Origin of the sequence: Eximiradius sp., from assembly GCA_937127445.1 — a bacterium.
Taxonomy (GTDB): domain Bacteria; phylum Bacteroidota; class Ignavibacteria; order Kapaibacteriales; family UBA2268; genus JAKIZO01.
Map to the genome: position 1 here is coordinate 1 of CAKZLY010000015.1, position 115,343 is coordinate 115,343.

The following is a 115,343-nucleotide window of genomic DNA, read 5'->3' on the forward strand; positions in this document are numbered from 1 at the left end:
GGATTTCTAACCAAATGAACTTCATCCAAATCATTATAAAAGTGTAGTTGATTATTACTAGAACTATTAACGACAAATTTTTCATCATCGAATATTATTTTTCTTTGCCTCTTCCCAATTATTATCATAGCGAAGGATATAAGAAAAAAAATTGCTAAATATAATATAGAGTGATTTGTGAAATTATTATTAATCATACTTTCATTAGTAGTAAACAGAAAAGAAAAAATCAGCAGAATATATCCCAGATTAGAGAAGAAATTAAGCCGATATGAAATAGTCATTTGAGTGTTGTCAATATTATTCATTTTGATAAAAATATATTAAACAATATACAAATATATATTATTTACTAAAAAAAAACACTCAACGAATTAGTCTATTGAAAGTATATCATAAATTGTCTATTTTTTGTTAATTTTGAAAAAATAATTAATCATAAATCAAAAAAAGATATGGCAATAAATATTAAATTTAGCGAAAAAACCTTTCAAAACAAACGGCGCGAACCATCAGAATGTGCAGAAATTGCGTTAGAATTACGAAGAGATGTAATAAAAAGTCTGTATTTGGCGAAGTCTGGTCATAGTGGTGGTTCATTAGGAACAGCTGATATTTTTTCTGTATTATACTTTGGTGGGGTTATGCGCTATCGCTCAGAAGAGCCTTACTGGAAAGAAAGAGATAGATTTGTTCTGAGTGCAGGGCATCTTGCACCAATATTATACGCAACACTTGCAAGAGCAGGATATTTCGAACCTTCTGAGCTATCGACATTAAGGAAATATAATTCACGATTGCAAGGTCATCCTGGAATTGATCACCATTTACCAGGATTAGAGACTTCGTCTGGCTCGTTAGGTCAAGGGATTTCGATTGCATTAGGTATGGCAATGAGTGATAAGTATTTAGATAAATCTGATAGAAGAGTATTCTGTTTGACGGGAGATGGAGAACTACAGGAAGGTATATGCTGGGAAGCAGCAATGTGTGCAGGACATTACAGGCTTGACAACCTTTGTTGGATTGTTGATAGCAACGATTGCCAAATAGATGGTCGGGTGCGTGATGTAATGTCCATATATCCATTAGCAGACAAGTTCAGAGCATTCAATTTTGAGGTTGTTGAGATTGATGCTCACAACTACGAAGAAATCCTATCAGCTTTCGATAAATTCATAGATTATCACACTCATAACAATGGTAAGCCATTTGTAATAATAGCAAATACTTTTATGGGAAAAGGTGTTTCATTTATGCATGACAATTATAAGTGGCATGGGAATCCACCAAACGAAGAGCAAACCATTAAAGCACTTGAAGAATTAGGTGAAATTGTAGAATTATTTTAGTTTAATCGAAGGTAATAGCATGAAAAAATACGAAATAAAAGGAAATAAACCTACACGACATGGTTTTGGCGAAGGATTGGTAGAACTCGGAGAACGCTATGATAATGTAGTTGTGTTAGGTACTGATGTAACTGGAAGTGTTCTTACTTCATTTTTTCAGGAAAAATTTCCAGATAGATTCTTTTCAATAGGGATAGCAGAACAAAATGCAACAACGATTGCAACAGGACTGGCTCTTTCTGGAAAAATCCCATTTTTTGCAAGCTATAGCGCATTTACAGCATTTAGAAATTCCGATATGTTAAGGATTTCTGTTGCGTATAATAATGCTAACGTAAAAATTGGCGGTGGTCATTCAGGTATTACTGTTGGACCTGATGGAGCTACTCATCAAGCACTCGAAGAAATCTCATTTTTGCGAACACTTCCAAATATGACAGTTGTTGTTCCCGCTGATTATGAAGAAGCCAAAAAAGCAACCATTGCTATTGGAGAAATGGCAGGTCCTGCATTCATTAGGTTTGGCCGTTCACCTGTTCCAATGTTTACGGAAAAAGATTCTCATTTTGAGTTAGGCAAGGCAAATGTGCTAACCGAAGGGAACGATGTAGCAATAATTGCTTGTGGTATTATGGTTTGGCAGTCTATTTTAGCTGCTGAAGAATTATATAAGAGGAAGGGAATTAAAGCTCGTGTAATAAATTGTCATACTATTAAACCAATCGACGTTCAAACAATAGTGGATGCTGCATTTGAATGCGGTGCTATTGTTACAGCGGAGGAACATCAATTACACGGAGGTCTCGGAGGTGCTGTTGCCGAAGTATTGGCTAAAAATTACCCAGTACCTATTGAATTTGTCGGTGTGCGAGACACATTCGGAGAAAGTGGCGAACCGGAAGAATTAATGGGAAAATTTGGCTTGACGTGGCGAGAGATTTATGCTTCTGCATTGCTTGCAATTGACAGGCGAGATACAAATTCAAAGTCTTATTTTAATATTAAAGATGTAGCTCACTACAACGAATAAATTATATGCTTAAAATAAGAATTAAAGAAGCAATTGTCAAAAGAATAAGTGAATATGCAGAAGAATTTGGTATAGAAGTTTATGCTGTCGGTGGATATGTTAGAGATGTTCTGCTAAATCGCAAGCGTAAAGATATTGATTTTACTGTTGTTGGCGACTCGATTGCTTTTGCAAAATTTGTTGGGGAAAAATTAAAACGTAGTGCTATTATTTTCGAGCGATTTAGAACTGCTATGCTTCCCTATCGCGGTTATCAACTTGAATTTGTTGGAACAAGAAAAGAAGAATATCTTCCAAATTCGAGAAAACCAATAGTTAGCATTGGAACTATAGAAGATGATCTTAAAAGAAGAGATTTCACAATTAATGCACTGGCAGTAAGCCTTTTAGAAGAAAAATTTGGCGAAATAATAGATCTTTTTAACGGATTAGATGACCTTGAAAACAAAATTCTTCGAACACCGTTAGATCCTTACACAACCTATTCAGACGACCCATTGCGAATGATGAGAGCAGCAAGGTTCTCAGCACAACTGGAATTCCATCTACATCAAAGTTCACTCGATGCAATTACACAAATGGCAGATAGAATAAAAATCATTTCTCAGGAACGCATTACAGACGAATTTTTCAAGATTTTATCTGCGAACAAACCAAGCATAGGACTTTTAATTCTCAAAAAAACGGGCTTATTGAAATATATTTTCCCTGAATTGGATAATCTGAGCGGTGTTGAAATAATCGAAGAAGGCGGCAAACAATACAAACACAAGGATGTATTTTTACATTCACTAAAAGTGCTTGATAACGTTGCTCTCGTTAGTGATAAATTGTGGTTACGCTTTGCTGCGCTTACTCACGATATTGGTAAATATAAAACAAAGCGTATTACTCCAAACGGCTGGACTTTCCACGGGCACGAGGAATTTGGGGCAAAGATAATGTCCAATATTTTTCGACGGATGAAATTTCCACTTGACAATCTGGAATATGTTCAACGATTAATCAGACTCCATCAACGTCCGATGCAGTTAGTGGATGAAGTGGTAACTGATTCGGCTATAAGGCGGTTAGCTTTTCAAGCAGGAGATGCACTTGAAGATTTATTTATTCTTTGCAAAGCAGATATTACGACCAAAAATCCATATTTAGAAGCACAATATTTAAATAATTACGATATAGTTGCTCAAAAAGTACTAGAAGTTCAGGTAAAAGATAAGCTTCGAGAGTTTCAGTCGCCTGTTCGTGGTGAAGAGATAATGAAAATTTGTAATCTACCTCCAAGCAAACCTGTTGGAATTATCAAAGGCAAAATAGAAGATGCTATTTTAGATGGAATAATACCAAACGAATACGATGCTGCTTTAAAATACTTTTTAGAAAACAAGGATAAATGGCTAAGTGAAATTGGAAAGGAAGAATTCAGCAAAATCAGGTATTAGTCAATCGAAAAATGAGTTCGATGGTTGTCCCATTTTTTGAAGGATAAAATTTAGCGTCATCAAGAAGAGACCTAATCAAAAAGATTCCCCTGCCGTTTTCTTTAAGTAAGTTGTCGGATTCTCTTGGGTCAGCCACAGACGATAAATCAAACCCCTCACCTTCGTCTTTAACGCTAATTTTCATTTCAGTATCGTTGCAAAGAATTTCCAATTCAACAATTTTTTCAGGGTTTAATTTGTTTCCGTGTATAATAGCATTATTAAAAGCTTCTGAAAGGGCTATTAATAGATTATAAAATCTATCATCTGGTATAGAATATTTTTGTTTAATCTCAGTCAGCAATGGCTCGACTTTTGTCATAGAAGCCTTTTCGCTGCGAAAGATAACTACCTTGCAATAATTACAGTTTTTCATACTTTACAAGAAGTAATTCGTTTGTAGAAAAAAATTAACAAGCGATTTGATTTTATCACCTTTATAATATCTAAATTCATACCAACCTGAAATATTGACGAATAATTTATTAATAAATTGAATAGACATATTTATCTCAGGACCATAACTTTTTTGTGAAATATTAGTCGAGCTCAATTGAGATAAACGGTTAAGTTTAGTTTGAGTTAAAGAATATCCTCGCACACCAATCCCAAATTTAGCATAATCATTTAATAATTTAGTGCAAAAAATAAAATTGGAAAAAAGTTCGGAATATGCAAGCTGAGGAATCTCAGCAAACGAGCTCCAGTATAATACTCCTCTTTCATTGTATTTATAGTAAATTTTGCTTTCTGCAAAAAAAACTTTCGAAAAAAATAATTTTATACTGTCACTGTATGAAATTTGTCGAAAAGAAAGGCTTCTGCTTGAATTTGGAAGTTTGTCGAAATCGTATACTGTATAATTAGCAATTACTTCAAATTGCGGTTTAATCTGGAAATACTGAGAAGAGTACTCAAATGAAGGGGAAAATCTAATTATTCTGTTCCAATTGTTCAAAGCTGAACGCTGTGATTTTAAGAATACAAGATGAGTTGCAGAAATATCAAAATTCAAGTTCAATTTTGAATTGTTACTAATTAGATAAGTGTATAGTAAACTTGAAGTTATAGAAAGTTCGTCTCTATCATCATAATTAAATTTACTTGGAGTATCATATCGAGTAATGGAAGAAGAGAAATTTATCCCAAGAGTATTTTTTCTCGAAATCTCAAAAAATGTTACAGAAGAGAAACGAAAATTTGTGTATATATTATCTTTTTGTTTTTCGTAATTAATTAGAGTTGAAAATTCTGGACTATTTAAATTGAACTTATTTTCTAAATAATTATTTTCTGCTCTTCGCAGCAAGAAAAATGAAAAATTTTGCTTTACAAAAGATAAATCGAAATTATTTTCTAAATTAACAGATATATTGTCGATTTCAAACTTTCTATTTGTAAAAGAATAATTATTGTTTTGAAGCGAACGGTTGAAAAATCTCACAATTGAGGAACGCTCCCAGGAAAGTGTTAACGATTGAGTAAAAAAGTTTGTGATTGAGTATGCAATTAAAATCTGATTTTGGATTCTCTCTTCTTGTCTTGTTTCGATAGCAGGCGAACTCTGGGGAATGAAATAGCCGAAATCTCTATTGCTTTGCTTATAGTTAGATACAATTTTGAAATGATTATTGTTGTCATAGGTTTTAAATAAATTAAGACTAAGTAAAATATCCTTGTTATTCCTACCATCCTCTAATTTCAAAAATTCGCCCAACCCATCAGAAGAAACAGAGAATTCATCAAAATCAAGCTGAGTAAGATTATAACGAATATTTACAATGTTACCGTAAGAATCGAAATGCTGATGTTTATTTTTTTCGATACCATAAGTAGAATTGACTGAAAATTGAGAATTACTATACTCTAATCCTAAGGAAGAATTAGTTCGCTGGTAAATGTTGACAATAGAACGTTTATCCGAATTGCTCAGATAGTTAGAAACTGAAATAATATTGAAGTTATCTGTAATGTTTTTTTTATAAGTAAAATTCAAATTCTCATCATCACGAAAATAGTTTTTAATATAAGCATTGGAATTTCCTGAGTAGTTTTGATTAATTTCAAATTGTCCCAAGTTCGAATTAATAGTGTAATAGAAATTAAACAAGAATGAATAATTATCAAGATTTTTTTGGAAACTATAATTAAGAGCGTTTTGAGAAAACGAACAGAAGGAGTTTAAACATAAAAAAATAGTAAAAGAGAAATATTTAAGGGGCAATTTCATCGCTTTTAGAATTGCATTGACGGCGATATTCAACAACAAGAGCAATAATTTCGTGCGAGTTTTCTTTGACTAAAATCTTTTTACCGCTTTTTAGGCTTATGATAGAATCGTGGGAAGTTTCGATTGTTTCAATTTCATCGGCATTAACGGTGATTTTGTTGCCATCAATTTTAGTAAGAATAATCATACGAGATCCTTTAAATAATAAACAACAGGAGTGAAAACGCCATAACGAACATTCCAGCAACCATACCATAAATTGATTTATGACCTGTATCATATTCACGAGCTGTGGGTAAAAGTTCATCAATTGAGATAAACACCATAATACCTGCAACAGCAGCGAATACAAAACCAAAAGTAGAATCATCCAAGAAAGCTTTAAGAAGAAAGAAACCCATAATAGCACCGACAGGCTCGGCTAAACCAGAAGTAAAAGAATACCAGAAAGCTTTCTTGCGGCTTTGAGTAGAAAAATACATAGGCACAGATACAGCAATACCTTCGGGAATATTGTGAATTGCAATGGCAACTGCAATTGAAATACCAAGTTTTGGTTCTGTCAGGGCTGCAGTAAAAGTAGCGATACCTTCGGGAAAGTTATGTATACCAATAGCGAGTGCGGTAAGCACGCCCATACGTTTTAGTTTTTTTGATTTTTCGGCTTCATCATTCATTTCTTCAATAGTTCTAGCTTCGTGTGGATTTTCGTAAGATGGGATTAATCTATCAATCACCAATATCACCAATATACCGATAAAAAAACCGATGACGGTATAAATATATCCAAGAGAATCGCCAAAATGAACGGACAATGAATTTCGTGCTTTTGCAAAAATTTCGACTAAAGAAACATAAATCATCACGCCAGCAGAAAAACCAAGTGATATCGAGAGAAAACTTTTATTAGTAGTTTTTGCAAAGAAAGCAATAGCACTACCTATACCAGTCGATAGACCAGCTAAGGTTGTCAGAATAAAAGCAAGCAAAAGATTCTCTGTCATAGTCACCTGATGGTATCTTTGATAATAGAATTGCGCAAAGAATCCAAAAGTGTTCTGAAATCATCTGAATTTTTTGCTAATTCAAAAAAATCTCTGCGAAATTTAGACTCGTCATAATCATATTTTTTCAAAATCTCTGCTACTTTTTTGTTTGCTTCTGTTGAATCGGCAATTGTTTCTCTTGCAATAAGTATTTCTTTGTAAGCATTAAGAAATTTTTTCTGTTTGGTTTTGCTATCAGAACAGGATGAAAAAAGCATAAAGCTCAAAACAAAAAAGGATAATATCAGTATATTCCTCATATTTATTTACTTTTTGTCCAACAATGATTTTATTTGGTTTTGTGCATCTTTCAAAGCGGTGAAAGCATCAACTTTATCGTAAAGAACTTCAACGACGGCATTTTCAATTATTTCTTCGATTTCGAGCCAGTGCGGATGAACTGGTGTCATTCGAGCTGACATAAGTTGTTCGGCAAAAGCTTTTTTGTTTTCGGAATTGACAAGATCGTTGTTTTTGAAGTAATTCTTATCAGCAGGGAAACCGGCTTCATTCACTTTCTTGCAAAATTCAATAGCATTTTTGCCATCAGTTAAAAATTTCACTAATTCTGCTGAAAGTAAGTAGTTTTTCGTTTTATTATTAATGGCAAGGTACTCACCACCAGCAAAAGATACACCAGGATTATTTTGATAAGTAGGAATAGTAGAAATTCCAAAGTTTAATTTAGGATTTTCGTTTTGAATTTTTTGAATAAGCCAGCCACCTGAAATCCAGAATGCAATTTTACCCTGGACAAATGCAGCATCTAACTGACGTTGAGTTTCAATCATCCCGAATTTAGATAATTCTTTATAAAAGCTGAGAGCAGAAGCATTCTGTGGACTTGCAAGTACCAATTCGCCATTCGGCGAAAAAATATCGCCACCAAAAGTCCAAAAAAAAGTCAATATTTTTTTGTAAAGACGGTGTGGGTCAGCACCATTAGCACCAAAGCCATAAATATCATTTCCTAAATGAACTGCACGAGCCATTTCAAGAAGTTCTGACATCGTTGCTGGCGGATTGCCATCTCTTCCAGCTTTGTTAAGGAGTTCTCTATTAAAAAATAATACGCGAGTATCAACTACCCAGGGAATAGCATATAAATTATTATTCCAATATGAAGGTTCTAAGCTAAATGGAATGAATTTATTAACTAAAAAGCTATCAGCATTCAAAGATTTCAACACATTTGATGAAGAAAACTGAGCAACCCAATCTGAACCAAGTTCGAGAACATCTGGTGCAGTGCCACTATTGAAAGCAGCAATAAGTTTAGTTTTACCGTCATTCCAGCTTAGTTCGGTAAGTTCCACTTTACAATTATATTTTTTCTCAAACTGAGAGATTAAATCCAATAAAGCTTGTTTTTGATTTGGTTCGCTCCAAAAATGCCAAAACTTGATAGTATTATTCTCAGAATTTTTCGAACAACCAAACAATAGTAAGGAAACGGTAAGAGCAATCAAAATCTTTTTCATTTAGAAACCTCTTTGGTGAAATTAACTTCAATGGAATTTTTGATTTTTTGGAACATTTCTTCGTAAAGGAAAAATTCATCTTCAGGTGCTTGAAAATTAATGAAGAAGATTTTTTCATTTTGAATCATAGCAAATTCAAGCATATTAAAAATTTTATGTGTATTTTTATATTGCACGCGGCTAAGATTTTCAAAAGCCTGAGTGCCTTTGTATCGCATAGATTTTTTATATTTAAACTCGTAAATTTCAAATTTCTCAGCCACTTGGGATTTTGCAGCTTCCCAAAATTCAACAATATTATCGTCGCTACGGTTGGAAATATCATTGGTTAAATTGCAGATTAACGCACCATTAGCTCCGATATTTAGGACATCGGAATAAGGATTAATATAATCTTTGGAAACTAAAATATTAATTTTTGTTGAATCTTTAACAAACCAATAGTACCAGTTGTCTGGAAGCATAAATAAAACAACACTATCTGGATCGGAAACAAATTTCATTTCTCCAAAAACAGGTTTAGGATAAATTTTTTCGCGAATTTCTTGAGCTTTTTGTTTGTCTGCTTCAGCTTGATTTGCCATCCCTAATTTATCATAACAAAAAGCTCGATTATTGTATGAAAATAAATCTTCGGGATTAATTTCGAGCACTTTCGTATAGTCGTCAATTGCTTTTTGAAATTGATTTAGCTTCACATAGGTATTGCCACGGTTAAAATACACTTTTTCATCCTTTAAACCAAGCGAAAGGCTTTTAGTAAAATAATCTACTGATTTTTGATAATTATGAGCAGCATATTCGAGCTTACCAAGAAGAAAAAACAGCTCAGGATTAGTAGTTGAATATTTTGCGGCATTTTCAAGGTCTTTGCGGGCAAGTTCGAAGTTTTCGACTGCCAAATAATAACTTCCTCGGTTCATATATGCTTCGGCAAATTTTGGGTCAAGCTCGATAGCACGTGAAAAATCATACAGAGCAAGTTCAATTTGGTCTAAGTAGCTATAAGCAAGGCCACGGCTATTATATGCATCAGCAAAATCATTTTTCAGAAGAATAGTGCTTGTGAAATCATCCACTGCTTTGAAAAAATCTTTACTGTATAAATGTGCTAATCCTCGATAATAATACGCTTCGAAAGAATTTGAATCTTTGGAAATTGCTTGTTCGAAAAATTTAATAGCACTTTGGTAATTATTCTTAAACAGTGATAATTTACCTTTTTCTATCAATACATCAGTAGTTTGGGCATTTAGTGTTAGCCCTACGATTAATAATAAAAATATTACTATAAAACATTTATTTTTCATTACTTCTTGGAACGAATTCTTGCACATACATTGGAACGAAATCTTTTGAAGAAATAAACGAATTAGTTTCAAATAAATTAACAGCAAGTTTATTAATGATTGTTGACGAGATACCATTACAGAAAAGCGACTTTTTGCCTATGCGAGAAAATCCATTTCCACAAAGCAATGAATTATCTGAGCAAAATTCAATCACGCTATTAATTGTATCAAAAATTATATCGTTTATCGGGTATCCATTTTTATCAAATTTTTGAAAATAAACAAAATCTTTATGAGAACTTGTAGCGCAACAAATATCTTGATAATTTTCAGAAAAATCTGCTGCTGAAAGTGCCATTGCAGAAAGAGTAGGCACAGCAATTAACCTTGGATTATTGTCAAAACAAAGAGCTTTTGCAAATGCAGCGCCTATCCTGAGCCCTGTGAATGAACCAGGACCTGAGGAAACAGCCACAGCATCCATATCTGCCACTGTCATTTGAAAATCATCCAGTATTCTTTGCACAAGCAAAGCAAGTAGTCTATCATGTTCAAAACTTTTTAAAATACTATATTCAGCAACAACATTTTTGTCGATTGAAAGACAAACACTACATACGCTGCCACTTGTTTCTATTGAAATAATTTTCATTAGTCATCGCTTGCAATTTGATTGAATAACATCAGGGCAGAAGCAATCACCTGATCCATATTATAATATTTATATTCTGCTAAGCGACCTACAAAATAAACTTTTCCTTGTAGTTGCTGAGCTAACTGCCAATATTTTTGATATAATTCATCATTTTCTTTTTTTGGGATAGGATAATATGGCTCATTTTTGTTCCTATCGTATTTAGTAGGATATTCAAGTGCAATTGTTGTAGAATCATTATTATACGGAAGAAAATGTTTGAATTCAGTAATACGAGTAAAATCATAATTATTAGGATAATTTATCTGAGCAGTTTCTTGAAAATAATTTTGTTTTAGGTTTCTTACTTCAAATTCTAAACTTCTATATGGAAGCTGCCCAAACTCAAAATCAAAAAAATAGTCAATTTCACCTGTGTAAATTAATTTTTTATATTTCAACTCATCAAGAACAGACTTATAATCAATGTTGAGAAGAACACTAATGTTTTTATTACTCAACAAATTTTGAAATAAATGGATGTATCCTTGCTTAGGAATTCCTTGAAAAGTATCCTGAAAGTACCTATCATCACGCCCAATGAGAATTGGGACTCGTGAAGTAACGCTATAATCGAGTTCCGTTGGATTAAGTTCCCACTGTTTTGAAGTATATCCTATAAAAACATTTGAATAGATATACTCGGCTAAAAATTTCAAATCATCATCATTTTCTTCTTTTAACTTTAAAATCGGAATTTTCAGTCCATAGCCATATTTACTAACGAGTTTTTTAGCAAAATTGATGGAGAGATGCTCTGGGAAAAGCAAGTCAATAGAATTTAAATTAAATGGCAAAGGTACTTTTTTACCTTCGACAACCGCCAAGACTTTGTGAAAATAAAAATGCCAATTAGTAAATCTTGATAAATAGTCCCAAACTTTTTTGTTGTTTGTGTGAAAAATGTGTGGACCATATTTATGAATCAGAATGCCATTTTCATCATAATAGTCAAAACAATTTCCGCCGATGTGGTTTCTTCTTTCAATTATTAATACTTTCTTATCCAAAAGGTTAGCAATCCTTTCAGCAAGCACACACCCAGCGAAGCCAGCACCTACTATAATGTAGTCGTATTTCATCGTTTCAGATAACCTATTATTTCTCGTATAGTAATAATTTTAACAACTAAAATAATAAAAAAATATGTAATTAATGACGTTATTATACTTAACAAAACTGAATTAGTACAGGCTAAAACCTGATAGGCAAAAAAGCCGGACAATAGTCCTATAAATAAAATTTTACTAATCAAAATAAATGGATATTGCTGAATATTTTTCCTGATAATCAAAATAAAGCAAAACATCAGAAAAATTTCAGTAGCAATATTAGCCCAAACAGCTCCAATAATATCAAGTTTTAGTAGTAAAATAGAATTTAGAATTAGATTGATTACTGCTGCAAGAAAAATGATTTTCAATACTTTTTTTTCTTTTTTCCAGGCAATAAGTGGATGAATAGCAGTTTGAGAAATATAGGACATCATTACAATCAGCATCATAAGTTTTAGTAGTGTTACCGAATCGGTATAATTTTTCCCATAGACTAATTCAATGGCATTCTTAGCGAATAAAAAGAAAAATGTGGAAAGAAAAACCCCAATAATAATATTCAAGGTAATGTATTTTTCGTATGCTTTTTGTCGCTCATTCAGATCGTCTGCTTTTGAAAAATATGGATAGAAGACTATTTGAATAACTGTTATTGGAAGAAACAACAGCACCATAAGTTTATTGGCAGCGGTGTAAATACCCAATTTCGTTTCTGCAAATGGAAGCAAAATCCCAATTAATATTATACTCGAACTACTTAGAAAAACTAGAAGCAATTGCGACAATGAGACGGGAACTGCATCTTTGATAATTGGGATTAATTGTTGAAAATTGAAGTTGAAAGCAAACGAACAAGTTTCACGAAAATATGGGATTAGAAGAAGTAGAGTATTTAGTAAAGTCGAGCAAGCCATAACAACAATTGCAATAACAACGTCATCAGGTGAATGAACAAACACAACAATTCCGATAAAATTAAGGGTTGCAATAAGGAATTGTCTTATTGCAAGCACCTCCATTTTTTCAATTCCTTGGTAATACCAATCAATCGTAAAAACTGATGAAAGAATATAGAATGAAGCAATTATTAATATTAATGTTTGAGAATCGGAAAAATTATTAATCCAAGTAAACCCAAAATAACCAACGTTAGCAAAAAAAGATAAAAGTAATCTAATAGAAATTATTGAATTAACGAAGAAAACCTTGCGTTCAGGATTGCGAGCTACTTCACGAGCTCCAATAACATTCAAGCCTAATGTAACAAAAGTTATGAAATACGTAACTGTTGCAATTGCAAAGTTAATTTTGCCATAACCATCAGCAAGAATTACGCGAGCTAAATAAGCGTTATTGAAAAAACTAATACCTTTAGTTGCGAACTCGGCAATACTCAACCAAACAAAATTTTTAATTATCTTTCGAGATTGCGACATATTTTGATTAAAAAAACAACTACAAAAATAACTTTTTTCAAATAAATAATATGTATTATTTTGAGCGTTCAAATTTGAACACGGTTCGATTTTGAACGTTTATTTTCTACGCTTAATCTGTTATTTTTTAACAACTTAAAAGATTATTCATTAGTAATAATTATTGGCTCGTATTTTGCATCTAATATATTATGTTTTTGCATTTTTATTTGGAAGGCTTAAAATGAAAGTTTTGTTAATTGACGATGACATTTCTTCACTCGAAGTACTGAATGATGTGCTGGTTTTAAATGGATTTGAATGTGATGCATTTGAAAATCCATTAAAGGCAATTCAGCATTTCAAAAAAAGAAAATATCTTGCAGTCTTGACAGACTATTTGATGAAAGAAATGAATGGAATTGACTTAATGAAAGAAATAAAAAAGATTGACCCTGATACGCCTGTAATTATCTATTCAGCGTGCGACCAATTTAATCTTGATGAACTTGCTTTAAAAAATGGTGCTACTAATTTCTTTTCCAAGCCAGTTTCGTGGATTGATATTGAAAAAGTATTATCTGAGCTTAAACAATTAGCAATGGAGAGGATTTCCTAACTATAAAAAGGCAGGGTTTTTACCTGCTTTTTTTATATTAGCCAAGAATTTTTGAAAAATTAACATTTTAATAGTATTTTTCGCTATTTGTAGAATTTAATGTTATATTTTTATGAAAAAATTATTTAATGTGCTTTTATTTGTGCTATTTTGTATTTTACCAATAAAAGCAAGTGAACCTCAACCATATGTTTTATTAATTTCACTTGATGGGTTTCGTTGGGATTATGCAGAAAGAGGAATTACTCCAAATTTAGATAAAATTAAGCAAGAAGGCGTTTCGGCATTATCGTTTAAGCCATCTTTTCCAAGTATTACATTCCCTAACCATTTAAGCATAATTACAGGGATGTATCCACAAAATCACGGGTTAATCTCTAACTTTTTTGAAAATTTATATGGAGAAAGATACCGACTTTCTGATTCAAATGCTGTGAAAAATCCAGTTTGGTATTGGGGTGAAGCATTTTGGGAAACGGCACGCCGACATAAAATCATTACTGCTTCTTACTATTGGCCTGGTTCTGAGGTTTGGGATGAAAACCGTCGACCGAATTATTACAAAGCATACAATCACGATGAACCTCATGAGAATAAAATAAATGGAATAATTGAGTGGCTGAAACTTCCTTATAACGAAAGACCACATTTTATAACTCTATATTTTCACGATACTGATTCGGAAGGTCATAAATATGGAACATACTCGCGTCAAATTGATTCAACAGTTGCTGTGCTGGACTCTCTTATTGGAGTGCTTAGGCAAAAGATTGAATTAATCGGAATGAAAGACAGCATTAATATAATTATTTTATCTGACCACGGTATGACAAACATCCGTCAAGATGGAATTATTAACATTAAAGATATAATCGGAGAAATAGAATGTGAAGTCAATAGTTCATCTGCCATTACTATGATCAAGCCAAAAGATGAAAAAAATATTGAATTAGTATATAATAGACTAAAAAAAGCAGAAAGGAATTATAAAGTTTATTATAAAAGCGAAGTTCCCGCTTACTGGAGCTTTAATAAAAACCCTTATATTTATCCAATTGTTGTAGTGGCGGATATTGGTTTCAAGTTAATTTATGGCAAAAGCACGTATAACGCAGTTGCTGAACACGGTTATGATTCACATCATATAGATATGCATGGAATATTTTTTGCAGTTGGTAATAAGTTTAAACAGAATTACAGAGTTGGGACATTGGAAAATGTTGATATTTATCCTTTGCTATGCGAAATATTTAAGATTGATGGGCGAAGTAACATAGATGGAAACATCAATAGAATAAAGTATATATTAGAATAGATTATTGAATTTAATACATATAAAAAAAGGGCTGCTTACAGAAAACAGCCCCTTTTTGCATTATTTTAGAATTAATAGCCAAATTTGTAATTATTGATTGCACGCATATATTGAGCACGTTCAAAGCTTTCAGGGTTGCCAATTTTCGACTGGGACATAGAACCTTGCATTTGTGCAACGGATTCGTATTCTTTTGCTTCCAACCAGCTTTGTATCTGATCCAAAACAGTTTTAAGGTGATAGATGCCATTTTTAAGCAGGGACGAGCACATCATAACAGCATTAGCACCAACCATCAAGTATTTGATAGCATCTTCACCAGTATGAACACCAGAAGTTGCAGCAAGATCGGCTTTTACTCTATCTTTAAGTATTGCAATCCAACGCAATGGTAACTTAATATCAGCAGAAGTGCTTAAATCAACATTCGGGACAACTTCAAGATCGTTTAGATTCACATCTGGCTGGTAGAAGCGATTGAAAAGAACAAGTGCATCGGCACCAGTTTCATCAAAGCGCTTTGCCATACTTGCCATATTAGTAAAGAATGGACTTAGTTTCAAAGCAACAGGAATAGAAATAGCATTTTTGACGGCTTTCAGAATATTTAAATATCTGTTCTCAATTGCTTCGGATGAAAGCATTGTATCAGTGGGTATATTATAAATATTAAGTTCAATAGCATCAGCACCTGCATCCTGCATTTTTTTTGCATAGTCGGTCCAACCACCTTCTGTTTTTCCATTTAAACTTGCAATAACTGGAATTGTAACAGCGCTTTTAGCTTTTGCAATATGCTCTAAGTATTCTTCAGGTCCTAACTTGAATTCAGAAGGTTCAGGGAAAAATGAAGATGCTTCGGGGGTAATTTCATTATGTTGAGTTGTGTGGTAGAAAATCTCTTTTTGTTCTAAAATCAATTGTTCTTCAAAAAGAGAATAGAGAACAATCGCTGCAGCGCCAGCATCTTCAGCTTTTCTAATATTATCTATTTCTTTAGAAATAGGAGACGCAGAAACAATCAATGGATTTTTCAGCGTCATTCCTAAATATTTTGATGTCAAATCCATAACTAACTCCAAATTTATTAACTAATTGAATTATTAAGAAACACCATCAAACTTTCTATCGGCTAAATATTGATAGAATTTAAAACGATTTTCTACATTTTCTTGTGCCATTTTGTAGAATAATTTTGCTGCTTCGGGTTTGCTTTTGAGCAATATTTTGAAACGATTTTCCATATTCATATATTCTTCAACAGGCATTTTTGGAGAACGTGAATCCAAAATTAAAGGATTTTGTCCTAATCGAGTACGTTCAGGGTTATAGCGATATAGTAACCATTGACCAGAATCAACAGCTGCTTTTTGGTGTTCTAATGGTTTTTCCATATTAATACCGTGAGCTATACAGTGGCTATAAGCAATAATGATTGATGGTCCATTATATGCTTCTGCTTCAAGAAAAGCCTTGAGAGTATGGTCATCTTTTGCCCCCAAAGCAACAGAAGCTACATAAACAGTTCCGTAGGACATAGCCATTAGTCCAAGATCTTTTTTACCAGTAGGTTTTCCACCGAAAGAAAATTTTGCAACAGCGCTCAAAGGAGTTGCTTTAGAGGTTTGACCTCCAGTATTTGAGTAAACTTCGGTATCGAGAACTAAAACATTTATATTTCTATCTGATGCAAGAACATGATCGAGCCCTCCATAACCAATATCATAAGCCCAGCCATCGCCACCGATAATCCAGACAGATTTTTTAACGAGATAGTCAGCAACCACAAGCAAATTATTTACATCATCATTTTTCCCCATTAAATTAAGTTTCTCTTTGAGAGCTTGGACTCTTTCACGTTGTTTATTAATACCATCTTCGGTTGATTGATCAGCATTTAATAATTCATCGACAAGAGTTTCACCAATTTGAGAAGAAAGTTTTTTAAGAAGCATTTGTGCAACTTCATTTTGTTTGTCAATAGCAAGTCTGAAACCAAAACCAAATTCAGCATTATCTTCGAAAAGTGAATTAGACCAGGCAGGACCACGGCCATTATGGTCGTAACACCAAGGAGTTGTAGGCAAGTTACCGCCATAAATTGATGAGCAACCGGTAGCATTTGCAACAATCGCACGATCGCCAAATAATTGAGACATTAATTTAACGTATGGAGTTTCGCCACAACCAGCACAAGCACCAGAGAATTCGAATAGTGGACGCATAATTTGCTGCTGGCGAATTTGGGTAACTTTAATTTTTGATCTATCAATATCAGGGATTGATAGAAAGAAATCCCAGTTTATTGCTTCTTGCTTGCGCAGTGGGAGTTGTGGAGCCATATTTAATGCTTTCAAGCTGGTATTAGATTTATTTTTAGCAGGACAAGCTTCTACACACACACCACAACCGGTGCAGTCTTCCGGGGCCACCTGGATAGTATATTTTAACCCTTCGAACTCTTTATCTTTTGCATCAACAAATTTAAAGGTTTCGGGTGCATTTTCAAGATATGATGGATCGTAAACTTTAATACGAATAGTTGCATGAGGACAAACAATTGCACATTTACCACATTGAATACAAGTTTTTTCATCCCAAACCGGAATTTGCAGAGCAATATTTCGTTTTTCGTATTGAGTTGTTCCAGTTGGATAAGTTCCATCAACAGGGAAAACGCTAACAGGAAGATTGTCCCCACGACCAGCAATGATTTCGCCAAGCACTTCTTTAACAAATTTGGGAGCTGTATCGGGGACCGGAGCAGCGATGTCCCAATCGGCAGTAACTTCATTTGGAATTGGCACTTCAAATAAGTTCTCTAATGTATTATCAACGGCTCGAAGGTTCATTGCAACAACTTCATCACCTTTCTTACCATAAGTTTTGATAATAGATTTCTTAATAGCTTCGATAGCCTGTTCTTTTGGAAGAACACCAGAAATGGCGAAGAAACAAACTTGCATTACAGTATTAATTCTGCGCCCCATTCCGCTATTTTCTGCAACTTTCTGTGCATCGATAGCATAAACTTTTATCTTTTTATCAATAATCATCTTCTGTTGAGAGCAAGGAATAGTATTCCATACTTGGTCAATCGGGAATGGAGTATTAATTAGGAACACACCACCAGGGACAAGCTTCGAGATAAAGTCAGTTTTTTCAAGGAAAACAGTTTGATGACAAGCAACAAAATTAGCGTGTGAAACTAAATATGGAGCGCGAATAGGTTCGGGTCCGAAACGCAAGTGTGAAACAGTCATGGTACCGGCTTTCTTTGAATCGTATACAAAATAACCTTGTGCATAGAAATCAGTTTCATCGCCTATAATCTTGATAGAGTTTTTGTTTGCACCGACCGTACCATCTGAACCAAGACCGTAGAAGAGTCCACGAAAAACATTGTCAGGCTCAATATTAAAGTTTTCGTCGTATTCAAGGCTTGTGAAAGTAACATCATCTTTTATTCCAACTGTAAAGTGATTTTTTGGGTTTTCGCTTTGAGCATTTTCGAAGATAGCTTTAACCATTGCAGGCGTAAATTCCTTAGAACTTAAACCGTATCTTCCAGCTAAAACTTTAGGCATAGATTTAATTGAACCATAACCTTGTGCCAATCCTTCGTGGAGAGCAGTAATAACATCAAGATAGAGCGGATCGCCAATTGCGCCTGGTTCTTTTGTTCTATCCATAACAGAGATGGTTTTACAAGTTGAAGGAATTGCTTCCATAAAACGTTTAATGTCGAAAGGACGATAAAGGCGAACTTTAATAACACCTGTTTTTTGTCCTTCTTTGCTATTGAGATACTTGCAAGTTTCCTGAACAGTTTCGGAAGCAGAAGCCATAATAACAATTATATGTTCAGCGTTCTCACCGCCTTCGTATTGGAAAATCTTATACTGACGACCTGTAAGTTCGGCAAATTTATCCATTTGTTGCTGAACAATATCAGGACAAGTTTTGTAGAATTTATTGTTAGTTTCGCGATTTTGGAAGAAAACATCTGGATTCTGGGCAGTACCACGAATAACTGGTCTATCTGGAGAAAGAGAACGTAAACGATGTTGGTGAACGAGTTCATCAGGTATCATTTTATGCATCACATCTTCGCTAATTAGTTCAATCTTTGAAACTTCGTGAGAAGTACGGAAGCCATCGAAGAAATGCAAAAATGGAACTCTTGAATGGAGCGTAGAAGCTTGTGCAATCAAGACAAAATCCATTACTTCTTGAACTGATGCCGAAGCAAGAAAGGCAAAACCAGTCGAGCGTGCACTCATAACATCGCTATGATCACCAAAAATTGAAAGGGCATGCGTAGCAAGTGCACGAGCGGTGATATTAAAGACAGTAGGAGTAAGCTCACCAGCAATTTTAAACATATTAGGAATTTTAAGAAGTAATCCTTGGGAAGCAGTAAAAGTGGTAGTCAAAGCGCCTGCTTGAAGAGAGCCGTGAACTGCACCGGCAGCACCGCCTTCGCTTTGCATTTCACAAACTGTCGGAACAATTCCCCAAATGTTTTTTATACCTTTTGCAGCCCATTCATCTGCCCATTCGCCCATATTAGAAGAAGGAGTAATAGGATAGATAGCGCACACTTCATTTACTCTGTATGCAACATAAGCCGCTGCTTCGTTGCCATCAATTGTAGTGAATACTTTTTCTTGCATTAAAACAACTCCTCAAATTTGATATTCAAAAAAGATTTATTTTTATATTAATTTTAATCTGCAAGATAACAAACTTATAGTAAATATTTAGAGATTTTTTTATTTAAATTAATGTTAAGTTATTAAAAAACAAATAATTAGTTTCAACTAACAATCTTGTTCACAGATTATTTTTAACACATTTATGAAAAATCAAGTAACAAATTATCAGCTTTGACGTTGTAGTTGTATATGTACAAATCGTATGAATTTTGCTGTTCTCAAAAAAAATATTACTTTTGTATTTGCAAATAATTGAAAAAGTGATATGCTTACAAAATATGGAACTGATAATATAATAGTGATGCTCATTATTGGTGGAATTTTAATATTTTCACCTATTATTGTTTCTCATAAATATTTAGGGATTGTTCTATTTACTGTGGGTTTGCTATTAATTTTATTTACTTTCTGGTTTTTTAGGGACCCCGAAAGAAAAGTACCAGAAGAAGCGAGAATTGACAAATCTTTGGTATTATCACCAGCAGATGGCAAAGTAGTAGAAATAGTTGAAGAAGACGAAAATTTTTACTTAAAAAGCAAAGCTCGGCGGATTAGTATATTTCTTTCACCACTGGATGTTCACGTCAACAGAGTACCTGCAACGGGAGAAATCGAGTTTTATGATTATAATCCGGGGAAATATTTAGTAGCTTATCACCCAAAATCATCAGAACTAAACGAACAATCAAGAATTGGATTAAAGACGCCATATGGGAAAATATTTTTCAAACAAATTGTAGGAATTCTTGCTCGGAGGTTGGTGTGCGAGTTAAAGGTTGGAGATAAGGTAAACGCTGGTGATAAATTTGGTATGATGAAGTTTGGTTCGAGAATGGACGTAATGGTGCCACTAAGCGCAGAAGTGTTAGTCAAAGTTGGTGATAAAGTAAAGGCTTGCGAGACAATAATCAGCAAATTAAAATGAGAAAGATTAGACTACGCATAACTCGTTCTGTTGTCCCAAATTTGCTAACTCTTGGGAATTTGTTTTCTGGGTACACAGCAATTATATATTTAACAAACAATAACATTAAAGCAGCAGCAGCATTTGTTTTGCTTGCAGGAATATTCGATATGCTTGATGGAATTACCGCAAGGTTAATAAATGCGGCGAGCGAACTTGGGGCTGAACTCGATTCTTTGTGTGATGCAGTTTCATTTGGAGTAGTTCCTTCGTTTATGCTGTATAAGGTATTTTTCTACCAATTGGGTGAATTTGGGATTTTACTTTCATCATTCCCGGCTTTGGGAGGAGTACTTCGACTTGCAAGATTTAATATATTGCTATCAACATTTGAGGATAAACTATATTATCGAGGAATGCCAATACCTTCGGCAGCAATAACAATTATTTCATATATTATTTTTCATCATTTTGATACAAATTTAAGTGACCAATTAAGATATATTATACCGTACATTTTAACAATTGCCGTCCCTTTGCTGATGGTATCAAATATTAAGTTTGATAATTTACCACGCCCCACCAAGCGCTCTTTTCAGGAAAGACCGTTTGTATTTGTGCTTTTTATAATTGCGTTTATTGCTATTTTGCTTTCGAAAGGGCATCTTATTTTTCCATTTATGATTTTCTACATTATTGCAAGCAGCATAAGACACTTTATTAATTGGATAAAAGTAAATTCAATTCCAATTGATGAGTTTGACGAAAATATTGAAGATGAATAAACTAAAAGTTGCAAAATGAGTAATAAAACCTACAAACCTGAGTGGCAGCCAGAAAATGCAGGCAAAGAATACGCTTCATTTGTTATGCCGGGAGTTGAAATAAATCCAACCGTTAAAAAGACATACAAAGCGAAAAAAGTAAAATTAACTGTTGATGAATATGTTAAGGGTGTTTTAGAACAGAATATTACAATTTTTTCTAAAACAATCACATTAATTGAGAGTAATTCCGAAGAACACATAAAAATCGGACAAGAAGTACTGAAGAAAATATTACCATACACTGGGAAATCAGTCAGAATAGGTATTACTGGTTCGCCCGGTGCAGGGAAAAGCACATTTATTGAAGCATTCGGCACATATCTTTGCAAGCAGGGATTAAAAATTGCTGTGCTTGCAATTGACCCAAGCAGTACAATTACCAAAGGTTCAATATTAGGCGATAAAACACGAATGGAGATGCTCTCGCGTGAACCAAATGCCTTTATACGACCTTCTCCTTCGGGTGGAGCCTTAGGTGGAGTAACACGCAAAACAAGAGAAACTATTCTCTTGTGCGAGGCAGCAGAATATGACGTTATTTTAATCGAAACTGTGGGAGTTGGACAGAGTGAAGTAACTGTTCGTTCTATGGTTGATTTCTTTATGTTGCTTTTGATACCTGGCTCCGGTGATGAATTGCAAGGTATAAAAAAGGGAGTTGTCGAACTCGCTGATTTGCTCATTGTTAATAAAGCTGATGGAACAAACGTGGAAAAGGCAAAAGTTACCTGCCATCAATACTCAATGGCATTGAACATGTTGCAACCAGCCACACAAGGATGGAAAACTCATGCTGTTACTGCATCAGCACTCACAGGAAAAGGAATTCCTGAAATCTGGACCGAGATTAATAGATTTGTTGATACAACTAAGCGGTTGGGAGTATTCGACCAACGTCGTAGGCAACAAACTCTCGAATGGGTTTATACTATTATCGAGGAAGAACTAAGAAAGAGATTCTTCAATAATCCTGATATTTCAGCAGTGTTACCTGAGATTGAAAAAAATGTACTTTCAGGTGAATTGACTCCAACTAATGCAGTTAATCAGTTGTTAAATATATTTTTTAAAAACCAATGAAATTATTAGTTGCAACAAACAATAAACATAAATTATCTGAAATCAAGCAGATATTAGATTTATTATCCTGCAATAAAATAGATTTATTATGTTCTACTGATTTTGGTAAAAAAATTGTTCCGCAGGAAATTGGAACAACTTATTATGAAAATGCTACAATAAAAGCAAGAGTTTTTTTTCAAGAATTCAAAATAAGTACTATTGCTGATGATTCGGGTTTAGAGATTGATTTTTTAGATGGAAAGCCTGGTGTGTTTTCTTCGTGTTTTGCAGGAGAAGAGGGAAATCACAATGAAAACAGGAAAAAAGTGATCGAAATATTGCAAGAAGCTAATTTAAAAGAGGCAAAAGCTCGATTTAGATGCGTTATTTGTTACATTGATAATAATGAAGAATTTTTTGTAGAAGGAACTGTGGAAGGCAAAATCATTCCAGAAGAACGTGGAGAAAATGGATTTGGTTATGATTCGATGTTTATTCCCGATGGCTTCGAAAAAACATTCGCCGAAATGACAGACAATGAAAAGAATAGAATTAGCCACAGAGCAAATGCAATAAAAAATCTTGTTGAAAAATTAAAATCCGACAACATTCTTTAAGTTTTCAACGTAAAATTATATAATCTAAAATGTAAGGATAAATACGCAAATTAATTATTTGAATATTACTTGAAATAACAATAAATTTGTATTTTACAATTAATAACAATCAAGATTACAAAAGTGGGAAATAATTGGTTAATCGAACAAAAAGAAGATGATAAATTAAAGCAAGAAGCCCTGCTGCAGCAAGGTAAATTGCCTCATCACGTTGCTGTAATTATGGATGGTAATGGTCGATGGGCAACAGAAAGAAACTTGCCAAGGATTGCCGGGCACAAAGAAGGCATTGAAAGCGTGCGCGAAATTGTTAAAGCTTCGTCGCAGCTGGGGATTGGATATTTGACTTTATATGCTTTTTCAATAGAAAACTGGAAAAGACCATCTGCCGAAGTGCAGGGTTTGATGCTTTTGCTTGAACATTATCTAAAAACAGAAATTGATGAATTACACAGCAATAATGTTAGATTTCTGACAATAGGTAAGTTAAGCTCACTACCGAAGAATGTGCAAAAGTTAATAAAGTCGGCTCAGGAAAAAACAAAAAATAATAAAGGACTTACGTTAACTTTGGCTTTAAGTTACAGCGGTCGGTGGGATATTGTTCGTGCCGTCCAAATGATAGCATTAGATGTTCGGCGCGGGAAAATATCACCAGAAGATATAAGCGAGGAAAAATTCTCATCATATCTTCAAACAAATAGTTTGCCTGCCCCAGATTTAGTAATTCGAACAAGTGGAGAAATGAGATTAAGTAACTTTTTATTATGGGAAGTAGCTTATAGTGAGTTTTACATAACGAACAAATATTGGCCTGATTTTCGAAGAGAAGATTTTTATAATTCTATAGAAAGTTATATGCAAAGAGAGCGACGTTTTGGTAAAACATCATCACAACTGAGAGATGAAAAGTCAAGTTCAGCTTCAAATTACATTCAATGGGTTGTCAATGCGCTTAAAAAGTAGGATACTGTTATTAATATCTTTTTCATTGATATTTATTTGCCAAAATATTTTCGCTCAAACTGAATTAACTATTTCGGGTATTTCTGTTGAAGGAAATATTTTCTCTCATTCAGAAACAATTATAGCGTTAAGTGGGCTCAGAGTAGGCGATAAAATTACAATTCCAGCTGACGACAAATTACAGGTTGCAATAAAGAATTTATGGAAGCGCAAACAATTCGAAGATGTTCGTATAGAAGTTGATAGAATAACACCATCTGGGGTTTTCTTGGTAATAAAGGTGAAGGAGCTACCGAGATTAAACAAGTTAATAATCGAAGGGAATGATGAAATAAAAGAAAAAGACATTGTTTTAGCAGCTGGAAAAGTTCGAGGAGATGTGGTTTCTCAATATGATTTGTATTTGATACGGAAAAGTGTTAAAAGTTTATACGCAAAAGAAGGACTGGCATTTGCGGAAATTGAAACAAAACTTGAAAAATCAGATACTTCTGATAGATTTTATGATTTATACATTGTTATAGACGAAGGGCAAGATTACAGAATTCGCAGTATCAAGTTTATTGGCAATAAAGAATTATCTCAAAGTGATTTGAAAGGAGCATTCGATAAAACACTGGAAAAAGTATGGTGGAAATTTTGGAGAAGTGCTAAATTTAACTTCGAAGATTACCAAAAAGATAAAGAATTATTAAAGAAGTTTTTCAAGAAAGAAGGCTTTTTGGATGCTGATATAATTAGAGATACAGTAATTTTCAGCGAAGAGAAGAAGGGAATTTTTATCGAAATTGAAATATACGAAGGGAATAGATATTATCTACGAGATGTTACTTTTGTTGGGAACACTATTCAGAGCAGTGAAGCACTTAAAAGAAGATTGGAATTCGACAAAGGTGACGTGTATAACGATGAAAAATTTATGATGAACCTACAAGGCAATCAGGAATCAACTGATGCTTTGTCATTATATATGGATAATGGGTATCTACAAGCGAGAATGGAACCTAAAATCAAAAAAGTTGCTCACGATTCAGTAGATGTGGAAATAGTGGTATTCGAAGGCGATAGATTTAAGATTGGCAAAGTGGAAATTGTAGGGAATGATAAAACAAAAGATAAAGTAATAAGACGTGAGCTATACACTCGGCCTGGTGATTATTTCGACAGGTCTGCAATTATTAGAAGTGTGCGTGCGCTTGGAGTAATGAACTATTTTAACCCGGAAGCATTAAAACCTGATGTACAGCCATCATCGGTCGATGCAACTTCTGTTGATATAATCTATAAAGTTGAGGAACGTTCAACTGATACTTTTAACGCAGCTATTGGATTTGCTGGTTCGTATGGACTTACTCTATCTGCTGGTATAACACTGAATAATTTTTCTATCACAGAACCTCTACAAGGTGGTGGAGGACAAATATTTAATTTCAATGCAGAAATTGGACAAATTACAAAATATAGAAATTTAAGTCTTGGATTTACAGAACCCTGGCTTTTTGACGAACCTACAACTGTTGGTTTTAATATTTTTGACTCTTATTATAATTATTACTACAACATACGCAGAACTGGATTAGCAATTAATTTTGGAAGACGTTTCAAATGGCCTGACGACTATTTTCGCGGGGACTGGGGGCTTAGAATTCAAAGAAACGATATTCAAACTGAAAGTTCGTATTATTATAGACCGGGTAAATACACGGAGGTTACCATATCGCAAAGAATTTCAAGAATTAGTTTGAATAATCTTTTCTTCCCTACTGTTGGGAGCAAATTTTCGTTTTCAACCGATTTTGCAATGGGTGCAATCGGAATTGGTGCCACTGATTTTTTGAAAAATGAGCTCAACTACGATACATATCTGCCGTTGGTTTCAATTGGGGGTAATGATAGAGTAGTGCTGTATTTAGGCTCAAAGTTAGGGTATATATCAGGATTGAAAACAGATACAACTTTATCACCAATTGAATTGTATTTAATGGGCGGAAATGGTTTAAGTGGATTTGGTGTAACACCGCTTCGCGGGTACGAAGATAATTCAATTGGTATTTCAACAGGGAGTAAAGTATTAGCAAAATACACCGCCGAGTTGCGTTTTGCGTTGTCGCTAAGTCCAATGCCGATATATGTTTATGGATTTGCTGAGGCTGGAAACGTATGGAAAGAACTCAGGAAAACTGACCCTTTCGATTTGAAAAGAGCGGCAGGTGTAGGAATTCAAATGTTTATCAATCCAATTGGTATTTTTGGATTTAGCTACGGATATGGTTTCGACCCTGTAACAGGAGGCACATCACCATCAGGTTGGAGATTTTTGTTCCATTTAGGTCAATAATTTTTTTACAATACAATAGGAGAATTTATGAAAAAATCACTTTTAATTTTTGGAATTTTTGTACTTTTAGGTCTTAACATTTTTGCACAAAAAAATCAACCGCAACAAACAGGAATAAAAATTGCAGTTGTTGATATAGAAACAATTGTAAAAGAACTTCCCGAAGCAGCCGAAGCAGATGCAAGATTGAAGGAAATGGGAACAAAGTGGCAAGATACAATTATTGCCTGGCGAAAAGACCTTGAAGCAAAGTTTCAGCAATATCAAAAGCAGAAAGGAATGATGAACGCTGATGCACAGCAGAAAGAAGAAGAAAGCCTTCAGATGTTAAATATGAAAATATTGCAATATCAGGAAGATAAATTCGGCAATCAGGGAGAACTCGCTGCAATGAGAGAAATGTTTTTGGAACCTATTAGAAAAAAAGTAAGAACTGCAATTGAAGAAGTTGCTCGCGAAGAAGGTTTCAATTATGTTTTAGATAAAGGTTCTTCCGCAGTATTATATGCCGAAAACAAATTTGATATTACATATAGAGTTTTAGATAAAATAAAAAGAAATAAGTAACTTTTGCTATTATCGCTATTATCATAATTGGTAGGGGCACGTAAAGTGTCTCTACTAATATTTAGAAAAAGGGTAATTTAAAATTTTTTGAGGGCTGTTATTGATTAATTATATTACTTATTTCTGAGATTTTTAGGAAATAAAATGCAAAAATATCTTAAGTTATTGGTTTTTGCTATTCTCTTTTTGACATTTAACAATAATATTTTCTGCCAAAAAGTTGGTTTTGTATCGAGCGAAACGATAAGAAAAAACTTCGCAGAAGCGAAAGCTGCAGAGCAGCGAGTTCAAACTATTGTAGATGAATGGAAAAGAGAACTTGCAGCAATGAAAAAGCAAATAGAAGATTTAGAATTTGAGATAAAGAAAAATCGACTGATTTGGACTGATACCGAGCGTTCTGGCAAAGAAAAAGAATTGCAAGAACTAATATCTAAACGTGAAAAGTATGCAAAAGAGAAATTTGAACCAGGTGGTGAATATGATTTGGTAGTTAAAGAAGTAATGAAACCGATTGAACAAAAAATATATGCAGCTATTCAAGATGTAGCAGCAGCTGAAAAGTACGATATTATTTGGGATCAAAGCACTCAACCACTTACTTACGTTAATTTTAAATATGATATTACAGTAAAGGTACTTAGAAGATTAGGAGTAGATGTTTCTCAACTTGAAAAAGAATTAGACCAAAAGATTAAAAATGACCCTCGTAATCAAGAGCAAGAAGAAAAACCAACGGATAGAACTCGTAGAAGAAGCAGAACCACTCAAACGACCGAACCACAAAAGCAAGAGGAAGGAACTGTTCCTCCTGAAGAAAAAGAAAAAATTCAACGCGAACTTGAAAGAAAACAATAAAGGTTAAATATGTTTAATTTAACAGTAGAACAGATAGCAAAAATTGTAAATGGTCAAATCGAAGGCAACAATGATATTGTAATAAAGAAATTACAGAGAATTGAAGATGCTAACGAAGGTGATTTGACCTTTTTAGCACGAATGGAATATGAAAAATATCTTGTTAACTCAAATGCTTCGGCAGTAATTGTACCTATTAATTATAAAAATTCTCCAAAGGGAAATCAAGCTTTCATACGCTGTGAAAAACCATATGAAGCATTTGTTTCTCTAATAATGCATTTGGAGAGCATACGGAATACACCAAAAAGATTTATTCATCCAACAGCAGTAATTGCCGAAGGAATTAAAATCGGCGAGGATGTTCAGATTGGTGCCCATTGCGTGGTTTCCAAAGGTTGTTCAATTGGGGACAACACAGTATTGATGCCAAATGTTGTGTTATATGAAAATGTCAGTATCGGCAAAAATACAATGGTTCATTCTGGTGTTGTATGCTATCAAGATGTTCAAATTGGGAACAATTGTATAATCCATGCCGGCGCAATAATTGGTGCAGATGGATTTGGATTTTTAGAAAATAAGGAAACAGGTGAATTTACAAAAATACCTCAAATTGGGAATGTCATTATACACGATGATGTTGAAATTGGTGCTAACACAACAATTGATAGAGCACTTCTTGGCAGTACAATTATTGAGAAAGGTGTAAAGATTGATAATTTAGTGCAGGTTGGGCATAATTGCACAATTGGCGAAAACACAGGGATAGCAGCACAAACCGGTGTATCAGGCAGCACCAAAATCGGCAAACGAAATAGAATTGGCGGACAGGTTGGCTTTGCTGGTCATCTTGAAACAACTGATGATGTATCGTTTATTGCTCAATCAGGGGTATCAAAATCAGTTAGCAAGCCGGGCATATATTTTGGTTCTCCGATTAAAGAGAAAATGCTTGCATTTAAAATTGAAGCTTGTTTGAGGCAACTACCAGATTTATTCGCTGAATTCGATAAGATAAAGAACGAATTAAAAATTAAGTAATAATAATCTTTATAATGAATGAAGAGTTACTATATTTTGCTATACTTTTCGTCTATTCATTTGTTATAATATATTTGTTTATAAAGTATTATTTTTGGAAAGTTCGATTAACAAAGGAAATTTCGCCTCATAAAAGTGTAAAAAAAATCAAAATATTGCTTATAGTCAAATTCTCATTACTTTTTGCGATGGGAATTTTTTTTCTAAAATTATATTTTGATAAAAGCACAACATTTAATACAGACGAAAAAGAGATAGTAATTACAATAGATGTTTCGAGTAGTATGCTTGCTGGTTTTCAGAACGTAGAACGATTGCAGGCAGCAAAAGACATTGCTGAAGAAGTTGTTCAATTGTTTGAAGCTAATTATTCGATTGTTGCATTTGCAGGAAATGCTTATATAGTGTATCCACTCTCTCAGGACAAATCACAATTGATTGAAACGATAAGAAACTTATCTCCGAATAATTTTTCTTTTCAAGGGTCAAATTTAGAGAAAGCGATTGAAAAATCCCTTTTAGCATTTTCAAAGGTGAATTCCGATAAAACAATCATAATATTGTCAGATGGAGAAATTTTTGATGGAAATAGCGAAAAATATATTGATTATTTTAAAAAACAAACTATAAAGTGCTTTTTTGTCTCTATTGGGGATGGGGAAAGTCAAGTGGTTAAGCCAGAAATATGTAAATATGTGGATAAAGAATTCACAACAAAGTCTAACCACAATCAATTTAAGGAACTTGCAAACTTGTATAAAGGCTTTCACTTTAAAGTAGATGAATTAACAAAAGCAAATAATTTCACAAATTATTTGAAGTCTAAAATGCAAAATCAAAGATATTCGTTATATTCTTATGAAAAAGCAATACTTTTGTTTATGTTATTGCTTCTTATTTTTATTGTGCGATTATAAAAAAAATAACTAAATTAAATTTTTGTAATATTTGAATGCGTAAAATGAAAAATAGAATAGTGTTCCTTTTTGTATTTTTGATTGGAAGCCAGATTTTATTTGCAAAGAATAGTATTATAATTAAAGATACCATAATTCCTATTGGTAATACATATGAAATACCTGTTTTCGGCGATTATAATGTTAATCTGTCAGGAAATATTAAATTAAGCATTATTTTTAATGCTCTGAATTTAGAAATAAGCGATGTAAAAGAAGCAGAAGGTCAGGGTTTCAAAGAGATTGCAACCGAATTTATACGGCATAAATGGGATAGCGTCGAATTGGTTGTTGCAAGCAATAATTATGCTCCAAGTTATAACGGAATATTATTTTACCTAACAGTGCAAACGCTTGTAGGCCCTGATAGTTTGACACTAATTCGTCCCGTTTCGCTAAGAATAGACAACGCAGAAGTTGATTGTGAATTCAAAAGTGCAGCAATAACAACAAAATCGCCAATTGTAGAACAAAAGTACATTGAAAGTATTTCGCTGGTTTATCCTAACCCATTTGATTACGAAGCAACTGTGAATTTCATAATTGAAGAAAAAACAAATGTAGAAATACACATTTTTAATACTGCGGGAATGAAAGTATTTGAATTTAACAATAATTCTGATGAAATAAGATATTCGATTTTTAATGAAAAAGATGAGCAAATCGAGAATTCTCATAACCTGATACTTGACAAAGGTAGATATAAAATTGTTTTTTCGCCACACAAAAATAGATTTTCAAGTGGATTATATTATTTAGTTCTCAAAACAAAGAAAGGAACATACAAAACTAATTTTATTTACAACAAATAATAATAAAATGATAAAAAAAACATTATACATACTTGTTTTGTTTATTTCAATTAATATTTTGGCTCAAGAAAAACAAGATACAGCCTATAATCCTTCGATTGTAAAAAATCCAGAAGGACGTGAATTCTGGCTTTGCTTTTTAAAAAACTTCAAAGATGATGACCGGAAACTATCTAAATCGAATGAATTGCAATTAGAATTCTTCATTACAAGCGATAAAGATGCTAACGTTGTAATTGAGATTAGAAGCATTGGTTACAGAAATAGTTTATTTGTACAAGCAGGAACAATTAAAAATGTTAAGATAGATGTACAAGCACAAGTGCGAAGCTTTGATAATATAGAAGAAAAGCAAGGAATACACATAACCTCAGACTATCCAATAACAGTGTATGGTTTAAATCGAAGATATCAGACAACCGACACATATTTAGGGCTACCAGTTGAGGTATTGGGAACAGAATACAGAATTATGTCATATTACGTAACAGATGACTTGCTTTCAATTGCGGCAGTTGTTGCTACCGAAGATAATACTATTGTTGAGATCACACCATCGGTTGATACATATTCCGGGAAAAAACGCGGAGAAACATTTCGGGTAACACTTAATCGAGGTGATGTATATCAAGTAGGTGGAACAAAAGTATCCAAGAGCGATTTGACTGGAACTTACATACGAGCAAACAAAAGAATTGCCGTTTTTGGAGGACATCAATGTTCGTATGTACCAAATGTCGTTCCAGAGATAATTGCTTGCAATCATTTAGCTGAGCAGCTGCCACCTATTCATTCGTGGGGGAAGCATTTTTATATAGGGAAATTTAAATTTCGAACCAAATATACATATAGAGTATTAGCACATTATCCTGATACTAAAATTTTTGAAAACACTAATTTGGTTGCAATTTTAAAAACAGGTCAATTTTTCGAGCAAACAACTGACAAGGACATACAAATTACAGCCGACAAACCAGTACTTGTTGCGCAATACTCGCAAGGTTTTAAAAATGGGGATTCTATTGGGGACCCGATGATGCTTCTGATTAGTCCAACTCAACAATTTTTAAGAAAATACCGATTTGCTACGCCTGTTAGCGGGGACTGGGAACATCTTGTAAATATTGTCGTCCCAACGGAAGCAATAAATACAATACAGCTTGATGGTAAAGCAATAGATACTAATGAATTTAGACCATTCGGGCTAAGTCGATATTCCATTGCATCTTTGTCTATTTCGTATGGAAGTCATATTATTGAGGGGGCCTTACCATTTGGAATGTATTCATATGGTTTTGGAAAAGGATTTGATGCATTTGACGCTTATGGTACGATGGGCGGACAGTCTTTCATAGAGTATTCGGTTACGCGTGATATAAACCCACCAACAGCAGATGAAAAAATAATTAACGGGAAGTATATGGTACTGCTAAGAGATGACCGTCCCGACGATACTGGAATTAAAGACTTAAAAATTATGGATAATAATAATATTCAATTCAAAGAGCCAACAATAGTAGAAGCAACACCACAATTAAATTTAGAAATTTCGCCGCTATCTGCTGTTGAGGAAGGTAGAATTTCGTTTAGAATAAGAGACATAGCTTTAAATGAAGCATTTTATACAGTTTGCTATGTTTATGATGATTATGAAGGGCATTATAAGTTCTTTTTAAACAGTGGATTAGATGTTAAGTGTGCAATTGATTTAGGCTATAGTGTTGGGTTATTCATAAAGCCATCGTTAGTAACAAATCAAGTTGATTTTTCAAATACGGGAAATGTTTCTTCTAATGGAAAATTCAAGAATTCATCTTCAAGTTCGCTGGGGTATGGCTTATTTGTATCGAAAACACTTAACCCAAAATGGCAAATCGCAACACAATTTTCTTTTGAGAAATATGCAGGCACAATCTCGTCACCTGACACAAACATTGCGTTTGTTCGCGATATTAACACAGGTGAATTAAAACGTTTCAGGGAACAGACAAATTTAGAACTAACAGGTAGTTACCTTCAACTTATTGTTTCTGCTAATTATTCTTTTTGGGACTATTTTTACTCCAAATTTGGGTTAAGTTTCGATATTAATTCTTCATCAACAATTTCTTACACAAGAGAAATTCTAGAACCTATTGATTTTGTTTATTCAAACAACAAAAGAAAAATTAAGCCTAACAATGCTCCAAATGAGATTAATTCAATGAGTTCTGTTGCTCTTGGGATTAATGTTGGTGCAGGAATTAGTTACGGGATTTATAAGAGATTTTATGCGTTCGGTGAATTATCCATTAATCAGCATATTACTAATATAATAGATTACGGCAGTTGGAAAATGAATATGATTTCGCTAATTATGGGGATTAAGTACAAACTATGAAAGAAATAATAGGAATTATCAATAAAGAAATTGTTAGTGAATTTAGAACGAAATCATCGCTTGCTACAGTTGGTTTATTTATTGTAACGACTATCACAATCATAGGAATAGGCATTGGGAACGAACCAATAAATGGCCAAATTGCTGGTGGTTTGCTATGGGTTGTTATGTTTTTTTCGTCGATGGTAGGGCTTTCAAAAATATTCATTCTGGAAGAGGAACGCGGCACATCAATGTTCTTATTAATTCAAGCAAATTCTGGTTACATATATTTCGGGAAATTAGTTTATAATACCTTATTAAGTTTAACCATCTATTTTATCACCATACTGTTATTTTTATTTTTTCTCAATCAGGTCAGCATTAATTCGTGGAATGTGTTTATATTAACAATGCTGCTATCATCAATTGGGTTGGCGGCTGCTACCACAATTATTTCGGCATTAATATCAAAAGCTGGGAGCAAGAACGCCCTCTTCCCTGTTCTTGCGTTCCCTGTTTTGCTTCCACTTATTTTTATTGGAATAAGTTTAACGATTGACTCAATAGAAGGCATTAGTTTAGCAAAAGCCTCGAACAACCTCAATATGCTTGTTGCTTATAGTGGTCTCAATATTATTCTATCATATTATTTATTTGATTATATATGGCGAGAATAATTTGTAACTATAATTACAAATTGGTTGTTATATAAATGTCACAAAATTTACAATTGGAATAATATATGATAAAATTAAATTTTGTTTTAATTTTAATAATAATAAATATTTGTCAAGTATTTTCAGCAATTACAATTAAATATTCAAATTTAGACCTTTCGAAAGCACCGGCTGGATATATTGAAGTTGAAGTTTTTCAAGACAATGTCCCAATTGATAATTTAACAGTAGATGATGTGTTAATAATCGAACTAACTCGCACAAAAAAACCTGACAAAGTAGAAAAAATTTCAGGAACAAAATTTGCTATCAGCTGGCGTACCCCGTTAGAAACATATCCAACTTATATAAAACCAACAAATCCCGATGATGTACCATTGATTGGTTTATCACTAATCATTTCACACGATGGAGAAATCGGTAAATTAAGCATTCCTTATGAAAATCCGGGTTTACCGATATTAGTAATTAAAGAAGCTCATAGTGGCATTCAGCAGAAAGAGCTTTCTTTTGAGAAAACGAACAAAAACCAGATATACGTAATTGCATTTACTAATAAGGGATCGATTGATAAAAAATTGAGATTAGACTCAATTACATTTACAAGTCCATATTTTTCATACAATTGGCAAGGCACTTCTTTTGATATGTATTCTCGACCTCCGATGGAATTAGAAAACAGTACACATTATTTAGTTGATATAAATTATCAATCGCCTGGTGACAATAGACCTATAAGAGCATTGATGCAACTCCATTACAATAATGGGATGATAAAAAGTCTTCCGCTTTTAGCAGGGAATCTTGAAGTAAAACAAACTACAATGTTGCAATTGCTTAAACCAAATGGTGGAGAAAAACTTACTCCTTGCGAAACATACGAAATTAAATGGAAAGGGCATTCGAAAGACCAGCCTGTCATTGTTGAGTATTCTATTGATAATGGACGCAGTTGGCTGCAAATTGCCAAGGTAATGGACTCAGTTTATAAATGGATTGTCCCAAATGTTGAAACTTCATCTGCATTGGTGCGAGTTCGCCAGGAATTTACAAAAGCAAATGAGGTTGTGCTAAAAGAAGATTGGTCTAACATTACCAAAATTGCTTTCAACTCTAATGGTGCAAAAGCAATTGGTGTAAACACTCAGGGGAATATTTACGAATTTGATATTTACAACCAACCGAATGCACCTTTGAACAAGTATTTCGCGAGTTTATCGACCAATAATTTGATAAACATAAATGTCGATTATATTAATAATGATAATGAAATTACCTATTTTTTCAGGGAAAATTATTTTTCTTTACCCAAAGCAGCATACTACAAGGTGGGGGTTTCGCCTTCATATAAAACTATACCTTCCCCAATTGACCTTAACAAAGTATATACTGACCCAAAACGCAGATTTTTCATTACAAAAAATACTTTTGAACCTAAATTTTATGTGCTGGACATTAATAATTTGTCAATCTTGAATTCTGTAATAACAAAGATGCCTGTAAGTAGTATTAGTTTCAATAAATCCGGCGATACTTTGGCGACAATTGAGATTGATGGAAGAATTAGTTTGTATAGAATAGTTGATGCAAATAACATTGTTAAAATAAAAAACTTTTTTGTTGAATATACAGCAATACCTGTTAACATTAAATTTTCACCTAACGGACAATTCCTTGCAATTTCAGTAATGCAGGAAGATAATGTAGGGACCGACACATATTTGTATGATTTAGAGAAACAAATGATTGTGAGAACTTTCCGACCTGCTGTAAATGAGCCCGTTGAGGTAGATTTTAGCCCATCAACAAATGCTATTGTAATAGGTTCGCCGAATTTAGACCAAATTGTTATATATGATTTAACAGGTTCGGGAACAAAGTCAGTTCTTGCAGGCCATTTCAATTCAATGAATGATATGAGATTAGACCCAGAAGGGTTTGCAATCTTATCTTCGTCGAATGGTGAAGGAAATTTCAAGCATCGTTCTTTTTCTTATCCTGAATTAGATGTTTCGGACAATAATTTTAGTATTGTTGCTGCAAATTTAACTATCATTCAACCCCAGATACAGCCAATAATCATTGGAACCGACAACTTTTATACTTTTACTGCTGAAATTTGCAATAATAGTGACGTCCCAGTATATATTTATGATGTATCTACTCAAAATGAAACCCACGTTAAAATTTTGAATTCAATATTGAGTGACACTTTATATCCAAATAATTGCTTTGAATTGCAGATAAATATAGCCCCTCAGGACACAGGGAAAATTGAAGATCAAGTTATTTTTCACTCTTGCTACAAGGATTTTATTTTCCCAATTTCTTTCCAAAGTTTGGATAGAAAGCTTACTTTAATTAATCCTAATGGTAATATTTTCGAAGAAACTTGCTTAAGAACAAGTAAATTGACTAAATTCCCAATATTCAGGAACGACGATACTATTGATGTGCTCATAAATAGAATAAAAATCGAAGATGGATATGGTAACATTTTCAAAATAGAAGATTTCACTTACGATACAATTATTAAACCCGGCGAAACATTATACTTAAACATTTCGTTTTCACCAGAAGAATTGAAGGAATATTCCTGCAATCTATTTATTTATCATTCTAATCAAAACAACGTTGTGAAGCGGGTTTTACTTAAAGGCAAAGGTATTGGAACATTTTTAACTGTAAGTCACGAGAAATTGATGTTCATCAATGAAATTAATAACCGCAAATTAATTGTTAAGAACATTAGCCAACAGAGAACAACACTTACAGAGGTGCATTTTGAGCCCGATGGTTATTATTTTTTAAACACTCCATTACCAATAGTAATTGAAAAAAATCAATCTGTTGAGTTGGATATTGTACGAAAAAATACTTCAATTGAACCTGTTCAAATCTATTTTACAGCAATTCCCTGTCTTGCATCAAATGCTATTATACTGGATAACTACGTTGGCACCTCACAATTAAAAATTGGAAAAGTCGAAGCAGACCCGCGAAAGAACGCTAAAATTGAAATATCATTTGTAAATACTGAAAATTATCCATATCAAGGTGAAAGATTTTTCGAAGGCGAAATTAGCATTAATCAAAGGGCGTTCTATCCTCTAAGTATATTTTCGAAATACGGAAATGCAAAGATTTCATCCAATCAAGTAGTCGATAATAAAAGGCTCATTAAATTTAGAATAGAAGGTGACTTCGGTGTAAACGGAACTCTATGTGAGATAACAGGTGTTTCCGGACTTACAGATGAGGTCATTTCCCCGATAGAATGGAAAAACTCTATATTCTGGGGGACATCCGTTCAAACTAATGTGTTGGATGGTGAACTTAGACTAACAAATATCTGCGAAAATCGGCTTATAAATTCAAAATCTACTTTTATAAATAGTATTAGCCCAATTCCAGCAAAAGACATTATTAATTTATCTATTAATAATGAGGCACCAACAACAGCATATATTGAAATAACTGATATATTTGGAAACGTTATAATGAAAACTGAAGCAATATATCTTTCTTCTGGTTCAGGTATATTGCTCCCAATAAACGTTTCATATATGAGCAATGGAATGTATAAGTTGGCTTTGCACACCCAAAAAGAAACTATTATCGAAAAAATTATAATACTAAGATAGAGTAAAAGGTGAAAAGTGAGAAAGATCACGATATTACTTTTTTTATTATTGAGCAGTAATTCACTATTCGGGATACAAGACACAAATTATAGGAATATTTTTCTATATAGTTCATTGGCAATTCAAGGCAACTTTTATAATTCGAATTTCCGAAGCTTGCCAGCATACCCAAGTTGTTGCACCAATTATGATTTTGCCAACGGAATGGGATATTTTCTTGGGCTTGGAATGGGATATAATCAGGATAAAAATATACTAAACAGTGAAATTTCATATTTATTTGGTGCTAAGCTATCTGATTTATCTGCCAAATATTCAATAGATGAATTTATCGGATATTATATTGATAAGGATATTTATCAAAAAATTATCTCTAACTATACGCTTGATGTTGATTTAATGACAATTGGAATTTTTTCTCAAATAAGTATTAAACCACCATTGAACTTACCGCTTTTTATCTCTTTTGGTCTTAATCTCGATTTCCCAATTTCAAATGAATTATACAAAGTTGAAAAATTAAAGAAGCCTGACAATATTACTTTTTCTGACACAAAATCAAGAATAAGAGGAGAACAATCGGGTAAAATAAATGATTTGTCCGCTGTTTTATATTCAATTTCGTTTGGCGTTGCGTATTATACTTTCAATTTTAAGAATTTCACACTTCAACCAAAGTTTGAATTGAATTATGGGCTAAATAATGTTGTTAGAAATGTCGATTGGAAAATTGTTAGTTCCAAGCTTGGGATGGATATTAATTTTAATATTCCTAAAATTAAGGAAGAACCTAAAATTCAGCCAATAAATCCACCTATGCCTGAACCCGAAATTCCAGCTAATCCAAATTTAGAATATAATTTAACTGCAAAATACTCAAATATTGAGCTGGAAGATAGTTCCAATATAGACATACCGATTTTCAGCAACCTTGAAGCAGAGATTTCAGTACTGCCATCTATTATTTTTTTCCAGAAAAACAGCAATCAATTGAATAATGTTATTAAGCCGATAAATCCGATTGCTAAATCTATTAATTTGGATACTGCTTTCATTAAGTTCATCAAAAATAGTGAAGTCGCTACATTAGTTACAATAAATAGATTAGAAAGTGAAAATCCAATAATTTATCAAAAACGCAAAGATAAGATAATAGAAATTGTCAAAAATTTTGCTCCGAACAATTTAGCAAACTTTGAATTTCAAGAAAACGTTATAAAAAAAGACAGCATTAATAAAAAAACCGAGGATGAATATATATGTGCAAAATTTGAGTATAAAGATTTTAATATTAAGAGATTTAATTACTACAAAGAAACAAGAAATACTTATTATTCAAAAAACCGAAATGTTGTTTTTTTCAATGCCCAAATACCTTTTGAGTATGAGAATTATCAAATTGAGATATTCATCAATGATAGTCTTGTTTTCGAAAATAATAATATTGATACAAGATTTAATATAATCGATGATTATTTCCTCTACCGAGGATTTGTAAATACTCCGATGAACGTCAAAACGAAAGTTAAATTAAAAAATGGAATAGAATTAACAAATGATAAAACATATATAATAAATCCAAAACTATCGCAAATTAATTTGATTATCAATCCAAACGATGGTAAAGAATATACAATATTAGGATTATTCGATTTCGATAGTAGTGAGTTTGCACTTTTTGACAACAGAGTACGAGAAAAAGTGCTTGACGACCTATATTATCGAGGGAAAAAACTCACAATAATTCCGTTTACTGATAATATTGGAAGTAAAGATTATAATTATAAATTGGCTGAGAAAAGGGCTTTGGCAGCTATTAAATTATTACAATTGCGCGACGAAGACTATAAAATTGAATATCCCGCACAATATTTATACGATAACCGAACACCATTGGGACGGATATTAAATAGAAGCGTAATAATCAGAATTGAGAAGTAATAAAATAGTAAATTCGATAGAAATTAAAAAGGATGCTTGCTGAAATAAATGGCAAACATCCTTTTATTTGCGAACAATCAACTATTTCATTTCGTTTTCATTTCGTTAGGATTATTTTTTGCGATTTCAACCAGTTCCATTTCGAAAATCAAGGTAGCATAAGGCGGGATAACCATTCCATAACCTTCTTCTCCGTAAGCAAGTTTTGAAGGGACGACAACTTCCCAGCGAGAACCAACAGGCATCATAGGAATAACAATTTTCCACCCTTCAATAAGATTCTTAATAGGAAGATAAACAGGATTATTTTTCGCTGAGCTATCAAAAACAGTTCCATCTGGAAATTTTGCAATAAGTTTCATCATTACAGCATCGTTAATTGATGGCTTAGGCCCATTCCCAGGTTTTATAACTCTATATTGAATACCTGAAGGTAATGAAATAACCCCGCTTTTCTTTTTATTTTCCTCTAAAAATTTAATTTCTTCTGCTTTGTTTTTTTCAGCATTTTTACGGAAATTTTCTAATTCTTTTTGTTGCCTCTTTTCCTGAGTTTGACGAACACGCTCCATAAGTTTCATATTCAATTCTTGACGCTCAGACTTCTTAATTTTAGCCTTCGACTCGGAAGTGTCATCAGAAAAGCCATCACGTAATCCTTGCAAATAAGCTTCTTCAACAAAAGGGAAACTATCATTCCGGAAAGCAGCTCCCAAATCATATCCAACAGAATAGCTTATTTTTTCATTTTCTGATTTAAGATTAACGCTTTGCTGTTCATTAGTTTTTTTTGAGCAAGCAACAACTACAAAAAGTAGTAATACCAAACGTAAATATTTCATAGTTTTTCCAAAAATTAATAAAAAATATAAGCAAAATAATAATAATTTCGCATTCAATTATTTGAAAATATTTTTTTAAGAATTAAACCTTTTGTATTTTTTAAAGTCTAATTTAGTAAAAATATAAGATGTTAGTGAGTTGATAGATAGTGAAGACAAAAATATAATAGATGATTATTTATCAAATAGTAGTAATAATGCAGCCAAAAGGCTTATTCGAAAATATGAAAAATTTGTTTTTGCTATTGCTTTGAGATATGTGGGTTCATATGACGATGCTGAGGATTTAACACAAGAAGTATTTATCAAAGCACTGAACAATTTGAAAAAGTTTAAGCAGGACAGTTCTCTAAAAACGTGGTTATATAGAATAACGGTAAACACTTGCTTAACATTTATGAGGAAGAAAAAAATTACGAGTTTTTTCAAACTTGACGATAATAGTGATGTAATTAAAAAACAAAAAGATTTTAGTCCAGAACAATATTATATTGCTAACGAATTAGAACGAAAGTTTTTATCTGAATTAACAAAATTACCAGAAAAACAACGAGAAACATTTGCATTGAGATACTTTGACAATTTAAGCTACGAAGAAATATCACAATTACTTGGAACAAGCGTTGGCGGACTAAAAGCGAACTATTTTCAGGCAATAAAAAAATTATCAGAAAAACTTAAAAGTGAGATATAAAATGGGAAATCAAGAACAAATAAAAAAGAAACTACTCGAACTCCTTCCTGATTACGTTTTTCGGAGGCTTGGTGAAAGCGAAAGAGAATTCTTCGAAATGCATTACACAGAGTTTGAAGATATACAAAAGGAAGTGAAAGAAGCTCAGCTTTTCTTCGAGAAATTGGAACAGATGGACTTCGACAGGGTATTTCAATCTCATACTGTCAATACATCAGTAAAAGTATTGAACAAAATGGAGAGAAAAGTACGACCACAAAGTTCACTAAGATTGGTTCCTAAATTGGCACTTCCATTGATTGCTCTAATTGTAATATTTATTGCTATACAATTAGATTTACATAACAGAGGAAGATATATTAAGATTGACCAGGCTCAGATTGCAAGGCTTAGTGAACCGGTAGTTATTGATAGCTCGATTATAGATGAAGTAAATTCGCAAGATTTAGTTAAATTTATAGAATATGGAACATCAGAGAAAGAAGAAGAAATAAACGATGAAGAAATTGAAGAAATTAACAATTCTTTAGCAGAATTTATTAGTAATGATGTTGGAGTAAATTATTTAGATGAGTTTAATATTTATAACTATTTTGAATACATTGATGAAGATATTTTTCAAGAAATAATTGAGGGAAAATAAAATGAAACAAGCATTATTTTATTATCTTATCCCGCTGATATTATTATTTTCAATCATAGAAACCAAAGGACAACCTTTTCAGGGAGAAAAAGCATTTCAACGTTTTTCAACAATGAAAAAATTGAAAATGATAGAGATTTTAGCTCTTGATGAGGCGAAATCTGATAAGTTTCTGGCAAAATATACTTCGTACGACAACAAGATTTTTACTATACATAATCAAATTGACAAAGCAACTCGTGAACTGATGGAGCTTATGAAACAGGAACGCGTTAAATTAAATGATTTGAAGAATAAGAATGCCGAAATTATTAATCTTCACTCTGAATTATCGAAAACTATGGGCGAACGATACAAAGAATTTCAGAACTTACTTAGCGACGAAGAGCTTGCAAAGTTAATACTATTCGAAAGAAACTTTAACAATGAAGTTAGAAAGAAAATAATGGGAAGAGGACATAATAGAAATGCTCCTGACGAACCACAAGACCGACCAAGAAGAAAATATCAAAGATGATAATAAAAGGAGGCAATTTAATGCTTCCTTTTTTTTTTCATTTAGTTAATAAAAAATACTAATTTTGCATACAGTGCAATTACAAATATTCTGATAATGAAGCTTCTTTACTTAATGTACCGATTCCCTTTTCCGCTTGACAAAGGCGATAAATTAAGAGCGTTCAATTTTATTAGAGAGTTATCCAAATATTACGAAATAGATTTATTATCAATTGTTGATGAGAAGGTTGATGATCTATCCAAAGAAATTGTTAAAAAATATGTCAAGAAAATTTATGAAATAAAGTTTTCCAGATTAAAGATAATAAAGAATTTATTTTTGAATTTATTTAACGGCAAACCTTTCCAAAATGCTTTTGTATATGATAAATCGATAAAGAAGCAAGTAGAAAATATTATTGAAAATGGGGGATATGATTATGCAATTTGCTTAATGATTAGACCGGCTGATTACTTAAAAGGAATAAGAATAAGAAAAATGCTTGATTATCAGGACGCTCTGTCCATAGGATTTGAAAGACGAAGCAAGAAAAGCAATTTTTGGGGACGATTTTTTTATCAGACAGAAGCGAATAGATTGAGAAAATACGAACAGAAAATATTTGATGAATATGACGATAAAATTATCATTACAGCAGAAGATAGGCAATACATCAATCGAGACGATAAAGAAAAAATTGTAGTCGTTCCAAATGGGATAGATTTGGCTTTTTTCTTACCAAAGAATAATGTAGAAAAAAAAATAGATTTACTATTTGTTGGCAATATGCAATATGAACCAAATGTATTATGTGTAAAGTATATTGTTCAAAAGATATTACCAATAATACAAAAATCAAAGTCAGATGTTACTTTGATGATAGCTGGTGCCGACCCTAAGAATGAAGTGCTGGAATTGCAAAGAGAAAATGTTATAATTACAGGAAGATTAAATGACATAAGAGAAGCGTATTCGCAAGGGAAAGTATTTCTTGCCCCAATGCAAACTGGAACGGGTTTGCAGAATAAGCTTTTAGAAGCAATGGCAATGCGACTGCCTGTAGTATCCTCTGAATTGTGTAATAAAGCTATCAATGCAAAGGAAAATATTGAAATATTAATTGGTAGGAAGCCAGAAGAATATGCTCAGCACTGCATAAATCTATTGAATAACAGTTTGCTTAGAGATACAATCTCTGAAAATGCCCTCAATTTTGTAAAGACAAATTATTCGTGGGGGAAAAACGTCAGTATATTAAAAGACTTAATTGATAAATTTGCTAACACTTGATATATTTGGAAGTCGAAATGAAAGAGAAAGGTAAGATATTATTGATTGACGACCAAGAGCCGTTCTATAAGCTTATTAAGCGATATTTTACTCATACAGAATACACGATTGATTACCTATCAGAACCAGACAATCTTGATGATATTCTCGCGGTGAACAATTATGATTTGCTAATTTTAGATGTTCTTTTGCCAAATATTTCCGGATACGATATTTGTAAGAACGTACGTCAAAAGTATGATATGTTCGAATTGCCAATATTATTTTTGTCTGCAAATGATAATAGTGAAAACATTGCATTTGGCTTTGTTTGCGGTGGGAATGATTATGTAGCTAAGCCGTTTGAACCAAGTGAGTTAATTGCAAGGGTTCAAACACTTGTTCGATTGAAAAAATTATATAAGGCAAATAGATTGTTAAATCAAGAATTAGAGGAAAGAAATAGATTTTTACAGATGAATATACACGACTTAAAGTCACCGTTAATGACTATTATGGTGCTTGCAGGTCTTGTTCAAAAAGATTTTGATGCTAATCACGAAAATTATTCAAACCTTGATATAATAGTTAAAACGTCTGAACAAATGCTGAAAATTGTTAATGAAATACTTGAATTTAACAAGTTGGAAAATAATGAAGTCAATTTAAAATTTGAAGTTGTTAATTTTGATGAAATACTTGCACAAGTATTAGATGTACAAAAGCCTTTGGCAGAAAACAAAAGACAAAGCATAATAGTTAAAAAAGAAGTTTCGGAACAGTTGAAGCTGAAGGTTGACAGCGAAAAAATAGTTCGTGCAGTTAACAATATAATTGGCAATGCGATAAAATACAGCCCTTATGAAAAGCCAATTGAAACAATAGTAAGCAAAAGCAAAGGAGAAAATGGCAATTTTCTTCGTTTAGAAATATGTGATAGCGGCCCTGGATTTAAAGAAGATGAAATAGACAAGGTATTTACTTCATTTGGAAGATTTTCTGCGCAACCAACAGGTGGTGAAACTTCCACAGGATTAGGATTGATGATAGCCAAGCAGCTAATTGAGCTAAATCACGGGAAAATTTGGGTGGATAGGGATTACAATAACGGGAGTAAGTTCGTAATTGAGCTACCACTGGTTGAAAATAACAACATTTAAATTAATTGAACAATTCATATCGAGAGCAGCTCGATATAAGAATAATGATTACTTTGAATTAATTGTCAGTAGATTAATTGGAATTATCATTGTTTCGTTTACCACGAAACAATGATATTTTTTCTCACACTGTTTCAAATATTAACAGATAGTCAAAATTATATTTCAAACACTGGCACTATTTTACTTCCAATTATAGCATTTTTAGGTGGATTAATTATAGGAATATTAAGAAAGACAGTATTTAAAAATGTAACGCAAGAAGGGATAGAAAGTGTTGTTCAGTCATTGGTCTATAAGGATGGGAAAATATCTTGGAGCAACTCTATTAAATCAATTTTACTATCAGCGATTTCGATTGCAAGTGGAGGTGGAGCCGGAAAAGAGGGACCAACAATAGTTTTAGGAGCATCGGCTGGTTCGTCAATATCTCAAATATTAAATTTTGACAAGCAAAAAATGCAAATATATTGCGGGAGTGGAGCTGCAGCAGCAATTAGTGCAATATTTAATGCTCCATTGGGTGGAATAATTTTTGCAATGGAAGCAATTATTGGAGATATCAAATTAAAATCGTTTGCTTCCTTAGTAGTAGCTTCGATTTCAGCAACGGCAACTACAAGAATTTTTGTCGGGAATAATCCTTTACTTATCACGCCACAGGTGGCTGATGTACCGGTAATAGATATGTTTCTCCTGGCAATTGCTGGTATAACAAGTGGATTTATTGCAATATACTATCTAAAAATATATTATTGGACAACTATCTTAGTCAAAGATACTTTTAAAAAAGTGCCACAAGTATTGAAACCTGCAATTGGCGGGTTATTAGTAGGCATTTTGGCTGCGCTATTACCTACATTACTTGAATCAACATATCAACCAATTAATAATGCAATCAGAGGAAACGGGCAGGGACTTATTAAATTATCTATTTTCGAGTATTTATTGCCATTAACAAATAATAACCTTCACATCATTATTATTTTAATGGTGTCTTTGTTGACTTTATTATTAAAACCAATATCAAATGCGATAACAATTGCAAGCGGTTCAGTTGGAGGGACTTTCGCTCCATCAATAAAAGCAGGAGCGATGTATGGATTTGTGTTGGGATTAATATCGAGTTTCTTTATTAAAGATATAAATATTGGATTATATGCAATCGTATGTGCAGGAGCTGTTCTTTCGGGTGTTTTTCAAGCACCTCTAACAGGTGGAATTATTTTATTTGAGATAAGTCGTAACTATAATATTATATTACCTTTGATACTTTCCAGTGTTTTATCTTCTTTTATCATACAAAAATTTAAGATAAGAACTTTTAACGCTTTGCAACAAGAAATTGTAGATGATGAAAATAGACTTCATCCAATGTTGAAAATTTTTGACGAAAATATTCGTAAAAAAGATTAATTATTTTTATATTAGTATAGTTGTATTTTTAGAGATATAATAATGTCTAATTGGGAATATTATGAAAACCATAAGAGCATTTATTAATCAAGTAGTTATCTTTATACTAATTGTATCATCCTTTACGCTAACTGGTTGCGACGAATCAACAAGTCCAAGCAATTTCAATCTTTTTTCAACTTCGGATGAAGTTGCATTAGGACAACAGATTGATGCTGAAATAGTTGCGAATACTAATGAGTATCCGATATTAAATAACACACAAGCAACTGCTTATTTACAGAATATTGTTAATACAATACTCAACTCGCCCGAAATAAAATATAAAAACACTTTTAATTATCAAGTGAAAATTATCAATACAAACACAATTAATGCGTTTGCTGTTCCTGGTGGATATGTGTATGTATATAAAGGATTAATAAAATTTCTTGATAATGAAGCAACAATGGCAGCCGTATTAGCTCACGAGATTGCACACATAGAGAGAAGGCATTCAACTAAGCGACTAACCAAGCAATATGGAATAACAATTCTTATGAGTTTAGTTCTTGGAAGTAACCCAAGTGTTTTGGAGGAAATAGCTGCTAATTTATTAACAGGTATTGCACTTTTGAAAAACAGCCGAGACGATGAATATGAAGCTGATGAATATTCTTTCAAATATTTGCTGTCGACAAATTGGTATCCAGGCGGAACAAAGTTATTTTTTGAAAAAATTGGAGCAAATCAGCAAGGAGGAAAGCTTGAAGAATTACTTTCAACTCATCCTTTGCCACAAGAACGAATTAAAAAAGTAGATAATTTATTAAGTAAACATAGTATTGGTCAGCCAACAGAAAGCAATTTGTTTACTCAAAGATATTTAAATTTTAAGAATAGCATTCAGGATTAATTTATGGCAGCATTTCAAAAGCTAATTGATTTAATCAAAGAGAAAAAGACATTATTATGTGTTGGACTGGACACCGACTTAGATAAAATACCCGAAGTTTTTCCAAAAAATTCAAGTGGAATTACTGAATTTAACAAAGAAATAATTGTATCCACAAAAGATTTAGCAATAGCGTATAAAATCAATTTTGCATTTTACGAGCAATATGGTGTTGCCGGATATAAAGCTTTGTATGATACATTCAAGGCAATACCACCTTCTCATTTTGTGATAGCCGATGCAAAAAGAGGTGATATTGGCAATACATCTATGGCATACGCAAAAAGCATTTTCGATTACTTTAATGCCGATTCAATTACCGTAAATCCATATATGGGATATGACTCACTATCGCCTTTTTTCCATTATAAGGACAAAATTATTTTCATTTTAGCTTTAACATCTAATCAAGGAGCGTTTGATTATCAAAAGCAAAAAATCAACAATGAAGAGCTATATAAACTGGTAATCAAAAAGACATCTGTTAGCTACAATTTTGAGCAAACTGGATATGTTGTCGGGGGAACTCATCCAGAAGAAATTGGAGAAATTAGGAAATTAGTTCCACGACATCTGCTTCTAATTCCTGGTATAGGTGCACAAGGTGGTAATATTGATAGTGTGCTTAAAGCCAATGGGAATTCGCCAGCAGTTGTAAATGTATCGAGAGCAATAATTTATCCAGATGGTAGCGGTGATTATTTCGAACGTGTAAGAAACAAAGCTGAATATTATTCAAAAGCACTTCAAATTTTGTAATTGAATAAGAAATGCTAAGATTAATTAAAATAATTGTTTTTGGATTATTTGCATTATCATTAAACTTATTCTGCCAGAAAGTTGACCCACAGCACAGGGTGAAAATAGGCGATGAAGCTCCGAATTTTACTTTGAAGTTTTTAGATGGAACAACGAAACAGCTCCGAGACTTACGTGGGAACGTTATTATGCTACAGTTTACTGCAAGTTGGTGCAGTGTATGCTTGAAGGAAATGCCTTTCATTGAAGAAGAAATCTGGAAAGTGCATAAAGAAAATCATAGTTTCAAACTTTTTGGTATTGATTTTAAAGAAGACAGAGAAACTATCGAGAAATTCATTCAAAAGACTAAAGTTAGTTATCCAATTTTATTAGATGAAGACGGCAAGATTTTTGAATTGTATGCGGAAAAAGGAGCAGGGGTTACCCGCAACGTAATAATCGACAAACAAGGTAAAGTAAGATTTCTCACACGGCTGTTTGTTCGCGAGGAATTCGATGGAATGAAAAAAAAGATAGATGAACTTCTCAATGACTAACATTTCTATGCCAAAATTCATTTATTTTTCATTATTTTATAAGATAATTTATTGTTTGTTCTAATAAACTTGAGGCTTTTATGAAAAAATCTATAATAGTTTTATTTATGATATTTGGAATAGCAACAATGATAATTTCTTGCGGCAAAAATACTGAAAATACTGTTGAAAAAAGTGAAATTTCCAAGCAGAAAATCGAGCAGGTTATTAAAGATTTGCTTACAAAATATGGTGAAAGCCAAAAAGAACGGATTGAACGCGGTGTGAATGTTGTTGCAAAATTATGGAATGGAAGTGAGAGTGAATTTGAAAAATTCTGTCTGGAAAATTTTATCGGAAACGAAAAAGAATTAGATGCTGTATTTAATAGTTTCTCGAAACATTGGGAAACCTTATTAGGCAATTTCAACAGGATTTCACTCGATTTGAAAAAACCCGTGCATATCGATGAAGGTGAGGTAACACCTCTTGATTTGATGGTTTCAGGATATGAGCCATCGGCACACTTAACAGCAGACTTTTTTGAAAACAAGATAGCATATTACATTGCTCTTAATTTCCCATATTATAGTTTACAAGAAAAAAATAAACTTGGGAAAAACTGGACACGCAAGCAGTGGGCTTATGCACGAATGGGCGATTTATTTACAGTAAATATACCGGCAAATCTGCTGTTAAAATCGTCGGAAGCTATGGCAAATGCTGATAATTATATAAGTAATTATAATATAATGGCTGGATATCTTGTCGATGACAATATGAACACATATTTCCCCGAAGATATGAAATTAATTAGCCACTGGAATTTGCGAGATGAAATTAAAGCACAATATGGGAAAGAAAATCCATTAAACAAACAAAAAATGATTTATCAAGTTATGTTGCGCATTATCGAGCAATCAATCCCACAAGATGTTGTAAATAGCGATAAATATAAATGGAACCCATTTTCAAATAAAGTGTACCAAGACAATAAAGAAGTAAGTTTGAAAAGCGAGCCAAATACAAGATATTATCATTTGCTTCAAAATTTCAAAGCTTTGAAAGAAATTGACAAATATAATCCCCTCTTCCCTACTTACATTAAAGCAAAATTTGAAAAAGAGATGGAAATTCCGCAAGAAGAAGTGGAAAAGATGTTTGTCGATTACTGCTCAAATCCAGTATTTAAAGAAATAGGTGAAATAATTAAAATACGTCTGGGGCGTGAACTTGAACCTTTTGATATTTGGTATGATGGTTTTAAATCCCGTTCATTGCTTAATCAAGATGAATTGACAAAAATTACTTCGAAAAAATATCCTAATCCAAAAGCATTGGAAGCAGATATACCAAATATCTTAACAAAACTTGGGTTTAAAACAGAAAAAGCAAAAGAAATTGCTTCAAGAATTACTGTTGATCCTTCGCGTGGTGCTGGACATGCTTGGGGAGCGCAGATGCGTGGCGATAAAGCTCACCTCCGCACTCGAATTGGCAAAAGCGGAATGGATTATAAAGGTTACAATATAGCAATACACGAATTAGGACACAACGTTGAACAAACGTTAACACTTTACGACGTTGATTATTACTTACTGAATGGTGTTCCAAATACTGCTTTTACAGAAGCATGGGCATTTACTTTTCAATCCAGAGATTTACCTTTATTAGGCATAAAGAATACAAATAAAGAAAAAGAAATATTGGATGTGCTCGATGCTGCCTGGGCAACATATGAGATTATGGGTGTGTCGCTTGTAGATATGCGAGTTTGGAAATGGCTCTATGATAACCCGAATACAAATGAAGAACAGTTAAAACAAAAAGTTATCGAAATTGCAAAGGATGTTTGGAATTCGTATTATGCACCCGTTTTCGGTATTAAAGATCAACCAATACTTGCAATTTATTCACATATGATTGATTATCCATTGTATCTTTCAGCTTATCCGTTAGGACACTTAATAGAGTTTCAAATTGCGGAAGACATAAAGGGTAAAAATTTAGGCGAAGAGATGTATAGAATGTGTGTTCAAGGAAGATTGACACCTGAGGTATGGATGATTGGTGCAGTTAGGAATAAACTATCTGCTGAACCATTACTAAAAGCGGCAAAAGAGGCAATAAAACAGATTAAAAATAAAAGTTAATTAAAATTTTAGATTAAATATTCAATTAAAATATGAAGATGCTTGCCTATGTAGAGGCAAGCATCTTTGTTAAATTTAGAATTCTGTGTTTATTATTCAGTCTTTCGTAGAGACGCAATGCATTGCACCTCTACAAACAATATTGTCAATTATTGTAATTTCATAATAGGAATTACCTTTTGTTGAATGTCGCCTACCACTTCTACTCTGCCTTCATCAGTAACAAAAACATCAATTTCTGTACGAAAACCAATTTTCTCGTCAGGCATATAAATACCAGGTTCGATTGAAAAACAAGAACCTGGGATAATACGACGTAAATCTTTAGTCTCGAGATTATCAATATGAGTACCGTTTCCGTGGACTTCTTCGCCGATATTATGACCTGTTCTGTGAATAAAGTATTTACCATAACCAGCATTTTCAACAACTTCTCGACAAGCTTTATCTACTTCCCAACCATAGACAGGCGTATTGTTATTGAATCGTTCTGTCACTAAATTGTAAGCTGTGTCGCGAGCAAGAGCAATTACCGAGAAAATATTCTGGATTTTATCAGGAACTGTTTCGCCAATATAGCCCATCCATGTAATGTCGTAATATATGCTTCCTGGTTTGTTAAGTTTTGCCCATAAATCAATAAGAACTAAATCTCCAACCTGCATAGAATAACTATTTTCGGGAGTTGGTTCAAAATGCGGGTCGGCAGCGTGTTCATTAACAGCAACGACAGGGCCATCGCCCCAAATAAGATTGTTGTCTCGCATTAGATTATGCATGAAATGCTGGATTTCATATTCTTTTGGTGGATTCCCAGATTTAATTCTATTGGCAATTTCTTTAAATGCAGCGTCTTTAATTTGCTGCATAATAATTCCCGCTTTGCTGTGAAATTCGAAATCTTCATTAGAAAGATGAGATTCAAATAAAGAAACAAGATCGGCACTGGAAACTATTTCAATGCCAAAACTACGAATAAGATCAATTGTCCCACCATCAACAATCGAAACATAAGGGATAGCGTTCATTGGTGAATATTGCATTGCAACTTTGCGAGCGCCAACGAGAATTTGCCGTAAATATTCGTGCTGTTGCTCCCAAGGCAGATATACAAATTGCTCGCCTGGAAGATGAGAAAGCTTATAAGTTTCAATGCTATGAACTAATTTTTTGGGGGTTCCTTCGGCAGGAATATAATAAAACCACCGGCGGGATGTAAAACGATTTGTGTCAATTTTCAAAATTCTATGAGCAATTGCATCACGATTATGAAAATCATAGAATAGCCACCCATCAATATTTGTTTCCTTCAAAGCGTTTTGAATTGCCTCAATTTGCATCTAATTCTCCTAATTATTCATCAAATACAATTGTTTCTCCATATTGCATCACAACGCATTTTTTACCAATTTTCTCAACTTTCGATTTAAATTCGTTCGGATCAGCTTTAATTACAGGGAATGTATTGTAGTGCATTGGAATTACTAATTTCGGGTCAACAAATTTTGTTGCCTGAACTGCATCGTCAATTCCCATAGTGAAATTATCACCAATAGGAGCTAATAATATATCAATAGAATTGAGTTCGCCAATGAGCTTCATATCGTAGAACAAACCTGTATCGCCGGTGTGGTAGACCACATTACCACCAATATTTATTATGACGCCAGCAGGTTCGCCCATATATTGCCCGTCATTTGTGGAAGAACCGTGATGAGCAATTGTAAATTTTAGTCTACCGAATGAGAAATTGTAAGCACCACCGATATGCATATTGTGTGCTTTGCAACCGTTGGCCGCACAGTAATTAGCTAATTCGTTAACAGCGATAATCAGAGAACCGTGCTTTTTAGCTAAAGACAAAGCATCTCCAAGGTGGTCGCCGTGAGCGTGTGTAAGAACAATGAAGTTAGGTTTGATGCTATCGATTGATATGTTTGCAGTTGGATTTCCACTGAAAAATGGATCAATAACAAGAGTATTTTGTCCATCTTCTAAAATAAAAGTAGAATGACTAACATAAGTGAGTTTTAACATAATATACCTCCACAAAAATATCCAAAATAGCAATTTTTAGAAGTATTTATTAAAGAAATATTTTAAAAATAATTCATTATTTTTTCAATATTTCAATTAATTTGTCAACAACATAATCAACCTTATCACCTATTTCAGAATATAGTGGTAAGCACAATACCTGATTAGCAACTATATTTGCTATAGGAAGGTTTTCAGGTTTTGCAGTTTCAAGCCCGCGATAAGTTGGGATATTGCTAATTAATGGATAAAAATATCTGCGTGAATAAATATTAAATTCCTTTAATTTTTCATATACTTCATCTCTTGTTTTCCCACAAATTTCGGAGTTTATTAAAACAGGAAAATAAGAGTAGCAGTGCTCAACATTTGGGAAATCGCTAAGGAACGAAACACCTGCAATTTTTTCTAAAAGATTGCGATAACGATTTGTTACAATACGACGTTTTTCGATGGCTTCGGAAACATATCTAAGTTGTAACAGACCGAGAGCAGCTTGAAATTCATTCATTTTTGCGTTAATTCCTGGTGCAACGATAGTTGTTTCGCCTGCAAAGCCAAAATTTTTCAAATTGTCTATGCGTTTCTTCATTGCATGGTCATGTGAAATAATTGCTCCACCCTCGAAAGTAGTAAATACTTTTGTTGCGTGAAAACTTAATATAGAAAGTGAGCCAAAGTTGAGAATAGAATTGCCATTGAGTTTAACACCAAAAGCGTGAGCCGCATCGTAGATAACGTGAAGACCATAATTATCTGCTATAGTTTGTATTGAATGGACATCCGCAGGATTGCCATATACGTGCACAGGCAAAATAGCGGAAGTCTTTGGGGTAATAGCAGCCTCAATTTTGTTCGGGTCAATATTGAAAGAATTTGGCTCTATATCAACAAAAACAGGTTTAATATTATTCCACCACAAAGAATGGGTTGTTGCTACGAAGCTAAATGGAGTTGTAATAACCTCACCGCTAATTCGCAATGCTTGCAAAGCTGTGATTAAAGCTAATGTCCCGTTCGAAAAAAGAGAAATGTGTTTTACTCCAAGAAAACGTGCTAATTCTTCCTCGAAAAATTGATGATACTTCCCATTATTTGTTAGCCATTTTTCTTCCCAAATATCCTCTAAAAATGGAATAAACTCATTTAGTGGCGGGAGATATGGCTTCGTTACGTTTACTCTCTCGTTTTTCATAAATACTCCTCATATTTATTTTTTAAGCACAAAATTTGTTCCAAAAATGAAAAATCTTATAATTTCAGTATTGTTTTTTTATTATATTTGGATAATTTATATATATTTCGTTTATTATTATTGATTTTTCTTTTATCGTGTTATGAGAAACAACAGCAATAGTCAGGTTAATCAAGATATAAAAATATTAGTAATCGAGGATGACGATAATCAACTGATAATAATTCAGGAGTCATTAAGAAAGTTGGGATTTGAAGTATATTCCACTATGCTTGGCAAGGAAGGTATAGAAATATACAAAACCCTGGACACTCCTTTAATTCTCCTTGATTACAATTTGCCAGATATGAATGGCTTCGATGTAATCGATGAACTCCGTCGAGAAGGTTACAATGTAGAATTCATTACTATGACTGCTTTTGGGAATGAGCACGTTGCAGTAGAAATGATGAAGCGAGGTGCAAGAGATTATATTGTTAAGGATATGAATTTTTTAGATTTTCTTCCATCGGTAGTTCTTAATACAGTCAATAGAATTCAAGTTGAAAGTAAATTAGAAGAATCCCAAAGGGCATTAAAACAAGCACAAGAAAGATATTACGAACTATTTGAAAATTCGCTCGATGCAATTTTCTATACAAATACAGACGGAGTAATTCAAGGGTGCAACAAATCTATGCTGAAATTATTGGGTTATGAAAAACAAGAAATTGAAAAAATCAATATAAGAGAGTTATTTGCAAATTACACCGATAGAATGAGCTTTATTAATGAAATTGAAAACAATGGCTACGTGAATAATTTCGAAGCTCAATTATTAAATAAAAATGGTGAAATATTAAGCTGCTTAATTGTATGTAATTTACGATATAATTCTGCAAATAAAAAAATCGGCTACGAAGGTATTATTCACGACATCACTGCAAGAAAAAAAGCCGAAATTAAACTTGCAGAAAACGAAGCGAAATATAGAAGCTTATTTGAGCGAATTCCGTTAGGACTTTATATTACTACACCTGATGGAAAATTTATAGATGGCAATCAAGAACTGCTAAAAATGCTTGGTATTTCCTCAAAAGAAGAACTTAATACCATTAATGGTAAAGAATTGTATCTAATTCCCGACGATAGAGAAAAATGGTTGCAGACAATTGAGAAAAATAACGTAGTTTATTCAGAAATTCAGATGAAAACACCAACTGGAAAAGTTATTTGGGTGCAAGATAGTGCAAGAGCAGTTCGTGATTTATCTGGAAGGGTATTGTTCTACGAAGGTGTGCTGAAAGACATAACCGAAAAGAAAGAATACGAACAAGAAAGAGAAAAATTAATTGCTGAACTAAAATCGTCGAAAGCGAAAATCGAACAGCTCGCCAATGAAATAATGGATTTAAATTATGAACTTATTGTTTCCGCAGAACAGTTAAGAAATATCAACCAAAGCAAAGACAAGCTCTTTTCAATAATTGCTCACGATTTAAAAAGTCCATTTACTGGATTTATGGGACTTACGGAATTAATTAGCAAAGATATCGATGATTTGACAAAAGAAGAAATTGTTATTATGTCTGATGCATTGAATACATCAGCTAAAAATATATATGAATTACTTATAAATTTACTTGAATGGTCTAAATTGCAAGGTGGATTGTCAGAAATTAATGTCGAGCCGTTAAATCTAAAAAGAAATGTTGATGTCAATTTGAATTTAGCTTCTCATCAGGCAAATAGAAAAGGTATAAAATTAATAAATGAAATTGACGAAAAAATATATGTGTTGGCTGATAAAAATATGCTTCAAACTCTTTTGAGAAATCTTATTTCTAATGCAATAAAATTTACTGACATTGATGGATATGTGAAACTATACATTAAAGAAATCTTTAGTGATACTGTTACATTCTGTATCGAAGATAATGGGATTGGAATGGACGAAAATGCAATAAAATCACTTTTCAGAATTGATAAACATTATACAACACTTGGGACACAAAACGAGAAAGGGACAGGACTTGGTTTGATACTATGCAAAGAACTTCTTGATAAATCAAACGGAAGAATATCGGTTGAAAGTCAGGTTGGAGTTGGTACAAAGTTCTTTGTAACCTTACCCAAATTTGTAAATGAATGAGATGAAACTAAGCGAAAATGACATAGTCGAGTTGCTAACTGAAAATGGAGGTAAATTTAGGACAAATAATCTCGATGATGCATACAATTTTTGTAAAAAGGTTGCCTTGGGTCACTATGAAAATTTTCCAGTAGCTTCGGTTGCAATTCCTTCTACGATTAGAAAGCATTTCTATTCGATATATGCTTATTGTAGAATAGCAGACGACCTTGGCGATGTTGTTGGTACAAGAAATAAAGATTTGGGAATAAATTTACTTAACTTTTTAGCTGATAGCGCAAATAAAAAATTCCAATCTAATTCTTTTAATCCTTTGTTTCTGGCTTTATCCAACACAGTAAATGAATTGAATCTTCCAGGAGAACCTTTTGTTAAATTAACTGCTGCATTCAAAAAAGATATAAATTTTTCCCAGCCCGAAAGCATTGAAGAGTTGCTTGATTATTGCCAATATTCTGCTAATCCAGTCGGAGAATTAGTTCTACGACTTTTTGGCGAATATAATCAAGCAACCAAAGTATATTCTGATTGTATATGCACTGGTTTACAACTTGTAAATTTTTTACAGGATATGTCGGTAGACATTGAAATAGGGAGAATTTATATACCCAATAATTTAATTCCAAATATTACAATTGATGATTTCACAAAAGATAAAAATAAATTTATTTTGTTTAATTCTTTGAATAAATTATATTTACTGATCTATAATTTATTCAAAGAAGGAGAAAAAATATTAAAATTGGTCCACTCGAAAAGACTAAGATTTGAACTTGCAATGATAATTTCAGGTGGAACAATAATTCTTGAAAAAGTTGTTCGTCTTAAAAGTGATATTTTGTTTCATCGTCCAAAATTGAATGGAAAAGATAAGATAAAAATTATTTTAAACGCAATAAAACAATGGAAATAATAACACCAGAAATATTGGCAAACTATGAAAACGCAGAAGTTCCTAAAAAGGAAAAGTCGAGCTTTCTATATTCTTTTTCCATATTACCCAAAGATGAAAGAAATGCCATGAATACAATATATGCCTTTTGCAGTTATATCGATGAAATTGTTGATAGTTCACCAAACAATCATCCAAAGGAAATACAGAAGAAACTTGAAAGATTGAATTGGTGGGAAAATGAAATAGAAAAATTATATAATAATTCGATTACTACACCGCTACTGGCTCCATTTATTAAGACCATTGATAGATTTGCAATCCCAAAGCAGTATTTTTTAACTTTAATTGATGGATGCCGAAGAGACCTATACAAAAAAAGATATGAAACTTTTGAAGAACTTAAAGAGTATTTATATGGTGTTGCAAGTGTAGTTGGACTAATTAGTATTGAAATTTTTGGATATAAGTATGAAGAAACAAAAAACTATGCAATTAATTTAGGATATGCGCTTCAACTTACAAACATTTTAAGAGATGTGAAAGTAGATAAAAATAGAGGATATATATATATACCACAAGAAGATTTAATACGATTTAATTATACGGAAGAAGATTTGTATAACGAAGTGTATAATGAGAACTTTATTGAACTTATGAACTTTGAAGCGATGCGAGCAAGGGAATATTTCCATCGTGCAAGACAATTTTTACGACCCGATGAAAAACCTACAATAGTTTCTGCCGAAATAATGGACGCAATATATTATCGCTTGCTCGAAAAAATTGAACTTAATGAATTTGATGTTTTTTCTAAAAGAATTAGGGTTTCGAATCTTCATAAAATCATGACTGCTTTAAAACATTGGTTATCTGTTAAGCTTTTTATTCGTAGAATAAAAAAAGGATAATAAAAAATGGAAATAAAATTTAATGATGGAGAATTAGCAAAAGTCGAAAACTTAAAGCAAAAATATCCACAGCAACAGGCAGCATTAATGGGTGTTCTGTGGCTCGCTCAAAATAAATTTGGCTGGATATCGAAAGATATAATGAAATATGTATCAGAATTGCTGGATGTTCCACTTTCAACTGTTGAAGGAGTGGTTTCGTTCTACACGATGTACCACAAAAAGCAGCCCGGTAAATATCACGTACAGGTATGCACAAATGTTTCGTGTATGCTTCGTGGTGGTCAGGAAATATATGATCATATTTCAAAAAAGTTAAATTTAAATAACAATGAAACATCGAGCGATGGCCAATTTTCATTGGAAGAAGTCGAATGTATGGGTGCCTGTGGCGGTGCCCCGATGATTGCAATTAATGAAGATTTTTATGAAAATTTAACTGTTGAAAAAGTTGATGAAATTTTGGATAGCTTAAAATAATGTTTAAAATTCGAACCATAAAATCTTTTTCTTTTATATTATTGCTTGTAATTATTATCGCAAATCTGGTCAATTTAGTGCTAAATCTGAATTTAGGCGAATTGTTGTTATTAAATCCTAAGGAAATTTCGCATAATTATCATTTCTGGCAACTCATCACTTTCCCATTAATATTGAAAGATAATTTATTTATCTTTATTCTTGCACCAATTTTAATATTTTTATCGACTAAATTAGAAAACTACTTGAACAAATATCTTTATCCGATTTTTTTATTTATGGTATCTGTATTAAATGGTTTGCTAATAACTTTATCACTTTGGAATAAAGATATTTACATAAGTGGTAGCGAAACTATAGGATTTTTCATTCTAACGCTTGTTACTCTGATAATGCCAAAAGAAAAGCTTTCTAAAAAAAATCCTCTCACAGTATCAACATTTGCTATACTAATTGCAAGTTTGTGGATAATGATAAACTATGTTGCAAATCCACAACAATTGTATTACACTTTCCCAATAATGTTTGGTGTGCTATCTGGTTTTCTTGTTTATATACCAATTCGAAATATGAGAAAATACATAGAAAAAAGAGAAGTCGAAATAAATTCATCAAAGCAAAGGCAAGTTAAAATTAACGTCCCAGAACCAGAAGAAATAGTTGCCGCAAAAAAAACATTAAATATGAATATTTCCCAAATTTATCACAAATATGAAGAAGATTACTGCGAACTTTCGGATAATGAAGAAGAGAACGAAGAAAAATTAAATCAAATACTTGACAAAATCAACGAAAAAGGGAAAGAATCTTTGTCTTATTATGAGAAGAAATTTTTGAACGAATATTCCAAAAGAATAAAATGATTGAGCTTCGCCTTGGTTTTCTTGCCTCGCATAGTGGCACAAATATGCAAGCAATAATTGATAGTGTCAAATCTGGATATTTGAAAGCACATCTATGCGCTGTTATCTCAAACAATTCCCAATCAGGGGCACTGGAAAGAGCCCGCAAAGAAGGAATTCCTGCATTTCACGTAAGTGAAAAAACTCATCCAGGAAAAGTTAACGAGCAGATTATAGAAGTTTTTGATAAATATAGAGTTAATACATTAGTTTTAGCTGGATATATGAAAAAATTAGCTCCATCTGTAATAGACCATTTCCACGGACGTGTGCTAAATATTCATCCTGCACTGTTGCCTAAATTCGGGGGCGAAGGAATGTTTGGAATTAATGTTCATAAGGCAGTGATCGAAGCAGGGGAAAAAGTTAGCGGCGCAACTGTTCATTTAGTGAACGTAGAATACGATAGAGGCAGAATTCTTATGCAAATGGGAGTCGAAGTTTACCCCGATGATACACCTGAAAGCTTAGCAGAGAGGGTGCTTAAAATTGAACATAAATTATATCCTGAAGTCTTAAAAAAAATATCTCTTGGCGAAATAATTATTCCTTAATTTTCTTTTTTTTCGTACTTAAATATTATTATTTTACATTTCAGTTGTCGAACTTAACACGCTCAGAATGAAAAAGATACCTTTGTACGCTCACATTCTAACCGGGATGCTTATAGGTACAATTGTTGGTGTTGTTGCTGTTTCTACCAATACTGGGTGGATTGTTGAAGATTGGTTGAAACCATTTGGAATAATTTTTCTCAAACTGCTAAAGCTTGTCGCAATACCCCTTATTTTCGCCTCACTTGTTACAGGAATTTCTGGATTATCGGATATTACAAAGCTATCGCGGATAGGTTTTAAAACACTTACCTTCTACATTTTCACAACAATAATGGCAGTATCAATCGGTTTAATGCTTGTAACTTTATTCGAACCTGGTCAATCATTCCCAGAAGAGAAAAGAGTAGAACTGCTAAGTAAATATTCACAAGTTTTAGAGACTAAAACAGATGCAATAGAAAGCACTAAGTCTGATGGATCTCTAAAATTTATTGTCGATATTGTCCCAGAGAATATCATTGCTTCTGCATCAAGCAATTCCAATATGTTACAGGTAATATTTTTCGCAATTTTGTTTGGAGTTGCAATTGTATTGTTGAAAAATTCAAAGGTAGAACTTGTCAGAGATTTCGTTTCAGGTTTAAATGAAATAATTCTTAAAATAATTGATTTTATTATGTATTTTGCTCCAATTGGAGTAATGGCATTGTTGGCTGGGCTAATAGTCGATTATTCTGGCGATAATCCTGCTCAATCGCTTCGACTATTCGAAACATTGGGCTATTATGCTTTGGTGGTAATAGTTGGGCTATTATTTGTAGGCTTTGTTTTTTATCCAATTCTATTGAGAATATTTGCTAAAATGCCATTCAAAATTTTTTACAAAGAGATGTTTCCGGTGCATCTTGTGGCATTTTCTACGAGTTCGAGTGCAGCTACATTGCCTGTAACAATGGAACAGGTGGAAAAAGGGCTTGGAGTTCGGAATGAAGTAGCAAGTTTTGTTTTACCGATAGGTGTCACAGTTAACATGGATGGTACGAGTCTTTATCAAGCAGTTGCAGTAGTATTCATTGCTCAAGTATTTGGAATTGAGATGACGTTTGTTAGTCTATTGACAATACTTTTTACTGCAACGCTCGCTTCAATTGGTACAGCAGCCGTCCCAGGAGCGGGAGTTGTTATGCTTGTAATCGTGTTAAATGCAGTTGGAATACCAATTGAAGGTTTAGCATTGATTTTAGCAATAGACAGACCACTTGATATGATGCGAACCGTGATCAATGTAACAGGTGATGCTATGATTGCGGTAATAATTGACAAAAATGAGCTAAAAAATAAATAAAAAGCAAGAGACTCTACTGAGCTCTTGCTTATTCAAAAATTGATAATTATTTGTTTACTTTAATTTCTAATCGTTAAATCTCTCGAACAAATGTTCCATAATTTTTTTTGCTGCATATGGAATGTTAGTTCCCGGTCCAAATATCTCTGCCACACCGGCTTTATATAAGAATTCGTAATCCTGCTGAGGAATAACACCGCCAGCAATAACGATAATATCCTCACGACCGTATTTTTTCAATTCTTCAATTAATTGAGGTATCAAAGTTTTATGACCAGCAGCCAAAGAAGAAGCACCGACAACGTGGACATCGTTTTCAACTGCCTGCTTGGCTGTTTCCTGTGGAGTTTGGAAAAGAGGACCTACATCCACATCAAATCCCATATCCGCATAGGCAGTAGAAACAACTTTAGCACCACGATCGTGCCCGTCCTGTCCCATTTTTGCAACCAAAATTCTTGGACGACGTCCTTCACGCCGTTCGAATTCATCAGTCATACGACGAACTTCTTCAATTGCATTTTTCTCTGCATATTCAGAACTATACACTCCTGAAATTGTGCGTGTAGTAGCCACGTGGCGACCACATACTTTTTCGATAGCATAAGAGATTTCACCGAGAGTGGCGCGACGTTTTGCGGCTTCGATTGCCAATTCAAGCAAGTTTTCTTTGCCTGAAGCAGTAGATTCTGTAATTTTATCCAAAATTTCATTGACTCCCGCTTGATTACGGTTTGCTTTAAGTTCTTGCAGTCTCTTAATTTGCTGTTCACGTACAGCGGAATTATCAATATCAAGGATTTCGATAGGTTCTTCTTTTTCTAGTCTATATCTATTCACACCAATAATAACTTCACGACCACTGTCAATACGTGCCTGGCGGCGAGCTGCTGCTTCTTCGATTCTCATTTTTGGAATACCAGATTCGATAGCTTTAGCCATACCGCCGAGCGATTCAATTTCTTGAATATGTCCCCAAGCTTTATCCATAAGTTGTTTTGTTAGCATTTCAACATAATAGGAACCGCCCCAAGGATCGATAACGTTACAAATACCTGTTTCTTCTTGGAGATAAATCTGAGTGTTGCGAGCAATACGAGCAGAGAAATCAGTTGGCAGAGCAATTGCTTCGTCGAGAGCATTTGTATGCAATGATTGAGTATGTCCCAAAGCAGCAGCCATAGCCTCAATACAAGTACGAGCAACGTTGTTGAATGGATCTTGCTCGGTCAAGCTCCAACCGGAAGTCTGTGAATGTGTTCTCAAAGCAAGCGATTTAGGATTTTTCGGATTAAACTGCTTAATGATTTTTGCCCAGAGAACGCGCGCAGCACGCATTTTTGCAATTTCCATAAAGTAATTCATTCCAATAGCCCAGAAGAATGATAGTCGAGGAGCAAAAGCATCTATATCAATTCCTGCTTTAAGTCCCGTGCGAACGTATTCGAGACCGTCAGCAAGAGTATAGCCCATTTCAAGATCGGCTGTTGCACCTGCTTCTTGCATATGATAGCCAGAAATAGAAATGCTATTAAATTTAGGCATAAATTTCGAAGTAAACTCAAAAATATCAGCGATAATTCTCATTGATGTTTCGGGTGGATAGATGTAGGTATTTCGAACCATATATTCCTTCAAAATATCGTTCTGTATTGTGCCGGAGAGTTGTTCAAGTTTAGCACCTTGTTCCAATGCAGCAACGATATAGAAAGCCATCACAGGAATAACTGCACCATTCATCGTCATAGAAACAGAAATTTTATCGAGAGGAATCCCGTCAAACAAAATTTTCATATCAAGGATACTATCTACTGCAACACCTGCTTTACCAACATCGCCAACAACGCGTTCGTGATCTGAATCGTAGCCGCGGTGTGTAGCAAGGTCGAATGCAACGGACAAACCTTTCTGACCTGCTGCTAAATTACGGCGGTAGAAAGCATTACTTTCCTCTGCAGTTGAAAATCCAGCGTATTGGCGAATTGTCCAAGGACGAGCCACATACATTGTCGGGTATGGTCCGCGTAAATAGGGAGGAATTCCTGCAGTATAGTTAAGATGCTCGAAATCCTTAATATCATTTAATGTATATATCGGATAAATATCAATGTTTTCAAGCGTATTTACAATTAATTCATCAAGCGATTTTCCAGATTCATTCTCTGCTTTTTGTCGCCAAGTATCAAAGACAATTCGGTTAGAATTCAGATTTAGTTCCATATTTGAAAAATCAGGTGTTTTCATATTTCACACTCCAAATTAATTCAAAATTCCAATTTCTTTCATCAAAGCAGAAAGAAATTCATAAATATTAGTCTTAATATGAATGAAATCATCAACGCCAGCAGAACGGAAATTCTCAACAAGCTCAGTAGGATAACCGGCTAAAATAAGTTTAGCGTTTGGTTTAATCTGTTTGAACTTCCTTGCAAAATCTTCAACAAACTCAGCATATCGTTCGTCAGTTGAACAAATCACATAAACTTTATAATCAGTTGATTTTACTTGTTCTATTGCTTCGTCTGGGTTCATAGCTCCATCAGTATTAACAATATCAAGACCAGCAACCTGGAAAAAGTCTGCTGAGAAATCGTTCCTGATTTTGTATTCTTTTAATAGACCGAAGTTTACAAGACAAATCTTAATCAATTGTGGATTAGCCTTAGATGAAGCTTTTCGTAATTCTTCGAAAATAGTTCCCATACGGTATGGGACAATAGGCTCAACTTGAATATCATCAGAGTTGAGAGCACCTGTTGCTTCGATAAGCTGCCCAATTGTAGTGCATTCGTTGAAAGCAGCAATAGCTTTTTCTAATGATTTATTTCTTTCATTATAAATAGTTTTACGATATTCATTTGTAGCGGCTTCGCAAGCAGGGTTAGTACATTTTTCGGCATATTTTTTCAGATGTTTGTCAATTTCCAATTGTGGAATATCAAGAAGAGTTGTAACTGGTTTTTCTTTAAGATTAGGATATTTATTTGTTCCTAAAAGAGTATCGCGACGAGAAGCAATGTTAGCTTTGCGGCTTTCAGCTGTATTTCTGATTTCTTCCTGGATAAATCCAGTTTTTAAAGCTTCTAAAATACCACCTTTTCTTTCGATTTCGCGGAATAAATCCCACACTTTGTGAGCAATCTGGTTTGTAAGCACTTCGAGATACCAAGAACCGCTTGCTGGGTCTATTGTATCGATTAAGTGGGTTTCGTGATAAAGAATATTCTGAACATTACGAGCTATTCTATTAGAGAAGTCGCCCGAGATTCCAATTGCTTCGTCGTAAGCATCAACACTTATTGACTGACAACCGCCTAAAACTGCTGATAGTGCTTCGGTTGTAACTCTTAACATATTAACATTTGGATCGAATATAGTTTTGTTAATTTTAGAAGTGGAAGCGTGAATAAACATTTTTTGTGATTCTTCATTACCACCAAATGCTTCAACGATTTTTGCCCAAAGAATACGGGCCGCTCTGAATTTAGCAATTTCCGTAAAGAATTTCGGACCAATAGCGAAATCAAATTCAATGCTTTGAGCAATATCATCAATTGAAAGGCCACGCTGAATAAGCTCGCAGACAATAAATGTAGCTTCTGCAAGAGAGAATGCAACATCCTGAACTGAGCTCGAACCACCATTTAAGTAAGTTTCACCATCGATTGCAATGACTTTTGCATTAATACTGTTTGCCTTCTTCCAACGTATTAGTTGTTCAGCATCATCAATTAGTTTAGAAATGGCAACAAGCGATTTACCATAATTTTTAAGCTGAGCCAGAGGTGAAATACCGAAGCTGATATTAATTTTAGATTTGTCGAATTTATTTTTTTGAATATAGGCAATTATCAATGCAGCTAATTCAAGACCAAGGCTATTTGGTTTGATTTTCAGAGAAGCACATTCAAAATTAATGTTTTTAACAGCATTTTGGAAATCTTGATAATCAGCAACGAGCAACTCTTTGCCAGAAATTTGAGATTGAGGATTTATAGCGAAATTTTCGTTAAGTTTCATCACAACGCGAGTTTGACCGCGTTCAAGTGCTCCAATAAGCGCATTGTTGAAAATATTTGGAAGAGGTATATTAATTTCTTGGGCAATTTCCCAGGGAGTGATTTTGAAACCTAATCGTTCAGTGTGACGTAGAAAAGGCTGTTCGCCTGGCAAATTATGCAGAAGGTTTTCTAACTCATTAACATCGCTTTTAGAATAAATCGGTTGTAGTTCGATACCTTCGTAAGTGTTTGTAATCATCTTTTTTTCGAAGGGAGCACCTTTGAGAGCTTCAACTGCTGCCGATTTCCATTCTTCATAGCTTGGATAAGGGAATAATTCCGACAAGTTCAAACTGTTTTGTGACATAGCTTTACACTTGATTTGTTAATAATTCAATTATTAATGCAAAAACAATTTTGCAATATAAATTATTCAAAATTATAATATTTTTTTTAATTTACATAATCAATAGTAATTAAATACTGCTTTCTCGATAAAAATTTCTTTTAATCGACAATTAACACTATAATTAATTATTTTAACTAATTATTTGTTAATTTACGTTTTTTGTTTGTATTTTTGTGTAAATTTACATAACATTTTTTGGAGCTAATTATGAATTTCCCAGAAGAATTAAAATACACTCAGGATCATGAGTGGATAAAAGTTGATGGTAATATTGCAACTATAGGTATTACTGACCATGCACAAGGTGAATTGGGCGATGTTGTTTATGTAGATATTCCAGATGATATTACAGAAGTATCGGCTGGACAATCCTTCGGAACAATTGAAGCTGTTAAAACTGTAGCTGATTTGTTTGCACCAGTAAGTGGAAAAATTATTGAGGTTAATCGTTCACTAAATGACAACCCTGAAATAGTGAATAAAGACCCTTACGGCGAAGGCTGGATGATAAGAATTGAAATGAGTAATCCTGCTGAGTTAGATACTTTAATGGATGTTGAAGCATACAAAGCAATGTTAGGAAAATAATAACGGCTACATAGTAATTAATATAAAAGAAGATGGTAGATAATACCGCCTTCTTTTCTTTTTTATTGGATAACTGAAAATATGGAAAATATTTTTTTATTCTAAAAATAATTTTTAACTTTGTATGTTAATGAATTATGGTTCAGTGTTCATTTGGTTTTTATGATTGATAATAAGTACGATATGATATTGGATGCAGCTTCGCAAGTGTTTGCACGCGAAGGATTTCATAAGGCGAAAATTAGCAAAATTGCTGAAATTGCTGGTATTGGAGCAGGAACAATATATCTATATTTTAAAAACAAAGAAGCAATACTGGAAGAAATTTTCTTGCGTTCGTGGTCTCGTATAGAAAGCAAGCTTCTGGCAATGAAAAAAATAAAAAATATGACTCCCTTGCAAAAAATTGCTGAAATTACTGGTGAAATTATTGAACTTATTTTCTCAAATGTATCGGTCGCTAAAATCTTGCTTTATGAATACAGTTTCTGGAACTCAAACAAAAAAGAGAAATTATCTAAAACTGTCGAAAATTCCCAAAAATTAATTGAAGAATTAATAAGCGATGGAATAAAAGCGAATATTTTCAGAAAAGATATGAATCCCAAAGATGCAACTATGTTTATTATCGGTGGGGTTTGGTTTTGGATTGCTTCGAAATCAGATGATTTGTTGTCCTATTCAAAAGAAGAACTTACAGATACTTTATTTCATTATATTGTTTACGGATTGAAATAACAAAATGTGTGAATTATGGTTCATTATTCAAAAATAAAAAATATGAAAAACAAAATTTTATGTCTGATTGGTTTGCTTCTATTTTTTCATAATGCGAATGCACAATTAACATTGAAAGAAGCAATTAATCGCTCGATTTCAACAAACAAAGGTATTGAAGCGGCGAAGAAAAACGTAGAAGCAAAAAACAATACTGTTCAATCGGCGTACGGTAGGTACTTCCCAAATATTAATTTTGATATTACGTACAATTATATCAATAGGAATATTATCATTGATTTATCACCCATTCGTTCTGCAATGATTTCGCTCCAAGCGAATAATCAAGTCGGATTTTCTAACTTTGAGTCTTTATTAAAAACTGGTGCACCACTCACAGCCGAGCAACAACAAGCAATAAAACAAAGTGCAATCGAAAAATTAAATGGCTCAATTCCAGAATTTGAGAAAACGCTGAAAGAAAGAGCGTTTCCAAAAGCAACATTTACCGTTAACCAACCAATTTTTACTGGTGGGAAGATTTCTGCTGGAGTTGATGCTTCCAAAGCACAAAAAGAACTTGAACTAAAAAAAATGGATGCAGAAACTGCTGAAATAGTTAGCCAGGTAATTAATGCATATATCAATATATTAATTGCAGAAGAAAATCTGCAAGTGCGATATGATGCTCTCAGAACAATTGAAAAACACAACGAGCGCGCTCAGGGAATGCTCAAACAGGGGCTGATTGCTCCACATGATAAGCTTCGCGCTGATGTTGCATTATCTGAAGCAAAAAGAAACGCATTTGAAGCAGAAGAAAAGCTGAAAATTGCTAAAATTGCTCTTTCTTCACTATTGAATAATTATGAAATTTCACAGTTGGCAGAAACAATACAATATAAAACAGTTGAACAAAGCGTTGAATATTTCATCGAAATTGCAAAAAACAACAATCCGTTACTCGAACAGGTTCGTTTTGGAGCAAAAGCATTAGATGCAAAAGCCAAAGCAGAAATGGCAAACTATTTTCCGACAATCTATGGCTTTGGAATGTATGATGTGTTCGACCATTATCGTTCGGCAATAGACCCCAAATGGGCAGTCGGTATCGGAGCAAGCTTTACTATTTTCAATGGTATGCGGCGTACTAATGATTATCAGGCTGCCAAAGCTGAAAGCGAGAGTTATAATTCATTAGCAGAAGAAGTAGAAAGGAAAATTGAACTTGGAGTTAGGAATTATTATATGGAGATGAAGCTTGCAGAAAGCAGTTATCTGATGCTTGAAGATGCAATTCAACAAGCGACCGAAAATTTACGCCTAAACGAGAAACGTTATGAAACTGGCCTGGGAACATCCATTGAGGTGCTGGACGCAGAACTCTCACTTGAAGCAATAAAGCTTAAAAAAAATAGCGCATTGAAAGAGTATTATTCAAATCTTGCTCAAATTTGTAAGATAACAAATAATAACGATTACTTTCTAAATATTTGGGGAAAAAATAATTAATATAAAGGAGATAAAATGAAAAAGAAAACTGCTTTATTTTTGCTTTTTATTCCCATCGCTGTAATAATCATAGGAATTATAGTTATTCTATCACTGGGTAAAGAGGAAAATACTTTCATTCGAGTTGGACAGGTTGAGATGCGAGAATACGACGTTTCACCCAAAATTCCTGGACGAATTGACTGGATAAAAGTAGACGAAGGTGATGAAATAAACGTCGGCGATACAATAGCAAAGCTAACAGACCGAGAACTGAAAGCAAAGTATTTTCAAGCGGAAGGTGCTGTTGAAAGTGCCCGTGCACAATTAAATATGTTAATTGCTGGTGCAAGAAAGGAAGAAATTGAAATGGCGCGCCGTCAGTTTGAAGCAGCTTCGAGCCAATTTGAACTTGCAGAAAAAACCTTTCAGAGAATGAAAGCACTTTATGAAGATAAATTATTATCGGCACAGGACTTTGACGTAGCAAAACAAAAATATGATGCTGCTCGCGCTCAGAAAGAAGCATCTCGCGCACAACTTGATATGGCAATCACTGGTTCGCGAATTGAACAAAAGGATATGGCTCGTGGTCAATTGCGGCGTGCAGTGGAATCACTTGAAGAAGTAGCAGCGTACCTTGATGAATCAATTATTACAAGTCCTATTTCCGGAATTGTTTCAAAGAGGTTTGTTGATGCGGGGGAACTTGTTGCAACAGGTTATCCGGTAATTACAATTTTTGACCCCAAAGATGTGTGGGTTGAACTGAATTTGCCAGCACTTGAACTTGAAAATATTAAAATTGGGGACGTGTTAGACGGAAGAATTGATGGACTGGGTATTAAAACAAAGTTCAAAGTGGTGAATTTTTCAGCGATGGCAGATTATGCCAATTGGAGAATTAATGCAGACAAAGCAACTTTTGAAACTCGTTCCTTTACTGTAAAGTTGAAACCGATAGATAATAATATACAATCGCTTCGTCCTGGAATGACAGTCCGTTTCACTATTCCAAAGAAAAATAAAAAATGAGAAGAAATTTTTGGTTTCTATATAATTATTTTTTGATTAATGAAATTCGTAAATTGAAGAGAAGACCACATGTTGCAATTATAGCATTAGTAATGCCGTTGCTTGCGTGGAGTGTGCTTAGTTTGGCATTTATTGATGGAGATGTGCAGAAAGTCCCAGTAGTAGTTGTTGATTATGATGGTTCTGAACTTACGAGAGCAATTACAAACAAATTAGATGCGGTTGAATCTGTTAATGTAAGTCTGGTAACAAATAACAAAAAATTAGCAGATAGTTTAATCAAAAGTAACCAATCATTTGCAACAATTATTTTCGAACCTGACTTTACTAAAAAAATCAAACAAGGGAAAGGTGGTAACACTGATATTGTAGTTAATGCCTTTAATATGATATATAGCAAAGTGCTTTATAAAGCAATAGCACAAGTATTGCTTGACGAATCGAAAAGTATACAGATTAGAAGACTTGTAGAAAAAGGATTCAGTAAAAAAGAGGCTTCGTTTCGTGCAACACCGATAACTACTGATATTTTTGCTCCGGGGAACCCATATTTTAATTATACAATTTATCTACTTCCTGGTATGCTACTGTCAATTTTACAAATGTCTTGCAGTTTTGCATCTATTTGGGTATTTCGTGAGGAAAAAGAAACAGCGCCAGGTCGAATAACACCCAGAAAAGGTTATAAAACTGCATGGCTATTAGCACGATTAACGCCAATTTATTTACTTTCTTTGATGGCTGCAGTAATATTATTTTCTGTATATTTCCCGCTGCTTGGAATTCCTATCAATGATGGATATTGCAAAATAATTTTGCTTACAAATTTATATATTATTGCTTCAATTGGAATGGGCACATTTCTATCACTCATTTTATCTAATTTGGTTACTGCTGCCCAAGCACTTTTAGTGATCAATGCACCTTCGTTTGTATTCAGTGGATATACATTCCCACGTTGGGCAATGCCAGAAGCAATAAGTAAATTCGCTGAATTGATACCGCTTACTCATTATTTGGAAGCATTTTTTCCATTATTTCTATTTGGTTCTAACCCTGAACGCGGTTACGTTCAACTAACAATTATTGGATTAGTCATTTGGGTATTGATAATTATCCTAATGGGACCAATCGGAATTAAAATAAGAGATTGGTTCCGTGAAGTATTTCAAAGACGTGAAATAAACTCGGTAACAAAATAATATGAAAGAGTTATTAGCTATCATAAAAAGAGAATTAAGAAAAGTTTTCCTGGACAGAAATCTTGCATTGATTTTCTTTGTGGCACCAATTGCCTATCCTCTACTGTATGGGGCAATATATTTGCACAAAGCAGAAGAGAATGTCCCAATAGCAGTACTTGACAGAGACAACACGAATTTATCCCGTAGTTTAGTTAGTGAGATTGATGCACACCAAAATATTTCTATAAAGCAAATATTGCACTCTGAAGATGAAGTTATAAAAGAGATGGCAAAAGAAAATATTCACGGCGCTATTATAATCCCACTGAATTTTTCAGAAAATCTGAAATATGGCAGAAAAACATCTGTTCAACTCCTGATTAATCCTGGGAGATTGCTTGTTTTGAGTGATATTGGATTGCCTATTTCACAGATAGTAACAACATATGGTGCTAAGGTTACAGCTTCTGCTCTTATGAAAAAAGGTACACCTGTGCTTCAAGAGATTGGATATGCACAACCTGTCAAAATTAATTTCCAATACCTGTTCAACCCTTATTTAACTTATGGGGATTTAATACTTCCAGGGCTCTTGATAATAATTATTTCTCAGATTATTCTCATTGGTGTTGCTGCTTCGCAAGCGAAGGAATGGGGAATGAATAAATGGCGTGATCAATTTCTTATTTCAAGAAACGTTAGTTTGATTACTGCTGGGAAACTGATTTCTTATATTTTGATTTTTATTGTTTATGCACTTGTTTATTTTATGTTTCTTGCTCCACTATATCACGTAAATTACAATAGTACACTTGTAAACAAACTAATTATTGCAACACTTGGGGTTGCGGCATCTGCTTCATTCGGATTATTTGTCGGGACATTTTTCAAGCATAGAATTACAGTTTTTCTAATCCTTGGTTTTACAAGTTATCCGTTTTTTATGCTCACAGGATTTGCCTGGCCACAAAATCAATTGTTAGAAGCAATCAAATACTTCTCTTATATATTTCCACTTGTCCCTTTTTTGCAAGCAATAATGAAAGTTACTCAAATGCAAAATTCAATCAGTTTTGCTATAAATGAACTAACAACTTTGATTCTTCAAATTATTTTTTATTGCACATTGTTTTATTATAGAGTGTATAAAATTAAGAAACGTAGATTGCCAAAGAACTTCGTAACACAGTATATAGAAGGATTTGACCACAAAACAATATAATAAAATAACCTGAATATTGGTTCAGCATAGATAAAAAAAAAAAAAGAGGCTGTTTCACCAACACTAAACAGCCTCTTTTATAAAGCAATAAGTTATTAATCGACAAAAAATTTCCGCATTGCTTTGCCAACTTTAAGCGAATTAAGAGCTAAGCGTTCGCAATAATCGATAAAACTTAAATATAGAAGATTTTGCCAGGTAGTTGAAATACCTTGGTTCATTCTCTTAGCTTGTTCGGATTTAAAATGGTCAAGACGTGTGCGAATATTTTCGAATCTATCATCAATGTTTTGATTGAAATATTCTCTATTCATAATAGAATTTGCAATAGAAGTAATAATACTACTTGTAGTTTTTGCAGTCTCAGATAATTCGAAAATTTGTTCTTTTGTGAGAAGCTTATGATTGTTATCGAAGTAGTCATATACCTGAACAGCCATCCTTCGTGAAAGCGAGGCAAGCACATTAAGATAGCCAACTAAATCAGTAAAAGAGTAGGCTTTATTAAGTTCCTCAGAATCAAGCTTTTTTAAAGCTTTTGAAATATAAGGAATGAGCAAATCTGCATCTTTTTGAATTTGTTTTGTTCCTTGTTTGCAAAGTTTCAGTATTCGTAAATCGTTATGAACAACACCATCATTACAATTTGTAATTAAGTCAGAAATAGAATGAGCGAACTTACTACAGCCGTTAATAATAGCTTCGTATAGTTCTTCTTTAGTCATTTGATGTTTAGAAGTAACTTTTTCACGTTCTTCGAATTCTTTTTCTCGGCGTCTATGAAGAATAGTGTTTCTAAATACCAAGTAAACAACAACAGCAATCATAATAGCCATACCAGCAAAGCTAAAGAACCAAATAACAGTAGCAACTGTTGCAGCAATCAAAGCTGCCATAAATGCAGTAATAAACCAACCACCAATAACAGTAAGCACGCCAGATACTCTATATACAGCAGTGTCTCTGCCCCAAGCTCTATCTGAAAATGCTGTCCCCATTGCAACGATAAACGTTACATAAGTAGTTGACAATGGCAATTTCAGAGAAGTCCCAAGAGAGATTAATGCAGCAGCAACCATTAAATTAACACTTGCACGAATTAAATCGAAAGCAGGAGGTGGTGTTTTTTCGTCAGTCCATCTTGGCATTTGTGATTTATCGAAGCGAGAAGCAATATATTTCCGAACTTCTTCTGGAGTAATTTTCTGAACAATATCAAAAAACGTAATTACTAATCGAACTAATCCTCTTGAAATACCAAAACTTTGAAAACGTTCAACTTCTTCTTCTTGACTCCCAAGAGAAACCGACATTTTAGTAACTGTTTTCGATTTTTTCGATGAATAAAGCACAACAACCATTATAATACCGGCAATCAAGAGGTAAAAAGTATTGGCCTTATATGGTTCAGTTAGTGCAGTCATAGTAACTTCAAATGGATTGGCAGATGAATTAGCCGCGATATACGCACTAATCCCTGCGAATGGTGCACCTACGAAGTTCACTAAATCGTTGGCAGCAAAAGCCATTGCTAACGAAAAAGTTCCAGCTAAAACTATACCTTTTAATATATTTATTTTTGTAAAAGAGATTAGTAATTGAAATGCAATAGTCCAGAACACCAGACAAACACCAAGAATAGACCAAATATTATTCCCAATCCAATCTATAATTTCAGGAGTAATGAAAGAGGCACCCTTAATTCCTTTAATTAATATGAAATATGAAATAGAGGTAACTGCAAAAGCACTCCAAATAGCTCCCCAACGACGAAAAGTATTCTCATAATTAAATGTAAAGATAATTCTGCTTATGTATTGAATTAATGAACCAGCAATAAATGACAACACAATTGAAACAATAATTGCTGAAGCGAATGTTAACACTCGAGCTGTGTTGATATACAAATATAAATTAGACAAATTGCCGTCAATCCCTAAAATCTTTAAAATAGAAACAGCAACCCCTGCACCCAACAGACCGAAAATGAGTGAAACTGTCGTAGAAGTTGGGAGTCCAAATGTGTTAAATAAATCAAGAAGAATTAGATCGCCAATTGCATAAGCAAGAAAAATAATTATTATTTCCTGAAAATAAAACATTTCGGGGTTGACAATACCTTTTCGTGCAACTTCCATCATTCCACTTGAAAAAGTAACCCCAACAAGCATACCTAAAGCAGCAATTGCAAGTATCAGTCTGAATGGAGCCGCTTTCGAACCAACAGCAGAACCTAAAAAATTAACCGCATCGTTGGCAACACCAACCCATAAATTTGTAGTCGCAAGCAAAACCAGCGCAATTACAACAAACAGATAAATTTCCATATGTTTTTATTAAAGTTTTACAAATTTTCAATTAAAATGTTAACAAAAATACTCGCTTACGGAGTAATTATCAAAAATAAAATAGCCTTAACTAAAAATTAACAATTTAATTCACTAATCGGTTGCTCGTAGTTTCATAAGACAAGCAATACAATCGAATTCAATTTCATAGCATTTGTATGCATTTTGAAGGTAATATTCTTTACAATTATTATTCTTTTTATTTATTTTGGGGCATTCTCCGATTTCTCTATTTATGCAATATTTTGTCGTCATAACAACTTTATTACTCTTATCGCTGATTATTTCAAAAGCTTTTTCTTTTATGAAAGTTCCGTGTAATAAATAAAATTTTTCGGCAAGAGAATTTGATATGTTTTCTGAATAATCAACAGTATCAACAGGGAAATTTACTTTTTGTAGTGTAATTTTAGTTGAATTTCTTTGATAAGTATCAATTATTATTTTTTCTAATGAATTGAGTAATTTTCGTCTAATTGAATTAATTTCAGATATTTTGACGAAAATTGGAATTTGAATATTATTAAATACATTTCTAACTTCAAAAGGAGTACCGTTTGTTTTTCTCAATTGATTTTCGATTATTTCAATTTGTTTTGGATTTGAAGAATGCTCGAAAACTATTTGGCTTTCAGTAAACAAATTCTCAAAAAGATACTTTATTTTCAGATATTGATTATCAATAGTGAGTTCGACATCTACGAGTAATTTTCTTTTTGTTTTATTTTGGGAGAGTAGTTTTTCAAACCCATAATCCTGATTTCGATATACCTTTGTGCCAATTCCAATTTTCAAATGTTTGTTAGGGGTAATCCATTTGTTTTCAACTTTATTGACAAGAAAACCTTCCAGCCCATTTTCAGTAAAAAAGCATAATCCATCAGCATTATGAATTACTTCATTGGTATCCATTGATATCTTGTTTTTATCAATATTTGAAACAACCCCAATAAACTGTCCAATAGATTTCGGAGTTTCAAAATTTGCCAATTCTAAAAGATTATCATCAATAAAATAATTAGTAAATCCTCTATTAAATGTTCTTTCTGGATTTGGTTCGAAGTGCAAATATACATTACCTTTCGAAGATTTTGTCAGACCTTGCTTTCTTTCAATGAGTTCATCAATTTTTTTTCTGTAAAAAGCAGTGACATTTTTAACGTAGTTAATGTCTTTCAATCTACCTTCAATTTTGAATGAGGAAATACCTGCATCGACTAATTTTTCCAAATAGTCAGATAAATTGAGGTCTTTCAAGGACAAAAGATGTTTTTGGTGTAAAATAGTATTCCCATTAACATCGAGCAAATCATACCGCAAACGACATATTTGTTTACATTCACCACGATTGCCACTATATCCAGTTGAATGAAAACTTGCATAACATCTCCCAGATAATCCGACGCACAAAGCACCGTGAACGAAAAATTCAAGTTCAGCATTAATATTTTGTCTAATTTCTCTAATTTGCTTTAAATTTAGTTCACGAGCTAAAATAAATCTACTAATCCCAATTTTGTCGAAGAATTTTATTCGTTCTAATTCGTAATTGTGCATCTGAGTGCTGGCAAAAATCTTAATCGGAGGCAAATCCATCATAAGAAATGCAGTATCTTGAATAATAATAGCATCAATGCCAGCATTGTAGAGTTCGAGAACCAAATTCCTTGCTTGTTCAAGTTCGTTTTCGTAAAGAATCGTATTTAAGGTCGCGTACACTTTTGCGCTATAAAGATGCGCGTATTGACAAAGCTTTTCAATATCTTTTGTAGAATTGCCAACAGATGCTCTTGCACCGAACTTATTAGCACCAATATAAACAGCATCTGCGCCATAATTAATTGCAGCAACACCGTATTCTAAGTTTTGTGCAGGTGAAAGTAATTCAATATATCTTATATTATTCATTTTTTTTCAGTAAGTCGGCTAAAGCAACTTCTAAGCGTTCAAATTCAAATTTAAAATTAGTATCAATCAGACGTCGTGGGAAAACTCTTTGACTATTTGTCAGCATTGTCGCAGCTTCGCCAAGAATGATTTTCAATAAAAATTCTGGCACTTTGAAAAATACTGGTTTATGCAATATGCTGCCGATTGCTTTTGCCAATTCTTTCATTGTACAGGGATTCGGAGCAACAAAATTATAGACGCCTTCGCAGCTCTTATTCTTTGCAACAAATATAAACATATTAACAAGGTCGCCAATATGCACCCAAGGGACGTAATATTTGCCACTTCCGAGAATGCCGCCAAGATAAAACTTGTATAGGGGCAACATTTTTTGCAAAACACCACCCGATGGGTGAAGCACAACACCAATACGAGGTGTAACCAATCGACAATTGCGAGCCTTTAATGCTTCTTTTTCCCAGAGTTCGCAAACTTCTGAAAGAAACCCGCTGCCAATTGGACTGTATTCGTTTATCAATTCGTTTTTCTTATCTCCATAGTAGCCAACAGCACTTGCAGAAATAAACACTCTTTTTTCATTTTGAGGCAGTTTGTTGATTATTTCAACTAATGAACTTGTAACATTTGTTCGGCTACGGATAATTTTAGCTTTTTGTTTGTCAGTCCAACGATGGGCTGCAATATTCTCACCAGCAAGATTAATTATTACATCTGATTTTGATACTGTAATCAGTTTTTCATCGTCGGTTAAATCATACCAATTAATATATTCAATATGTGATGAGTGTTTGAATTTTTGACGAGTAGCGACAGTAATATGAGCATCTTCCTTAATTAGCCTATAGATAAGGAACTTCCCTATAAAGCCTGTACCACCAGTAATAAAAACATTCATAGCAAAAAAGCGTTTTATTACACTTAAGTGTAATAAAACGCTTTTATAGAAAAGTTATTATTTATTGCTGTTCTTCGTTGATAACCCATACTTTCAAAGTAGGGATAACTTCACTGTGAAGTTTAATTTTAACATCGAAAATACCCAAAGTTTTGATTGGATCTTCAAGAATAACATTGCGTTTATCAATATCAAAGCCACGAGCTTGAAGTTCATTTGCAATCATTTGTTGAGAAACGGAACCATAAAGCTTACCTTCTTCGCCCACTTTCATAGGAATAGTAATTTGGACATCGGCGATTTTAGCAGCAATTTGTTCAGCGACTTGACGTTCTTTTTCGCTACGTTTTTCAGCAGAGCGCTTCAAAGCCTCAATTCTTTTCATAGCACCTTCGGTAGCAACAAAAGCCAAACCTTTGGGTAAAAGGAAGTTACGCGCGTAACCGTCACGAACGTTTACGACATCACCGATTTTCCCAAGCTTTGCAATATCTTCACGAAGTATGATTTTCATATCTATATCCCAAAATATTAATTACAAAATTATTATTCAGCTGTCTGCTCAGCAGTAGCAACTTCTTTTTCAGGTTTTTCTGCTTTTTCAGTTTTATCTTCTTTCTTTTCAGGTTCATCGGAAGTAATTGAAGTATTCTCACCAGTTTTACCTTCTGCTAATGCTTTTTCGAGACGCAACTTACGAAGGCGTTCAGGTAGAACAAGAGTAAGATGACGAAGAACAGTATCTTCTAACACTAAAAATCTCTCCAAAACAGGAAGCACGCTTGGAACGCTATCGAAAACCAAATGCACATAATATCCGTTATATTTTTTATTAATCGGATAAGCAAGACGACGGCGTCCCCATTTGTTAATTTGGGTGATAGTGCCGCCATGGCTTTCAATGTAGCTTGTAATTTTGGAGATTACTGCATCAATGTCTGCATCCTCCAATGCGGCATTGATAATTACAGTTGTTTCGTAAACACGGCGTAAACTCATTTTTTCTCCTATTTTTTAATAATAGCCTTGCTTATTTAACAAATTGTTAATTATAGAATTACAAATTTAAAGTTTTTCCTGTAATTAACAAAACAATATTTCAAAACTACTTTTAGGGCTGAATAATTTTTTTTGCTGAACTTGGAGTTTTGAACTTAAATTGTTCAATTTTATTGGGGCCTATGATAATTTTATCAAATGAGATTTTCAATTTTCCATTATGCTTTGGCATATGAATATTAATTTCCTTTGCAAACACACCATTCTTTGTGATTTCGAAGTTGTCGCAGAGCACATCAAATATTTTTTCATTTGCCTCATCTTTGCGTTGATATCTTAGAATGCCATTCTTTTGAGCTGAATATTCTATAAAATCGATTGCGTTATCGGTTCGCTTTGCATATACAATGCTTTCTTTTCTTCCTTCAAATTTATTATATTCTTCTGCGCTTCCAATAACTTCATTAGTAATAACTGAAATTAAATCAGGTAGCGAAAGACTAATTTTTAGAGCTTTTTCGAAGCTTTTAGCATCTGAATTACCCTGGATAACAGAATTTTCGAACACGTTGTAAAAGACAAAATCTTTCATATCAGCATAAAGTTGTCCAACGGTAATTCCAAATGGACCGTAAATAGTTATATTAAGGGAGTCATATCCAGCTATATTTATATCAGCTGAAAAGCTTTGATTGAAATCAGGGAATTCAACTTTGAAATCTGCTTTAATATTGAGGTAGTCAATATTTTTGCGTTGTAAATGAAAGATTTGGCCGGTTTCTTGCTTTTCATCCAATTTAACACTTTTGCATCCAGCAATCAAAGTAATTAATAATAAAATGAATATTACCTTTTTCATTATTCTTTGTTAATTTGTATTATATAAATAATTTTGTTGCAATATCGTATTTAAATAAAAAGAATAGGACGAAAATATGTTGAAAAAAATTTTAGCAGCAATAATTGCAATTATCGGTGCATTAATAGCAATACGATTAATATTTTTAATTTTAGGCATAATCTATAAAATAGTTTTTAGTGTTTTCTTTTTGGGGTTTGCAATTCTTGTAGCTATACCTCTTTACTTGTATATCAAGAACAGATTTTTGAACAAATGAAAAAGCAACTCATCACCCCTGTGAGCTGGATTTTAGCAGTTGCTGTTTCAGCTATTTTTGTTAGGGTAGCGGTAATTTCGATAGTTGGTCATTTTGAAAGTTCATTATGGCAGTATTTGGTAATACCTATATTTTTGTTTGCTGTTCCTTTTTTTGTAATAATTAAGAAAGAAATAATGAGAAATAATAAATGAAAAAGTTATTTGTATTAATTTTTGTTTTATCGGGTTTTGTGCTACCAATATTGGCAGCTCCCGCAAGTGAATATACTATTGATTTGGCACGCAGTTTTAGCAAAGACATTTTTGATTTAAATGGCGTACCATATTTAGCTCCAATGGTCAAAGCTGTAAATGCGACCTCAAATTCAAGGTTTTATACTAAAGCGTATGTTCCACGAAACGTTGACAAACCATACTTCAAAATCACTATAAATGGAATGGCCGGAATTGTTAGGAAATCAGATAAATATTACTCTCCGCAACTTCCGATGGATAGTTTCTCATTAAATAAACTTACTCGTTATGGCACAATCAACATAAATGTTCTTGATCCATCGAAGTCTGTGATAAATATAAAAGATACTGCTGGATTAATCAATTATCTTTTTAAGACTGTGCTATTTGACGGATATAAATCTGGGAAGATTGTTCCGCCCCAACGAGCTTCGTCTATACTTGGCAAAGATACGACACAACTTCATCTTGATAATACAGTATTGACTGAATTAGTGCAAAGCCATGTAATTTATCAATATCTTCCACAAGAAATTAAGGATACATTATTGAATGTGATGAAGCAAGTGCCGTCGTTTTTTACTTTGCCAGCTGGTGGGAATATAAGCACAATAATAGCAGGAGTTCCACAAATCGAAATTGGTTCATTATACGGCACTGAGCTTCTGATACGCATTGTCCCACCACTTGACTTAGGAAAATATATTGGGAAATTCGTATTTTGGGGCTTTGGTATCAAGCATAGTATTTCGCAATATTTTACAGATTTTTCCCAAACAAGCGAAGGTGAAATTTACGAATATGCTCTGTTCGACCTTGCAGTTCAAATTGTCTATCAAGGAACTAACTTGCAGAATAAGGTCGGAGTTACTCAATCGGACTTAAAAGCAAACGCACAAATTTGGAACGCCAATATTAATATATCTAAATCTTTCGACGATATTATTGATTTGTATGGTGGCTTTTCATTCGATTACATAGATATTGATGCCCGATTTAAGTATTATTTGCCTGTGGAAACACAAATGCAGCTGGGATTACTTCGTTATGACCCTGTTCTTAAGAAAATTATGCCGCCCGAGCCACCTGAATATCCTGGAGACACAAAACCCCAGACAACAAAGATAAATTTAATTAATCGTTCGTGGAAAGCAACTGTGGGATTAAACAAATCATTCGGGAATTTTTCAATTTTTGCTGATTATAATATTGGTAGATTTAATATTTTCTCAGCTGGAATACAATTTAGGTTCTAATTTTTGATTGATATTATTGTGCAACTGCAAAGCTACTTTTATCGAAAAGGCTTTGTATTAGAGAATTGTAAAAAAGTTTTTGTCGTTTTTTCAAGTATATGTATTTTGAATATATTAAGATATTTTATGATAAATATGAAAAAAATATTTACTGCATTACTTTTATTTTTCTCAACCAATTTGTTGGCTCAAGTAAATACAGAAGTATTTAGAAAAGAGTTTTCAAAAGATGGTATTTTTCATAAAATAAATGTGGATATTGGCATAATAAAGGGAAATACAGAATATACAACAATCAGACCATCATATAGAATTGACTGGTTAAAAGAAAAGTTTCATAATTTTGGAGTTGTGAGCTACTCATATGCCGAAGATGCCATTAAGAAAAGAGAGAACCGCGGATTTGTTCATCTGCGTTCAAGCTATGAAATATTTAATTTTTTGTATGGTGAATTGTTTCTGCAAAAAGAATTTAATGAGTTTATTTTATTGAAAGATAGGAATTTGTTTGGAGTAACTTCAAGAATTCAAATTATAAACGAAACGTTGCAGATTGATTCAACTGAAAAACTTGAAATATATACATTTCTTGGGCTCGGTGCAATGATTGAAAACGAAGAATTGAAAACCAAGCCCAGCAAAGAAACAACTGCCGGCAGACTTACTTCTTATTTTTCACTGGGTGTGAACGTTTCACCAAATTTATTAATAAAAAGTATTACATACTATCAGCCAAGGTTTTCAAACGACAAAGATTACCGCCTTCTGAATGAAAGCAGTCTTAATATTAAATTTAATCAAAATTTAACATTTCGTACAAGTTTAAGATTGCGTTACGATAGCCAACCTCCTGAAAAAGTAAAACCACGCGATTTAAATCTGTTGAATGGAATACAAATAGATTTCTAAACGGTAAAAATATATCGATAAAAATATCTTTTATTTTACGTTTTTTTTACTTAATTTTGATTAAGTAGTAATAATCATATTTGATTAAAATGAAAAACAAAGAGTTGCAAGTAGTTTTCACGAATAAAGCTCGCTGTCGTGATTGTTATCGTTGCATAAGAAACTGCCCTGTAAAAGCAATTGAAATGAAAAAAGGGCAGGCTTCGGTTATAGACAGTCGTTGTATTCATTGTGGAACGTGTATTGCTGAATGCCCGCAGAAAGCAAAAACATATCGTCGTGAGGTCGAACTGGTACGAGAACTCTTAAAAAATGGAGAAAAAGTTGCTGCAAGCATTGCACCATCTTTTGCGAGCTTCTATGAAGGTTGGGAACGGGTTAGAATACCGTCCGCACTTCGAAAACTTGGCTTTTCTTATGTTGCAGAAACATCAGTTGGTGCTTATTATACATCTCTAATTACAAAGGAAATATTCCACAAACATAGTAGCAATAGCCCAATTTCTTCTGCTTGTCCAGCAATTGTAAGTTACATAGAGAAATATTCTCCAGCATTAATCGATAGATTAGTTCCTGCTGTTAGTCCTATGATTGCTCATTCGCGACATATCAAGAAGCGCTTAGGCGGTGAGTTCAAAATTGTATTTATTGGACCATGTATTACCAAAAAAGCAGAAGCTGACCGCACAGAATATCAAGATGATATCGACTATGTTATTACCTTCGATGAGTTAAATGAATTATTTATGGACGAAGAAATCAATTTAGCCAATTTTGAAGCAAGTGATTTTGATGAATATGCACCACAGAATGCTCTGCTTTATCCACTATCGGGCGGACTGCTTAAAACATCTGGTTATGATACAGATATTGTTCAAACGAAAGTAATTGCTTTAAGTGGCTTCGATGATATAAAAGATATGACAAAATATCTTGAAAATAACAATTCTGAAAATATTTTATTTGAGCCACTTTTTTGCAGGAACGGCTGTATAAATGGAAAAGGAGTTACCTCTGAAAAAAATATGTTTGAGCGAAAAGAGGAAATTTTTAAATATTTCAAAAAATATCCTAACAGTAGTTTTGAACCGATTGAAGATTTAAATTTAGCAACGAGTTTCAACAAAGACGTAGCAATAGAGAACAAACAATATTCAGAAGATGAATTGCTTCAAATACTTGAAAAAACAGGTAATTCATCTGAGGAAAATCGGCTGAACTGTCAGTCGTGCGGGTATAATACTTGCGAAGAAAAGGCTCGTGCGGTGCTCGATGGAATGGCTGAAATCGATATGTGCATACCATTTATGCGACGAAAAGCTGAAATGAGGAACGACAAAATAATAGAATCCAGCCCAAATGGTATAGTAATCGTTGATGAACACCTAAAAATTATCAGTATGAATCCAGCATTCAGACGATTTTTTATGTGTTCAGAAGCAATTATTGGCAAGCCAATTTCATATTTAATGGATCCAGAACCATTTGTGCGAATTGCAACAAAACACGACGATATAATTGAGCTTACTCAAAAACATGAGAATTACGGAATAGTCTGCCATCAGATTATTTATGAACTTAAAAATGAAAAGCAAATTGTTGGAATATTTGTAAATATTACTAAGAACATAACTGATAAGTCCAAGCTTGATGATATTAGACAGCGAACGATTAAAGAAGCCCGACAATTACTGTCGCATCAAATTTCAATGGCACAAAATATTGCCAAATTATTAGCTGAAAGCACTGCGCAGGGCGAAGCTCTTGTAGAAAATATCCTTAAAATCACAGAAGAACAATCCCCAACAAGTGGAGAAGCAGACAAAGATAAACGAGGCTGGATATGGGATATGTATATGTCGAGATAGAAAAAAGTCAGGCAACAAAAAAAACAAATACTGCTTGCGGCGACGTTGTATTGATAGATAGAGACCAAAATTCAACAATAATTATTCTTGCTGATGGAATGGGTTCAGGAGTAAAAGCAAGTATCTATGCAACGATGTGTGTATCCCGTTTGCGCGAATTATTAAAGTGTGGGTGCACATTGCGACAAGCATTTGCAGCAATGGTAAGAACTATGAACCAGGCTGCACGTGAAAACTTACCATATGCAGTTTTTTCGATTGCGAGAATAATCAATGATGGACTTGGAGTTGTGCTTAGTTTCGAAATGCCGCCACCTATTTATATTTCCAAAGGGTCAGCAACTGTTTTGAAAGGTAGGTCTACAACAGTAGAAAAGTCAGTGATTACTGAAACGAACTGCTATCTTTCGGTTGGAGATGCTTTATTGCTTGTTTCTGATGGGGTTACACAAGCTGGAATTGGTAGAGGCTTACCAATGGGACTTGGTCCGGAGGGAGTTTGCAAAATTATTAACGGAATACTTTCAGATGGAAGAAAACTTTACGACATCCCACACCAGTTGCAAACTAAAATATACTCACTATGCAATAACAACAACGATGATGATGTAACTTCAATTTTGGCATATTCTCGAATTGGAGCAATAGCAAATGTGCTTACTGGCCCACCAATAAACAAAAGTCGAGATTATGAAGTATGCAGAAAGTTTTTCTCAATGGACGGAACAAAAATTGTATGCGGAGGAACAACGGCAAGCATAGTCTCGAAATATTTGAACAAGAGAATTGATATTGATGATACTTTTGCGAATCATTTCACACCACCGAAGTACTCAATTGAAGGTGTTGATTTAGTTACAGAGGGTGCAGTAACTCTAAATCAGCTTTACAACATATTGGATGAGGATCGTTCTTTGATGGATGAGCAAAATCCAGTAACTGAACTTTATGATGATCTAATGAACGCAGATAGAATTAATTTCTTTGTTGGAACCTCGTATAATCCTGCAACTGACAATATTGGGTTTGTGCAGCAAGGACTGCTATCGAGAAAGAAAATCATTCCATTGCTTGCTGCAAGATTTCGAGAGCTCGGAAAAGTTGTGGTAATTGAAGAAATTGATTAACAATATTGCTGACTTATTTCGTCTAAAATTAAAATTTTTCTATTTTATGAGGTCATTATGATTAAGAAAGTAATTGAAGACGCAATTAATCAGCAAATTGTTCGTGAAATGTATTCTTCCAATCTTTATCTGGCAATGTCAGCTTATTTTGCCTCGATTAATTTGAATGGATTTTCCAATTGGATGCATGTTCAAGCAGAAGAAGAAATGATGCATGCATTGAAATTTTTTGATTATTTAATAGACCGCGGTGGTAAAGTAAGAATTGGACAAATTGCAGCTCCACCATCAGAATGGGAGTCGCCACTCGCTGCATTTGAAGATGCACTTCGCCACGAACAACTCGTTACTGGCTGGATTAATGAGCTGGCTGATTTAGCATTTAATGAAAAAGATCACGCTACGTCGAGTATGCTTCAATGGTTTATCGATGAACAGGTTGAAGAAGAAGCAACAACTAGTGAAATTGTTGAAAGACTGAAATTAATTGGTGACTCGAAAGGTGCTTTGTTCTTCCTTGATAATGAATTAAAACAAAGAAAATCAGAACCAAAACAACCAGGCGAATAAGAAAATTAATATATATTAGACAAAAAGAGGCTGAAATTGGTTCTCAGCCTCTTTTTTTCTAAATAATTCAAAAAATCATTGGTTAATAAATTCAGCGATTTTTTGAACTACATATCTGATTTGTTCTTCTGTAAGTTCAGGATAAATAGGCAAAGCCAGCGATGTTTCGGCAAGTGTGTTTGCAACAGGAAATTCCTCGTCCGGAAATCCAAGATAAGCAAAGCATTCTTGGCGATGGAACGGGACAGGATAGTAAATTTCAGTACCGATTGATTGAGAAGAAAGGAATTGCCGTAATTCATCGCGCTTTTCAACACGAATGATGAATTGATTGTAAATATGGTAATTTTTTATGCCAGACTCTTTGTAGATTGGCTTTGGCAGCAACACTCTATTGCAACTATCAAACTGAGTGGCACCAATACAATCAGCAAGTCCAGAGTTAAGGAATTCGTTGTAGTAAATCTCTGCATTATTTCTACGTGCTTGATGCCAGCTTTCAAGATGAGGGAATTTAATATTTAGCACAGCTGCTTGAATAGCATCAAGACGGAAATTACCTCCGACAAATTTATGATAATACTTCGGCTCCATTCCATGATTTCGCATCTGGAATAGTTTTTTAGCAAGCATTTCATCATTTGTAACAATTAATCCACCATCACCGAAAGCTCCTAAATTTTTAGTTGGATAAAAAGAATAGCAGCCCATTATCCCCATAGAACCGACTGGATTACCATTTTTATACTGACAGCCAATTGCTTGTGCTGCATCTTCGATAACAGGGATATTGTATTTGTTTGCAATCCTCAATATTTCATACATTTCGCAAGCTTGACCGTAGAGATGAACGGGTATTATTGCTTTTGTTTTAGAAGTGATTTTCTTTTCAATTAGCGATGGATTAATGTTAAAAGTAATGGGGTCGCTATCAATGAACACTGGTTTTGCAAATAAACGTGCGACTACACCCGCTGTAGCAAAAAATGAATAAGTTGGCAGAATAACTTCGTCGTCAGGACCAATCCCCAAACCCATCAAAGCCATCAGCAAAGCGTCAGTTCCAGAGGAAACACCGATTGCGTAGTTTACACCACAATATTCTGCAAGCGTTTTTTCTAATTTTGAAACTTCTTCGCCTAAAATAAGCATCTGGCTCTCGGCGATTTTCAGCAAAACTGGTTCAATCTCTTGTTTGATCGATTGATATTGTTGTCTTAAATCCAAAAGAGGTACGTTCATAATAATTCCTTAATTTATTCTTTAATTTGAATTAGACGGAAATTACCAGTAGAAATTTGTTCAAATGTATATTCTTTAATCAGCTGGCTATATGTCCATTGTTCACGCAACTTATTGTTTTGGTGAAATCTTCGGATTTTATCTGGTGGTCCGAACAAAATATAAATCATTCCCCTATCAGTCAAGGCACCATCATTTTGGGATGAAGTTCTAAAAGCAATCGACGCATAATCAACACGAGTAAAATATTCATTCATGGCTTCATTGAATGGAGTTTTTGGAGTTGGGTCTAAACGCTTCCAGTAGTCAAATAATTTTTGCGGGAGCTGACGTTTTTTGAATGTTCTAAAACGTTTAATTTCATCGTCAGTTAAGATATATTCCATCACTTGCAACATATATTGAGGATCTCGTAGAGATTTAGGAATGTTTTCCCAGACAACTCTAAAAGAAAAAGTATCCAATCTATCGCAATATTTGAGAATAAGATTGTATGAACCCGGAACAAAAGTGTTTGGTTTATCAGACAATGCAAAAAAAGTTTTTTTCGTATCAGAATTAATTTTTGAAATTGTAATACCAGTGTTTACTAATTCGAAACTCAAATACAAATTAGTTATAGGTTCAATTTCGCCAGTAATTGGGGAAAAATCACCCCAATCAACTGCATCTTTTTCATTGATTTTAGTTATCTCATAGCGAATTTTTTCGTCACTATTTTGAAATTTAATTGGTAAGTAAAAGGAAAAACCTGGCGATGCAAATGAAAGACCGTTGGCTACCTGCGAAACATACTCATTTTCTTTCCCAATGGATACAAATAGTGGAATAAATTTGATACTTCCCTGATTATCTTTGCTGAACTGGAAGTTACTTCTGTGTAGAGCCTGGTTACGAAAATCCAATAGTTGAATTTGCACAAAGTAATTCGATAATGGAAGGGTTTGTTTTATAAAACCAAATCGAAAATTATTGACTGATTTCGTTTCTTCAAAAGTATGAACAATAATTGTGTCGAAAAGATTTGCTCGACGGCGAATTATCCCATTAGCATCCCGGAATGTTGCTTCAAGCTGGAAGTTTGTAGAAAAGCCTGTTTCTTGTTGGCTAAACAAAAGTGCTTGGTAAGCGATTTTGTAAAAAATAATAATCTCGACGCTATCAGGTGTATGAGATGGTTGAGCAAAGAAGTCAAAAATGAAATTATTGACTTCTCGATTAGGAGAATTTCTATCGAGCTGGGAATAACATTCTGAAAAGATGAATATTGTAAATAAAGCAAAAGCAATTATTAATGAGCGTTTCATATTAACCTAAGTAGTAATCAAGAAAATTTCTCAAAATCAGTGCAGCAGCAATTTTATCTTTTTCGCCTTTCTGGCAGCGTTTTTTTTTGGGCTTATCAATTGTGATCATAGTTTCAACTGCATTTTTTGAAGAAAAACTTTCATCAAAAATATAAACATCTAATCCTGATTTGCTGCGAAGTAAATCAATAAAGTTATTCAAAGCAGCATTAATATCGGAATTTGTTTCTTTTTCGTAGAATGGCATTCCTACAACACAAGCTTTTGCTTTCTGCTTATTGATGATTGATAATAACCGTTCCCAGAAATCTTGTTTTGAATAATTCAAAGTATCGAGAGGAGTTGTTGTAATGCCAAGTTCGTCAGAAACAGCTAACCCAACTCTTTTAAGTCCGAAATCAACACCAAGTAATCGATTTCCCTTAATATTATCTTTAATATCTTGTTCGCTTAAACTCATAAGTTCAATTTAATAAATTTCTGGTTCCCATAAAAAGTTTTTGAGGTCAACGCACCCATTAACGAATTTAATACCTTCTGCAATTAGCATCTTTTCCATAAAGTCAGACGATGGGAAATTGTGTTTACCAGTTAGTTCGCCGTTTCTATTAACAACACGATGAAACGGTAAATCAAGTTTGCCAGCCGCAACAGCACATGCCACTCCAACCAAGCGAGCTGAGCGCGAAATACCCAAAGCACGAGCAATTGCACCATAAGTAGTAACTTTACCATAAGGTATTTGTGCAATAACTTCATAAACACGGAAATAAAAATCATCGTTCAATTTTTTTGTAGTCGACGGAATATTTCCAGCGTTTATGTTCCCATACCCACAACTCAGGTGCTTTAAGTATTTGTTTTTCAAGTGCTTCGACATGGCGACGAGTTAGAATTTTAACATTTTCTTTGCTATAAGATAAATCAGAAAAGTCAAGCTCCTTTAAATCAATAGTATAAGTAAAATCACTATTACGAAATGCAAAACCATAAACAATAGGAGTTCGAAAACGAAGAGCGAGTTCAGCCGGGGCATCATAAGTTAAAGCAGGTGTAGCAAAAAAATCGATAAAGCTATCCTTCCCATATTTTGCAGATTGGTCGACAAGCATTGCAATGGCTTCATTTTTTTTAATAGATTGAATAATTTGACGAGCAGCACTATTCATCGGAACAACCTTATTGCCAAATTTAGTTCTTGTTTTAGTTATAGATTTATTTACAAATTTATTTTTTTGTTTTTGGACAATTACGTTTATCGGCTCTTTACTGTAGATTCCAGCAGCGATTGCTGCATATTCCCAATTCCCATAATGAGCAGAAAGAAAGATAAGACCATTACCTTTTTTTAATAATTGCCGCACTAAATCAATATTGTTTATTTTGATAAGTTTAATTATATCGTTTTCGCTGAAAAATTCAGCTGCTGCTGTTTCGATAAATACAATTGACAAATTCTGGAAAGACTTGCGAGCAATTTTATTAAGTTCGCCTTTTAAGTATCCAGGAAATGCAATTTTTAGATTATGGAGAGCAATTTTTTTTCTTTTACTTGGCAAAAAATACAATAAATAACCTATAAACATTCCTAAATAACCACGAAATTTTGGTGAGAGCAAAGAAGCTACCCAACCAAGAATTTTCATCAAAATATATGTGAAATAATCGATTAAAACTGAATTTCTCATCGATATTTTCTCATATCCTCATCAATTTGATAATCTTTTCGGTTTTCTTTCGTAATTGGGACATATAATTCATACCAGTCTTGATTATAAATTTCTCCTGATTTAGTTGAATGGACTTGCTGGAAATTACCAAATCCACCAACATCAACAAAATAGAAATAAACTCCACCTTCGAGTTCTGAATAGAACCAAACTTCGTAAGCACGTTCATTCCCTTTTTGAGGGAAATAATCTTTGTTCGATGGTTCTCCATATTTTAAGAAAGTACGTCCGCGGTCTGTATCCCAACCATTTTGCTTACTACCCCAGGAGAAAAATTTATTAGCCTGCTCAATTCTTTTTTTATAGTTATATCGAGCTAAATTAATGGAAGAGGTGGTATCTGTATTTCTACGTTGCCAGAAAGTAAAAAGAAAACGAGCTTTTGCAACTGGGTCGTTAAGCAAACGAAACTGGTCGATTTCTTCTTTAGAGGCAATAAAGCGAACTTGCTGAAATTCTTGATTTAATTGGTCTTCGGACATAGTTGCAAACTCAGAGAGTTCGAAAGTATAGTCGGCACCACGCGAAAGCTCTAAAACAGGAGGCAAATCAGGATTAATTAAGTAAAACTTTTTAGAAATAGTAACTGAATCAAACGAGTTCAATGCTTTGGCGGCAACGACTAAAGTATATACTCCGGTTGGGATAGCATCGAGAGGGATTTCAATTGTTTCAACCATTCCATCAAATAATGATTTCAATAGTTTAGGGAAATAGAAGACTTCTCGAACTGCACCATCAAATATATAATAATGAAGTTGCAGCCCATCTGGTGCAACTTTATTGGCATTGTAAATTTCAAAATAAGTTTTTAGTGAAGGTGAATTACCATATATTTCAGCTGATGGATTTGGATAAACGTAAAGAGAATTACGTAAAAACTGTTCATTTGCAAATTCTCCGGCGTTTTTCTGGTTCAGAATTAAATTACACAAGACAATATCACTTAATTCAAGGTGGTCATCTTTCATTTTGCGAATAAATAAATCAAAATTTGCAGATTTAGCGTTATTTTTTTGATTGAGATCGGCTACTGAAAATTCAACTTTGTATTGTCCTTCTTTTAGTCTAAATGAACGAACACCGAACAATTTAATATCGCTATCGGGATTAACTTCAGTTACATTATAAGTTGTAATCCATTTATCTTCGAATTCCAAACCCAATGGGCTGTAAAATTTGATATTGAACTGAATTTTTGAGACAAATAAACCGTTCTCGTATATAAATTTTACATCTCTCTCGTCGAAAGAATAATACAAATTCCATTCATAAAAATCAGAGCCTAAATAAAACTGGGCAGAAGCAATATCAATAGAGAATTTGCTTTGATTAGCGAATAAAGAATTTATGCACAAAAGAAAAATCGATAGTATATAAAAAGATTTATTCATATTAAAAATAATATTTTTTCACATAATACATTAAATACAATTTAGTTAAAATGAAAATGATTTTCAATAAATAATAAACTAAATTAATACAAGAGACGTATAATATAAATATTTCTTATTTTTGGAGAACAGTTATGGAATTCACTTTTGTCTTAATACTATTTATAATTCTCATTATAAGCTCGTCAATCAAAGTAATCCGTGAATATGAAAGAGCAGTAGTATTCCGATTAGGGCGATTAATTGGTTCGAAGGGTCCTGGAATTATTATATTAATTCCATTTATTGATAAGATGGTGAGAGTGAGTCTTCGGACTATTGCTTTTGATATTGAATCGCAAGATGTCATAACAAAGGATAATGTATCAATTAAAGTAAACGCTGTTCTTTATTTTAGAGTAGTCTATCCTGATAAGGCAATTGTAGAAGTAGAGAACTATTTGTATGCAACCAATCAAATTGCCCAAACTACATTAAGAAGTATTCTTGGACAAAGTGATTTGGACGAGTTGCTATCCGAGCGTGAAAGTATTAACAGAAAACTTCAGGCAATCATCGACGAGCACACAGAGCCGTGGGGAGTGAAAGTTACATCTGTCGAAGTAAAGCAAATTGATTTACCTATTGAGATGCAACGCGCAATGGCAAAACAAGCAGAAGCTGAACGCGAACGCCGTGCGAAGATTATACGTGCTGAAGGTGAAAACCAAGCAGCAAAAACACTCACCGAGGCAGCTGCACAAATTCAGCAATATCCTGTTGCTCTACAATTGCGTTATCTGCAATCCTTAACTGATATTGCTTCTGAAAAGAACTCAACGACTGTTTTCCCAATTCCAATCGATTTAATTAAGCCATTTATAGAAAATTATTTAAAGAAAGAATAAGTTTTTTTGCTTTTTTCAAGGATAAAATTTAAAAGAGGCTGTTGTTAAGGGACAACAGCCTTTTAATTACCTAAACTTCGAATTATTAGCATTGGCGTTTATCTACAATGTAATATTAACAAAAACGTTAAGATATTATTAATTTATTAAACAATTTTACGATATAAAATGAGCGAAATTAATTCAGCATTTGTTGAAGAACTGTACTATAATTACCTTCGGGACCCACAATCAGTAAGTAAAGAATGGCAAGAATACTTTTCACATAAAGCAGCCATCAAACAAAGAGCCAGTGAAAAGCCCCATGCATTGACCATTCAACCCACAAATATAAAGGAAGATGCTGAAATAGAAATTTTGCCCTCGATTTCAGCAAAAATTGCTGAGAATATGACAAAAAGTTTAGAAGTTCCTACTGCAACATCGGTTAGAACTATTCCAGTTAAATTACTTGACGAAAACAGACAAATAATAAACAAACATCTATTGAATGTCAAAAGAAAGAAAATATCTTTTACTCATATTTTGGCTTGGGCAATTGTCAAGGCATTAATAAAATATCCACAGATGAACTCACATTTTGACATAATAGATGGGAAGCCTGCAAAAATCAAGAGCAAGCATATCAATTTAGGTTTAGCAATTGATTTGGAGCGCAAAGACGGTTCACGTTTGCTACTTGTACCAAATATTAAAAATGCAGAAGGACTCACATTTTCCCAATTTGTTGAGCAATACGATTTATTGATTGAAAAAGCACGCAACAACAAGCTTGATTTAACTGATTTGGAAGGAACAACAGTTACATTAACCAATCCAGGAATGATTGGAACAACTCATTCCAGTCCAAGACTAATGAAAGGGCAGGGTTTGATTGTTGCAACAGGGTCAATTGATTATCCGACTGAGTTTCAAGCGGTAAATCCAGCGATATTGACAGATATGGCAATCTCAAAAGTCGTAACAATTACTTCAACATACGACCACAGGATAATTCAAGGTGCGGAAAGTGCTGAATTTTTGGCATATATTTCAAATTTGTTATTAGGAAAAAATAATTTCTATTATCAGATATTTTATAGTTTAGATGTTCCTTTTGAGCCACTACACTGGCAAACAGACATAGAGAACAAAAAAGCATATCCGTTGAATTTTGAGGATAAAATTGAGAAAAACGCTCATATAATGTTAATGATAAATGCTTACCGAGTACGGGGACATCTATTGGCGTCAAGTAATCCATTAGGTAGAGCAGTCTATTATTATCCAGAATTAGATCCTGCATACTATGGGTTGACAATCTGGGATCTCGATAGATACTTCCACGCTGATGACAACTGGGAAAGGAATGAGCTAACGTTCAGAGAAATTTTCGAGATACTTCGCAGCACATATTGCGGGCAAATTGGATATGAATTTATGCATATTCAAGCACCTGACAAAAAAGAATGGATAAAAACAAAGCTTGAAACAAAGAGTTTAAAACCTAAAATTACAAAAGAAGAAAAGATACAAATTTTGCATAAATTAATCGATGCTGAATTTTTTGAGAATTATTTACATACAAAGTTTATTGGACACAAGAGATTCTCACTTGAAGGCGGCGAAACCTTAATTGTTATACTTTCGCAATTATTTGAGAAAGCAGCAGAAAATCAGATTCATTCAATAGTAATTGGAATGGCGCATCGTGGGCGTTTGAATGTATTAGTTAATAACGTTGGAAAGAAACCCGAGCTAATATTTAATGAATTCGAAGGCGACTACGCACCTGAATTGGATCAAGCAGCAGGCGATGTGAAATATCATTTAGGTGACAAAGGTAAATACACTGGGGAAAATGGGTATACAGTGGAGATATTTCTTTCGCCAAATCCAAGTCATCTTGAATTAGTTAATCCAGTTATTGCGGGAATGGCAAGAGCAATTGATAATAGGATACAAGACCCAACATATTCCAAAGCGTTACCTATAAACATTCACGGGGATGCCGCGTTTGCGGGTCAGGGTATTGTGGCAGAAACATTAAATTTATCGCAATTAGAAGGCTATAAAGTAGGCGGAACAATTCATATTGTTGTGAATAATCAAATTGGATTTACCACTTCATCGGATGCATCTCGCTCCACGTATTATGCTACTGATATAGCCAAAATGATACAGTCACCTATTTTACACGTGAACGCAAACGACCCAGAAGCAGTATTGGAAGCTGCTGTTTTTGCAATGGAATATAGAGAAACATTTAAAAGCGATGTTATAATTGACTTATTGTGCTATCGCAAGTATGGACACAACGAAGGTGACGAACCAACATACACACAACCGTTACTCTACAAAAAAATCAAGTCAATGCCGCCAATTTCTAAAATTTATCAGAATGAATTAATTAGAGAAAAAGTTATCACCAATCAGGATGTCGAAAATTATTTATCCCAAATAAAATTAAAATATGAAGAAGCATATAATAATAGAGTAATTTTCAAAGGACAGAAGAAATTTGAGTTCTATTTGAAAGAAGGCAGGACGATTTCACCATATTTTACTGCAATTCACGATAATTTGCTTAAAGAAATCACAAAAGCAATAACAACAATACCCGAGAATTTCAATTTGAACCCTAAATTAAAGCAATTTATCAAGAAGCGATATGAGATGGTGTTTGATAGTGAAGGAGCAATAGATTGGGCTATGGCAGAAGCGCTGGCTTTTGGCTCTTTGTTGGTGGAGGGTCGCGATGTAAGATTTAGCGGGCAAGATAGCAGACGTGGAACATTTAGCCAGCGGCACGCGGTGCTTTATGATTATTTTAATGAAGATATTTATATACCGTTAAATCATATACGAAAAAATCAAGGGAGAATGAGAATATTCGACAGTCCGTTGTCGGAGGTAGCTACACTTGGTTATGAATATGGTTATAGCATAATTGCAGATAGCGATTTAACAGTATGGGAGGCACAATTTGGGGATTTCGCAAACAATGCTCAATCATTTTTCGACCAGTATATTAGCTGTGGCGAAGTAAAATGGGGGCAAAATTCTAATCTGGTAGTATTGCTGCCTCACGGTTATGACGGGCAGGGTTCTGAACATTCGAGTGCCCGATTAGAACGTTATTTACAATTATGTGCTGATGAAAATATGATTGTGGGGAACTTTACTACGCCGTCGAACTATTTTCACGCTTTGCGACGCCAATTACTTCTAACTCATAAATTGCCATTAATACTTATGACGCCAAAATCGATGTTACGGCATCCGTTTGCAGTATCAAAGCGAGATGAATTTATCTTTGGCGAGTTTCATCATATTTATGATGACGATAATGTAATCGATAGAAACAAGGTTGATAGATTAATTTTGTGTACCGGTAAAATTTACTATGAACTTTGTGAAGAAAGAACAAAGAGAAATATTAGTAATATAGCAATCATCAGAATAGAACAACTATATCCACTACATAAAGAATTACTTCAAAATACTATTAATAGTTATTCTAATACAAAAGAAATTATATGGGTTCAGGAAGAACCTCAGAATATGGGTGCTTTCCCCTATTTATATCCAATTTTTATAGAAATGATTGATGATTTTAAAAATAGATTTCGTTATATTGGTCGTCGTGCTTCTGCTGCAACTGCAACAGGTTCATATAAAAAGCATATTATAGAGCAAGAGAAGATTATTAATGATGCTATGAAGTTTGAAAAATAAGAAAAATATTATCTTTTAAATAAAATTATGGTGATTTAAAATGCAAAAAATCAAAATTGGAGTTATTGGAACAGGTCATCTGGGCTCAATTCACACAAAATTATGGAAGCATAATCTCGATGTTGAATTAGTTGGGATTTATGATGTAGATAAAGATAAAGCAATTAATATAGCAAATGAGTATCTCATCAAATCATTTGATTCGCTTGAAGAATTATTTAAGAATGTCGATGCTGTTACAATTGCAAGTCCAACAACAACCCATTATGAAGTTGCGAAATTAGCGATTGAGAATAAAAAACACTGTTTTATTGAAAAGCCAATTACTTCTACTTACAATGAGGCAATTAAATTAATTGAATTGGCAGAAAAAAGCAAAGTGCTTATTCAAGTTGGGCACGTCGAACGTTTTAATCCAGCGATAAAAGCACTAAAAGACACTCGAATGGAACCAATGTTTATTGAAGCACACAGATTAAGTCAGTTTAAGCCACGAGCAACAGATGTGTCTGTTATTCACGACTTAATGATACACGATATTGATTTAATGCTATGGTTGGTAAAGTCGGAAATTAAAACGCTGGATGCAACAGGTGTTTCTGTGATTACCGAAACAATTGATATTGCGAATGCAAGAATTAAATTTGAGAATGGAGCAGTTGCAAACCTGACGGCGTCGAGGCTTTCGGCACATCCAATGCGAAAAATGAGAATTTTCCAGAAAAACGCTTATATTTCAATTGATTTCGGCAATCAAGAAGTTGAACATTTTTACTTATCCGAGAATATTGCCGATGAAAATGCTGAATATGCTCACTTGCTTGGCTCAATCCAAGATGGGTTAAAAAACCAAAATATATATTATTCTAAACCATCTGTACCAAAATTAAATGCAATTGAAGAAGAGCAAAAAGCGTTTATTAATGCCATTAAGTATAATGAACCTATTGCTGTTGATGCTTATTCTGCTGCAAAAGCATTGAAATATGCAGAAGAAATATCTCGGCAAATTGAAAACCAAAGATAATTTTATCGTTTGGTGTTTTTATTAATTTAATTTTTTTCACAATCATCTTTTTGGCTGCTTATGAAAAAATTTGCACTTCTATTATTCTTTTTCTGGATAATTTCTTGCGATAGCCCTGAAAAGAAAGAAACTCCTGCCGAGCACGAAAAATCGGATAGAATTACAGAAAAATTTGTTCAAGGCAGGAAATTAATCACAGGAAATGATACTTGTCAGATAAATTACGATTATAATCAGTCTGAAAATAGTATTTTAAGTGATGTTGATACAAATCTTATTAACAAGCGACAATTATTAAAAGCAACTCACGAAAATAGCCATACAATTAGTTTGAGAAAAGCGATTGATTTGTTTAATTCTAATCAGTCAATAAATAAGTATATTACCAAATTTGCTTTTGACGGAAGTGATAATTCAAATTTGGGTAAATTGTCTTCAAACGATGAAATTTACTCTTTTGTGAGGTTGCACCAGGAGGGCTATTTATCAGGCAAATTCATAATGGTAAATTTTAGCGAAAATAAGAATGAAACATTTGACTTAGATATAATGTTTCAGCACAAACAGGATAGAATTTTTCGGTTTGTGATGGAATTCGATAAGCAAAATAAAATATTTTTAATAAAGGGTATTTATATTCCAGCAAAATATGACGAACAGTCTGTTAAATTTTATAGAAAGCTATACTCAATCTACTTAAATGATGAGAGTTTTGGAGTATAATGACTACATTTCTGGGATATAGATATTCAGAAATACCTCTATTCTTTGCATTAATTCCTTTTCTAACCGGTTTTATTGCAATAAATTTATTTTCAAATTTTGGTTTTTTGATATATGTATTAGCAATAATCTCACTATCTATTATTATTTTAGCATATATTAAGAAACTTTTTTTTGGGTCATTTATTTTCATTTCGTTTTTCTTCGGTGCAATTTATGCTGTTGCTATTCCAGCCACAAGGATGAGCAATCCATATCAGATTGACCTTGAATTTAAAACATTTTGCGACGGAAAGATTATTTCTATAAAAAACAAAGCTAAAGATAAAGTAAATTTTGTATTTAAAGGCAAAGTGTATATTCCAAACTTCAAACATCCGTTCGAACAAAAGGTATTTGTTAAGCATTACAATTCAGCATTTGAACTATACTCTGGTGATAGAGTAAAATTTAACGGTAAAATACGTTTACCAAGAAAGAAAGTATTACCTAATGAATTTGACGAAGAGAAATATTATGCAGGACTGGACATTCAGTGGATTGCTACGGCTGAGAAAGTATCTATTATCAACAAACCAATAAACTTATATTATTACAGAGATTTAGCACGTCAAGGTATAAAGAATATTACGGAAAAATTGTTTGATAGCGAACAAAGTAGTATAATCAATGCAATACTGTTGGGGGACAAATCAGCAATAAATCCTGAAATAAGGGGACTTTACACTTTATCTGGGACAGCACATGTGCTTGCGTTGAGTGGGCTACACATTGGGGTAATTAGTTTTGTCATATACGTATTTATCGGTCTTTTCAAAAACCATCATATTAAGTTTGGGACTTTTGTCTTAATAATTTTGCTTTATAATTTCATCACTGAATTTCAGCCATCGGCGGTACGTGCAAGTTTAATGGCAATATTTATTTTATTTGCTAAGTATTATCAGAAGCAATATACATTGTTAAATATTGCGAGTGTTGTAATCTTGGTTTCAATTATTTTCTCTCCGAATTTAATATATTCAGTAAGCTTTCAGATGTCTTCGCTGGCAATATTAGGTATTGCATTATTCTTTAATCCAATAAACAGTTTTCTGAAAAATATAATTTCAGATAAAATTAAAATCTTGGAATTCATAAGAGGAAGCATAGCGATAACTTTCTCTGCATCAGCAACTCTTGCACCACTGGTAGCATATTATTTTAAGACATTTTCATTGATTTCATTTGTTGCTAATTTGTTCGTTGTGCCAATATTTTCATTAGTATTGATTGGTTCATTATTGGCAATAATAATATCTTTAATTAGTTTTTCAATTGCATCATATTACGCATATTTTGTAACTTTTTTGCTATTACTCACTAATAAAATCAATCAAATCCTAATATCGATACCATTCTCATATATTTCTGGTGAAGTTTCGCTATATTATTCGTTATTTTTTAGTTTTGTGATAATTTATATTTTTTCTTCAAGTAATAATAGACTTGCTATTTCGAGAACATTAGTCAGTATATTAATGGTACCTTTGTTTATTTATTATGCAAAGCCAACGTTTGATAGTTACACGATAAAGAACAAAAAAATATATCCTCGCAATCAGCTTGTTGCTTCATTCTTCAGGTATAGCAAAGATACTGTATTTGTGTATCTTGCTGATAGGAAGCCAGCTCAGTATCCAAGGAATGATTATTATTTAGTCGATTATTTAGCAAAAATCCCTGATGAGTTAATTATTGCTGTAAATGGAAATGCGGGAATTAATACAGCAGATAAATTAAGAGAATTACGAAAATTTGAATATATTGAGTTTGCTCCATCTGTTCAAAAGGCATTAGAAGCTAAGTTTTTCCCAAATACTTTTGTATCCCAAATTATTGAGGTAATTGATGAAGATTAAAATTCACAAGCCTACTATTTTCCCATACAATAGAATTATTGCAGGAATAAGCGAAACAAATTTCAATCGATTTTCAACGGGTTTTTCTATTTTCCCAGCTAAAATTTACAGTAATGAAGAAGTTGAATATTTCAGGCGAATACTTGCAAATAATCTTGGGTTTAATCGCCAAAATTTAGTTTTTCAGAAGCAAGAACATAGTGATAATATTCAGGTTATTAATAAAGCAAATATTCAGGAAATCAAAATATCTGATGGAATGATAACCAATCTGAAAAATGTAATTCTAAATGTAACAGTTGCAGACTGTGCTGCTGTCTTGATTTATGACGAGCAAAAAGAAGTTATCGGTGCATTCCATTCAGGTTGGCGAGGCACACAGAAAAATATAGTTGCGAAAGGAATTCAAAAGATGGGAGAAAATTTCGGTTGTTCAGCAAAAGATATGATTGTGTGGATTTCACCCTCTGCCGGTAAGGGGAATTATGAAGTTGGGCAAGAAGTTGCAAAACTCTTCGCGGAAAAATACACCAAATCAATTGGTAACGATAAATTTCTGCTGGATATTAAAGGTGCAATTAGAGAACAGCTTCTTGCTTGTGGTGTAATAGGCAAGAACATTGAAATATCAAATATTTGCACAATTGAAGATAGGCGTTTTCATTCATTTCGTAGAGACAAAAACAGTTCAGGTAGAATGTCGGCTTTTATTGGAATGATATGAGAAATGGAACTCGCTTAATTTTATATTTATTTCGTTATATAATAAAAAGCAGGGCAAATGAACTCGCCCCGCATTGAATAATATAAGTTTATACAATTAAAATAGTAATTACATTTGAATTTTAAATCCAAGATAGACATTTCGTTCGGCTGCTGGGAAGAATTCTTTGCCTTCACCACTTGCAGCATAGAGTTTATTGAAAAGGTTGTAGACACTTGCACGAAGTTCAATTGAGTTTAGTCCTAAAACTCTGCGGAAAGTGTAAGATAAATCCAAATTATAAATATTGTATGCATCCACAACATTATCAGTGTAATAATCCCAGTCAAGGTGTTTACGAATGTCTTCGTTAGTTTTAAGCATATCATCGAAATTATCTGTTCTGAATTCACCAACATATTTGCTCAAAAGCGACAAGTAGAAATCGCCAACTTGATAAGTTAAACGTAGATTACCTAAGACATCAGGAAAACCAGCAATACGATTATCTTTGAGCGATACAACTGCGCCATGGTCGGTTAGAAAGTCGTAATCAACAATATAATTTTTGCTTAATGTTAAATTGCCTGAAATATCAAGTTTACCAAATGGTATGTCAAAAACGTTAACTGATGATTGTAGTTCAATGCCGAAGTGACGAGTACGCGGGGCATTACCGTCAATTGGATTGCCGAAAATATCTAATTTCCCACTTTTAACAAATTCGTTGAAATGCTCCATCCAATAAGCGTTTAAGTTGAAAAAGTATTTATCTGTTCTGAAATTGTAGCCAAGCTCAAAATTCAGCATAGATTCAGGTTTGATAATAGGTTGAGAGAAATCGTATCTAACGGTGCCATCTGGCATTTTCTCACCTTTGAAAAGTGGCTTTTTCCCTGAATAGCTGCTGCTTGCGTCGTAGAGATTTTTCATTCGAGGTTCACGAGAAGTATAAGCAACAAAAGAATAAATATTTGATTTGTCATCTAAATTATAATTCACACCAAGACGAGGATTAACAAAGAAATAATGGATATTGAATAAATCATCTCCATTTCCAACAGTGTCTCCGTTGGTGTTTATATATTTAGTAAAGTTAATTCCGGCTTTTTCGTTAGTAATTCTATATGAATGAAGCACTGCTTGGATTTCACCTGTAAAAATCAACTTATCAGAAACATTATGTTCTTCTCTTGCAAAGAATGAAAAAATATCACGTTCTCCATTATATGAATAAAATTTGTAATCAGGATTGAAGTTTTGGGGTAAGTTTTCAGCATAGCGTATTTTCCCCCAATGCTCTGAACGATGAATACGAACTTCCCCACCCAATGTGAGCAAACCATTGTCGTGCTGCAATTGTAAGCGAGGTATCCACCCGCCTTGTCTATTATATACGAATGCGCGTATTATTGGATTTTCAGGGTCCTTGATATCTGCTGGGAAACCATTTTCGGGTGTAAGCCTGAACATTTTTTTGTTCATCCAACCAGTCCCATCAAAATCAAAGAAACCTTTGCCGGAATAGAAAAATAATGTCGATTTTAGAGTTACGTTGTCGCTAATTTTCCAATCGTTTAGCATTTCGTAGTGTGGCTGTGAGAAATTTTCAATTTCCTGTTTTCTACGGACAGTAATCCAGGAAATGTTTTCGCCCGTAGAATCATACATCCAGAAATTATAGTTATGGCGGCGGAGATCTTTGTCTTTTATATAAGATTTTGGTAGTCCATTATAAGCCAAGCCATCGGCAAAAGGTCCTCCGAAAATATTGATTTGCGTAGTTAAATTGCCATCGAAGCGAGCAAAACCGAGAAAATATCCATCAAGCCGTGCCCACGAAACATCGCGATAACCGAAAGAATTAATTCGCGAAAGACGCGCATAAATGGCATATTTACCATCTATAATACCAGATGAAGCTTGAATAGAATATTTGCTCGTATTTTGTTCGTAATTATCACCAAATTGCTGTAGACCAGCACCTGTTTCCAAGGTTGCACCTGGCTGAACAGTAAAATTAGAGGTTTCGAGGTTAATGCTTCCACCTATTGCAGGGAAGCCATAATTAGACAATCCGGCACCACGTTGAACTTGGATGTTATCGATACTTGAAGCAATATCTGGGAAATTAATCCAATACATATTATGGTCCTCTGGGTCGTTTTGTGGGACCCCGTTGATAAGCACTGCAATACGCCTTTGGTTGAAGCCACGCATAGTTAAATTCGAATATCCAACACCTGCCCCACTTTCTGAGAAAGCGATTATGGAAGGAAGTTCTGAAAGTATTATCGGCAAGTCTTTAACGGTATGCCTTCGTTCGACCTCCGAAACAGTAATCTGAGCAAATGGGACGGGACTGCGTCGCTCCTCTGCCCTGTTTGTAGAAATTGTAATACTTGGTGTTTTGAAAGCACGGAGTGAATCGCGGCTTTCTGCTAATTCTGCCGAAGCAAAAGAATAATTCAACACAATAAGTGCGATTAAACAATAAAACTTTCCCATCTTGAAAAGCCCTTTGTTAAAGTTAAACATAAGCTTTTCCGATGGAGAACAAATTTGAGAGAAACTCGGGGAAGAAGCCTTTGCGGTTTCCGTTTCCCTACGCCGGTATTATCCGGATCAGGTTCAAGGAGTTTTCTCTCAGCCAATACTATTGTATTAGCACCTCCAACGGAATATTAGTTTTAAAACGAATAAGCAACAAAAATATTATTCATTTGAACAAAAAAATGATTAATAAATGAATTCGTCATAAGTAATAGTGGAAATTATAAAGTAGTGGTTGATTTTTCTTTCAAATGCAAGAAAAAATACCTAATTTTGTAGGTTTTAAAATTATCATTTGATAAATGATGAATATAAGTAATAATAACACAAGCAGTAGGCTCACAGCACTTGATTTCACCCGCTTTTTCGCTATGATCATGATGATGCAGGGACATGTGATTTATGAACTCGCGAGCCCGAATATAATAGATTATTCAAATTTTAGTTGGAGTGTTTGGAACTTCGTAAGAGGACTAACAGCACCAACCTTTTTATTTATTTCTGGAGCAGTACACATATTTGCAAATAAACGGCTTGAAGATGGTTCGTTAGGCAAGGATATTATTTGGAAAAGGATTAAAATAGCCTTAATGTTAATGTTTGTTGGGTATTTGCTTGTTTTCCCTGCTGCAAAAGTGTATGATTTGCAATTTGTAAGTGAAGATACCTGGAGAATCTTTTTCAGCGTAAATATTTTGCAGTTATTTAGTGTCTCATTGCTCTCACTGCTTGCACTTTTTATTATTACTAAAAACAATAAAACACTTGGCTATTTATCATTAATTTTGTCTTTCCTTATAGTATTTGCATCACCATTTGTTCATCAAGTGCATTGGTTTGATTATCTACCTGAATTTTTTGCTGCATATTTGTCTTCCGAACATGGCTCTTTATTCCCTGTATTTCCTTTTGCAGCTTATTTGTTGTTCGGTGCTTCTTTTGGAGTTTGGTTGCAAAGTATTGAACGCGACAAACGTAATGATTTTTTGATGAGAACTTGCTGGAAAATAGGATTGCCAACAATACTAATTGGCTATCCTATGATGCTATTATTCAGCAAAGTTAATGTACCATTTATCGATGTAATGAGAGTCAATCCGGGCTTCTTTTTCATTCGTATTGGTTTGGTATTAACAATTATATCAGCAATGACATATCTTTATAATTTAACTAAACCACTTGGTAAATACTATTCAATGTTTGGGAAAAAAGCAATATACATATATGTCATTCATTTAATGTTAATCTATGGCTCTCCTATTTCAGCAGGCTTAGCAAAGTTTTACCGCTCTCAACTCACTTTGGAATACTCAATTTTAGCTGCATTGTTTGTAATAGCAACAACCTTAGGAATTGTTTATCTGTATGAGCACGCTATAAATAAACATAAGTATCCAAAGATTGTGTTTAGGTACGCGGTTGCGACATACCTTTTTTATATTTTCTTTATTTAATTAATTTTAAATAACATAATTCATTCTATCTCTAATTAGCACAAACTAAATGATTAATTGGTAATCAAATATCTATTAATCTTTATTCATTTATTTGCTTATTTCAAAAAACTATATTACTTTTGCGTTATATAACGTATCAGCAATATGGTTTTGTTATTATGAAAAAAACGATTGGATTAATTCTGATTTTTTTGCTGCCAGCATTAATAGTCTATTTATTGTTTTTCGAACCAGAATATAAACCAACAAAGTTAGAATTATTGAAACAATCTTTGCAGCAAAAAAAGAAATCGGCAGTGGACCATAGCAAATTCGCTGAATTGAACAAAAAATTCGAGCATCCGCAAGATGTTACAAAAACCTGTATTAGTTGTCATAATAAACGTGATATTGAAGTTATGGCAACATCTCATTGGCGTTGGCTAGTAGACGAGTATATGGAAGGTAGAGGTATTATATCTCTTGGGAAACGAAATACTATTAATAATCACTGCATATCGATCAGCGGAAGCGAAGGAAGTTGTAACAGATGCCATATAGGATATGGTTACAATAGTAAGAATTTTGATTTCACAAAAAGCGAAAACATAGACTGCCTATCTTGCCATGATAATTCTGGTTTATACGAAAAAGAGAAGGAATCTGCCGGATACCCAAAATCAAATTTAGATTTTACAAAAATTGCTCAAAGCGTAGGCCGTCCAAAGATGGATAATTGTGGGTATTGTCATTTTAATGGTGGAGGTGGCAATAATTCGAAACACGGGGATTTGGAAGAAGCATTGTATACCGCAAATCGGAACGTAGATGTTCATTTAGCTCGTGACGGGGGAAGTTTTGATTGTGTTGATTGCCATACAGCAGAAAACCATAATATCAAGGGCAGACTGTATACTGTTGCATCAATGAACCGTAATCGTCTGCTTTGTGAAGATTGCCATACTGCAACTCCACATAACGAAGGTATTATCAATGAGCATACTACTAAAGTAGCCTGCCAGACTTGCCATATCCCAATTTATGCAAAGGTAAATCAGACAAAAACATTTTGGGATTGGTCTAAAGCAGGAAAGCTACAAAATGGCAAACCTTATGTAGTTCATAATGAGCAAGGAAATGACATTTATCTGTCGGAAAAAGGAGAAATCCGTTGGGAAAGCAATCTAATTCCTGAGTATGTATGGTTCAAAGGCACAGCAACTCATTATTTATTTGGAGATAGCATTAAGCAAGTACCGGTAAAATTGAACGAATTCAATGCGAATTATTACGCTATGAATTCAAAAATATATCCTGTCAAAGTAATGAGAACAATTCAGCCATACGATCCTGTTTATATAAGGCTTGTTTCACCAAAATTATGGGATAAAGAAGAAGGGAAAGGTGCTTTCTGGAAAGATTTTGATTGGGCAAAAGCAATAGATACAGGAATGAAATATATAAACCTTGAATGGAGCGGGAAATATGGATTCGTTGAAACAGAAATGTATTGGTTGTTAAATCATATGGTTTCACCCAAAGAACAATCATTGAAGTGCGTTGATTGCCATACAAGAAACAACAGCCGCCTGAAAGCAATCAATGATGTCTATCTTCCGGGTAGAGACAGGAGCCTTTGGATAGATAATACAGGAATCGCGTTAATTTTGCTTGTAGTTTTTGGAGTCGTAGTTCACGGGGGCACAAGAATAATATACCAAAGAAAAAAGAAAAACCATGAAGGAGATAAATAATTATGAAAAAGGTATATATTTATCGTGGATTTGAAAGATTTTGGCATTGGACACAAGCATTTTTAGTATTCTTCCTTGGATTTACAGGATTTGAAGTCCACGGTTCATTTAGTTTTTTTGGTTTTGAGCAGGCAGTAAAATTGCATATAATTGCAGCATATTCATTAATTGTATTAATTGTATTTGCAATATTCTGGCACTTTGCAACAGGAGAATGGAAGCAATACATACCTACACTCGAAAATATCAATAAACAAATACGCTATTACATTACCGGTATATTTCAAAATGCGCCTCATCCAGTACGTAAAACTGCATTGAGCAAGCTAAATCCTTTGCAAAGACTTGTTTATTTGGGATTGAAGATTGTTTTATTCCCGCTTATGATAACTACGGGGATATTATATTTATTTTATAGATTTCCGCAAGATGAAACCGGAATTAAAATTACGATTAATAATTTAAGTACAATTGCTTATTGGCACACAATAGGTGCTTTCCTTTTGGTTGCATTCGTAATAGCGCATTTATACTTAATTACCACTGGACAAACACTTACATCAAATTTAAAAGCAATGATTACTGGTTATGAAGAATTAGAAGAAGAAAAAGAAGAGGTAAATAATGAAAACACAAAATAATTATATGAATCCATATCTAGCTGGTTTTTTATTGGGTTTGCTGCTGCTTGTAACTTATGTCGTTACAGGGCGTGGGCTGGGTGCAAGCGGTGCAATAAAAAGTGTTGTAGTTGCAGGAGTTGAGACAATCTCACCTACACATGCAAATAAAGCAGAATTCTACAAAGAATATGTGGAATCACATAATGAAGGAGTGTTAAAAAACTGGCTTGTATTTGAGATCTTAGGGGTAGTAGTTGGGGCTTTTGTCTCAGGACTCATAGCCAACAGATTGACCTGGAAAGTAGAGCACAATCCTAAAATAAAAACACGAACGCGTTTGATTGCAGCATTATTTGGTGGAATGCTGTTTGGGCTCGGGGCTCAATTTGGACGCGGATGCACAAGCGGTGCGGCGTTGAGCGGTATGGCGGTGCTTTCGGTTGGTGGTGTACTCACGATGTTCGCTATTTTCGCCACAGCATATGCTCTGGCATATATTTTTAGAAAATTGTGGATATAAAGGAGAATAATAAATGGGACCATTTGTTCCGGACATAATAAGCAACGAATTAAATTTAATTGTTGCATTGATAATCGGCTTCTTTTTTGGGTTTATCCTTGAGCAAGCGGGTTTTTCATCTTCAAGAAAATTGGCAGGGTTGTTCTACGGTTACGACTTTACAGTTTTACGAGTATTTTTTACTGCTGGTGTAACTGCAATGATAGGAATAATTCTGCTAAGCTATTTAGGAATAGTAGATTGGGACATGTTATATATAAACCCAACATTTCTGTACTCCGCTATTATTGGTGGAGTGATAATGGGTGTAGGATTTATTATTGGTGGATACTGTCCTGGAACAAGTTTTGCAGGAGCGTCAATTGGTAAAATTGATGCAATTGTATTTATTATTGGTGGGATTTTAGGAGTATTTGTTTTTGCGGAGTTATATCCATACTTTAAAGATATTTATGTTGGTTCCGACTATGGAGAATTGCGAATTGATAAATTTTTTAAAGTAAATCCTGGAATTATTGCTTTTGGTTTTACAGTAATGGCGTTTGTTGCATTTATTATCACATCAAAGATAGAAAATAAAGTAAATAAAATCAGCACAAATGAAAAAAAGTTTTTTGAATTGCCTGAAAATAAACCATTATTAGTTGGATTTGTTTTTATTGCAGTATCATTAATTCTTACATTTTTGCCGACCAGAGAAGTTTATTTACAAAATAAAGTTGAAAGAATTGCTCGAAATAACGAAATCAAACATATTAATCCATTAGAGGTGGCTTTCAGAATTGTTGATGAAGATAACTCCTTGATGGTTGTTGATTTACGTGATAGGAGCGACAAAAGATATAAGACAATTCCTGGTTCGAAGAATATTCCTTTCGATGAGTTGTTTTTAAAAGACAATCAAAATTTCATTAAAAAAAGTCCTAAGACAATAGTATTTGTAGATAATCAAGGCACATTATCACTTAAGGCAGTTGCTTTCGCAAATGAGATAGGTAATCATCGAACATTTGCTCTTCAAGGTGGTTTAAACAGTTTTTGGGAACAATTTAAAAAGAAACCACAAGAAATCGACAAAAACGATTTGCATCAAACTGCATACTTAAATTTCATTACAACAGCACCAGAAAAATTACAAATACTCGAAACAAAATATTCACGAGACACACAGGATGCCGATACAAAACCTAAGAAAAAATCAGGAGGTTGCTAAAATTGAAAATGTTGATAAAAATCATTCGAGCTAAAAAGAAATTTTGAAAATATGTAATATATAGTTAATTTTGTAATTACTAAAATTGTATAATGGAGTTTGGAAATGGCAAAAAAAGAACAAAGATTTATGATCACGCTCGAATGCACTGAAGCTAAAGCTGAGGGGAAACCAGCTTCGAGATACACAACAACAAAGAACAAGCAAAATACACCAGAAAGACTGGAACTCAAAAAATACAATCCTTTTTTGAGACGTCACACTATTCACAAAGAAATCAAGTAATTTGATGAAATTTTAAGTAAAAATGCCTTTCGAGTTGTATTTTGGAAGGCATTTTTTTATTTTTATGAAAACAATCTCAAAAATAATACTGCACAAATTAATTACACTTATAAGCTCAACCTGGAGAATTAGAGTATTTGGAGAGTATAACGACACACCAGCAGTATTTGCTTTTTGGCACGGAGAGATGCTTCCAATCTGGAAGTATTTTTCCCGAAAGCTTGATAATAAGTATGCGGTTGTTAGTCTGAGCAAAGATGGACAAATATTAGCTGAGTTGTTGGAGAAGTGGAACTATTCTCTAATACGTGGTTCTTCTTCAAAAAATAGTAAAGACGTCCTGGGAAAAGCAACCGAATTAGCAAAAAACGCAAGTATTTTCATAACGCCAGATGGACCACGTGGACCTGCACGTAAATTTAAAAATGGGGCAGCAATAATTGCATACCGTAGTGAAGTGCCAATGTATCTTGTTCGTACATTTATTAGCTGCAAGTTTGTGTTCAAGCAAAGTTGGGACAAATTCATCTTTCCATTACCATTTTCCAAAATACGAATTGTAATTTCTGAAAAGCAATATATTCCGAAAGAGTATTCAAGAGAAGAAGTAGCCGAAATGATCGTCCAGATTGAAAATAAAATAAATTCAATTAGTTAAAATGATTAATGATTTTTTTTCAAAAGTTTACGGGAAAATCGTAAAATATCGTAATCGTAGGTATAACCGCGAAGAACATCTTTCGACAAAAATATCTATTCCCGTTATCAGTGTTGGCAATCTCTCAGTTGGTGGCACTGGCAAAACACCATTCGAAGAACTTTTAGTAAAACTATTACTATCATTAGGTAAAAAGCCAGCAATTATTGGACGTGGATATAAGAGAAAATCAAAAGGCGAAATAATTATTTGCGATGGGCAGAAAGTTTTAGTTGATGCAAATGAAGGTGGGGACGAATTGGTTTTGATTGCAAGAAAGCTAATGGTGCCAGTAATTGCTAATGAATCAAAGGTCGAAGCAGCTTTGTCGGCTGAAAAAAGATTTGATATAGATTGCATAGTTGTAGATGATGGATTTCAACACAGGGCATTAAAAAGAAATATTGATATTGTGCTTGTAGACAGAGAAACACTCGAAAAACCATATCTGCTACCGAAAGGAATGTTACGCGAACCATTAGAATCGTTAAGTCGGGCAAATGTTGTGTGTTTGACTGGCGGGGCAAAAATAACTGATGAATTAAAGCAATTCACAAACCAAGATACAATTTTCATTAAAGTAATGGTGCAAAATGGATTGCCTTATATGTTAGGCAATATTAAAAGCGACTATGAAGAAATTGAAAAGATAAGAAAAAAAAAGAGAATTGTTGCTATTGCAGGAATTGCAAAACCTTATAGATTTTATGAAATGGTAAAAAAATTAGAATATCATCTTGTTAATTATCTGAATTTTAGTGATCATTATTATTACGATAGAAACGATATTGAAAAAATAAGACGCTTTGCCGAAGACAATAATTCACATTATATCGCACTAACAGAAAAAGATGCAGTTAAATTACTCAAATTTGTTGATAGATTTGAGCACTATGGATTGAAGCTTCTTGTATTTCCAATTACAATGACAATAAGCGAAGGTGGAAAAACATTTACAAATTTCTTGAAAATTAAGTTAGGGTAGCAACGCTATTTAATAATTCTGCAAGCTTTTTAGCTGCATTTTTTCGTTCAAATTGTTGAATTAACTCCAAGTTTGGATTAATAATTACAGAATTTGATTCCCACAAGTTAATAAATTCTAAGAAAATATCGGAAATGGTGTTAATATCGCTTTGATGAGCAACTTTACCAGAATTAGTTTCATAAATTAATCGAGCGATTGCTCCGTTGGTCGGAGCGATTGCAAGTATTGGTCGTTGGACGCCAATATATTCATATACTTTTCCTGGGACAATTTCTTCGCTTTCTTTTGATTCATCTACAACAAGTAGCAAAGCATCTGAAGCCATTAGATGAGCAATACTATCTTTGTGTGGAATATAACCAACTATTTCTATGTTTTGTTTGAAAGAGCAATTATTGAACATTTCAAGGACCTCATTGCCAAAACGTCCAATAAATTTTAATTTAAAATCGTTAGTATTGATTTTATTTTCAGATAATAGATTCTCGATCGCAACAAGTAAAGAATAAGGATTACGTCTGCCATACATTGATCCAGTATAAGTTAGAATAAATTTATCATTTCTTTTGTATTCAACATTAGGGAAATCATCAGAGTCAAACCCATTAGGAATGTGAATGAATTTATCTTTTCTCAAGAAAGGATATTTCGACAAAGCATCTTTTATTATTCCTTCCCAGGCACACTCAACAAAATTACTTTCATCGAATACAGATTTTTCAAGGCTTCTGTCTATCATAGCAGGCAAGAACCAGCGTTTAGGGGCAGAAATAAAACCAGTCCATGGGTCGCGAAAGCCAGCAACCCAGGGTAGTTTAGTTTTTCTTTTAGCGAATCTTGCAATCAAAGAACAAGTATAAGGAGGAGAAGACGAATAAATCGCCTTGCAATTATGTTCTTTAATAATTCTAATGGCTTCTTTTTTTGCAGTGAGGAGCCAGCCGATGCGAGCATCGGGAATAAAAAAAGTAGCTCGAATAAATTCAGAAATACACTCTTTGAAATTCAGCTTTTGATCTTCTTTTTTTATTGTATTAACGTCAATTGGAGTTCCTGGCTTTTTGCCAGTAAAGAACCTATAAATATCATAAGGTTCATAAATTTTTGTTCGACGAACAATCACATCATCAGGGATTTCAGCGATCAGAGATTCATCGCGAGCAGGAAATTGTCCGTTTTCGACAGTAAGAACAATTGGATGCCAACCGAACTCACGAATATACTTAATGTGTTTGAGAACTCGTTGAACGCCTGGACCACCAGACGGTGGGAAATAATAAGCAATTACAAGGAAATTGTTCATTATTCAATATTTTGCACTTGTTCACGAATTTTTTCGAGCTCTTCCTTGCAATGAACAACAAGGTGAGAAATTTCGGTATCGTTGGCTTTACTGCCTATTGTATTAATTTCTCTATGAATTTCCTGTAAAAGAAAATTAATTTTTCTTCCTTCGGAAACTTTTGATTTAACAGCATCATTGAAAAACTTAAAATGAGAGTACAGTCGGGTGCATTCTTCCGAGATATCGAGTTTATCAGCAAGCAGGATAATTTCAAGTTGGAGACGATGTTCGTCGATTTCATCACTTTCGAAAAGTTGAGCGACACGATTTCTCAATCTTTCTCTTTCCTGAGGCACTTTGTTCAGGCTGATTTGTTCAATTTTTTGAACATTTTCGTGAATTTTTTTCATTCTGGCAATAATATCTTTAGAAATTTGTTGTCCTTCGCGAAGTCGCATTGCATCAAGGTTTTTAAGAGCTTGCTTCAAAGCTTTCGTAATAAGTTTCATACAAGCATCTTCATTGATTGCATCGTCCTGCTTGTAGAGCAAATCGCGAAAAACAAGAATATTTTCGAGTTTGACAGCATCTTTAAGCTTTAATTCTTTTTTCATTTGGTTAAGTACATTATAGCAAGCAGTAGCAGCATCGAGATTTATGTTGAAACTTTTAATAGATGGGTCTGCGTCAACATTAATCGAGAGAAATACACTTGCCCGCGATAGATTACTTCTTAAAATTTCACGAATTTCAAGTTCGTGATGAGACAAAGATTTTGGCAAACGACAATTAATTTCTAAATTTTTACCATTTAGCGTTTTTATTTCGACAGTTACGTAAATCCCATTTTCATTGAGTTCTACTTTACTGAACCCAGTCATACTTTTGAGCATAAAATTCCTACCCGATATTTAGAATAATTACAAAATTACCTTATTTTGATGAATAAAAAAACAATAATAGGTAATTAGTCAGATTGAGTAATTTTAGCAGGAGAGTTGTCATCAACTCGGGAAATAGTAATTTCGACACGTCTATTTTTTGCTTTGCCTTCTTCGGTAGAGTTATCATCGACAGGTCTTTTGTCGGCAAAACCTCTAATAACAACATTTTCGCCAGGAACACCAAGTGAAATCAGTCTATATCCAACGTTTAAAGCACGAGCAACAGAGAGATGCCAGTTTGATTCATATTGAAAAGTTCTGATTGGAGTGTTGTCAGTATGTCCATCAACAAAAATAGTATTGTTCAGAGTAGCCAGTATGTTAGCAAGCGAATCAATTACGGATATACCATCAAATTGAATCTCAGCTTTGCCCGGACGAAACATAAGTTTTTCAGGAAGGACTACCACGAGCCCTTCGGAAGACATTCTAAGTGAAAGCTCACCTTTTGTAATATAATCTCTAAAAACAGTCGAGGCTTCGTCTTCAATTTCTTTGATGCTTTTTGCTTCTCGTGGAGCAATCATAGGCTCAGGGATAGCTCTACGGCTTGCTTCAATCACACCGTCACCGCCATCAATTGGGTTAGCTGGTTGGCTTTTAAAATATTTGGTAAGGGCAGAGGAAATTTCCTTGAATTTTTCCTGATCCACTTGAGAAGAAGCATATAGAATAACAAACAATCCCAAAAGCAAAGTGATTAAATCAGCATAGGTAACAAGATACCTATCTTTGTCCGGACCGTGCGATGTATGTTGAACATTATTTTTTTTGTTCAATTTCATAATAAAATTATCGACATAAGTACAGAGAACTAAACTTTAATAATACGAGCGGCAAAAGCCCCATCAATTCCGTGAATATGTGGAAAGGTTTGCATAAATCCGTCTTTACAAACTTCCTTAGGTAAATAATTTTCAGCTGGATCAATTTGCAAGTCTTTGTAATTATCAAGTAACCAGTACACGACTTCTTGATTTTCCTCGGGTTCAATAGTGCAGGTTGAATAAATCAAAACACTACCTTTTCCCATAAATCTAATGGCATTTGATATAATTTCTTTTTGCAATTCGACAATTTTGGGGATATCGTCTGTGTCTCTTTTCCATTTAATGTCTGGTTTTTTGCGCAAAGTTCCCAATCCCGAACAGGGCAAATCAGCAAAAATCAAATCAACTTTTTCATGCAAACGTAGCTTTCGAGCATCTTCGACAAGAGTTTCAATTATAGGAAGCTTCAATCTTTGATTACCTTCGTTAATTGATTTTATTTTTGAAGAATACTTTTCAATTGCTAAAATATTACCTTTGTTTCTCATTAGTTCGGCAAGGAAAAAGGATTTTCCGCCGGGAGCGGCTGCAATATCAAGGACTTTGTATCCTGGGGTAGGGTTGGCAAGCATTACAGCAAGAGAAGCGCTTGGGTCTTGAATTGTAATTTCACCATTTTGAAACATTTCAGTAGAAGTAATGTCAAATTTCGGATTTTTCAACAGAAATGTTTGTAGAAGATGTTCATACTGTAAGTATTCAACATTATTTTTATCGAGCAGGTATTTTATTTTATCAATAGAAGAATTCAGAAGGTTAACTCTAATAGGAATATATGGTCTTTGATTATTTGCTATAAGCAATTTTTCAGTCTCCAATTCGGAAAATCTTTCAAGCCAGCGCTTAACCATCCATTTGGGGTGAGAATGGACAGTTGCCAGATAATAAACCAAGTCTTCTTCCCTATCAGGATAACGAATTTTATCAAGGTTTCTATGAAGGTTCCTCAAAACAGCGTTTACCATTCCAGCTGTTCTTTCGCCCTGAATTTGCTTTACAATTTCAACTGATTCATCAATTGCGGCATAAGCTGGAATTTTTTCTAAAAACATAATTTGATATAGTCCAACACGCATTGCATTTTTAACAAAGTTCAGGCACTTTTGATAGTCGCCATTATAAAATCCTGTCAAAGCCCAATCCAATTTTAATTTCCAGCGAACCACACCATTAATTAGTTCAGTAAGCAATGCTTTATCTTGTTGAGTTAGTTCATTATTTTTTAGCTCATTTGCTAATAATTTGTCTAAATACGAATCACTTCGTTCATAACGACTTAAAATTCTGACTGCAAGATAGCGGACCCAATTTAATTTAGATTTCTTCTCTTCGCTTAGTTCAAAATTTACCATAAATAATGTAACGTTTTTTTGTTAAATTGTTAATTACAAATATATAGTCGAATAAACAAGAAAAAACTTTTGGTGAATTTATGAAAAAGTTCATATATATTGTGATAACAATATTTTCAATAAACACAGTTTTTAGTCAGATTTCTGACCCATTAACTCCGTCAATTCCTAAGAAGCCAAAAGAAGCAGGTGTATTTATTGGCTTAGGTGGGAACTATCAAATTGGGACAAGCTACGTGGATTGCGAAGACTGCAAATTTGAGAATGGAAATAAATTCGGCTATACATTTGGAATAAATTGGGAAGATTTTCTAATTAACAATAGTATCAAATACGGATTTGCCTTAGTGTATGACGATTTATCAATTAAATCAAGTTTCAGGGAAAGAGAAGCCTTTGAATACGAAAACAACAGATATATCGGGGTTAATTTTAGACATACAAGCGATATAAATTCAAGTGCATTAGCTATACAACCATATTTAAAATTTATTGGATTTGATTTTATGTTCATCAAAATTTCGCCATCAATTTCTTATGTTTTATCATCTAAATTGCAGCACGAAAAAGAGATATTGGACGAAAGTGTATTACTTCCAAATGGAGAAAATGTGAAAATACTTTTCCCAGAAACAAATTCTAATAAAATAATTCTTGAGGATAATGATTATCGAGATGTTAATTCTCTGCAAATAGGGCTTGCAACAAATATTGGATTTGACTTCAAAGTAGATAATAACTATTATTTGTCTCCACAATTTTTTTATTATTATCCATTTAGTAAATATTCCAATTACGGAGATAATTTTAAAATTTCAAATTGGAGAATACTTTTAGAATTGAGAGTAAAAATTTGAAAATATTGAAATTTTATTCATAAATGATTTTGATTTTTTGAGATTTTAAGGTAATTTATTAATTGGAAATTATTAAAACATTAATTTTTAGTAAACAAACAAGGTGGATGTAAATGCAAAAGTTTAAGACATTTTCGCTGATTTCATTGTATTTATTTTTCTGCATATTAATTTCTCATTCTTTGTTTTCTCAAAACAAGATTGAAAATGATGAATTTGAGAAAAGTAACCAGTTGTATTTACTTGCAATGAAAATTGAACCAGTCGAGGGACAGTCAAATATAATTGCAAGTAAGAGAATTCGCATAATTAACTTGGGGCCTATCGTAAATTGGCAAGGATTGGATTATGCTCCAACAATCAGTGCAGATGGTAGAACATTATATTTTGTATCAAACAGACCGGGAAGCAAATTAACCCCAGACGGTAAATCTTCCCACGATTTTTGGGCAGCAAAAAAACTTGAAAGATTGGATTCAGTATTTTTTCAGCCATTTAACATTGATACAACTACAAATTTTGGCAGACTTGGTGTAAATACTGAATTAAACGAAGGCGTTGCTTCAATCAGTGCAGATAGCAGAACGTTATATTTTACTGGTTGTAACCGTCCTGATGGGATTGGGGACTGCGATATTTACAAAACAACTATTGAAGGTGACCGTTGGGGACGTCCTGTAAATTTAGGTAAAAATGTTAATTCCGAAGTGTTTGATTCCCAACCATCAATAGCACCGGACCAAAGCAGATTATATTTTGTCTCAACCAGAAAAGGACCGAATAGTGATGGAAGAAATGTTCCAAAGAATTTTGATATTTGGTATTCAGATTGGGATTATGATTTAGAAGAA

The 115,343-nt window shown here is 33.5% G+C and carries 101 protein-coding genes and 1 riboswitch (1 of these 102 running past the window's edge); of the genes, 65 read left to right on the plus strand and 36 right to left on the minus strand.

What is annotated here, in order from left to right; translation table 11 throughout:
* A partial coding sequence (locus tag AC6QZF_RS04165) for a hypothetical protein (protein ID WP_499798615.1) occupies positions 1–308 on the minus strand: 308 nt, incomplete at its 3' end.
* 147 nt (positions 309–455) lie between these two features.
* Between AC6QZF_RS04165 and AC6QZF_RS04170 the strand changes: the two genes are divergently transcribed.
* From AC6QZF_RS04170 to AC6QZF_RS04180, 3 genes are read left to right on the plus strand one after another with little or no spacing between them, the layout of a single operon-like run.
* The gene (locus AC6QZF_RS04170) at positions 456–1,352 is read left to right on the plus strand and encodes a transketolase (RefSeq protein ID WP_499798616.1); all 897 of its coding nucleotides are present in this window, start codon (positions 456–458) and stop codon (positions 1,350–1,352) included.
* A gap of 19 nt (positions 1,353–1,371) precedes the next feature.
* Positions 1,372–2,382: a transketolase family protein gene (locus tag AC6QZF_RS04175; RefSeq protein WP_499798617.1), complete on the plus strand. Its 1,011-nt coding sequence runs from the start codon at positions 1,372–1,374 to the stop codon at positions 2,380–2,382.
* Positions 2,383–2,387: 5 nt separating this feature from the next.
* Positions 2,388–3,824: a CCA tRNA nucleotidyltransferase gene (locus AC6QZF_RS04180; protein ID WP_499798618.1), complete on the plus strand. Its 1,437-nt coding sequence runs from the start codon at positions 2,388–2,390 to the stop codon at positions 3,822–3,824.
* Here the strand turns inward: AC6QZF_RS04180 and AC6QZF_RS04185 are convergent.
* From AC6QZF_RS04185 to AC6QZF_RS04230, 10 genes are read right to left on the minus strand one after another with little or no spacing between them, the layout of a single operon-like run.
* A complete protein-coding gene (locus tag AC6QZF_RS04185) occupies positions 3,814–4,239 on the minus strand; it encodes an ATP-binding protein (RefSeq protein WP_499798619.1) in 426 nt (141 codons plus the stop codon). The genes AC6QZF_RS04180 and AC6QZF_RS04185 overlap by 11 nt on opposite strands.
* A 3-nt stretch (positions 4,240–4,242) precedes the next feature.
* Positions 4,243–6,093 (minus strand): hypothetical protein, encoded by a 1,851-nt coding sequence (locus AC6QZF_RS04190; protein ID WP_499798620.1) that lies wholly within the window; start codon positions 6,091–6,093, stop codon positions 4,243–4,245.
* Complete coding sequence (locus AC6QZF_RS04195; RefSeq protein ID WP_499798621.1) at positions 6,077–6,280, minus strand: flagellar FlbD family protein; 204 nt, start codon at positions 6,278–6,280, stop codon at positions 6,077–6,079. Before AC6QZF_RS04195 ends, AC6QZF_RS04190 begins: the two co-directional genes overlap by 17 nt.
* A gap of 10 nt (positions 6,281–6,290) precedes the next feature.
* Positions 6,291–7,097: a zinc transporter ZupT gene (gene zupT / locus AC6QZF_RS04200; protein ID WP_499798622.1), complete on the minus strand. Its 807-nt coding sequence runs from the start codon at positions 7,095–7,097 to the stop codon at positions 6,291–6,293.
* A 2-nt stretch (positions 7,098–7,099) separates the two neighbouring features.
* On the minus strand, positions 7,100–7,357 hold the full coding sequence (locus AC6QZF_RS04205) for a hypothetical protein (RefSeq protein ID WP_499798623.1): 258 nt from the start codon (positions 7,355–7,357) through the stop codon (positions 7,100–7,102).
* 48 nt (positions 7,358–7,405) lie between these two features.
* Positions 7,406–8,620 carry a sugar ABC transporter substrate-binding protein gene (locus tag AC6QZF_RS04210; RefSeq protein WP_499798624.1) on the minus strand — a complete coding sequence of 405 codons (1,215 nt, stop codon included), beginning with the start codon at positions 8,618–8,620 and terminating at the stop codon, positions 7,406–7,408.
* Positions 8,617–9,930 carry a tetratricopeptide repeat protein gene (locus tag AC6QZF_RS04215; RefSeq protein ID WP_499798625.1) on the minus strand — a complete coding sequence of 438 codons (1,314 nt, stop codon included), beginning with the start codon at positions 9,928–9,930 and terminating at the stop codon, positions 8,617–8,619. The genes AC6QZF_RS04210 and AC6QZF_RS04215 overlap by 4 nt, the downstream gene beginning before the upstream one ends.
* Positions 9,920–10,564: a tRNA (adenosine(37)-N6)-threonylcarbamoyltransferase complex dimerization subunit type 1 TsaB gene (gene tsaB / locus AC6QZF_RS04220; RefSeq protein ID WP_499798626.1), complete on the minus strand. Its 645-nt coding sequence runs from the start codon at positions 10,562–10,564 to the stop codon at positions 9,920–9,922. The genes AC6QZF_RS04215 and tsaB overlap by 11 nt, the downstream gene beginning before the upstream one ends.
* Positions 10,564–11,688 (minus strand): UDP-galactopyranose mutase, encoded by a 1,125-nt coding sequence (glf, locus tag AC6QZF_RS04225; protein WP_499798627.1) that lies wholly within the window; start codon positions 11,686–11,688, stop codon positions 10,564–10,566. The genes tsaB and glf overlap by 1 nt, the downstream gene beginning before the upstream one ends.
* Complete coding sequence (locus AC6QZF_RS04230; RefSeq protein WP_499798628.1) at positions 11,685–13,097, minus strand: oligosaccharide flippase family protein; 1,413 nt, start codon at positions 13,095–13,097, stop codon at positions 11,685–11,687. The genes glf and AC6QZF_RS04230 overlap by 4 nt, the downstream gene beginning before the upstream one ends.
* A 223-nt stretch (positions 13,098–13,320) precedes the next feature.
* On the opposite strand from AC6QZF_RS04230, the gene AC6QZF_RS04235 reads away from it, so the two are divergent.
* Positions 13,321–13,695, plus strand: a complete 375-nt coding sequence (locus tag AC6QZF_RS04235) for a response regulator (protein WP_499798629.1) — start codon at positions 13,321–13,323, stop codon at positions 13,693–13,695.
* A 112-nt stretch (positions 13,696–13,807) separates the two neighbouring features.
* Positions 13,808–15,010, plus strand: a complete 1,203-nt coding sequence (locus tag AC6QZF_RS04240) for an alkaline phosphatase family protein (protein WP_499798630.1) — start codon at positions 13,808–13,810, stop codon at positions 15,008–15,010.
* Positions 15,011–15,081: 71 nt separating this feature from the next.
* On the opposite strand, the gene AC6QZF_RS04245 is transcribed toward AC6QZF_RS04240, so the two are convergent.
* Positions 15,082–16,080, minus strand: coding sequence for a dihydroorotate dehydrogenase-like protein (locus AC6QZF_RS04245; RefSeq protein WP_499798631.1), 999 nt, complete (start codon positions 16,078–16,080; stop codon positions 15,082–15,084).
* 33 nt (positions 16,081–16,113) lie between these two features.
* Positions 16,114–19,686 (minus strand): pyruvate:ferredoxin (flavodoxin) oxidoreductase, encoded by a 3,573-nt coding sequence (gene nifJ, locus AC6QZF_RS04250; protein WP_499798632.1) that lies wholly within the window; start codon positions 19,684–19,686, stop codon positions 16,114–16,116.
* Positions 19,687–19,993: 307 nt separating this feature from the next.
* On the opposite strand from nifJ, the gene AC6QZF_RS04255 reads away from it, so the two are divergent.
* From AC6QZF_RS04255 to AC6QZF_RS04325, 15 genes are all read left to right on the plus strand, one after another.
* Complete coding sequence (locus AC6QZF_RS04255; protein ID WP_499798633.1) at positions 19,994–20,653, plus strand: phosphatidylserine decarboxylase family protein; 660 nt, start codon at positions 19,994–19,996, stop codon at positions 20,651–20,653.
* Positions 20,650–21,417, plus strand: coding sequence for a CDP-diacylglycerol--serine O-phosphatidyltransferase (gene pssA, locus AC6QZF_RS04260; protein WP_499798634.1), 768 nt, complete (start codon positions 20,650–20,652; stop codon positions 21,415–21,417). Before AC6QZF_RS04255 ends, pssA begins: the two co-directional genes overlap by 4 nt.
* 15 nt (positions 21,418–21,432) lie before the next feature.
* Entirely contained in the window at positions 21,433–22,539 is a 1,107-nt protein-coding gene (gene meaB, locus AC6QZF_RS04265; protein WP_499798635.1) for a methylmalonyl Co-A mutase-associated GTPase MeaB, read from the plus strand.
* The gene (rdgB, locus tag AC6QZF_RS04270; RefSeq protein WP_499798636.1) at positions 22,536–23,138 is read left to right on the plus strand and encodes an RdgB/HAM1 family non-canonical purine NTP pyrophosphatase; all 603 of its coding nucleotides are present in this window, start codon (positions 22,536–22,538) and stop codon (positions 23,136–23,138) included. Before meaB ends, rdgB begins: the two co-directional genes overlap by 4 nt.
* 123 nt (positions 23,139–23,261) lie before the next feature.
* Positions 23,262–24,104, plus strand: a complete 843-nt coding sequence (gene uppS, locus AC6QZF_RS04275) for an undecaprenyl pyrophosphate synthase (protein WP_499798637.1) — start codon at positions 23,262–23,264, stop codon at positions 24,102–24,104.
* A complete protein-coding gene (gene bamA, locus AC6QZF_RS04280; RefSeq protein WP_499798638.1) occupies positions 24,043–26,442 on the plus strand; it encodes an outer membrane protein assembly factor BamA in 2,400 nt (799 codons plus the stop codon). Before uppS ends, bamA begins: the two co-directional genes overlap by 62 nt.
* 27 nt (positions 26,443–26,469) lie before the next feature.
* Positions 26,470–27,009, plus strand: coding sequence for an OmpH/Skp family outer membrane protein (locus AC6QZF_RS04285; RefSeq protein ID WP_499798639.1), 540 nt, complete (start codon positions 26,470–26,472; stop codon positions 27,007–27,009).
* 144 nt (positions 27,010–27,153) lie between these two features.
* Positions 27,154–27,867 (plus strand): OmpH/Skp family outer membrane protein, encoded by a 714-nt coding sequence (locus tag AC6QZF_RS04290; RefSeq protein WP_499798640.1) that lies wholly within the window; start codon positions 27,154–27,156, stop codon positions 27,865–27,867.
* 9 nt (positions 27,868–27,876) lie between these two features.
* Positions 27,877–28,911, plus strand: a complete 1,035-nt coding sequence (lpxD, locus tag AC6QZF_RS04295; protein ID WP_499798641.1) for a UDP-3-O-(3-hydroxymyristoyl)glucosamine N-acyltransferase — start codon at positions 27,877–27,879, stop codon at positions 28,909–28,911.
* A gap of 188 nt (positions 28,912–29,099) precedes the next feature.
* The gene (locus AC6QZF_RS04300) at positions 29,100–29,828 is read left to right on the plus strand and encodes a vWA domain-containing protein (RefSeq protein WP_499798642.1); all 729 of its coding nucleotides are present in this window, start codon (positions 29,100–29,102) and stop codon (positions 29,826–29,828) included.
* A gap of 44 nt (positions 29,829–29,872) precedes the next feature.
* Positions 29,873–30,679 (plus strand): hypothetical protein, encoded by an 807-nt coding sequence (locus AC6QZF_RS04305; protein WP_499798643.1) that lies wholly within the window; start codon positions 29,873–29,875, stop codon positions 30,677–30,679.
* 7 nt (positions 30,680–30,686) lie between these two features.
* The gene (locus tag AC6QZF_RS04310) at positions 30,687–33,059 is read left to right on the plus strand and encodes a hypothetical protein (RefSeq protein ID WP_499798644.1); all 2,373 of its coding nucleotides are present in this window, start codon (positions 30,687–30,689) and stop codon (positions 33,057–33,059) included.
* A complete protein-coding gene (locus AC6QZF_RS04315) occupies positions 33,056–33,718 on the plus strand; it encodes a heme exporter protein CcmB (RefSeq protein ID WP_499798645.1) in 663 nt (220 codons plus the stop codon). The genes AC6QZF_RS04310 and AC6QZF_RS04315 overlap by 4 nt, the downstream gene beginning before the upstream one ends.
* A gap of 65 nt (positions 33,719–33,783) precedes the next feature.
* A complete protein-coding gene (locus AC6QZF_RS04320; protein ID WP_499798646.1) occupies positions 33,784–37,362 on the plus strand; it encodes a T9SS type A sorting domain-containing protein in 3,579 nt (1,192 codons plus the stop codon).
* 15 nt (positions 37,363–37,377) lie between these two features.
* Complete coding sequence (locus AC6QZF_RS04325; RefSeq protein WP_499798647.1) at positions 37,378–39,303, plus strand: OmpA family protein; 1,926 nt, start codon at positions 37,378–37,380, stop codon at positions 39,301–39,303.
* Positions 39,304–39,389: 86 nt separating this feature from the next.
* On the opposite strand, the gene AC6QZF_RS04330 is transcribed toward AC6QZF_RS04325, so the two are convergent.
* Complete coding sequence (locus AC6QZF_RS04330; RefSeq protein WP_499798648.1) at positions 39,390–40,145, minus strand: FKBP-type peptidyl-prolyl cis-trans isomerase; 756 nt, start codon at positions 40,143–40,145, stop codon at positions 39,390–39,392.
* A 139-nt stretch (positions 40,146–40,284) separates the two neighbouring features.
* On the opposite strand from AC6QZF_RS04330, the gene AC6QZF_RS04335 reads away from it, so the two are divergent.
* The 10 genes from AC6QZF_RS04335 to AC6QZF_RS04380 all read left to right on the plus strand — a co-directional run bounded on the left by AC6QZF_RS04335 (position 40,285) and on the right by AC6QZF_RS04380 (position 50,190).
* Positions 40,285–40,839, plus strand: coding sequence for an RNA polymerase sigma factor (locus AC6QZF_RS04335; RefSeq protein ID WP_499798649.1), 555 nt, complete (start codon positions 40,285–40,287; stop codon positions 40,837–40,839).
* 1 nt (position 40,840) lies between these two features.
* Positions 40,841–41,482 carry a hypothetical protein gene (locus AC6QZF_RS04340; protein ID WP_499798650.1) on the plus strand — a complete coding sequence of 214 codons (642 nt, stop codon included), beginning with the start codon at positions 40,841–40,843 and terminating at the stop codon, positions 41,480–41,482.
* 1 nt (position 41,483) lies between these two features.
* Positions 41,484–41,999: a hypothetical protein gene (locus AC6QZF_RS04345; protein ID WP_499798651.1), complete on the plus strand. Its 516-nt coding sequence runs from the start codon at positions 41,484–41,486 to the stop codon at positions 41,997–41,999.
* 96 nt (positions 42,000–42,095) lie between these two features.
* The gene (locus tag AC6QZF_RS04350; protein WP_499798652.1) at positions 42,096–43,271 is read left to right on the plus strand and encodes a glycosyltransferase; all 1,176 of its coding nucleotides are present in this window, start codon (positions 42,096–42,098) and stop codon (positions 43,269–43,271) included.
* A 17-nt stretch (positions 43,272–43,288) separates the two neighbouring features.
* A complete protein-coding gene (locus tag AC6QZF_RS04355; RefSeq protein WP_499798653.1) occupies positions 43,289–44,410 on the plus strand; it encodes a hybrid sensor histidine kinase/response regulator in 1,122 nt (373 codons plus the stop codon).
* Positions 44,411–44,521: 111 nt separating this feature from the next.
* The gene (locus tag AC6QZF_RS04360) at positions 44,522–45,826 is read left to right on the plus strand and encodes a chloride channel protein (RefSeq protein WP_499798654.1); all 1,305 of its coding nucleotides are present in this window, start codon (positions 44,522–44,524) and stop codon (positions 45,824–45,826) included.
* 61 nt (positions 45,827–45,887) lie between these two features.
* Positions 45,888–46,721 carry a M48 family metallopeptidase gene (locus tag AC6QZF_RS04365; RefSeq protein ID WP_499798655.1) on the plus strand — a complete coding sequence of 278 codons (834 nt, stop codon included), beginning with the start codon at positions 45,888–45,890 and terminating at the stop codon, positions 46,719–46,721.
* 3 nt (positions 46,722–46,724) lie between these two features.
* Positions 46,725–47,519, plus strand: coding sequence for an orotidine-5'-phosphate decarboxylase (pyrF, locus tag AC6QZF_RS04370; RefSeq protein ID WP_499798656.1), 795 nt, complete (start codon positions 46,725–46,727; stop codon positions 47,517–47,519).
* 11 nt (positions 47,520–47,530) lie between these two features.
* Positions 47,531–48,058 (plus strand): TlpA family protein disulfide reductase, encoded by a 528-nt coding sequence (locus tag AC6QZF_RS04375; RefSeq protein WP_499798657.1) that lies wholly within the window; start codon positions 47,531–47,533, stop codon positions 48,056–48,058.
* Between the two features lie 80 nt (positions 48,059–48,138).
* Positions 48,139–50,190: a hypothetical protein gene (locus AC6QZF_RS04380; protein WP_499798658.1), complete on the plus strand. Its 2,052-nt coding sequence runs from the start codon at positions 48,139–48,141 to the stop codon at positions 50,188–50,190.
* A 149-nt stretch (positions 50,191–50,339) separates the two neighbouring features.
* Here the strand turns inward: AC6QZF_RS04380 and AC6QZF_RS04385 are convergent, their stop codons facing one another.
* The 3 genes from AC6QZF_RS04385 to AC6QZF_RS04395 form a co-directional block, all read right to left on the minus strand.
* Complete coding sequence (locus AC6QZF_RS04385) at positions 50,340–51,530, minus strand: M24 family metallopeptidase (RefSeq protein WP_499798659.1); 1,191 nt, start codon at positions 51,528–51,530, stop codon at positions 50,340–50,342.
* Positions 51,531–51,543: 13 nt separating this feature from the next.
* On the minus strand, positions 51,544–52,227 hold the full coding sequence (locus AC6QZF_RS04390; protein WP_499798660.1) for a metal-dependent hydrolase: 684 nt from the start codon (positions 52,225–52,227) through the stop codon (positions 51,544–51,546).
* A gap of 76 nt (positions 52,228–52,303) precedes the next feature.
* Positions 52,304–53,422 carry a DegT/DnrJ/EryC1/StrS family aminotransferase gene (locus tag AC6QZF_RS04395; protein WP_499798661.1) on the minus strand — a complete coding sequence of 373 codons (1,119 nt, stop codon included), beginning with the start codon at positions 53,420–53,422 and terminating at the stop codon, positions 52,304–52,306.
* Positions 53,423–53,564: 142 nt separating this feature from the next.
* On the opposite strand from AC6QZF_RS04395, the gene AC6QZF_RS04400 reads away from it, so the two are divergent.
* From AC6QZF_RS04400 to AC6QZF_RS04430, 7 genes are all read left to right on the plus strand, one after another.
* A complete protein-coding gene (locus AC6QZF_RS04400; RefSeq protein ID WP_499798662.1) occupies positions 53,565–55,553 on the plus strand; it encodes a PAS domain S-box protein in 1,989 nt (662 codons plus the stop codon).
* Between the two features lies 1 nt (position 55,554).
* A complete protein-coding gene (locus AC6QZF_RS04405; RefSeq protein ID WP_499798663.1) occupies positions 55,555–56,466 on the plus strand; it encodes a squalene/phytoene synthase family protein in 912 nt (303 codons plus the stop codon).
* Positions 56,457–57,356, plus strand: coding sequence for a phytoene/squalene synthase family protein (locus tag AC6QZF_RS04410; protein WP_499798664.1), 900 nt, complete (start codon positions 56,457–56,459; stop codon positions 57,354–57,356). The genes AC6QZF_RS04405 and AC6QZF_RS04410 overlap by 10 nt, the downstream gene beginning before the upstream one ends.
* 6 nt (positions 57,357–57,362) lie before the next feature.
* Positions 57,363–57,836, plus strand: a complete 474-nt coding sequence (locus AC6QZF_RS04415) for an NADH-quinone oxidoreductase subunit NuoE family protein (protein WP_499798665.1) — start codon at positions 57,363–57,365, stop codon at positions 57,834–57,836.
* The gene (locus AC6QZF_RS04420; RefSeq protein WP_499798666.1) at positions 57,836–58,699 is read left to right on the plus strand and encodes a DUF6576 domain-containing protein; all 864 of its coding nucleotides are present in this window, start codon (positions 57,836–57,838) and stop codon (positions 58,697–58,699) included. The genes AC6QZF_RS04415 and AC6QZF_RS04420 overlap by 1 nt, the downstream gene beginning before the upstream one ends.
* Complete coding sequence (purN, locus tag AC6QZF_RS04425) at positions 58,696–59,292, plus strand: phosphoribosylglycinamide formyltransferase (RefSeq protein ID WP_499798667.1); 597 nt, start codon at positions 58,696–58,698, stop codon at positions 59,290–59,292. The genes AC6QZF_RS04420 and purN overlap by 4 nt, the downstream gene beginning before the upstream one ends.
* A gap of 67 nt (positions 59,293–59,359) precedes the next feature.
* Complete coding sequence (locus AC6QZF_RS04430) at positions 59,360–60,640, plus strand: dicarboxylate/amino acid:cation symporter (RefSeq protein ID WP_499798668.1); 1,281 nt, start codon at positions 59,360–59,362, stop codon at positions 60,638–60,640.
* Positions 60,641–60,706: 66 nt separating this feature from the next.
* Here the strand turns inward: AC6QZF_RS04430 and scpA are convergent, their stop codons facing one another.
* A complete protein-coding gene (scpA, locus tag AC6QZF_RS04435) occupies positions 60,707–62,884 on the minus strand; it encodes a methylmalonyl-CoA mutase (RefSeq protein WP_499798669.1) in 2,178 nt (725 codons plus the stop codon).
* A gap of 15 nt (positions 62,885–62,899) precedes the next feature.
* Positions 62,900–65,008 carry a methylmalonyl-CoA mutase family protein gene (locus AC6QZF_RS04440; protein WP_499798670.1) on the minus strand — a complete coding sequence of 703 codons (2,109 nt, stop codon included), beginning with the start codon at positions 65,006–65,008 and terminating at the stop codon, positions 62,900–62,902.
* A 249-nt stretch (positions 65,009–65,257) separates the two neighbouring features.
* Between AC6QZF_RS04440 and gcvH the strand changes: the two genes are divergently transcribed.
* From gcvH to AC6QZF_RS04470, 6 genes are all read left to right on the plus strand, one after another.
* A complete protein-coding gene (gene gcvH / locus AC6QZF_RS04445; protein WP_499798671.1) occupies positions 65,258–65,638 on the plus strand; it encodes a glycine cleavage system protein GcvH in 381 nt (126 codons plus the stop codon).
* Between the two features lie 162 nt (positions 65,639–65,800).
* Positions 65,801–66,376 carry a TetR/AcrR family transcriptional regulator gene (locus AC6QZF_RS04450; RefSeq protein WP_499798672.1) on the plus strand — a complete coding sequence of 192 codons (576 nt, stop codon included), beginning with the start codon at positions 65,801–65,803 and terminating at the stop codon, positions 66,374–66,376.
* Positions 66,377–66,418: 42 nt separating this feature from the next.
* On the plus strand, positions 66,419–67,867 hold the full coding sequence (locus AC6QZF_RS04455) for a TolC family protein (protein ID WP_499798673.1): 1,449 nt from the start codon (positions 66,419–66,421) through the stop codon (positions 67,865–67,867).
* A gap of 15 nt (positions 67,868–67,882) precedes the next feature.
* A complete protein-coding gene (locus AC6QZF_RS04460) occupies positions 67,883–68,881 on the plus strand; it encodes an HlyD family secretion protein (protein ID WP_499798674.1) in 999 nt (332 codons plus the stop codon).
* A 53-nt stretch (positions 68,882–68,934) separates the two neighbouring features.
* The gene (locus AC6QZF_RS04465; protein ID WP_499798675.1) at positions 68,935–70,083 is read left to right on the plus strand and encodes an ABC transporter permease; all 1,149 of its coding nucleotides are present in this window, start codon (positions 68,935–68,937) and stop codon (positions 70,081–70,083) included.
* Position 70,084: 1 nt separating this feature from the next.
* Positions 70,085–71,287 carry an ABC transporter permease gene (locus AC6QZF_RS04470; RefSeq protein WP_499798676.1) on the plus strand — a complete coding sequence of 401 codons (1,203 nt, stop codon included), beginning with the start codon at positions 70,085–70,087 and terminating at the stop codon, positions 71,285–71,287.
* A 95-nt stretch (positions 71,288–71,382) separates the two neighbouring features.
* Here the strand turns inward: AC6QZF_RS04470 and AC6QZF_RS04475 are convergent, their stop codons facing one another.
* From AC6QZF_RS04475 to AC6QZF_RS04500, 6 genes are all read right to left on the minus strand, one after another.
* Positions 71,383–73,614, minus strand: a complete 2,232-nt coding sequence (locus AC6QZF_RS04475) for an inorganic phosphate transporter (protein WP_499798677.1) — start codon at positions 73,612–73,614, stop codon at positions 71,383–71,385.
* A gap of 114 nt (positions 73,615–73,728) precedes the next feature.
* Complete coding sequence (locus AC6QZF_RS04480) at positions 73,729–75,543, minus strand: peptidase U32 family protein (RefSeq protein WP_499798678.1); 1,815 nt, start codon at positions 75,541–75,543, stop codon at positions 73,729–73,731.
* Positions 75,536–76,441: a TIGR01777 family oxidoreductase gene (locus AC6QZF_RS04485; protein WP_499798679.1), complete on the minus strand. Its 906-nt coding sequence runs from the start codon at positions 76,439–76,441 to the stop codon at positions 75,536–75,538. Before AC6QZF_RS04485 ends, AC6QZF_RS04480 begins: the two co-directional genes overlap by 8 nt.
* Positions 76,442–76,502: 61 nt before the next feature.
* Positions 76,503–76,955: a 50S ribosomal protein L9 gene (rplI, locus tag AC6QZF_RS04490; RefSeq protein WP_499798680.1), complete on the minus strand. Its 453-nt coding sequence runs from the start codon at positions 76,953–76,955 to the stop codon at positions 76,503–76,505.
* A 32-nt stretch (positions 76,956–76,987) separates the two neighbouring features.
* Positions 76,988–77,440 carry a 30S ribosomal protein S6 gene (gene rpsF / locus AC6QZF_RS04495; RefSeq protein ID WP_499798681.1) on the minus strand — a complete coding sequence of 151 codons (453 nt, stop codon included), beginning with the start codon at positions 77,438–77,440 and terminating at the stop codon, positions 76,988–76,990.
* Positions 77,441–77,552: 112 nt separating this feature from the next.
* The gene (locus tag AC6QZF_RS04500; protein WP_499798682.1) at positions 77,553–78,299 is read right to left on the minus strand and encodes a DUF4292 domain-containing protein; all 747 of its coding nucleotides are present in this window, start codon (positions 78,297–78,299) and stop codon (positions 77,553–77,555) included.
* Between the two features lie 255 nt (positions 78,300–78,554).
* Here AC6QZF_RS04500 and AC6QZF_RS04505 point away from each other — a divergent pair, with 255 nt between their 5' ends.
* The 6 genes from AC6QZF_RS04505 (at position 78,555) to AC6QZF_RS04530 (ending at position 84,524) form a co-directional block, all read left to right on the plus strand.
* Positions 78,555–78,752, plus strand: a complete 198-nt coding sequence (locus tag AC6QZF_RS04505) for a hypothetical protein (RefSeq protein WP_499798683.1) — start codon at positions 78,555–78,557, stop codon at positions 78,750–78,752.
* Entirely contained in the window at positions 78,749–80,050 is a 1,302-nt protein-coding gene (locus tag AC6QZF_RS04510) for a DUF6588 family protein (protein WP_499798684.1), read from the plus strand. The genes AC6QZF_RS04505 and AC6QZF_RS04510 overlap by 4 nt, the downstream gene beginning before the upstream one ends.
* 135 nt (positions 80,051–80,185) lie before the next feature.
* On the plus strand, positions 80,186–80,959 hold the full coding sequence (locus tag AC6QZF_RS04515) for a DUF481 domain-containing protein (protein ID WP_499798685.1): 774 nt from the start codon (positions 80,186–80,188) through the stop codon (positions 80,957–80,959).
* Positions 80,960–81,048: 89 nt separating this feature from the next.
* Positions 81,049–82,827, plus strand: coding sequence for a [Fe-Fe] hydrogenase large subunit C-terminal domain-containing protein (locus tag AC6QZF_RS04520; protein WP_499798686.1), 1,779 nt, complete (start codon positions 81,049–81,051; stop codon positions 82,825–82,827).
* On the plus strand, positions 82,803–83,954 hold the full coding sequence (locus AC6QZF_RS04525) for a PP2C family protein-serine/threonine phosphatase (RefSeq protein WP_499798687.1): 1,152 nt from the start codon (positions 82,803–82,805) through the stop codon (positions 83,952–83,954). The genes AC6QZF_RS04520 and AC6QZF_RS04525 overlap by 25 nt, the downstream gene beginning before the upstream one ends.
* Before the next feature lie 57 nt (positions 83,955–84,011).
* A complete protein-coding gene (locus AC6QZF_RS04530) occupies positions 84,012–84,524 on the plus strand; it encodes a ferritin (protein ID WP_499798688.1) in 513 nt (170 codons plus the stop codon).
* Between the two features lie 75 nt (positions 84,525–84,599).
* On the opposite strand, the gene AC6QZF_RS04535 is transcribed toward AC6QZF_RS04530, so the two are convergent.
* From AC6QZF_RS04535 to AC6QZF_RS04560, 6 genes are read right to left on the minus strand one after another with little or no spacing between them, the layout of a single operon-like run.
* On the minus strand, positions 84,600–85,766 hold the full coding sequence (locus tag AC6QZF_RS04535; protein ID WP_499798689.1) for a DegT/DnrJ/EryC1/StrS family aminotransferase: 1,167 nt from the start codon (positions 85,764–85,766) through the stop codon (positions 84,600–84,602).
* Positions 85,767–85,780: 14 nt separating this feature from the next.
* Positions 85,781–87,073 (minus strand): GWxTD domain-containing protein, encoded by a 1,293-nt coding sequence (locus AC6QZF_RS04540; protein WP_499798690.1) that lies wholly within the window; start codon positions 87,071–87,073, stop codon positions 85,781–85,783.
* A gap of 1 nt (position 87,074) precedes the next feature.
* Complete coding sequence (gene ruvX, locus AC6QZF_RS04545; protein ID WP_499798691.1) at positions 87,075–87,533, minus strand: Holliday junction resolvase RuvX; 459 nt, start codon at positions 87,531–87,533, stop codon at positions 87,075–87,077.
* Positions 87,534–87,542: 9 nt separating this feature from the next.
* Positions 87,543–87,860, minus strand: coding sequence for an MGMT family protein (locus tag AC6QZF_RS04550; protein ID WP_499798692.1), 318 nt, complete (start codon positions 87,858–87,860; stop codon positions 87,543–87,545).
* Complete coding sequence (locus tag AC6QZF_RS04555; protein ID WP_499798693.1) at positions 87,850–88,761, minus strand: lysophospholipid acyltransferase family protein; 912 nt, start codon at positions 88,759–88,761, stop codon at positions 87,850–87,852. The genes AC6QZF_RS04550 and AC6QZF_RS04555 overlap by 11 nt, the downstream gene beginning before the upstream one ends.
* Positions 88,758–90,197 (minus strand): GWxTD domain-containing protein, encoded by a 1,440-nt coding sequence (locus AC6QZF_RS04560; RefSeq protein WP_499798694.1) that lies wholly within the window; start codon positions 90,195–90,197, stop codon positions 88,758–88,760. Before AC6QZF_RS04560 ends, AC6QZF_RS04555 begins: the two co-directional genes overlap by 4 nt.
* A gap of 134 nt (positions 90,198–90,331) precedes the next feature.
* Between AC6QZF_RS04560 and AC6QZF_RS04565 the strand changes: the two genes are divergently transcribed.
* The 6 genes from AC6QZF_RS04565 (at position 90,332) to pgeF (ending at position 99,176) form a co-directional block, all read left to right on the plus strand.
* The gene (locus AC6QZF_RS04565) at positions 90,332–91,084 is read left to right on the plus strand and encodes a slipin family protein (RefSeq protein WP_499798695.1); all 753 of its coding nucleotides are present in this window, start codon (positions 90,332–90,334) and stop codon (positions 91,082–91,084) included.
* A 168-nt stretch (positions 91,085–91,252) separates the two neighbouring features.
* Complete coding sequence (locus tag AC6QZF_RS04570; RefSeq protein ID WP_499798696.1) at positions 91,253–94,801, plus strand: multifunctional oxoglutarate decarboxylase/oxoglutarate dehydrogenase thiamine pyrophosphate-binding subunit/dihydrolipoyllysine-residue succinyltransferase subunit; 3,549 nt, start codon at positions 91,253–91,255, stop codon at positions 94,799–94,801.
* 40 nt (positions 94,802–94,841) lie between these two features.
* Entirely contained in the window at positions 94,842–95,828 is a 987-nt protein-coding gene (locus tag AC6QZF_RS04575) for a Gfo/Idh/MocA family oxidoreductase (RefSeq protein ID WP_499798697.1), read from the plus strand.
* Positions 95,829–95,888: 60 nt separating this feature from the next.
* The gene (locus tag AC6QZF_RS04580) at positions 95,889–96,551 is read left to right on the plus strand and encodes a hypothetical protein (protein ID WP_499798698.1); all 663 of its coding nucleotides are present in this window, start codon (positions 95,889–95,891) and stop codon (positions 96,549–96,551) included.
* Entirely contained in the window at positions 96,551–98,452 is a 1,902-nt protein-coding gene (locus tag AC6QZF_RS04585) for a ComEC/Rec2 family competence protein (protein ID WP_499798699.1), read from the plus strand. The genes AC6QZF_RS04580 and AC6QZF_RS04585 overlap by 1 nt, the downstream gene beginning before the upstream one ends.
* Positions 98,442–99,176 (plus strand): peptidoglycan editing factor PgeF, encoded by a 735-nt coding sequence (pgeF, locus tag AC6QZF_RS04590; protein WP_499798700.1) that lies wholly within the window; start codon positions 98,442–98,444, stop codon positions 99,174–99,176. The genes AC6QZF_RS04585 and pgeF overlap by 11 nt, the downstream gene beginning before the upstream one ends.
* Positions 99,177–99,284: 108 nt before the next feature.
* Here pgeF and AC6QZF_RS04595 read toward each other — a convergent pair whose 3' ends face one another.
* Positions 99,285–101,693 (minus strand): TonB-dependent receptor, encoded by a 2,409-nt coding sequence (locus AC6QZF_RS04595; RefSeq protein ID WP_499798701.1) that lies wholly within the window; start codon positions 101,691–101,693, stop codon positions 99,285–99,287.
* Positions 101,694–101,740: 47 nt separating this feature from the next.
* Positions 101,741–101,840, minus strand: a riboswitch (TPP riboswitch).
* A 173-nt stretch (positions 101,841–102,013) separates the two neighbouring features.
* On the opposite strand from AC6QZF_RS04595, the gene AC6QZF_RS04600 reads away from it, so the two are divergent.
* The 8 genes from AC6QZF_RS04600 to lpxK all read left to right on the plus strand — a co-directional run bounded on the left by AC6QZF_RS04600 (position 102,014) and on the right by lpxK (position 109,221).
* Positions 102,014–103,162, plus strand: a complete 1,149-nt coding sequence (locus AC6QZF_RS04600) for a heparan-alpha-glucosaminide N-acetyltransferase domain-containing protein (protein WP_499798702.1) — start codon at positions 102,014–102,016, stop codon at positions 103,160–103,162.
* 161 nt (positions 103,163–103,323) lie between these two features.
* Positions 103,324–104,898 carry a tetrathionate reductase family octaheme c-type cytochrome gene (locus AC6QZF_RS04605; protein WP_499798703.1) on the plus strand — a complete coding sequence of 525 codons (1,575 nt, stop codon included), beginning with the start codon at positions 103,324–103,326 and terminating at the stop codon, positions 104,896–104,898.
* A gap of 2 nt (positions 104,899–104,900) precedes the next feature.
* Entirely contained in the window at positions 104,901–105,539 is a 639-nt protein-coding gene (locus AC6QZF_RS04610) for a cytochrome b/b6 domain-containing protein (RefSeq protein WP_499798704.1), read from the plus strand.
* Positions 105,523–106,041: a YeeE/YedE thiosulfate transporter family protein gene (locus tag AC6QZF_RS04615; protein WP_499798705.1), complete on the plus strand. Its 519-nt coding sequence runs from the start codon at positions 105,523–105,525 to the stop codon at positions 106,039–106,041. Before AC6QZF_RS04610 ends, AC6QZF_RS04615 begins: the two co-directional genes overlap by 17 nt.
* 13 nt (positions 106,042–106,054) lie before the next feature.
* Positions 106,055–107,254, plus strand: a complete 1,200-nt coding sequence (locus tag AC6QZF_RS04620) for a YeeE/YedE thiosulfate transporter family protein (RefSeq protein ID WP_499798706.1) — start codon at positions 106,055–106,057, stop codon at positions 107,252–107,254.
* Between the two features lie 105 nt (positions 107,255–107,359).
* The gene (gene rpmG, locus AC6QZF_RS04625) at positions 107,360–107,539 is read left to right on the plus strand and encodes a 50S ribosomal protein L33 (protein ID WP_499798707.1); all 180 of its coding nucleotides are present in this window, start codon (positions 107,360–107,362) and stop codon (positions 107,537–107,539) included.
* A 64-nt stretch (positions 107,540–107,603) separates the two neighbouring features.
* Positions 107,604–108,197 (plus strand): lysophospholipid acyltransferase family protein, encoded by a 594-nt coding sequence (locus tag AC6QZF_RS04630; protein ID WP_499798708.1) that lies wholly within the window; start codon positions 107,604–107,606, stop codon positions 108,195–108,197.
* Between the two features lies 1 nt (position 108,198).
* Complete coding sequence (gene lpxK / locus AC6QZF_RS04635) at positions 108,199–109,221, plus strand: tetraacyldisaccharide 4'-kinase (RefSeq protein ID WP_499798709.1); 1,023 nt, start codon at positions 108,199–108,201, stop codon at positions 109,219–109,221.
* Here the strand turns inward: lpxK and AC6QZF_RS04640 are convergent.
* The 4 genes from AC6QZF_RS04640 to rsmB form a co-directional block, all read right to left on the minus strand.
* Complete coding sequence (locus AC6QZF_RS04640; RefSeq protein ID WP_499798710.1) at positions 109,208–110,527, minus strand: glycosyltransferase family protein; 1,320 nt, start codon at positions 110,525–110,527, stop codon at positions 109,208–109,210. The two genes, lpxK and AC6QZF_RS04640, sit on opposite strands and share 14 nt — an antisense overlap.
* Positions 110,527–111,390, minus strand: a complete 864-nt coding sequence (locus AC6QZF_RS04645) for a YicC/YloC family endoribonuclease (protein ID WP_499798711.1) — start codon at positions 111,388–111,390, stop codon at positions 110,527–110,529. The genes AC6QZF_RS04640 and AC6QZF_RS04645 overlap by 1 nt, the downstream gene beginning before the upstream one ends.
* Before the next feature lie 86 nt (positions 111,391–111,476).
* On the minus strand, positions 111,477–112,238 hold the full coding sequence (locus tag AC6QZF_RS04650) for a flagellar motor protein MotB (RefSeq protein ID WP_499798712.1): 762 nt from the start codon (positions 112,236–112,238) through the stop codon (positions 111,477–111,479).
* 29 nt (positions 112,239–112,267) lie between these two features.
* Positions 112,268–113,635: a 16S rRNA (cytosine(967)-C(5))-methyltransferase RsmB gene (rsmB, locus tag AC6QZF_RS04655; protein WP_499798713.1), complete on the minus strand. Its 1,368-nt coding sequence runs from the start codon at positions 113,633–113,635 to the stop codon at positions 112,268–112,270.
* Between the two features lie 80 nt (positions 113,636–113,715).
* Here rsmB and AC6QZF_RS04660 point away from each other — a divergent pair, with 80 nt between their 5' ends.
* On the plus strand, positions 113,716–114,492 hold the full coding sequence (locus AC6QZF_RS04660) for a hypothetical protein (RefSeq protein WP_499798714.1): 777 nt from the start codon (positions 113,716–113,718) through the stop codon (positions 114,490–114,492).
* Between the two features lie 113 nt (positions 114,493–114,605).
* Positions 114,606–115,343 carry the 5' end (the start) of an OmpA family protein gene (locus AC6QZF_RS04665; protein ID WP_499798715.1) on the plus strand. It continues 1,908 nt past the right edge of the window, so only the first 738 of its 2,646 coding nucleotides appear in the window; it begins with the start codon at positions 114,606–114,608; its stop codon lies beyond the right edge, outside the window.

Coding starts and splice junctions, on each gene's coding strand:
- AC6QZF_RS04170 (WP_499798616.1), top strand. CDS start 456: ATGGCAATAAATATTAAATTTAGCGAAAAAACCTTTCAAAACAAACGG.
- AC6QZF_RS04175 (WP_499798617.1), top strand. CDS start 1,372: ATGAAAAAATACGAAATAAAAGGAAATAAACCTACACGACATGGTTTT.
- AC6QZF_RS04180 (WP_499798618.1), top strand. CDS start 2,388: ATGCTTAAAATAAGAATTAAAGAAGCAATTGTCAAAAGAATAAGTGAA.
- AC6QZF_RS04185 (WP_499798619.1), bottom strand. CDS start 4,239: ATGAAAAACTGTAATTATTGCAAGGTAGTTATCTTTCGCAGCGAAAAG.
- AC6QZF_RS04190 (WP_499798620.1), bottom strand. CDS start 6,093: ATGAAATTGCCCCTTAAATATTTCTCTTTTACTATTTTTTTATGTTTA.
- AC6QZF_RS04195 (WP_499798621.1), bottom strand. CDS start 6,280: ATGATTATTCTTACTAAAATTGATGGCAACAAAATCACCGTTAATGCC.
- zupT (WP_499798622.1), bottom strand. CDS start 7,097: ATGACAGAGAATCTTTTGCTTGCTTTTATTCTGACAACCTTAGCTGGT.
- AC6QZF_RS04205 (WP_499798623.1), bottom strand. CDS start 7,357: ATGCTTTTTTCATCCTGTTCTGATAGCAAAACCAAACAGAAAAAATTT.
- AC6QZF_RS04210 (WP_499798624.1), bottom strand. CDS start 8,620: ATGAAAAAGATTTTGATTGCTCTTACCGTTTCCTTACTATTGTTTGGT.
- AC6QZF_RS04215 (WP_499798625.1), bottom strand. CDS start 9,930: ATGAAAAATAAATGTTTTATAGTAATATTTTTATTATTAATCGTAGGG.
- tsaB (WP_499798626.1), bottom strand. CDS start 10,564: ATGAAAATTATTTCAATAGAAACAAGTGGCAGCGTATGTAGTGTTTGT.
- glf (WP_499798627.1), bottom strand. CDS start 11,688: ATGAAATACGACTACATTATAGTAGGTGCTGGCTTCGCTGGGTGTGTG.
- AC6QZF_RS04230 (WP_499798628.1), bottom strand. CDS start 13,097: ATGTCGCAATCTCGAAAGATAATTAAAAATTTTGTTTGGTTGAGTATT.
- AC6QZF_RS04235 (WP_499798629.1), top strand. CDS start 13,321: ATGAAAGTTTTGTTAATTGACGATGACATTTCTTCACTCGAAGTACTG.
- AC6QZF_RS04240 (WP_499798630.1), top strand. CDS start 13,808: ATGAAAAAATTATTTAATGTGCTTTTATTTGTGCTATTTTGTATTTTA.
- AC6QZF_RS04245 (WP_499798631.1), bottom strand. CDS start 16,080: ATGGATTTGACATCAAAATATTTAGGAATGACGCTGAAAAATCCATTG.
- nifJ (WP_499798632.1), bottom strand. CDS start 19,686: ATGCAAGAAAAAGTATTCACTACAATTGATGGCAACGAAGCAGCGGCT.
- AC6QZF_RS04255 (WP_499798633.1), top strand. CDS start 19,994: ATGCTTACAAAATATGGAACTGATAATATAATAGTGATGCTCATTATT.
- pssA (WP_499798634.1), top strand. CDS start 20,650: ATGAGAAAGATTAGACTACGCATAACTCGTTCTGTTGTCCCAAATTTG.
- meaB (WP_499798635.1), top strand. CDS start 21,433: ATGAGTAATAAAACCTACAAACCTGAGTGGCAGCCAGAAAATGCAGGC.
- rdgB (WP_499798636.1), top strand. CDS start 22,536: ATGAAATTATTAGTTGCAACAAACAATAAACATAAATTATCTGAAATC.
- bamA (WP_499798638.1), top strand. CDS start 24,043: ATGAAAAGTCAAGTTCAGCTTCAAATTACATTCAATGGGTTGTCAATG.
- AC6QZF_RS04285 (WP_499798639.1), top strand. CDS start 26,470: ATGAAAAAATCACTTTTAATTTTTGGAATTTTTGTACTTTTAGGTCTT.
- AC6QZF_RS04290 (WP_499798640.1), top strand. CDS start 27,154: ATGCAAAAATATCTTAAGTTATTGGTTTTTGCTATTCTCTTTTTGACA.
- lpxD (WP_499798641.1), top strand. CDS start 27,877: ATGTTTAATTTAACAGTAGAACAGATAGCAAAAATTGTAAATGGTCAA.
- AC6QZF_RS04300 (WP_499798642.1), top strand. CDS start 29,100: ATGGGAATTTTTTTTCTAAAATTATATTTTGATAAAAGCACAACATTT.
- AC6QZF_RS04305 (WP_499798643.1), top strand. CDS start 29,873: ATGAAAAATAGAATAGTGTTCCTTTTTGTATTTTTGATTGGAAGCCAG.
- AC6QZF_RS04310 (WP_499798644.1), top strand. CDS start 30,687: ATGATAAAAAAAACATTATACATACTTGTTTTGTTTATTTCAATTAAT.
- AC6QZF_RS04315 (WP_499798645.1), top strand. CDS start 33,056: ATGAAAGAAATAATAGGAATTATCAATAAAGAAATTGTTAGTGAATTT.
- AC6QZF_RS04320 (WP_499798646.1), top strand. CDS start 33,784: ATGATAAAATTAAATTTTGTTTTAATTTTAATAATAATAAATATTTGT.
- AC6QZF_RS04330 (WP_499798648.1), bottom strand. CDS start 40,145: ATGAAATATTTACGTTTGGTATTACTACTTTTTGTAGTTGTTGCTTGC.
- AC6QZF_RS04340 (WP_499798650.1), top strand. CDS start 40,841: ATGGGAAATCAAGAACAAATAAAAAAGAAACTACTCGAACTCCTTCCT.
- AC6QZF_RS04345 (WP_499798651.1), top strand. CDS start 41,484: ATGAAACAAGCATTATTTTATTATCTTATCCCGCTGATATTATTATTT.
- AC6QZF_RS04350 (WP_499798652.1), top strand. CDS start 42,096: ATGAAGCTTCTTTACTTAATGTACCGATTCCCTTTTCCGCTTGACAAA.
- AC6QZF_RS04355 (WP_499798653.1), top strand. CDS start 43,289: ATGAAAGAGAAAGGTAAGATATTATTGATTGACGACCAAGAGCCGTTC.
- AC6QZF_RS04360 (WP_499798654.1), top strand. CDS start 44,522: ATGATATTTTTTCTCACACTGTTTCAAATATTAACAGATAGTCAAAAT.
- AC6QZF_RS04365 (WP_499798655.1), top strand. CDS start 45,888: ATGAAAACCATAAGAGCATTTATTAATCAAGTAGTTATCTTTATACTA.
- pyrF (WP_499798656.1), top strand. CDS start 46,725: ATGGCAGCATTTCAAAAGCTAATTGATTTAATCAAAGAGAAAAAGACA.
- AC6QZF_RS04375 (WP_499798657.1), top strand. CDS start 47,531: ATGCTAAGATTAATTAAAATAATTGTTTTTGGATTATTTGCATTATCA.
- AC6QZF_RS04380 (WP_499798658.1), top strand. CDS start 48,139: ATGAAAAAATCTATAATAGTTTTATTTATGATATTTGGAATAGCAACA.
- AC6QZF_RS04385 (WP_499798659.1), bottom strand. CDS start 51,530: ATGCAAATTGAGGCAATTCAAAACGCTTTGAAGGAAACAAATATTGAT.
- AC6QZF_RS04390 (WP_499798660.1), bottom strand. CDS start 52,227: ATGTTAAAACTCACTTATGTTAGTCATTCTACTTTTATTTTAGAAGAT.
- AC6QZF_RS04395 (WP_499798661.1), bottom strand. CDS start 53,422: ATGAAAAACGAGAGAGTAAACGTAACGAAGCCATATCTCCCGCCACTA.
- AC6QZF_RS04400 (WP_499798662.1), top strand. CDS start 53,565: ATGAGAAACAACAGCAATAGTCAGGTTAATCAAGATATAAAAATATTA.
- AC6QZF_RS04405 (WP_499798663.1), top strand. CDS start 55,555: ATGAAACTAAGCGAAAATGACATAGTCGAGTTGCTAACTGAAAATGGA.
- AC6QZF_RS04410 (WP_499798664.1), top strand. CDS start 56,457: ATGGAAATAATAACACCAGAAATATTGGCAAACTATGAAAACGCAGAA.
- AC6QZF_RS04415 (WP_499798665.1), top strand. CDS start 57,363: ATGGAAATAAAATTTAATGATGGAGAATTAGCAAAAGTCGAAAACTTA.
- AC6QZF_RS04420 (WP_499798666.1), top strand. CDS start 57,836: ATGTTTAAAATTCGAACCATAAAATCTTTTTCTTTTATATTATTGCTT.
- purN (WP_499798667.1), top strand. CDS start 58,696: ATGATTGAGCTTCGCCTTGGTTTTCTTGCCTCGCATAGTGGCACAAAT.
- AC6QZF_RS04430 (WP_499798668.1), top strand. CDS start 59,360: ATGAAAAAGATACCTTTGTACGCTCACATTCTAACCGGGATGCTTATA.
- scpA (WP_499798669.1), bottom strand. CDS start 62,884: ATGAAAACACCTGATTTTTCAAATATGGAACTAAATCTGAATTCTAAC.
- AC6QZF_RS04440 (WP_499798670.1), bottom strand. CDS start 65,008: ATGTCACAAAACAGTTTGAACTTGTCGGAATTATTCCCTTATCCAAGC.
- gcvH (WP_499798671.1), top strand. CDS start 65,258: ATGAATTTCCCAGAAGAATTAAAATACACTCAGGATCATGAGTGGATA.
- AC6QZF_RS04450 (WP_499798672.1), top strand. CDS start 65,801: ATGATTGATAATAAGTACGATATGATATTGGATGCAGCTTCGCAAGTG.
- AC6QZF_RS04455 (WP_499798673.1), top strand. CDS start 66,419: ATGAAAAACAAAATTTTATGTCTGATTGGTTTGCTTCTATTTTTTCAT.
- AC6QZF_RS04460 (WP_499798674.1), top strand. CDS start 67,883: ATGAAAAAGAAAACTGCTTTATTTTTGCTTTTTATTCCCATCGCTGTA.
- AC6QZF_RS04470 (WP_499798676.1), top strand. CDS start 70,085: ATGAAAGAGTTATTAGCTATCATAAAAAGAGAATTAAGAAAAGTTTTC.
- AC6QZF_RS04475 (WP_499798677.1), bottom strand. CDS start 73,614: ATGGAAATTTATCTGTTTGTTGTAATTGCGCTGGTTTTGCTTGCGACT.
- AC6QZF_RS04480 (WP_499798678.1), bottom strand. CDS start 75,543: ATGAATAATATAAGATATATTGAATTACTTTCACCTGCACAAAACTTA.
- AC6QZF_RS04485 (WP_499798679.1), bottom strand. CDS start 76,441: ATGAATGTTTTTATTACTGGTGGTACAGGCTTTATAGGGAAGTTCCTT.
- rplI (WP_499798680.1), bottom strand. CDS start 76,955: ATGAAAATCATACTTCGTGAAGATATTGCAAAGCTTGGGAAAATCGGT.
- rpsF (WP_499798681.1), bottom strand. CDS start 77,440: ATGAGTTTACGCCGTGTTTACGAAACAACTGTAATTATCAATGCCGCA.
- AC6QZF_RS04500 (WP_499798682.1), bottom strand. CDS start 78,299: ATGAAAAAGGTAATATTCATTTTATTATTAATTACTTTGATTGCTGGA.
- AC6QZF_RS04505 (WP_499798683.1), top strand. CDS start 78,555: ATGAAAAAGCAACTCATCACCCCTGTGAGCTGGATTTTAGCAGTTGCT.
- AC6QZF_RS04510 (WP_499798684.1), top strand. CDS start 78,749: ATGAAAAAGTTATTTGTATTAATTTTTGTTTTATCGGGTTTTGTGCTA.
- AC6QZF_RS04515 (WP_499798685.1), top strand. CDS start 80,186: ATGAAAAAAATATTTACTGCATTACTTTTATTTTTCTCAACCAATTTG.
- AC6QZF_RS04520 (WP_499798686.1), top strand. CDS start 81,049: ATGAAAAACAAAGAGTTGCAAGTAGTTTTCACGAATAAAGCTCGCTGT.
- AC6QZF_RS04525 (WP_499798687.1), top strand. CDS start 82,803: ATGGGATATGTATATGTCGAGATAGAAAAAAGTCAGGCAACAAAAAAA.
- AC6QZF_RS04530 (WP_499798688.1), top strand. CDS start 84,012: ATGATTAAGAAAGTAATTGAAGACGCAATTAATCAGCAAATTGTTCGT.
- AC6QZF_RS04535 (WP_499798689.1), bottom strand. CDS start 85,766: ATGAACGTACCTCTTTTGGATTTAAGACAACAATATCAATCGATCAAA.
- AC6QZF_RS04540 (WP_499798690.1), bottom strand. CDS start 87,073: ATGAAACGCTCATTAATAATTGCTTTTGCTTTATTTACAATATTCATC.
- ruvX (WP_499798691.1), bottom strand. CDS start 87,533: ATGAGTTTAAGCGAACAAGATATTAAAGATAATATTAAGGGAAATCGA.
- AC6QZF_RS04555 (WP_499798693.1), bottom strand. CDS start 88,761: ATGAGAAATTCAGTTTTAATCGATTATTTCACATATATTTTGATGAAA.
- AC6QZF_RS04560 (WP_499798694.1), bottom strand. CDS start 90,197: ATGAATAAATCTTTTTATATACTATCGATTTTTCTTTTGTGCATAAAT.
- AC6QZF_RS04565 (WP_499798695.1), top strand. CDS start 90,332: ATGGAATTCACTTTTGTCTTAATACTATTTATAATTCTCATTATAAGC.
- AC6QZF_RS04570 (WP_499798696.1), top strand. CDS start 91,253: ATGAGCGAAATTAATTCAGCATTTGTTGAAGAACTGTACTATAATTAC.
- AC6QZF_RS04575 (WP_499798697.1), top strand. CDS start 94,842: ATGCAAAAAATCAAAATTGGAGTTATTGGAACAGGTCATCTGGGCTCA.
- AC6QZF_RS04580 (WP_499798698.1), top strand. CDS start 95,889: ATGAAAAAATTTGCACTTCTATTATTCTTTTTCTGGATAATTTCTTGC.
- AC6QZF_RS04585 (WP_499798699.1), top strand. CDS start 96,551: ATGACTACATTTCTGGGATATAGATATTCAGAAATACCTCTATTCTTT.
- pgeF (WP_499798700.1), top strand. CDS start 98,442: ATGAAGATTAAAATTCACAAGCCTACTATTTTCCCATACAATAGAATT.
- AC6QZF_RS04595 (WP_499798701.1), bottom strand. CDS start 101,693: ATGTTTAACTTTAACAAAGGGCTTTTCAAGATGGGAAAGTTTTATTGT.
- AC6QZF_RS04600 (WP_499798702.1), top strand. CDS start 102,014: ATGAATATAAGTAATAATAACACAAGCAGTAGGCTCACAGCACTTGAT.
- AC6QZF_RS04605 (WP_499798703.1), top strand. CDS start 103,324: ATGAAAAAAACGATTGGATTAATTCTGATTTTTTTGCTGCCAGCATTA.
- AC6QZF_RS04610 (WP_499798704.1), top strand. CDS start 104,901: ATGAAAAAGGTATATATTTATCGTGGATTTGAAAGATTTTGGCATTGG.
- AC6QZF_RS04615 (WP_499798705.1), top strand. CDS start 105,523: ATGAAAACACAAAATAATTATATGAATCCATATCTAGCTGGTTTTTTA.
- AC6QZF_RS04620 (WP_499798706.1), top strand. CDS start 106,055: ATGGGACCATTTGTTCCGGACATAATAAGCAACGAATTAAATTTAATT.
- rpmG (WP_499798707.1), top strand. CDS start 107,360: ATGGCAAAAAAAGAACAAAGATTTATGATCACGCTCGAATGCACTGAA.
- AC6QZF_RS04630 (WP_499798708.1), top strand. CDS start 107,604: ATGAAAACAATCTCAAAAATAATACTGCACAAATTAATTACACTTATA.
- lpxK (WP_499798709.1), top strand. CDS start 108,199: ATGATTAATGATTTTTTTTCAAAAGTTTACGGGAAAATCGTAAAATAT.
- AC6QZF_RS04640 (WP_499798710.1), bottom strand. CDS start 110,527: ATGAACAATTTCCTTGTAATTGCTTATTATTTCCCACCGTCTGGTGGT.
- AC6QZF_RS04645 (WP_499798711.1), bottom strand. CDS start 111,390: ATGACTGGGTTCAGTAAAGTAGAACTCAATGAAAATGGGATTTACGTA.
- AC6QZF_RS04650 (WP_499798712.1), bottom strand. CDS start 112,238: ATGAAATTGAACAAAAAAAATAATGTTCAACATACATCGCACGGTCCG.
- rsmB (WP_499798713.1), bottom strand. CDS start 113,635: ATGGTAAATTTTGAACTAAGCGAAGAGAAGAAATCTAAATTAAATTGG.
- AC6QZF_RS04660 (WP_499798714.1), top strand. CDS start 113,716: ATGAAAAAGTTCATATATATTGTGATAACAATATTTTCAATAAACACA.